Below are 115,343 nucleotides of genomic sequence, written 5' to 3' on the forward strand. Positions count from 1 at the left end.
GCCCGCGCCGCGTGCGGGAGAATTGGTGACTGTGCCCGTACCTGACCCGCCGGTGACCGGCGTCCCCAGCGATCCGAACGAGCTGGCCGCGCCCGCGCCGGCGCGCCCGTCCCGGCTCGACCCGGCCATCGCGGCCCAGCTGCGCCGCACCGCCGACGGTCTGGTCGCCGCCGTGGTGCGCGCGCACGACTCCGGTGAGGTGCTGATGGTCGCCTGGATGGACGACGAGGCGTTGCACCGCACCCTCACCACCGGCCGGGCCACCTACTGGTCGCGCAGCCGCCGCGAATACTGGGTCAAGGGCGCCACCTCCGGGCACCACCAGTACGTGCGGTCGGTCGCCCTGGACTGCGACGGGGACGCGCTGCTGGTGAGCGTGGACCAGGTCGGCGCGGCCTGCCACACCGGGCACCGGACCTGCTTCTTCACCGAGCTGCCCGTCACCGGGACGGAGGCACCGTGAGTGCGCGGAGTGCAGCGCGGCGAGGCACCGCAGTCGCGACCGAAAGGCGGGTCGGCCGATGACCGACGGCACCCTCAGCCCCGACCTGGCCACCTTCACGGCGCTGGCCGCCGACTGGCGGGTCGTGCCGGTCACCCGGCGGCTGCTGGCCGACGCGGAGACCCCGGTCGGGGTCTACCGGAAGCTGGCCGGTGGACCGGGCACGTTCCTGTTGGAATCGGCCGAGCAGGGCGTCGGCTCGGCCGGCATGGCCTGGTCGCGGTACTCGTTCATCGGCGTACGCAGCAGCGCGACCCTGATCGAGCGCGACGGCGTGGCGACCTGGCTCGGCCAGCCGCCGGCCGGGCTGAGCACCGAGGGTGACCCGGTGCGGATGCTGCGGGAGACGGTGGCGGCGCTGGCCGGGCCGGTCGGGGACCCGTCCGACGGTCTGCCGCCGCTGACCGGGGGCATGGTCGGCTACCTCGGCTACGACCTGATCCGGCGCTTCGAGCGGTTGCCCGAGCTGACCGAGGACGACCTGGGCGTCCCGGAGCTGGGCATGATGCTCGCCACCGACCTGGTGGTGCTCGATCACTACGACGGCTCCGCGATCCTGGTCGCCAACGCGGTACTGCCGCCGTTGGACGCCCCGGACCGCGCCCCGCAGGTCGCCGCCGCCTACCACCACGCTGTGGGCCGGTTGGACGCGATGACCACGGCGCTGTCCCGACCCATCCCGCCGATGATCTCCACGGTCGAGCGTCCGCCGGCCGGCGAGGTGCTCTGCCGTACGCCCGACGGCGGCTACCCGAAGGCGGTGGAGGCGGCCAAGGAGGCGATCAGGGCCGGTGAGTGCTTCCAGATCGTGCTCTCCCAGCGCTTCGAGCGGACGACCCACGCCGACCCGCTGGACGTCTACCGGGTGCTGCGCACCAGCAATCCCAGCCCGTACATGTACCTGCTGCGCTTCGACGGGTTCGACATCGTCGGCTCTTCTCCGGAGGCGCACTTGAAGGTCACCGGGGCCGCGGACGGGCGGCGCCGGGCGTTGTTGCACCCGATCGCCGGCACCCGGCCGCGGGGCGGCACCCCCGCCGCCGACGCCGCGCTCGCCGCCGAGCTGCTCGCCGACCCGAAGGAACGAGCCGAGCACGTGATGCTGGTCGACCTCGGCCGCAACGACCTGGGTCGGGTCTGTCAGCCCGGCAGCGTGGAGGTGCCCGAGTTCGCCACCATCGAGCGGTACAGCCACGTCATGCACATCGTCTCCACCGTCACCGGCACGCTGCGTGACGACCAGAGCGCCTTCGACGCGCTCGCCGCGACCTTCCCGGCCGGCACGCTCTCCGGGGCGCCAAAGGTGCGCGCCATGGAGATCATCGAGGAGTTGGAGCCGGTCCGCCGTGGCCTCTACGGCGGCACCGTCGGCTACTTCGGCTTCGGCGGCGACCTGGACATGGCGATCGCCATCCGGACCGCGCTCATCCGCGACGGTCGCGCCTACGTCCAGGCCGGGGCGGGGGTGGTGGCCGACTCGGATCCGGCCGCCGAGGACCAGGAGACGCGGAACAAGGCAGCGGCCGTGCTGGCCGCGATCGCGGCCGCCGAAACCCTCCGGCCGGCACGGTGAGCGCGAGGAGTGCAGCGAAGCGGAGCCCCGCAGTCGCGAACGAAGGGCCAGTTCGGTGAGCGCGAGGAGTGCAGCGAAGCGGAGCCCCGCAGTCGCGAACGAAGGGATGAACTCGTGAGCGGCGGGGAGCGGTCTGCCGTGGGCCGGCGCGCGTTGACGTACGCCGTGCTGCTCTGCCTGGCCGGCGCGGCCCTGGCGCTGTGGGCCGCGACGCGCAGCTGGTCGGTCGAGCTGACGGTACGTCCGGCGCCGCTGCCGCCGGTGCGTGACACCCGCAGCGGTGCGAGCCTGCTGCCCTGGCTGCCGGCGTTGGCCCTGGTGACCCTGGCCGGGGGTGGCGCGGTGCTGGCCACCCGGGGCCGCCTGCGTCGGGTGCTCGGGGCGCTGCTCGGCGTGCTCGGTCTGGCCGTGGCGGCCGGCGGCGGGTATGGGCTGGTAGCCGACATGGGTGGCGACGTGAGCCGGCAGTGGCCGGCGCTCTGCCTGGTCGGCGGCCTGCTGGCCGCCGGGGGCGGCTGGTGGACGGCGGCGCGTGGCGGTGACTGGCCGGCGATGGGCGCACGCTACGAACGTCCGGCGCGGACCACGCCGCAGGCCGCGCCGGCGCAGAGCGAGCCGGCCGGGCCGCCGACGCCGTTGGCGGGGCGGCGGACCACCGAGGCGTGGGACGCGCTGGACCGGGGCGAGGACCCGACGGCCGACTGACGCGGTGACCGACTGACGCGGTGACCGACTGACGCGGTGGTCGCGAGGGTGGGCTGACGCGGTGACCGGCTGACGCGTGGCCGCGACGGGCGGCTGACGCGGCGGCCAGCGGGCGGTCAGCCGACCGGCTGGCGCTCCCACTGGGCGCGGCTACTGGCGGCGCGGGCGGCGGTCAGCTCGGCGACCAGGCGGTTCAGCTCGGCGCGTTGGTCGGCGCGGGCCCGATCGGCGCAGACCGCCTCCCAGGCGTTGCCCCGTGCCGTCCGCATCCGTCCCTCGCCCACCACTGCCCGTTCCACGGTGTGCACCACGCCGACGGCGAGCGATGCCACCGTCCGCGAGATGGTGGTCAGTCCGATGGTCTGGTTCGGCTCGGAAATGCTCATGGTCACCTCGCACGAGGAGTTGCTGCGGTCGGGGCAGGCGCGCCATCGAGTCTGCCCGAGGACGATGCTCGCCCGTCGACGTTTCGCCGCGGTGACCGCCCGGTCAACTGTCTCGCCTCGGCCGTGACCAGGCACCGTCCGTTCGGCCTTGAGCTTGCTCACAGCATCGATTGGCATCGCTGCCGTCAGGCGGCGAGCGGAAACTGGTGGCATGATCGATGGATCGGCCCGGTCTGACTGCGGCCGCCAGGCTCCATACCGCGTGACGGTGGTCGATACCGGAGGTGGCGCTGCGTGACATCCCCTTCACGGCAGGTCGGCCATTATGCCGCAGCCCTTTTCGTGAGCAGCGCCATACCCCCGGCATTCGGCGTCGGTCGGCTGCCCCTAGCATCGGCCCATGACGCCCGGAGAGGGGAGTCCGTTCGTGACTGCTGAGCATGCGCACGCGGAGGGGGACGAGGCCGGCCAGGCAGCGTCCGTAAGCGTGCTCGACGAGATTCTGGCCGGCGTGCGTGAAGACGTCGCCCGACGCCAGGAGCAGGTTCCGCTGGAGCGGATCCGTGAACTGGCAGCGGCGGCGCCGCCGCCCATGGACGCGTACGCGGCGCTGCGCAAGCCTGGCGTGGCGGTGATCGCCGAGGTGAAGCGCTCGTCGCCGTCCAAGGGCCGGCTGGCCGAGATCGCCGATCCGGCCGACCTCGCGGTCGACTACGCGGCCGGTGGGGCGCGGGCGATCAGCGTGCTGACCGAGGGGCGCTGGTTCGGCGGTTCGCTGGACGACCTGGCGGCCGTCCGTGCGGCGGTCACCGTGCCGGTGCTGCGTAAGGACTTCGTGGTCTCCAGCTATCAGATCCACGAGGCCCGCGCGCACGGCGCCGACCTGGTTCTGCTGATCGTCGCCGCACTCGAGCAGAACGTCCTGATGGGCCTGCTGGAGCGGATCGAGTCGCTGGGCATGACCGCCCTGGTCGAGGTGCACGACGAGGAAGAGGCCGACCGTGCGCTGGAGGCCGGTGCGCAGGTGATCGGGGTCAACGCCCGTGACCTGCGTACCCTGGAGGTCGACCGGTCGGTGTTCGAGCGGATCGCGCCGGGCCTGCCCAGCAGCGTGGTCAAGATCGCCGAATCCGGCGTTCGTGGCCCGCACGACCTGATCCGGTACGCCTCCGCGGGTGCCGACGCGGTCCTCGTGGGCGAGGGCCTGGTCACCCAGAAGAGCCCCCGCGAGGCGGTCGCCGAGTTGGTCAACGCCGGCAACCACCCGGCAACGCCCCGGCCGGTGCGCTGACCCCGCGCCGGTCTGACGTCCCACCGAGAGGATTCCCGATGAGCGCCGACGCGCTGGCCCCGGTGGCCGGCCCGCAGCCCGACTCCGCCGGCCACTTCGGCCGCTTCGGCGGTCGGTTCGTTCCCGAGGCCCTGGTGGCCGCGCTGGACGAGCTCGACGGGGCGTGGCGTACGGCGATGACGGACGAGTCCTTCCGGGCGGAGTTCGGTGCGCTGTTGCGCGACTACGCCGGCACGCCTTCGCTGCTCTACGAGGCCCGGCGGTTCTCCGCGAAGGTCGGCGCGCGGGTGCTGCTCAAGCGCGAGGACCTGAACCACACGGGTGCGCACAAGGTGCGCAACGTGCTGGGCCAGGCGCTGCTCACCAAGCGGATGGGCAAGACCCGGGTGATCGCGGAGACCGGCGCCGGCCAGCACGGTGTCGCCACCGCGACCGCCGCCGCCCTGTTCGACCTGGAGTGTGTGGTCTACATGGGCCAGGTCGACACCGAGCGGCAGGCGCTCAACGTTGCCCGGATGCGGATGCTCGGCGCGACCGTCATCCCGGTCACCAACGGCTCGCGCACCCTCAAGGACGCGATGAACGAGGCGATGCGCGACTGGGTGGCCAACGTCGACGAGACGCACTACCTGATCGGCACCGCCGCGGGCCCGCACCCGTTCCCGGCGATGGTGCGCGACTTCGTCCGGGGCATCGGTGACGAGGCCCGTCAGCAGTGCCTGGACCTCACCGGTGGGTTGCCGGACGCCGTCACCGCCTGTGTCGGCGGCGGCTCCAACGCGCTGGGCATCTTCCACGCGTTCGTGGGCGACGAGGCCGTGCGGCTGTACGGCTTCGAAGCCGGTGGCGACGGGGTCGCCACCGGCCGGCACGCGGCGAGCATCACCGGCGGGTCGGCCGGGGTGCTGCACGGCACCCGCACCTTCGTGCTCCAGGATGCTGACGGGCAGACCCTGGAGTCGCACTCGATCTCCGCCGGCCTGGACTACCCGGGCGTCGGGCCCGAGCACGCGTGGCTGCACGACACCGGCCGGGCGAACTACCTGCCGGTCACCGACGACGAGGCGATGGCCGCGTTCGAGCTGCTCTGCCGTACCGAGGGCATCATCCCGGCGATTGAGAGCGCACACGCGCTCGCCGGCACCGTCGCGCTGGCTCCGAAGCTCGCCGCGGAGCTGGGCCGGGAGCCCACCATCGTGGTCAACCTCTCCGGGCGGGGCGACAAGGACGTGCACACCGCCGGCGACTACTTCGGCATCCTCGACAAGGAGCGGTGAGATGAGCCGGATCGGGGTGGCCTTCGACAAGGCCCGCGCTGACGGACGGGCACTGCTGGTCGGCTGCATGCCGGCCGGTTTCCCCACCGTCGAGGGCAGCATCGCCGCGATGACCGCCATGGTCGAGGCCGGCGTCGACGTGATCGAGGTGGAGATCCCCTACTCCGACCCGGTGATGGACGGGCCGGTGATCCAGCGGGCCAGCGACATCGCGCTGGCCGGGGGCGTACGCACCGCGGACACGATGCGCATCATCGAGGCGGTGGCGGCCACCGGCGCTCCGGTGGTCACCATGACCTACTGGAACCCCGTCGAGCGGTACGGCGTGGACGTCTTCGCCCGTGACCTGGCCTCCGCCGGCGGCACCGGCCTGATCACCCCGGACCTCATCCCCGACGAGGCCGACGAGTGGCTGGCCGCCTCGGACGCGCACGGGCTGGACCGCACGTTCCTGGTCTCGCCGTCGTCCACCGACGCCCGACTGGCGATGACGGTGCAGCACTGCCGCGGCTTCGTCTACGCGACCGCCGTGATGGGGGTGACCGGTGCCCGGGCGCGTACCTCCGACGCCGCCCCGACGCTGGTCTCCCGGGCCCGCGCGGTCACCGACCTGCCGATCGGTGTCGGCCTGGGTGTGGGTACCGGCGCGCAGGCCGGCACCGTCGCCGGTTACGCCGATGGGGTGATCGTGGGCAGCGCGCTGGTCCGGTGTGTGCTCGACGCGCCCACCGAGGCCGACGGGCTGGCCGCCCTGCGCACGCTCAGCGCCGAACTCGCCGAGGGCGTCCGTAACCCCACGCGCTGAGTCCCGGCGCTCGCTGAGCCAGGCCCCGCCGAGCCCGGCCCGGCTCAACTCTCGGCCCGGCTCAACCCTCAACCCTCGGCGCTCGTGCCGGCGCGTCGGCCGGCCGGTCGGAGCGCTGGGGCATGTCTGTCTGCTGAGCGGTATACCTGTGAGTCATAAATATGACTCACAGGTATACCGCTCAATCGGATGTGGCCTGGCGGACGAGGCTGTTCGCGACCTCGCGGATGACCTCGGGACGGTTGCGGCTTGTCAGGGGTGCAGGGACCGGTCCGGGGCCTCGCCGCGTTGCTCCGGTGGTTGCCCCGCTCCCGGATGCCCGTTGTGGCTGGTGGCAGGTCGCTGCGTGTCCTGGCCGATCCCGGATAGCTGCGTGTCCCGGCTGGTCCCCGGGCGCCGCACGTCCTGGTCGGCTGACGGCTGGCCGTCCTCGGCTGGGCGCGCTGCCGGCAGCGGCGCGGGGGCGACGGTGCCGGGCACGCAGCTGACGTCGCGGAGCACGCCGGAGCGGCCGGCGGTCGCGTCGGTGACGGCGGCCCGGGTGAGCGGGGTGACCACCTCGGGCAGCGCGTCGGGGGAGTGCCAGGACAATCGGCAGCCCGGGGGTGGGCCGGTGGCGGGTCGGACCCCGGCCGCGCGGGCCCGGAACACGTGCACGAGGACGTCCGGAAGCGGGCCGGCGCGTCCCGCCGCGGCCTCCCCCGAAGGGCCGCTCACCTGGTAGATGCCGACCAGGTCGGTCAGCTCGATGTCCCAGCCGGTCTCCGCGCGAATGTCCCGTAGCGCCGCCCGCACCGGGCTCTCGGCCGGGCGCAGCCGCCCGCCGGGCAACGCGTAGCGGCGGGCACCCCGACCCTGCTGGCAGAGCAGCACCCGACCGGTGTCGTCGGTGACGACCGCGGCGACCGCCCAGGTGAGCGCGCTCATGGACAAAGAGCCTGCGGCGGCGCAAACCAGAAGTCACCGGGATGCGCCCTCCAGCGGCCCGGGGTGCCGCTGCGGGGGTGTGCAGCGGTAGCGTGTGCACCCGTGACCCTCGCCTCGCTCTCCCCCCAGGCGGCCCTGCCCAGCCCCAGCACCGCTGTCTGGCAGCTCGGGCCGGTGCCGATCCGGGCCTACGCGCTCTGCATCATCGCCGGCATCGTGCTGGCCTGCTGGGTGACGGAGCGCCGGCTGCGGCAGCGCGGCGTCGCGCCCGGCGCGGTGCTCGACATTGCCGTCTGGGCGGTGCCCGCCGGCATCATCGGCGCCCGGATCTACCACGTGGTCACCTCACCCGAGAAGTACTTCGGCGCTGGTGGCGACCCGATGAAGGCGTTCGCCATCTGGGAGGGCGGTCTCGGCATCTGGGGCGCGGTCGCCGGTGGCGCGCTCGGTGTCTGGATCGCGGCCCGACAGCTCGGCATTCCGTTCGGCGTGGTGGCCGACGCGCTGGCCCCCGGGCTGCCGCTGGCCCAGGCCGTCGGCCGCATCGGCAACTGGTTCAACAACGAGCTCTTCGGTGGCCGGACGACCCTGCCGTGGGGTCTGGAGATCCACCGGATGGACCCGGACAACCCCGGGCACGCCCTCCGCGACGACGCCGGGCAGCCGATCCTCGAACCGGGTCTCTACCAGCCGACCTTCCTCTACGAGGCGCTGTGGAACCTTGGCGTCGTAGCTCTGGTCCTCATCCTTGACCGCCGGCTGAAGCTGGGCCGGGGCCGGGCGTTCGCGCTCTACGTGATGGGTTACACCGTCGGCCGGTTCTGGATCGAGCTGATGCGCACCGACGAGGCCAACCAGATCCTCGGCGTCCGGCTCAACGTCTGGACCGCCGCCCTGGTCTTCCTCGGCGCCCTGATCTACTTCGTGCGGGTTCGTGGCCCTCGGGACTACCTGATCCCGCTCGGCCCGGCGGCGACGACGACCCCGCCCCCCACGTCCGACCTGTCCCAGGTCGACCTCTCCGAGCGGGAGACCCCCGCGCGGGCCGCCGCGCCGGAGGGCTACCGGGTGGTGAGCGAGGAGCAGTACGCCGCCTGGCAGGACACCGGCGTCGTACCGCCGGCGAACGACGACGACTCCCGGCCGGATGATGGCCAGCCGTCCGACGACACGGCGGCCGCCGACCTCACGCCGAGCGACGACGAGCCGGTAGACGAACCGTCCGCCGCTCGCACCGACCGGGCCGACGCCACGGGCGCGCGTCCCGCCGACCGGGACAGCTGAGCGGCACCGATGCGAAGCGCGGTGGTGGTCGGCGCAGGGGTCGGTGGCCTCGCGGTGGCCGGCGCGCTGGCTCGTTCCGGCTGGCAGGTCACAGTGTTGGAACGCGCCGAACGGGTCCGACCCGAGCCGACCGCAGTGGTGCTCTGGCCCAACGGCGTCCGCGCGCTCCAGGCCCTCGGCCTCGGCGCCGGCCTGGCCGCCATCGCCACCCCATTGCCCGACGGCGGGGTCCGTCGCCCGGACGGGCACTGGCTCGTGCAGCCCCGGCCCATCCCGGCCGACCGGATGCCGGTGGTGGTGCACCGGGAGGATCTGCACGACGCGCTGATCGCCGGCCTCGGCGAGCGGGTCGAGTTGCGGACCGGGGTGACCGTGCGCCACGTCCGCGTCGAGCCGGGCGAGCGGCCGGGAGTCAGCGACGGGCGGCACACCATCGAGGCCGATCTGGTGGTGGCCGCCGACGGTACGGACAGCGGCATCCGCCGCCAACTCGCGCCCGAGTCCCGGGTGGTCAGCTCCGGGTGTGCCGCCTGGCGGGCCGTCATCCCCTGGTATCAGGCACCTCGACTCCCCGACGATCAGCCGCTGGCCGGTGAGATTCTCGGCGCGGGTTACCGGTTCGTGGCCGCGTCGCTGGGCGAGCGGGGCTCCTCGGGCGGGTCCAGCCGGGGCGGCATCTACTGGGTGGCCACCGCCGCCGGCGCGCCCCGCCCGGAACCACCGGAGACCCAGCTCGCCCTGCTGCGCCGCTGGTACGCGGGCTGGCCCGCTCCGGTCGGCGCGCTGCTCGACGCCACCGACCCGACCGACCTGGTCCAACAGGAGGTCCGCGAGCTGCGCCCGCTGCCCAGGGCGTACGGCTTTCCGGTCGGGCCCGGTGGGGTGGTGCTGCTCGGCGACGCGGCGCACGCCATGCCGCCGCACCTCGGGCAGGGCGCCTGCCTCGCGTTCGAGGACGCCGCCACGCTCGCGTCGCTGCTGCGGGAGGCCCGACTGCCCGACGCCGTCCAGGCGTACGACCGGGTGCGCCGCCCCCGGGCCGCGACAGTGGTCCGGCAGACCCGGCGGATGTCGGCGGTGCTCCAGACCCGCGGCCGGTTGGCGCTGCGCGCCCGGGACGCCGCACTGGGCACGATCAACTCCCGACTGCTCTCCAGCGCCGCAGCCTCCGCCGCCCAGTGGCGCCCACCGACCTGACCTCCGCCGTGAGGCAGGTCAGCGGAGCGGGGCGGTCAGGGGATGAGCGCGGCGGGTTCGGCGATGCAGGCGGTGCCGATTCGGCGGAAGCCGACCCGCAGGTAGACCCGCGCGATCTCCTCGCTGCCCGCGGAGAGGAAGACAAGCTCGGTGCCGGCCGCCAGTAGTTCCCGGGCCAGGGTGGCGGTGAGCGCGGCGCCCAGCCCGCGTCGTCGGGCGGACGGCAGGGTGGCCACCCCGGCGATCTCCGCGACGTCGTCCACCCGCATCGCCATGCCGCTGGCCAGCGCGCCCTCGGTCGGCGTGCCGGCCAGCGCGGAGATCCGTCGCCCGTCGGCGATCCGGACGCGCTCCTCGTCGAGCGCGGCCAGTTCGAGTTCGGTGACGGCGGCGTCGCGTTCGGCCGGGCCGGCCTCGCCGGGTGCGGTGCCGGCGGCGGCGAACGCCACCGCTGCCACCGCGCGCCGGGCGGCGACATCGGCGGCGAAGCCGGGGGAGTCAGCTGCCAGCACCCGCACCGCCGCGTCGGAGAGCGTCGCCGGGTCGGGCAGCGCGCTCGGGTCGAGCACCATCAGCGGCGCCTCCAGCACGCTGAGCCCCGCCGAGCGGGCCACCGCCAGCAGCTCCGGGGTCGTCTCGTGCACCCACTCGAAGGCTTCTGGCAGGCCCAGCTTCCGCTGGCGCTCGCGGACCGAGACCACATCGGCAAGCGACGGCGGCTCAGTAGCGTCGATCCGGGGGCGGGCGTAGAACGGCCAGCCGGCACCTTCGCGGACGAACAGCACCAGCCCGCCATGCTCCTCCGCACCGGTGACGTCGCGGGGCACCGCGTCGTAGAAGCGTTCCAACCGGTCGAAGACGTGCTTGTGTAGCGGATCCACCGCGCGAGACTACACGTCCCAGCCAGTGGACGGTGTGATCAATCTCGGGTGGCCGTGCGGCCCCGGCCCTAACGTAGACTCAATAGACCCACGGGCCGACGTCGTCCCCACCATGATCCAACCTGAGTGACGACAGGAGGCCCGGTGGCTCAGCCGTACGCGGACACAGAACAGCCGCACCCGCACAGCCCGCAGGCGTCCCCGACGCCCCACCCCCGTCCGTCCGCCCAGGGCCTCTACGACCCAGCGCAGGAGCACGATGCCTGCGGCGTGGCCTTCGTGGCGGACCTGCACGGCCGGCGTTCACACTCGGTCGTCGCCAATGGGCTCGGCGCGCTCTGTCGGCTGGACCACCGGGGCGCCCGTGGCGCGGAGCCGAACACCGGCGACGGCGCCGGCATCATGATCCAGGTGCCCGACGCGTTCCTGCGCGCGGTGGCCGACGTCGCGCTTCCCCCAGCGGGCGAGTACGCCACGGGGCTGGTCTTCCTTCCCGACGACGATGCCGCCGAGGCGCGTGCCCGCCGGGTGGTCGAGAAGTACGCAGTGGTCGAGGGCGCCGACCTGCTCGGCTGGCGGGACGTGCCGATCGATCCGAGTGACCTGGGCGAGACCGCCCTCGCGGCGATGCCCCGGGTGCGGCAGCTCTTCCTGGCCGCGCACCGCCTCACCGACGCGCCCGACGGGCCGGCCGGCTCCCCGCTGCGCGGCATCGAGCTGGACCGGGTGGCGTTCTGCCTGCGAAAGCAGGCCGAACGGGAGACCGCCGAGCGCGGCGTTCCGGCGTACTTCCCGTCGCTGTCCAGCCGCACCATGGTCTACAAGGGCATGCTCACGCCCGACCAGTTGCCGGCGTTCTACCCGGACCTGCGCGACGAGCGGGTGGACAGCGCCATCGCGCTGGTGCACTCCCGCTTCTCCACCAACACCTTCCCGTCCTGGCCGCTGGCGCACCCGTACCGGTTCATCGCCCACAACGGCGAGATCAACACGATCCGGGGCAACCGCAACTGGATGCAGGCCCGCGAGGCGCTCCTGCGCTCGCCGAACGTGCCGGGCAACATACGGCGGGTCTTCCCGGTCTGCACCCCCGCCGCCTCCGACTCGGCGAACTTCGACGAGGTCCTGGAGTTGCTGCACCTGGCCGGGCGGAGCCTGCCGCACGCGGTGCTCATGATGATCCCCGAGGCCTGGGAGAACGACCCGGGGATGGACCCGGCCAAGCGCGCCTTCTACCGCTTCCACGCCAGCCTGATGGAGCCGTGGGACGGTCCGGCGTCGGTGGCCTTCACCGACGGCGAGATCGTCGGCGCGGTGCTGGACCGCAACGGGCTGCGCCCGGGGCGCTGGTGGCAGACCGACGACGGCCTCGTGGTGCTCGGTTCCGAGGCGGGCGTCCTCGACCTGGACCCGGCCCACGTGGTCGCCAAGGGGCGACTCCAGCCGGGCCGGATGTTCCTGGTCGACACCGTGGCCGGGCGGATCGTGCACGACGAGGAGATCAAGTCCGAGTTGGCCGCCGCCCAGCCGTACGGCGAGTGGCTGCACGCCGGGCTGATCGAGCTGAACGACCTGCCGGCCCGCGAACACACCGTCTACACGCACGACTCGGTGCGCCGCCGGCAGCAGACCTTCGGCTACACAGTGGAAGAGCTGAAGATCCTGCTCGGGCCGATGGCCCGCACCGGCGCCGAGCCGCTCGGCTCGATGGGTACGGACACCCCGATCTCGCCGCTGTCGACCCGGCCGCGGCTGCTCTACGACTACTTCCACCAGCTCTTCGCCCAGGTCACCAACCCGCCGCTGGACGCCATCCGGGAGGAACTGGTGACCAGTCTGGCGTCGACCATCGGGCCGGAGGGCAACCTGCTCGACCCGGGCGCCGCGAGCTGCCGGCAGATCGTGCTCCCGCACCCGATCATCGACAACGACGAGCTGGCGAAGATCCTCTCCATCGACGAGGACGGCGACCTGCCCGGCTTCAAGGCGGTCCGGGTCTCGGGGCTGTACCGGATCCGGGAGGGCGCCGCCGGAATCAAGGCGCGGCTGACCGAGATCTGTCGGCACGTCTCCGAGGCGATCGAGGACGGCGTGCGCATCCTGGTGCTCTCCGACCGGGACTCCAACGCCGACCTGGCGCCGATTCCGTCGCTGCTGCTCACCGCCGCCGTGCACCAGCACCTGGTCCGCGAGCAGACCCGTACGCGGGCGGCGCTGATCGTCGAGTCCGGGGACTGCCGGGAGGTGCACCACGCGGCGGTGCTGATCGGCTACGGCGCGGCGGCGGTCAACCCGTACCTGGCGTTCGAGTCGGTCGAGGACATGATCCACACTGGCGCGCTGGCCGGGGTGGAGCCGGCCGCCGCGGTGCGCAACTACGCGAAGGCGCTCGGCAAGGGCGTCCTGAAGATCATGTCCAAGATGGGCATCTCGACGGTCTCCTCGTACTGCGGTGCGCAGGTCTTCGAGGCGGTCGGCCTGGACAGCCGGCTGGTCGAGCGCTACTTCCGGGGCACCCCGAGCCGCATCGGCGGGGTGGGTCTCGCCGGCGTGCACACCGAGGTGGCCGCCCGGCACGCGCTGGCCTGGCCGCCGGCCGGCACCGCCACCTCCGACCGGTTGGAGGTCGGTGGCGAGTACCAGTGGCGCCGCGAGGGTGAGCTGCACCTGTTCAACCCGGAGACGGTCTTCCTGCTTCAGCACGCCACCCGCAGCCGGCAGTACGACGTCTTCCGGCAGTACACCGCCAAGGTCGACGCGCTCGCCGCGCAGGCCGGCTCGCTTCGCGGGTTGTTCACAGTGCGCACCGGGCTCCGTCCGGCGGTGCCGATCGAGGAGGTCGAGCCGGCCACCGAGATCGTCAAGCGGTTCGCCACCGGCGCCATGTCGTACGGGTCGATCTCGGCGGAGGCGCACGAGACGCTCGCCATCGCCATGAACCGGCTCGGCGGCAAGTCCAACACCGGTGAGGGCGGCGAGGACGTCGAGCGGCTGCACGACCCGGCCCGGCGTTCGGCGGTCAAGCAGATCGCCAGCGGCCGTTTCGGTGTGACCAGCGAATACCTGGTCAATGCGGACGACCTCCAGATCAAGATGGCCCAGGGTGCCAAGCCGGGCGAGGGCGGTCAGCTGCCCGGCAACAAGGTGTGGCCGTGGATCGCCCGGACCCGGCACGCCACCCCCGGCGTGGGTCTGATCTCCCCGCCGCCGCACCACGACATCTACTCCATCGAGGACCTCGCCCAGTTGGTGCACGACCTGAAGTGCGTCAACCCGGCGGCCCGGGTGCACGTCAAGCTTGTCAGCGAGGTCGGCGTCGGCACCGTCGCCGCCGGGGTGGCGAAGCTCAAGGCGGACGTCATCCTGATCTCCGGCCACGACGGCGGCACGGGCGCTTCCCCGATGAACTCGCTCAAGCACGCCGGCACCCCGTGGGAGCTGGGGTTGGCCGAGGCGCAGCAGACGTTGTTGCTCAACAAGCTGCGCGACCGGGTCACGGTGCAGGTCGACGGCCAGCTCAAGACCGGCCGGGACGTGCTGATCGCGGCGCTGCTCGGCGCGGAGGAGTTCGGCTTCGCGACCGCGCCGCTGATCGTCGAGGGTTGCGTGATGATGCGGGTCTGCCACCTGGACACCTGCCCGGTCGGCATCGCCACCCAGAACCCGGTGCTGCGGGAGCGCTTCACCGGCAAGCCGGAGTTCGTGGAGAACTTCTTCCTCTTCCTCGCCGAGGAGGTCCGGGGGTACCTGGCCGAGCTGGGTTTCCGGTCGATCGAGGAGGCGATCGGGCAGTCCGAGGTGCTCGACGTGGCCCCGGCGCTGACGCACTGGAAGGCGCACGGGTTGGACCTGGCGCCCGTCCTGCACCTGCCGGAGCTGCCCGCCGGCGCGGCCCGACGTGGGGTCCGCGCGCAGGATCACGGCCTGGAGCACGCGCTCGACAACGAGCTGATCGCGCTGGCCCGTCCGGCTCTGACGGACGGGGCGCCGGTGCGGGTCGAGGTGGCGGTGCGCAACGAGCACCGCAGCGTCGGCGCGATGCTCGGCGGTGAGGTGACCCGTCGCTTCGGCGGCGCCGGCCTTCCCGAGGACACCATCGAGTTCGTGCTGCACGGCACGGCTGGGCAGTCGTTCGGCGCGTTCCTGCCGCGCGGGGTGACCCTGCGCCTGCACGGCGACGCCAACGACTACGTGGGCAAGGGCCTCTCCGGGGGTCGGCTCATCGCCCGTCCGGACGCCGCCGCGCCGTTCCTCGACCCGGATGCCGAGCCGGGCCAGCGGGCCGAGGATCAGATCATCGCCGGCAACACCATCCTGTACGGGGCCACGGCGGGCGAGGTCTTCCTGCGCGGCCGGGTGGGGGAGCGGTTCGCGGTCCGTAACTCCGGCGCGATCGCCGTGGTCGAGGGCGTCGGCGACCATGGTTGCGAGTACATGACCGGCGGCACGGTGGTGGTGCTGGGCGCGACCGGCCGGAACTTCGCGGCGGGCATGTCCGGTGGCACGGCGTACGTGCACCACCTGGACCGGGCCCGCGTCAACGTGGAGCTGGTCGACCTGTTGCCGCTGGGCGAGCAGGAGCAGTCGCTGCTACACGAGCTGGTCCAACGGCACGTGGCCGAGACCGGGTCGGCGGTCGCCGAGGAGCTGCTGAAGCGGTGGCCGGAGGCGGTGGCCGAGTTCACCGCTGTGGTACCTCGCGACTACCGCCGGGTGCTGGAGATCATGCGGGCCGCCGAAGCAGCCGGCCGCGACGTCGACGACGCGGTGATGGGCGCGCTCAGCGCGCCCGCCGCGCCGGTGCCGCCCGCTCCGCGGGTGGCTGCCCAGGAGGTGGCACGTGCCTGACCCGAACGGTTTCCTGCGCTACGACCGGCGGTTGCCGGCCCGCCGCCCGGTGCCGGTGCGGATCAGCGACTGGCGGGAGGTGTACCCGCCGGCCGGTGAGGAACTGGTCCGTGAGCAGGCCACGCGATGCATGGACTGCGGCATCCCGTTCTGCCACGACGGCTGCCCGCTGGGCAATCGCATCCCGGACTGGAACGACCTGGTGCGTACCGGCAACTGGGACGCCGCTGTGGAGTCGCTGCACGCGACCAACAACTTCCCGGAGTTCACCGGCCGGCTCTGCCCGGCGCCCTGCGAGGCGGCCTGCGTGCTCGGCATCTCCGGCGGTCAACCGGTGACCATCAAGCAGGTCGAGGTGGAGATTGCCGACGCCGCCGCGGCGCGGGGGTTCACCCCCGGTCCGGTGCCGGCGCCGTCGGGCCGGTCGGTCGCCGTCGTCGGCTCCGGGCCCGCCGGTCTCGCCGCCGCACAGCAGCTGGTCCGCGCCGGTCACGCGGTGACGGTGTACGAACGCGACGACGCGATCGGTGGCCTGCTCCGGTACGGCATTCCCGACTTCAAGTTGGAGAAGCGGCACATCGATGCCCGGCTGGCCCAGCTCACCGCCGAGGGGGTGCACTTCCGCACCGGCGTGAACGTCGGGGTGGACGTGACCGCCGAGCAGTTGCGCGCCGAGCACGACGCGGTGCTGCTGGCCTGTGGGGCGTTGCAGGGCCGGGACACGCCGGAGACCCCGGGGCGGGCGCTTCGGGGCGTACACCAGGCGATGGCGCACCTGGTCGCGGCGAATCGCGCGGTCGCCACCGCGGCCACCGACCAGGCCGGCGTGGTGGCCACCGCCGAGCGTCGGCTGGCGCCGGCGGTGTTGCCGGACGGCACGCCGATCGACGCGGCCGGCAAGCACGTGGTGATCATCGGCGGCGGTGACACGGCGGCCGACTGTCTCGGCGTCGCGCACCGCCAGGGCGCGGCGGGCGTGCACCAGCTCGACCTGTACCCGCAGCCGCCGCACGAGCGCGACGAGGCACGGGACCCGTGGCCGACCTGGCCGTGGGTGCTGCGCAGCTACCCGGCGCACGAGGAGGGTGGCGAGCGGGTCTTCGCCGTGGCGGTGCAGGAGTTCGTGGACGACGGCACCGGCCAGGTGCGGGCGGTGCGGATCGCCGAGGTGACAGTGGAGAAACGCGACGGCCGGCGGGTCGTCACGGTGGTGCCGGGCTCCGAGCGCGAGTTGCCGGCCGATCTGGTGCTGCTGGCGATCGGTTTCGAGGGCACCGAGCAGCAGCCGCTGCTGGCCCAGTTCGGCGTGGCCCGCAACCCTCGGGGCGCCATCGACGCCAACGACGACTGGCAGACCGACGCCGACGGGGTGTTCGTGGCCGGTGACATGCACCGGGGGGCCTCGTTGATCGTCTGGGCCATCGCCGAGGGGCGGGCGGTCGCCGCCGCCATCCACGGCTATCTGGGCGGTGTCGGTGCGTTGCCGGCCCCGGTGGGCCCGGCCACGCAGGCTCTCGCCGCTCGCTGAGTCGCGGGCGTCCGGTCGGTGCGGCAGGTCCGCTGCCGCACCGGCCGGACATTCCCGCTGGTGAAGCCGCTCACAAATGTGGGCAAATAGGTTTAAGCCGGCAAGACTTACCGGCTGCCGAACCGCGCCGCGATCGGTGTGAATGATCATGCTGCCGATCGCTGGAGGTTCGTCGTGGCCAGAGGTGCCACCTTCGCCGCGTTGCGACATCGCAACTACCGGATCTGGGCCCTCGCCGGTTTCGTCTCCGTCATCGGCACCTGGATGCAGGTCCTCGGGGTCAACTGGTACGTCCTGAAGGAGACCGGCTCGGCGACGTCCATGGGCTTCGCCGTGCTGCTCCAGGCGGCGCCCACGTTGCTGCTCAGCGTCTGGGGTGGCGTGCTGGCCGACCGGCTGCCCGCCCGCCCGTTGCTGATCGCCGCCCAGGGCGCCCACGCCGCACTCGCCGCCGGACTCGCGGCGGTCGCCCTGACCGGGGTCGGCGGCCTGCCGCTGATCTTCGCGATCTCGCTGGCCAGCGGTGCCGTCTCGGCGATCGAAGGCCCGGTGATGGGGCGCTGGGCCGCCAGCCTCGTCGACCGGGAGACGCTGGGCAACGCGCTGGCGCTCGGCTCGCTCACCAACTCCGCCGGCCGCATCCTCGGCATGAGCCTCGGCGCCGTGGTGGTGGCCGCCGTCGGACCCGCCCTGCTATTCGGCATCAACGCGGCCAGCTTCGCCGCCGTGGTGATGGCGCTGTTCGCCGTACGCCCGGGAGCCGTGCCCGGCCTCCCGGTCCCGGACGCCGGCCGGGCCCGGGACGGTGTCCGCGCCGGGTTCGCCTACCTGCGCGGGCAGCCGGTGCTGCTCCTCGCGCTCGCCCTGTCGTTCGTGCTCGGCAGCCTGGGCCGCAACTACCAGGTGACCATGGCCGCGATGAGCGACGGGCCGCTGGACGCCGGCGCCTCCGGGTACGGCCTGCTGTCGACAGTGTTCGCTGTCGGAACGGTGGTGGGCGCGCTCGTCGCGGCCCGGCGACGTTCCCTGGGCTACCGGACGCTCGTCGTCGCGGGCCTGCTCGCCAGCGGGTTGCAGATCGTCGCCGGCCTCGCACCGGGCACCTGGAGCTTCGCCGCGGTGATCCTGCCGATCGCCGCCGCCGCGGTGGTCATCGACACCACCGTCGGCACCCGCGCCCAACTCGACACCGACGGCGCGATGCGGGGCCGGGTGCTCGCCGCCCTGGCGGTCACCGGCTCCGTCTCCGCCGCGGTCGGCGCCCCGCTGCTCGGCTGGCTCGCCGAACACGCCGGGCCCCGGCAGACGCTCGTCCTCGCCGGAGCCGCAGCGGCGATCGCCACGACGGCGGCGGGCGTCGCCCTGGACCGCCAGCGCGGCCGCGCGGCAACTCTCGCGCTTGTCGTTCCGCGACCCCGCCATCCGGTACGACGAGCGGCGTTCCGGGCCGCCCGCATCGTCCGGCCCAGCGGTGCGGTCTGCGTCATCGCGCCCACCGAAGCCGGTGCGGTGCGGTCGGGTGGGGTCCGGCTCCGGGAGTTGGTCACCGCGGGGCCGGTGGCGAACCGCTGAGACAGCTGTCACCCCGGCGGCCCGCTTTCGGGACAGGGCGACCTGAAGATCATCGCTACGCTGCGATCATGGACATTGAGGAGCGGCTACGGCGAACCCGCCGATGGCTGTGGATCGTGCTGATCGGGCTCTTTTTGAGTGGCGTCACAGCGTTTCCGCTGGAGATCGAGGTGCGCTGGCTGCTGCGCGCACTGGATCCGCTCGCCGGCCAACTCCCCGCACTGGTCGCCTGGATCGAGCGGGTGCACACCGGGCTCGTGACGGCCGGGGAGGACTACCCGTTCCTGCTCTACGGCACCGACTGGCTGGCCTTCGCCCACCTGGTGCTGGCAGTGGCCTTCTGGGGGCCACTGCGCGACCCGGTGCGCAACGTCTGGGTGGTGCAGGTCGGCATGATCGCCTGCGCCGGCATCGTCCCGCTGGCGCTGATCTGCGGCCCGATCCGGGACATCCCCTGGTTCTGGACGGTCGTCGACCTGTCCTTCGCGGTCGGGGCGTTCCCGCCGCTCTGGTTCGCGTACCGGCACATCCGCGCCGTCGAGGCGAGCACGGCGGAGGCGACAGGCGCCCCGTCGGTTCCGTGAGCGCGTCCCGGTAGGCGGCTGGACAACGTCGGCCGGAGACCCCCGCCTGCGCGACGGGTGCCTCCGGCCGACGTTGGGTCCTAGTGCGACATCAGATGGTGCGACTCGCGGATCTTGGCCCAGGACCTGGGCTCGGTCGGCGGGGCCGCCTTACGGGCGGCGCTGGCCACCTCGGGTCGGCCGGCGGTGAACAGCCAGGTGGTGAACAGGTCGTCCAGGTCCAGCCCGGAGATCCGTTCGGCCAGGGCCTGGAACTGCTCGATGGTGCCGTTGCCGTAGCGGCGCTCGGCGGTCCAGGTCGGCAGGATCTCGAAGAACGCGTCGTCGCCGACGGCCAGCCGCAGCTGGTGCAGGGTCATCGCGCCCCGGTCGTAGACGGCGTTGTCGAAGACCCGAGCGGCGCCCGGGTCACCGGGCAGCACCTGCCAGAACTCGTCGTCGGCCGGGTAACTGGCGTAGGTGAAGTCGAAGACCTCCTGGGCGGTACCCTCGCCCTGCTCCTCCGACCAGAGCCACTCGGCGTACGAGGCGAAGCCCTCGTTGAGCCAGATGTTGCGCCAGTCGGCCACCGAGACCGAGTCGCCGAACCACTGGTGGGCCAACTCGTGCGTCACCACGTAGGTGTTGGCGCCGCGTCGCCAGAAGCCCGGCCCGTACACCGGTCGGGTCTGCGTCTCCAGGGCGAAGCTGATGCCGTCGATCGGCCCGGCCACGCCGCCCTGCGCCTCGAACGGGTACGGGCCGAAGATCCCGCTCTCCCAGTCGAGGATCTCGGCGGTCCGCTCGATGCTGGCCCGCGCGGCCGGCCCGAGGGCGCCCAGCGAGGTGCTGTACGCGTTGATCACCGGCTGGCCGCTCGGGGCGGTGTCGGTGACGATGTCGTACTGGCCGATGGCCATGAAGGCCAGGTAGGTGGCGGTGGGGGAGGTGGTCCGCCAGATCCACCGGGTGCGGTTGCCAGCCTCGGCCAGCGGTGGCCTCGGCTGCACGCCGTTGCTGATCACCTCGACGCCGGTGGGCACCGACACCGAGATGTCGTAGGTGGCCTTGTCCAGTGGGTGGTCGTTGCTCGGGAACCACCACCACGCCGACTCGGGTTCGTTGACGGCGAGGGCGCCGTCGTCGGTACGCGTCCAGCCGGTGTAGCCGTTGACCAGGGCCTCCGACGGGACACCGGAGTAGCGCACGACGATGGTGAGCTGCTGGCCCCGGGTCACCGTTCGGGCCGGGGTGACCACCAACTCGTGCGCCCCCGCGGTGCTGGTGCTCGCCGCCCAACCGTTGACCCGGACCGACTCGACGTCGAGCAGAAAGTCCAGATTGAACGTCGAGAGGTCCGCAGTGGCGGTGGCGAGGATGGTGGTGGTGCCGGTGAGCAGGTCGGTGGCCGGTTCGTAGCGCAGCCGGACGTCGTAGTGCTCGACGTCGTAGCCGCCGTTGCCGTAGTCGGGGAAGTAGCTGTCGCCCAGTCCGGGCGCGCCGGGTTGCGGCGCGGCGGAGACGACCGGACGGCCCCAGCCCGTCGGGGCGGCCTGGCCGGGGGTGCCGGCGAGCATGGTGCCGGCGGTGGTGAGGGTCAGGGCGGTGGTGGCCGCCGTGAGGACTCGTCGCACGGGGTGGACTCCCTCCATCGGGTGTTCGCCAGGCCAACCTAATCGACAACTGTGAACGTCGCCGGCCCGGCACGCGGTGCCGTCCAGCCATTCCATTGATCTGCATGTTTCGATAGCATTACCGACTAGTAACAACAGATCATCCCTGGCCACGCGCGGTCGCAGGATCCCACCACCCCTGTCCTGTGGAGGTCCCTCATGCCCCACCGCCCGCTCGCCCGCGTCCTGGCCGTGCTGGTCGCACTCCTCACCGCCGCCCTCGGCGTGGTGCTCGTGCCCGGCGCCGCCCACGCCGCCGCCGTCAACTACGTCGCGCTCGGCGACTCGTACTCCTCCGGCGTCGGCGCTGGCCCCTACGACTCGTCCGGCTGCCTGCGCAGCCAGAAGTCGTACGCACCGCTCTGGGCGGCCGCCCATGGCGTGACCAGCTTCAACTTCCAGGCCTGTGGCGGCGCGGTCACCGCCGACGTGCTCAACGACCAGGTCAGCGCGCTCAGCGCCAGCACCACGCTGGTCACCATCACCATCGGCGGCAACGACGCCGGTTTCGTCAACGTCATCACCAGTTGCCGGTTCGGCAGCACCTCGTCCTGCACCAACGCCGTCAACACCGCGAAGAACTTCGCCACCACGACGCTGCCCGCCCGGCTGGACGCCACCTACGCCGCCATCCGCAACCGGGCGCCCAACGCCCGGCTGATCGTCCTCGGCTACCCGCGACTGTTCGAGGCCGGCTCCTGCGGGTGGTTGGCGATGAGCACCTACAAGCGCACCATCCTCAACGAGGCCGCCGACGTGCTCGCCTCGGTCACGGCTGGCCGGGCCAGCGCGGCAGGCGCCACCTTCGCCGACACCCGGCGCACCTTCGCCGGACACGGCGTCTGCGCCGGCGACCCGTGGATCAACGACATCTCCGGGCTCATCGAGGCGTACCACCCGGACGCCGACGGCTACCGCTACGGATACCTGCCGGCGCTGAACGCCGTCACCGGCTGACCTGAGCACAGCACCGGATCCACACCGTCGTACCCGTACCGGCCGGAGGTCGAGCGTCCCCTGTGGCGCTCGGCCGCCGGCCGGCGCCCGCCTGTACATGATGCGTCACACTGAGTGGGATCGGAGGTGATGCATGCGACGGTCGGAGGTTCCCGGGCGGGAGTTGACCGGGCAGAGGCAGTCGACAGCGGGTCGGGAACGGCTGCCGGCCGGCGGGCTGGAGTTGTTCACGCTGCTCGCCCGGCTGTTGCGGCGACCCCGTCGTGGTGACCGCCGGCTGCCGCTGCTGTGGCTGGTCCGCTCCGACACCGCGGATCTGATGGTGCCGCTGCGCCGGTTCCTCGGCCAGGGCCCCCGGCGGCGGGTCCCGCACGCCGTGCTGGACGCCGACGCGCCGCCCGGCGCCGGGGACGTGCCGGCGCTGCTGCGCGAGCTGCACCGGCAACTCTCCCTGGAGGCCTTCGGCGCCGCCCGACTGCGCTTCCGGCACTATCCGCTCGCCGACTGGCTGATGCAGCAGAGCCTCAACCTAGGCATCGACGCCGACGACAGCCGCGCCGCCCTGGTCCGCCGGCTGCGCGACCGCAAGGGCCCGCGCACGCCGGAGGCGTTGCCCTCCGGCGGCGACGCGGTCAGCATCGTCTCGCAGGTGCTGCTCTGGCTGGTCCGCCGTGCCGTGCCGGGGGTGGTCTTCCGGGCCGCCGTCTCCGGTCGGGTGCCGGTGCTCGGGCGGCACTACAACTGGTTCATGCGCCAGCAGTATCTGGCGCCCCGGCAGTCGGTCACCTTCCTCGGCTTCGCCGAGCGCCTCACCGCGGGCTGGCGCGACGGGGAGCAACCCGACCAGGTCAACAAGCTGCTGCTGCACGCGTTTCTGGAGGACCTGCGGCAGGCGTACCGGCGTCGGCCGTGGCGCCCGTCGGACTGGCGGCGCACCGCGTACCCGGCTCTGCTGATCGACAACGTCGCCCCCGGCAACGTCGGCGGGGAGCTGGTCCGCCTGATCGGCGACGTCCGCACCGAGACCGGCCGCAACGACCCGCTGCTGATCGTCGCGTCCGGTGGGCAACCCCCACCGGACCTGCCGGAACCGCATCCGTTGACCGAGGCCGACGAGGCGTACGACGAGTGGGCCGGGGCGCTGCCGGAGATGCGACGGCTGCGCCGCCCGGCCACCTGGCTGGTGGCGCTGCGTCCCGACGAGACCGACAACGGCCCACCGTCACGTGGCGGGCTGCGGCCCTTCTCCGCGCCCGACCCGCCGTGGTGGTCGCGGCGCTTTCTGCCGACGGCGCTCTGCCTGGTGCTGGTGGCGGTGCTCGGCCTGTGGGTGGCCAGCCGGTGGGGGCCGGGCTGTCACCCCTCGCTCACCGGCCAGGTCTCGGTCGAGGTGGTCGGCAGCGGCGAGTGTGTCGGCTACAGCGACAGCGCCGCGCAGGTGTTCAACAACGACCCCGGCCAGGACCGGCTGCGTACAGTTCAGGAGCGCATCTTCGCGCAGAACCGCGCCGCCGAGGAGGTCTGGCAGCGCAGCGACCGACGACGGCCCTTCCTCACCCTGGTCTACCTCGGCACCCTCACCGGCAATCGGACCCGCGCGGACGAGGAGTCGTACGTCTCCGAGCGCGAGGAGCTCGAAGGGATGGCCACCGCCCAGTACGCGTTGCTGAAGGAGTCGGCCGGGGCCGACGGCGCCGCGCTGCTGCGGATCGTGGTGGCCAACGGTGGCCGCCAGATGATCTACGCCGACCGGGCCGTGGCGATGCTGGCCGAGCTGGCCCGGGACGACCCCACGGTGCTCGGGGTGGTCGGGCTGGTGGAGAGCCGCACCAGCACCGCCCGCGCGCTGCGCGAGCTGAACCAGGTCGGGCTGCCGGTGCTGGCACCCACCCTCTCCGCCGACAGGATGGACGCCAACTCCCGCCTCTACCTCCAGATCTCCGCACCGAACAAGGACCAGGTGAAACTGGTCGACGCGTACGCCAGGCAGGTGCTGAAGGTCAACGAGGCGCACGTCTTCTACACCACACTGGAGGGCAGCTCACTCACCGAGGACCTCTACGTGGGCACCCTCGTCGACGGGCTCCGACAACAGTTCGGCCCCCGGATCACCCGCCTCGACGAGTGGCGCACCGGGCAGCGGCTGACCGACGAGTGCGGCTACCCCGGGATGCTCTTCTACGCCGGTCGTTGGTCGGAGTTCGACGGTTTCCTGCGGGCGCTGCGCGAGTGCGGCGGCAACCCGCCCCGGCACCTCGTCGCCGACGACTCGGCCAACCGGTACATGGCCAACCCGGGGCTGCGCGCCGCCGCGCCCGGCAACCTGCCCGTCACGTACGTCTCCAAGGCGTCCCTGGCCACCTGCGCGGTGCTGCGGGCCGCCCAGGACCGGCGCGACGACGCCCGGGCCAGCTTTCTGTCCTGGATCCAGGCCGGCGACCTGCTCGACCCGCCGCGCTGCCGGCCGGGCTCCGAGGAGCAGGTCGGCGAGCGGGTCAGTCTCGCCTACGACGCGTCGATGATGCTGGTCCGGGCGGTGGAGAGCCTCGCCGCCCGGCTGCACCACGCCGACCCCCGGCAACGCTGGGAGCCGGATTCGGTCAACCCGGTGGGCGTGCACGCGGAGGTGCTCCGGCAGAACGCCGGGCAGGGCTACCCGGGGGTGGCCGGGCTGATCCGGTTCACGCCCGACTCGGGTGAGCCGGTCGACAAGCGGCTGGCCCTGATGCGGGTCGAGCAGGTGCCCGACGTGGCGAGGGCGCCGGTGGAGGTGTTCCGCTGCGGGGCGGCCGACGCGTCCGGCCCGACGGCGTGCGGCCCCGCCTGACCGGCCCGGCGTGACACGTCCTCGCAGGACTGTCCGGGTGCCGCCGGTGTCCGTTAGGGTTCCTGGGACCAGACGGCCGTGGCGTTGGGGGCAGAGGGTGGGCAGGCTCGCGTCGGCGTTCGGGCAGGCGGTCAGCTCCCACCGGGCGGCTCGGGCGCATCTGGACACTGCCCGCAGTGTCCTGGGGGCGGCACCGGCCGCCGTCGCGCCGGTCGGCGCCGACGACCTGGTGACCCGCCTCGCCCGTCTCGGCGGTGCCCTGGCAACCCCCGCCCCGGGTGTCACGCCGCTGACCGACGAGCCGGCGGCGGTGCGGATCGGCGAGGCGTCCACAGCGGAGGGCACCTTTCCGGTGCTGGTCCCGCTCGGCGGCGGCCACCACCTCGCCCTGGACACCGACGCCCGGGCCCCGCAGGTCGCCGGGCTGCTGCGGGCGCTGGTGCTGCGGCTGGTCGCCACCGCGCCGCCCGGTCAGGTCCGCGTCGCCGGCATCGACACCGCCGCGCTCGGCGCCACCTTCGGCCCGCTGCGACCACTGCTCGACGCCGGGGTGCTCGACCCGCCGGCCACCGGCGAGGCCGAGGTGGCCGCGCTGCTGGACGCCGCCGAGCAGCACGCCCGCGCGGCGCAGCACTGTCAGCCCGCCGCCCGTCGCCTGTTGGTGGTGGTCGCCACCGCCGCGCCGCCACCGCGCGAGCTGGCCCGGCTCGCCGCGCTCACCCACGCCGGCCCGGCCGCCGCCGTGTGCGTGCTGCTCGCCGGCCATCCGTCCCGGCTGCCCGGCGAGACCGCGCCGCCGCTGGGCGGCACCACAGCGGTGCGGCTCAACCAGGGGTACGCGCACGTCGGCGACCCACCTGGCAACCCGTTCAGCGCCGACGGCAGCGGGCTCGCCGCACCCGTCCTGCTCGACGGCGACCCGCCGCCGGCCTCGGTGCGCGCGCTCGCCGAGCACCTCGGCACCACCACCCGTCGCGCCGACGCGTTGCCCTTCACCGACCTGCTGCCCGAACGGCGCTGGGCCGAGTCCGCCGGCAACGGCCTGCGTACGGTGATCGGCCGGGCCGGCGGCGGTGGCGCCTTCGGCACCGCGCTGACGCTCGCCTTCGACGATGCCACCCCGCACTGGCTGGTCGGCGGGCGCACCGGCGCCGGCAAGACCGTCTTCCTCCTCGACGTCCTCTACGGGTTGGCCGCCCGCTACCCGCCGGCCGAGTTGCAGCTCTACCTGCTCGACTTCAAGGAGGGCGTGAGCTTCACCGAGTTCGTGCCCACCGGCCGGGACCCGTCCTGGCTCCCGCACGCCCGCGCGGTCGGCATCGAGTCCGACCGCGAGTACGGTCTCGCCGTGCTGCGCGAGCTGCGCCGGGAGGCGCAACGCCGGGCCACCGCACTCAAGCGGCACGGCGTCACCAAGCTCGCCGACCTGCCCCCTGACAATCCGCTGCCGCGCATCGTGACGGTCATCGACGAGTTCCACGTGCTGCTCGCCGGCAACGACGCGCTGGCCCGCGAGTCGGTCGACCTGCTGGAGGAGTTGGCCCGCAAGGGCCGCTCGTACGGCATCCACCTGGTGCTCGCCAGTCAGAGCATGACCGGCATCGAAGCCCTCTACGGGCGGGCCGAGGCCATCTTCGGGCAGTTCGCGTTGCGGGTGGCGCTGCCCGGCGGCGGTGGGGTGCTCGACCAGCTCAACGACGCCGCCGCGGCCCTGCCGGTCGGCTCCGCCGTGGTCAACACCGCCGCCGGCGCGGTCGGCACCGACACCGTGCTGCGCTTCCCCGACGCGCACGCCGCCGCGGCCGACCTCGCCGCGTTGCGCCACGACCTGTGGCAGGCTCGCCCGCCGGGCTCGCGGGCCCCAGCGGTCTTCAAGGGGTACGAAGCCGCGCGGATCGAGGACGACAGCACGTTCGCCGGGTTGCGCCCCGGTGGTCGACGCCCGATGGCCCTGGTCGGCCGAACCGTCGACGTGCACGGCACCACCGCACTGTTCCTGATGGACACCACCCCCGGCCGGCACCTCGCCGTGGTGGGCACCGCACCGACCGGCGCGGACGTGCTGCGCGCCGCGACGCTCAGCCTGGCCCGCCAGCACACCCCCGGCGACGCCCGCTTTCACCTGGCGTGCCTGGTCACCGCCGCCGCCCCGGTCGCCGACGACACCGAGACGCTGCTGCGTGCCGACGGCCACCCGGTGCAGCGCCTCGACCCGGCAGGGCTGCGCGACCGGATCGCCGCGCTGGCCGCCGAGCCCACCGGCCGCGAATACCTTGTGGTGTTCGGCATGGACGCCGCCGCGTCCGTCCTCGGGGCCACCGACCCCGGCACGTTCCGCTCCGGCCTGGACGACCTGCGTACCGTCCTGCGCCAGGGCCCCGGGCAGGGGGTGCACCTGCTCGGCTGGTGGCGGGGGCTGCGCCGGCTCGCCGACGACCTCGGCGGCACCCAGAACCGCGACGACGTCGCCTGCCTGGTCGCGCTCAACGTGCCCGGCGCCGAGCTGGCCATGCACCTCGGAGCGCACGACCTGGCCTACACGCCCCGCCCCGACCGGGCGCTGCTGATCGATCGGCACGACCAGCGCACCCGGCTGATCGTCCCGTTCGTCGGCGACGGGCACGACCCCGACGGGGAGCGGTGACAGTGTCCTTCGAGGAGTACGCGGCGCTGGCCCGGCAACTCTCCGCGCAGCACCGCGCCGGGGAACAGCACGCCGCCGCCGAGTCCGCGCGCCGCCGCGACCTGCACGCCGCCGTCGACTACCTCCAGCAGCGGCTGACCGCCCAGGGCCAGCGCCTCGACCAGCTCGGCCGAGCCATCGGCGTCGACCAACCACCCCCTGCCCCTGCCGCTGGCCCGGGGACGCCGGGTGAGACCGCCGCCTGGCCCGGCCCGCCGTCCGGCGCTGGGGCGCCCACCGCGCCCAGCGCCGGCCCACCCTTCGCTGCCGGCGCTCCCACAGTGCCCGGAACCGGGGACGGGGAACCCGCCGGCGCAGCCGGCGCGCCGGGGCGGGCGGGGGTCGGGGCGTACCCCCAACTGCCTGCGGGGGAGGCGCGGCTGGCGCTGCCGACGGCGGTGAGCCCGGCGGGCGGCGGGGTGCCCGCGCAGCGCGCGGCGTCGGCCGACCCGGCGGTGGAGTTGGAGCTGGCCCGGCGGATGGCCGACGAGGCCGATCGGCACGGGCAGCAGGCGGAGGTGCTGGCCCAGCGGCCAGCGCTGCTGCCGACGTGGTCACCGCTGGCGCGGGCGGTCGCCGTCTACGCCGGGTGCGGCGCGGCGGCCGGCGTGCTCGTGCTGATCCTGGTGCTCGCCTCCGGGGTGGGTCTGGTCGACGGGTTCACCCTCGGTGCGTGGATCTGCGCGGGGTTGCCGGCGGTGGCGTTCTTCGGCGGCTACCTGGTGCTGGGCCGGTGGGGGCGGCCGGCAATGGTCGCCGGTACCCCGCCGCGGTACCTGCCGCTCGGGTTCCTGATCTGTTTCCTGGTGGTGCCGATGGCCTACTGCGCGTACCTGCTGATGGTCCGCGGCCTGCGCTGATGACTGACCTGGCGTCCGGTTTGCGCTTCGCGGCGCAGCCGGTCGTCAGCGTGTTCGTGCCGGGCGTCCCGGCCCGGGTGCCGGAATTCGCCTGTGGTGGCGTCGTGCCGATCGAGGTGCAGACGTATCCCCTTGAGCGGAGCGGCTGACTGACTCGCGGTCGGTCTTCCCGGCTAGTCCAGGTGGTAGGTGATGCTGCCGGCGTCGCTGAACCTCTGCTCGGCGCCGCTGTTCGAAGGGCTGAAGACGCGGCAGGCGCAGCCGTCGGCGGGCCGCCCCGCTGAGGCCTCGGCGTAGTACCAGACCTGACCCAGCTGGGCCTTGAACGTGCGACTGGTTCGCGGTGGCACCTCGATCGCCCGGTGCGGTTCACACTGAGCGTCGAAGAGCCACAGCACGTACGCCTCACCGGCCGTCGACGCAGTGCCCCGCAGCGGTTCTCCCCACCGGCCCTCGGGGATGTCCTGTTGGAAGAAGACCAACGCGTCGTGGCCCTTGGTCTTGGCGATGCAGGCCCGGTAGAACGGTGCCCGAGATTCCGGAGTCGGACTGGGCGCGGCTGTTGCCGACGACGATGTCTGGAGGCTGCTGAGGATGCTCTGCCCGTCACCGGTCGCGACGGAGACGACGAGCAGGAGGGCGAGAAGCCCGAGGAGACCGCCGGACAGCCCAAAGGCGCGAGCCCGACGACCACGACTGGCCGTTGTCGTGTCTGTCTTCTGAACCGTCAAGCCACGTCACTCCCTCAGCCAGCTGCCACCGAGTCTAGGAGGCTTCGCGCTCCGGCGTGGTCCCCGTCGCCCGACATCGCGGCTTGCCGGCCGGTCCCTCCACTGGGCTCCGCGCGTTCTCGTAGCGTCACACCTCCCGGCCGTCTACCGTGCCCACTCGGGTGCCGTAGTCTCGCGCCCCGAGCGCAGCCGGTGCGCAATCCGCTTGCCGAGGGTCTGGATCATCACACCTCGACATCTCGCGAGCGGCAGGTCGAAAGGTTGGTCAGGGAATTGCAGGGACAGACGTCCACCCAGGTTGAGCTGATGCCGCCAAGCGACGGGCTTGCCGCTTCGCCGGGCATCGCCGATGCCGCCGTAGGATCGGCGGCACCTCGCTCCGAACAGGAGCCGGGGCTGTCGGTCGTCGCCGCTTCGCAGCAGGCCGGCGCGGGCGCGGTGGTGGTGGGTTTCGGGCTGATCGCCGTCGGCGCGGCCGGCGGTTGGCTGCTCTGGCGCAGCGGCGCCTCCGCGGCGAAGATCCAGCCCGAGGACACCACAGGCGTCTTCCTCACCCTGCTGGTCTTCGCCGCAGCGGTCGAGCGGATCCTGGAACCATTCTCACGGTGGTTGCCGGGACGCGCCGCCGAGGCCGCGTTGTCCCGAACGGTGACCGACGTGAACAGCCGGGTCGACGGCCCCACCGAGGCTGATCGCGAGGCGGTAGCCGTGGCCACCGCCAAGGTCGCGCGGGCGAAGGCGAACCGCACCATCGTCGCGTGGGGCCTCGCCAGTGGGTTGGCCACCGTGGCGTCCAGCGCCGGCGGGTTCTACGTGCTGCACGCGGTCGCCGGCGCCGACTGGAACGGAGTGGCGGTCTGGGTCGACGCCGTCGTGACGGGTGTGATGGTCGGCAGCGGCACCAAGCCGTTGCACGACCTGATCACCCGGGCGCAGAACGGCCCGCCGTCGCCGTAAGGCGCTGCGTGGCCCGTCTGTCCTGGCCCGCCGAGGGGCGTGATCCACTCGGTTTCATTGAAGTCGGGGTATCCGCGCCAGCGGGATACCCCGACTTCAGCTATCCCGTGTTGATTTTGCGCAATGTTGCGCTCACTGCCGGTCAGCGCTGAAACTCCGACCGCCCCGACGCCTGTCGGTCCCGCGTCGCTTAAGATCTTGGACAGTTTCCGTTACGAGCTAACGGAAACTGTCCAAGATCTCGGTTGCCACGCGGACTTGGTCGGGCGCCCAGTGGGCAAATTCCGTCGGAGCCGCTCGTGTGGGGCGACCACTGCCCACGAGGTGACGCGGAAGCACGCGGCCGGTCGCGCTGGGTGCGTGGATCTCGTACGCTCCCATGTGGTCTCTGCCGGTGCGGTGGTGGAGGCGATGGTCGATCACCGGGAGGTGCGCGTGAGCGCAGCACAGATCATCGTGAGGTTGGCGGCGGCGTCGCAGAAGCTGGACGAGGCGAAGGCCAAGACCGCAGCGGCAGCACAGGACGCCGCCGAGGCACGGGCACTCGTCGCCGGCGCCCTGGAGGGTGTGGCCGGCGGTCCGCTGATCGGCATGATTGACTCGTACCGTCAGGCGCTCGCGCAGGCCTCTCAGGGTGGCGACCCCGCGAAACAGCATGTGCAGGAGACGATTGCCAAGGTTCGAGCGCTGGGAAACTGACCACGGGTGGTGGCAGCGCAACCCACCAACCACCCGCCGTGGTGAAACCGGTCGTCAGGTCTGGGGTCCCTCGATCTTGGCCAGCGTCGGTAGTGGCGTTGCGCCAAGCTGTCTGCCATCAAGTGATCTTGAACCAGACGCGTCACGGCGGCGGCCGTCGTTGGTCGATGCGCCCAACCGCGCCTCAAACAACGACGACGAGGTGGCGCGACCGAGACCTCGCTGCGGTCAGCTGACGGACAGACTCGCTACGCCGCCGTCAGTGCGGCGTCGAGCGCGTTGATGAGGATCTGTTCCACCCCGTCAGGAGAGCCCGCAGTCGGCTTTCCTCTGAAATGCCCGAGCCAGCCGTAGACCGTCATCGAGCCACCGGCGACGCCCGGAAAGTCGCTGTCGATGCCGCCGGCATACGTTGAAGGCCTGCGGAGCAGTTCATCACTGGGTAGGTATGCGGGTACCTCGTTCGCGTACCCGGCGAAGAGCAGCCGACTCGACGTGCCGTATCGCGTACGGAGGTATACGGCGTACCCGGAAACGATCTCGCCGCCGGCCAGCAGCAGCCGCAGACTTGGGGTGCCGGCGAACGTCCAGGACTGGACGGGCAGGGGGATCGACGTCGCGAACGTGCCGGCTTCCACCTGCGAGATCATCTGTTGCGCGTGCCGTCGGTAGAAGCCTGGCAGGCCGGTGTTGGCCATCCGCGCGGCGTAGACCGCAGACAACTGCCGAAGATTGTCCGCGGTCGGTGTCACGTCCAGCGGCAGGCTCACCTCGCGGTAGTGGGTGGTTGTCGGGCCGGTGAGCGGACTGCCAGGCCGGGCGACTGCGCTCATGACGGCCTGCGCGAGTTCACCTCCACGCATGCTTCGCTGTGCCCAGCCCCGTGCACCGGAAGGGTTTTGGTCGCCGGCCGCCCCCAGCAGGAACTGCGCGAAGGCACCGGTCGCGGCCTCGACCCGGGAGACCGCGTCCCCGGGGTAGTCCGGGTCGAACAGGGCCTGAGACCCGGCCGTCACGGGGTGGCACCCGTAGCTGAACAGCACGGCCAAGGGCGCGCCGCCGGGCGTACGGGCGGTCAGGATGGGCACCTCCGACTCCACGTACGGCAGCCCCTCCCGGTTGTACGAGAAGTGCTGGCTGACGGTCTGGTAGTCGAGGGTGCAGGGCGTCTGCGGATCGCGGAGCGTGTCGCGGACAAGTTGCACGATTCGCGTAGCCAGCCCATCGCTATAGGTGCGCACCTGTGCCTGCTGGGCGTCGCTCATCCCGTACGCGATGAACGGGTCCAGTTTGTCGCTGAGCACTGGGCCGTTGTGCGTGTGGGTCGCGGTCAGCGCGAAGTTTGCCGACGCCACGCCAAGGTTGAGCACCTGGCTGCGGATCGATCGGTGCATGCCGCGTGCGAAGCCTAGGACGTCCGCACTGACGATGACGTGCGGCACCCCCGCGTACCACCAGATGGTGCACCGGGCGAACAATGCCGCCGCGGTTCCGGTCGACCTGCGCGGTGCGTCCACGCCGTAACCGGCCAGAAAGACGCCTGTCGCCGGGGTGATGTCAATCTTCCCGGTCGAGAGTCCGGTGCCCGCCGCCCCGCGCGCGGAGCTTCCGACGACGCCCTGGCCCAGGAGCGAAGCGGCGACTACGGAACCGCCGGTGAGTAGTCGGCGCCGGCTGACCGGCGAGGACGCTTTCGGCCCGGAGTTGGGTGGGTTGACAGCATCCATCGCGGACGTGGTCATTCGGCAACAATCTCCCCCGTTAGACGCTGGCGTACGACTAGCCGCAAGCCGGTTTACGCATAGCAGTCAGTCGTAAATCTCAGTTCAGGGAATCGTGGCGTAGATCGTGGTCGCGGTCAATGCTCCACCCTGGATGCGTCTGTCGCGGGTCCGACCGGACCGCCGGTCATCAGGGTCGTCAACGAGCTGCGCGGCCTGTGCTCGGCGTCGGTCTCCAGCCGCTGGCGCAGGGAGGTCGGCTCGACCAGACCCTCGTCCTCGGGGCCGAGGCGCAGCGCCAGGGCATCGCGCGCCGATCGGGCGTACGCGCCCGGAGGCGCCGAAGGCATCGGAGCCACGGGTCGATGGACCGCCGACGTTCCCGGTAGGAGCTGGAACTGCCAGCGGCTGCAGCCAGAATCAGCCAGCTTGTCCGCTATGCAAGGTAGCGGCAGGTAGCGCCATCTATGGCCGGGCGCAGTAGCACGAAGAGACGATCAAAACTGTCCCGACGGCAGGGTCGGGGGCAATTTCTGAGGACGGCGTCGCAAATGTGACATGGCGTTGACTAGATGGGTCCCCGCAGTGAGGATTGTGTCCGTCATAAACCTCCGCTTATGCCGCTGAAGCTTTCATCAGCCCGGTTTTTCGAAGCGTTTCAGAGCGGCAGGGCCCGAGGTTCTGACGCAACCCTCAAGCCTATTGCCCGGATCGGGGAACCGGTAAGACCGTCTGCACGGGGGTGGACGGATCCGTTAGACGCGTGCGATGGATCAGGGCACTCCGGAGAACGTGTCGCCAATAGCTTTGTTTGAGTTTAGGACAGTTATGAGAAGTTTAACGCTGCATCGAATCGTCTCGGTGCCGTTATCCGTGCTACTCGCGATCGGAGCCTTTCTCGCGGTCTCCGACCCCGCCTCTGCCGCTGGGACAGCGGCCTGCGATCCGGGGGGACCGACCACCTCGGATGGGCAGATAGCCGCCGCGTTGAACGGTCGTCTGACCGGTAAGCTGGCCCACTCGATAACGGCATACCAAGTGTCGTGCGCTCGTGTCATAGTCGCCAGAGTCAAGGACCGGGGCATGGCCCGGCGTGCCGCGACGATCGCCATCACCACGACAATCGTGGAGAGCGACATTCGCAATCTCACATACGGCGATCGCGACAGCATCGGTCTCTATCAACAGCGGCCCTCAACCGGATGGGGGACCGTCGATCAGATCATGAACCCGGTGCACGCGACGAACAGTTTCCTCGACAAGATGCTCAGGGTCCGCCCCGGCACCTGGATGACCGACCCGATCGGCGAGATCTGTCAGGAGGTGCAGGTCTCGGCTACGCCCTACGCCTATCAGCCACAGGCCAGGGACGGGGACATCATCTCGGGCGTGCTGTGGAGTCAGCAGGCCCGATCGCCCGGCGGCAGCGTGGGCGATGTCAGCGGCGACGGACACGCGGACCTGGTGGCGACGAAGCCGGATGGCTCGCTGTGGTACTACCCGAACAACATGGACAGCAATGCCGGCGGCGTGCCCTTCGTTCTGGGGAGCCAGGTCGGCGTCGGATGGCAGGCGTACTCCCGGGTGGCTTCGGCTGACATCAGCGGTGATGGTCATGCGGATCTGGTGGCGACGAAGCCGGACGGCTCGTTGTGGTACTACGCGAACAACATGGACAGCAACCCTGGTGGTGCGCCGTTCACGACGGGCTCGCAGATCGGGAGGGGTTGGACGGACTTTGACCGGGTGGTGGCCGCTGATGTGAGCGGTGATGGTCATGCGGATCTGGTGGCGACGAAGCCGGACGGCACCCTGTGGCACTTCCCGAACAACATGGACAGCAACCCTGGTGGTGCGCCGTTCACGACGGGCTCGCAGATCGGGACGGGTTGGGCTGCGTTCGACCGGGTGGTGGCTGCTGACGTGAGCGGTGATGGTCACGCGGATCTGGTGGCGACGAAGCCGGACGGCACGTTGTGGTACTACCCGAACAATATGGACAGCAACGCCGGTGGACGCCCGTTCATCGACGGACGACAGATTGGGGCCGGCTGGCAGGGCTTCGATCGGATGGTTGCGGCCGACGTCAGTGGTGACGGTCATGCTGATCTGGTGGCGACGAAGCCGGACGGCTCGCTGTGGTACTACCCGAACAACATGGACAGCAACGCGGGCGGAGCGCCCTTCATTAACGGTAAGCAGGTTGGGACTGGCTGGCAGATCTACGGCCGCATCGCCTAGCCGTTCGTCTCTTTACCTCCCGAGACACTTCGCGACCACATGACAAATGAACGGGTGCTGGATCATTGCGCCCAAAAGACGGAAGGTCACTATGTTTTTCGCCAATAAATCCCGACGGATTTGGCTGGTAGCCGTAACATTCGGCGTTACCGCGCTCTCTCCGGTCGTGGCAACATCGGCCGCGCACGCGGCTCCCTCGCGCGACTCGATTGTTTCGGTTGCCCGATCTGAGCTCGCCAACAGCAGTCGCAACGTGGAAATCCCGATGGGGAGCGGTTGCAACTTCTACAGCGGCTACTGGGTTTCCGGCTACAACGAATGTGGGCGTGCTGGCTTTCGCAAGAACGCCTGGTGCGCTGACTTCGCGCGGTACGTCTGGAAGGTCGGCGGCGTTACCGACCTCAAGGGTCTCAGTCCCTGGGCGTACTCGTTCTGGCGGTACGGGTTGAGTCGGGGCACGTGGCACGCCGCAAACAGTGGCTACACTCCGCAGCCCGGTGACGCCGTCGTGTTCGACTGGAACCCGCCATTCAATCCGAAGGTCTACGAGGACATCGACCACGTCGGCATCGTGGAATCCTATTCGGGCGGCAAGCTGACAACGATCGAGGGCAACACCAGCGACGCGACGCATCGACGCGACCGCACCTCATCACTCCGTAACGGAGAGGTCGTCGGTTTCACCTCTCCGATCGCCGGATCTGGCGGCGGAGTCGTCGAGCCGCCACGCGAGCACGTATCGGACATCAGCGGTGATGGTCATGCGGATCTGGTGGCGACGAAGCCGGACGGCTCGTTGTGGTACTACGCGAACAACATGGACAGCAACCCTGGTGGTGCGCCGTTCACGACTGGGTCGCAGATCGGGAGGGGTTGGACGGACTTCGATCGGGTGGTGGCTGCTGATGTGAGCGGTGATGGTCATGCGGATCTGGTGGCGACGAAGCCGGACGGCACCCTGTGGCACTTCCCGAACAACATGGACAGCAACCCTGGTGGTGCGCCGTTCACGACGGGCTCGCAGATCGGGACGGGTTGGGCTGCGTTCGACCGGGTGGTGGCTGCTGACGTGAGCGGTGATGGTCACGCGGATCTGGTGGCGACGAAGCCGGACGGCACGTTGTGGTACTACCCGAACAATATGGACAGCAACGCCGGTGGACGGCCGTACATCGACGGTTGGCAGATCGGGACGGGTTGGGCTGCGTTCGACCGGGTGGTGGCTGCTGACGTGAGCGGTGATGGTCACGCGGATCTGGTGGCGACGAAGCCGGACGGCACCCTGTGGTACTACGCGAACAACATGGACAGCAACCGCGGTGGCCTGCCGTTCACGACGGGCTCGCAGATCGGGAGGGGTTGGACGGACTTTGACCGGGTGGTGGCTGCTGATGTGAGCGGTGATGGTCACGCGGACCTGGTGGCGACGAAGCCGGACGGCACCCTGTGGCACTTCCCGAACAACATGGACAGCAACCCTGGTGGTGCGCCGTTCACGACCGGCGTGCACATCGGCGTCAACTGGACAATGTACGACCGGCTGTTCTGAGCAATCCCGAAGAACGGAAACAGCACAAACCAGCCCCTGACAACGCGAGGGCCGGATCCCTGTGGATCCGGCCCTCGCCGTCGGTTGTGATCCCAGCGTTCGACTTTGGCAGTGATCAGTCCGGCGTCGGCTTCGGGATCGAGCCGCCAATGAGTAGCCGCCAGCGATGATCATGGTTGTCGTCTGGAGTAGCATGTTGCGACCGCTGGCTGAGCATGCGGTGGGTGCTTCCGGCAAGCGTCGGACGAGGCGGCAGACCAGTCGGGCGAGGCGTGGGGGCGTCTCGTCGCTCATGGAGCTTGGCTTGAGCAGCGACGCCGCGCCAAGGACGTAGGCCCCGACACCTGCCTGGTACGAGGGAGGTGACGATCAGTGGGCAACCGCGGACCGACCATAGCTGATAAGTTGGACCGGTTATTCAAGACGGTCCGCCCAGGCGGTCGTGAGTACTCCTATGAGGAAGTCGCGACGAGGATACGTGCCACTGGTGTCATGATTTCGCATACCTACGTCTGGCAGCTCCGTAAGGGGCACCGTGACAACCCCACCATTCGACACATTGAAGCTCTAGCTCGTTTTTTTGGTGTCTCCCCGGTTTACTTTCTGGACAATGAGGCCGCCCGTCAGATCGACGAGCAGCTCGAGCTACTCGCGGCGCTCAGCGACAAGTCGGTGCGTCATGTGGCTATGCGCGTTGCTGGCCTCTCTGCCCCGAGTCTCGAAGCCATCAACGGCATGATCGAACATGCCCGCCGGATCGACCGGCTCACCGAGTCCGAGGATGACCCGTCTCGTCAGCCGGCCGCCCCAACACCTGACGACATGCAATGACCTGAGGAGCCTGACATGCGACTGCGTCGGCTTGAGCGGATGGCCGCGCGCGTCCTCGAGGAGCTGTCTCTTCCCCGGCTCATCACGATGTCAGCCCTCTGTGCGCACATCTCCGCGGCCAGGCAACGTCCGCTGCACTTGCACCCACTCGCCATGGCGGGCACTCAGGGGGCTCCTGGGGGAATGTGGATCGAAACCCAGGCGGCAGATCACATCTTCTACAACGGGGACACCCGGCCACTGCATCAGCAGCACATCATTCTTCACGAGATCGGGCACATGCTCTGTCGTCATTGCAACGCGGACACGGATGCACTTGCCGCCATCATGCCCGATCTCGATGTGGAGATGGTCCGTTCCGTGCTGACGAGGTCGACCTACTCCCTGGTGGCCGAGCAGGAAGCGGAGGTGATCGCGACGCTGCTCGCGCAGCGTATGCAGTCACCGGAAATCGGCCTTCAGCCCGCCAACATTCTCGAAGAGTTCAATAGCCAGGCGTCCCGCGATGTCCACTGGTGACCTGATCGAAATCGTTGCCGTCGGCGCACTCTGGTTGGTGCTCGCCGTCCAGGTGGGCCGTAGCAGGCAATCTTCGCGGGACAGCTGGGCCTTCCTGCTGCAGGCTGGACTTGCCGTCGCGGCCACCCTCAATCTGGCAGTGATCAGCCGAGCCGTCGATACAGCGACCGGTCTCGTGGACCTGAGTGTCTTGGTGAAGAACGTCGCAGGTCTGATCGTGGCATACCTCGCCTCGGGCCTCGCGTCCGCCATTGCTACCACCGCGCCGGGGAAGGGTTACCGGTTAAAGACCAACCTCCTGCTGCCCGGCGGTGCGGCGATTGGCATGTGTTTCCTATTCGCGGCAGCCCCGCATCATCCCGGCGGTGACGACTTCGTCACCGAGTCCGCCGAATCGCCTTACACCGTCTGGTACGGACTGCTTTACCAGTCCGCAATCGTGGTCGCTGTCGCGCGGGCGCTGCTGACGATCTGGAAGCTCGCGTTGAGGCGTTTCGGCAGCAGGGGCAACTGGAGCATCGTGGTGACCGCCGTGGGCGGTTCAGTCCTGTTGGCCTACATTCTCAATCGAATCGTCTTCATTCTTAGCCACGCGGCGCACATCGAGCTTCTGGAGGGGCCGGGCTACGTACTTTTCTCCAAGTCGCTCTTCGGCGTCGGGTTGACACTGCTTGCGATCGGCGCGGCGGTGCCGGTCAGCAGGCCGACGCGGCGATATATCCGCGACACCGCGCGGCTGCACCGCCTCTACCGGTTGTGGCATACATTGCAACTTTCCGTGCCTGACGTGGTCCTGAGCGCACCGCCAAGCCGAATGGCCGACGTTGCCAACGTCCTACAGGTACGACTACGTCTCTACCGACGGGTCATCGAGATCCGGGACGCGCAATCCGAGTTGGCCACCTATGTCGATGAGTCAACAATTTCCGCCGCACAAGATCTTGCCAGGCAGATGGGGCTTACCGGAGAGGCCGCCGAGGCGGCCATCGAGGCGTGCTGGACCGCTGCTGGGCTGCGTTTCAAGTCCGAGCGCTCCGTCGAGAGAGGCGGCACCGTCGCTTTCGCCGGTAGCGCCGCAGTGCCAGATCTTGACAGTGACGTCGAATCACTTCTGCGGGTCAGGGCCTTCTATTTCTCTCCGGCGGTCCAGAAGTTCGTCGGGCCACCGTCACCCGCTGAACGTCCGAGGACCGCGCCGGCCACCGATCAGCGCGTGTGAGCGTTGGTGTCGCGAGATCGACGCGAACTGCTGTGCCGTGCCGGAGTGGGTGCAGACCTAGGGTCACCCGATCCTTCCTGGCAGTGGGAGGTGTCAATCGATGGAGGGTTCGCGCTCGATGACGACGACCGGGATCTCGCGGTCGGTCTCCTTCGCGTAGCGGGCGTACGTCGGGAAGACCTTCGTCATCACCGGCCACAGCCGGACGCGCTCCTCGCCGGTCGCGGTCCGGGCCCGACCCGTGATCCGCTCCGCGCCGACCTGGATCTCCACCGCAGGGTCCGCGCTGAGGTTCAGGTACCAGGCGGGGTGTTTGGCCGCGCCGCCGTTGGACGCCACCAGCAGATAGTTGTCGCCGTCGCGCCCGTACATCAGGGCCGTGCGGCGCAGCGTGCCCGATCGGCGTCCGCGGGTGGTGAGCAGCAGCGAGGGTACGCCGTGGAAGGTGCCCCCGTCCGCGCCGTCGGTCCGCACGTAGCGCCGGATGTGGCTGGCGACCCAGCCGACCGGGCTGTCCTCGACCGTCTCGTTGTGCTCGTGTGTGGTCACGCCATCGCCTTCATCGTCGAGTCGACCGGACGCATCGACCGTACGTCGGGGTCGGAGCGCCCGGAACAATCAGCTGCGCGAGCGCGGCAGGCAGCACTTCTTGTACTTGGCGCCGGACCCGCACCAGCAGGTGTCGTTGCGGCCGGGCGGCCAGGCTGTCACGCCCGACTCGTCGAGGCTGTCGGCGTACTCGTCGAGGGTTTCCTCGCTGGTGGGGTCGCTGTCGGTGCGTTCGGCGAAGGCCGCCAGGTCCGCGACCGTGCCGACGACCACGCCCAGGTCGGCGCCGCCCATGCCGGAGGCGTCGACGAGGGCGCGTTCGATCTGGGCGCGGTGCTCGTCCCAGGTGGCCGGGTAGCTGTCGACCAGAGCGGGCCAGCGCAGCAGCAGTGCGGTGAACTCCGCCTGCGGCCAGAACAGCAGTGTCGCCGGGCCGTCGTCGAGGGCGTCGAGCGCGTGGGTGCTCGCGGCGCGCAGCCGATCGGCGAGGTTGTCGTACTCGTCGTGGGGTAGGCCCTGCTCTTCGCGCAGGTCGTGCCGCCGCTGGGCCAGGCCGTAGATCATGGCCGCGGCCTCGTCCTGGGCGTCCTCGGATTCGTGCTGCTGGGTGCGGGTCCGTTCCAGGATGGCGTCCAGTGCCCCGGTGAGCCATTCCAGCGCCGTGTCGGCGTGGTCGGCCTCGGCCAGCTCGTCGATCAGGTACGTGGCCGCGGGATCGGTCTCCAACAGGGGACGCAGGGCGGTCAGCTCGGCCATGCCCTCGTCCGAGCGGTCGAGGCGCAGCAGTAGACCGCCGCGCACCGCTCGGGCGTACGCGTTGTCGTCCGGCTGCTCGGCGATGGCACGGGTGGCCAGGGCGAGCGCGTCGGCCAGGTCACCGGCCTGTTCCAGAATGTCCGCGGCGACCAGCAGGGCGTACCCGGTGTCGTCGGGGTCCGCGACGCGCCCCTCGTCGACGGCGTTCACCAGTTCCGCGACGAACGCGGCCGGGTTCGGGCTACCGGAACCCAGGGCGCCGATCTCTTCGATGCGGTCGGCGGTCAGCAACTCGGACATGGGCGCATCCTGAAAGACGACTGTCGGTGGGTGGGGGAGCGGCCAGCGTACTCCTGGACATGCAGCAGCCCGGGCGGCGAACCGCCCGGGCTGCGACACGTTCCCTCAGCGGGTCGCCGGCATGGTGGCGAACTCGCCCGCTAGCTCCGACTCGACGATCGTTGCGGCGGACGGCCGGCGACCGGCCGACGCCCGCCGGGCGGACGGGACGGCGAGGGCCGCGAGCGCGGCGGCAAGGGCGATCGCCGTGAGGACGAGAAACCCCATCGTGAAGCCGGCCTCCCGGGGCAGACCGTTGGCCTGCGGGTGCGCGGTGATCACGCCACTGACCACGGCCGCGCCGATCGCGCCGCCGATGGTGCGGATGTTGGCGTTCATGCCGGTCGCGACGCCGGTCTGGCTGGCGGGCACGCTGGCGACGATCAGGTTGGCCATCGACGCGAAGGCCAGGCCGATGCCGAGGCCGACCAGGCCACCGGCGATGGCGACCTCCCAGCGGGTGTCGTGCGCGGTGGCGAGCATCGCGGACGCGGCCACGTTGAACGCGGCACCGGTGGCGAGCTGCGCCTTGGCGCTGAAGACGGCCTGGAGTCGCCCGGCGATGAGGCCGGCGACGAACATCGCGACGAGCATCGGCAGCATGAGCAGACCGGCCTGGCTGATGCTGGCGCCGAAGCCGTAGCCGGCGATGGTCGGGGTCTGCACGAACTGGGGAAGGAACGCGTACACGGAGAACATCGACGCGCCGTAGAGCAGGGCGACCAGGTTGGTGGTCCAGACGCCGGGTAGGCGCATCATCCGCATGTCGATAAGCGGGTTGCTCGAGCGCACCTCGGCGACCAGCCAGCCGGCCAGCAGCACCACGGCGAGCGCCAGCAGGCCGAGCACCCGGGTGGAGGTCCAGCCCCAGGTGGCGCCCTGGCTGATCGGCAGCAGCAGCGCGACCAGCCAGCCGGAGAGCAGCACTGTGGCGCGCCAGTCGATGCGACCGGGGGTACGGACCGGCGACTCGGGCACGAACAGGTGCGCGGCCACGGCGGTCAGCCCGACCACGACCATCGGGATCCAGAACAGCCAGCGGTAGTCCAGCGTGCTGACGATCGGGCCGGCCAGCACGATGCCCAGGCCACCGCCGACGGCGACGATCGCCGAGATGGCAGCCACCGCGCTGGAGACCCGCGCGGCCGGGAACTCGTCGCGGATGATGCCGAACGAGAGGGGGAAGACCGCTCCGCCGATGCCCTGCACGACCCGGGCGAGGATGAGGATGCCGATGTTCGGCGCGATGGCGGCGAGCAGGCAGCCGAGGGCCAGTGCGGCGAGCGAGACGACGAGCATCCGCTCCTTGCCGACCATGTCGCCGACGCGTCCGAGGATCGGCGTGAAGATCGACGCGCTGAGCAGGTAGGCGGTCAGGACCCAGGTCACGGTGTTCTGGGAGGTGTGCAGGTCCTGCTGGATGGTCGGCAGCACCGGGGTGATCAGCGACTGGAGCATCGCGAAGAACCCGGCGCCGGCCGCGAGCACGGTGAAGGTGAGCCGACGCGAGCTGCGTCGGGAAGTCACTGCCACGAGAGAAAACTCCCTGATTACGTACGGGAATGAAGGCTTTGTCGCCCGTCGTCCGGGACGGGGTGGTCTGTCGGGGTCCGGGCGATCGGGGTGGCCAGGCGGCGATCGGGCGGGTCCCGAGGTACAGTAACCGGAGGCAGGCCTCCGGGATTCCGGAGGGGTGCCTCCACTAAGCTAGCGGAGGGTTGCCTCCGGATGCAACCAGGGTGAGGTGACGCACGTCATGACCAGCGCGGGGCAGGCGCCCGAGGTCTTCGCCCAGCGGCCCAAGCGGGCCGACGCGCGGCGTAACTACGACGCCCTGATCGCGGCGGCACGCGAGGCGTTCGCCGAGAACGGCGCCGCCGCCTCCCTGGAGGACGTGGCCCGTCGGGCCGGCGTGGGCATCGGCACGCTCTATCGCAACTTCCCGACCCGCCAGCACCTGTTCGAGGCCGTCTACGTCGAGGAGGTCCGGGCGCTGTGCCACACCGCCGAGGGCCTCGCCGAGCTGCCGCCCTGGGACGCGCTCGTCGCCTGGCTGCACCGCTTCGTCGCGTACGTCGCCACCAAGCGGGCGCTCGCCGAGCAGCTGCTGCACGACTCCGAGATCTTCACCAGCTGCCGGGCGGAGATCTTCTCCGCCGGTGAGCCGCTGATGCGTCGCGCACAGGCCGCCGGTGTGGTCCGTGACGACATCGGCTTCGACGACGTGGTGCGGCTGATCAGTGGCCTCACCATGGCCCAGTTCCCGTCACCCGAGCAGCGTGACCGGGTGCTCGGCGTGGCCCTGGACGGCCTGCGCCCGCCAGCCACGCCGCGCTGACGGCCCAGCCGGCCGCGCCACGCCGACGACCGTCCCGGCCGGTCAGCCGTCGACCAGCAGCAGCCACTCGTCGTCGAGGCGATCCACGGTCGTGCCCGCCGGCCAGCGGTGGCCGGGATCGGCCACCGCCCGGGCCTGCTCGACCTGCGGCGGCCGGCTGAACTGTGTGTCGCGGAAGCTGGCCATGCTGTGGAACCGGGCCCGGCCGAAGTTCGCGGCGTCGAGAAAGCGGGCCCGGTCGAACAACGCCTCCGCGCCGAACACCGTCCAGCGGAACAGCGCCATGTTCGTGAAACGGACCGAGTGGAAGTTGGCCGACCTGCCGAACTCGGTGTGCTCCATCGACAGGGCGCCGTCGAAGACGGCCTCCCGGAACGTGGCGGCGTCCTCGAAGCGGGTGGCGTCGAAGCTGGTCGGCTGACCGAAGGTCACCCGGCGAAACGAGGTCGGGCCGGCGAAGCTGGCTCGCCGGCAGGCCAGGCCGCCGGGAAGGGCGGCACCATCGAAGCTGGCCCCACCGCCGACGCGAACGTCGTCGAGGATGACCTCGCCGTCGGCCGCGAGCCCTTCGAAGACCACGTCGCCGAAGGTCGCCGCGTCGAGCAGGAGCCGCCCTCGCGCCGTCGCGCCCGCGAAGGTGGTCGTGCCGGTGAACACCGCCTCGGTGAAGTTCGCGTCGACGAGCGTGCAGCCGGCGGCGTCGAAGTCGACAAGCGTGGCGCCGGCCAGGTCGAGCCTCAGCTCCGGCCAGTGCGCAGCGTCGTCCGCGCGCAGGTGCCGGGTGAGCACGCGCTGCGCGCTGCGCCGGACCTCCGTCTCGCGCGGCTCGCCGTCGGGCGCCGGCATCCGCAGGTACGCGCAGAGCACCGCCGCGATCGTCGGGCGCTGCCCCGGGTTGTCCTGACCGAGGCGCTCCAGCGCGTGCAGGCCGCCGAGGCGCACCGCCGCGCTGTCGTTGCCGAGCAGCTCGACCGCCCGGGTGTAGAGCTCGGTCAGTCGACGCTCCGCCGCGTCGTGCTCGGCGGCCCCGGACTGCCGGTCCTGGTGGCGCTGCGCGGCCTCGGCCACCGCCTCGGCGTGCGCCTGCACCCGGTCCCGGTGCACCTGGTCCCGTGCGGCGACGTTCTCCTGGTGCCGTTGCGCCCGTTCGGCGATCCACTGGCGGCGGGCGGCGAGCAGCAGCGCGAGCCCTCCGCCGGTGCCCGCGACGACGGTCAGGCCGGTGCGGATCGCGTCGATGCGCAGCGTGGCGCGGGTGTCCGGTTGGCTGGCCCGGTCGGCCTCGGTGAGCAGCAGGTCCAGCACCAGCCAGCCCAGGGCGATGGCGACCAGCAGGCCGACGAGGACCAGCCACCACGGCATCACCCGCAGCTCGCGCTCGGTGGGTTCGTCGACAGCCACGGCCACAGCATGCCAGGCAGGGTCGGTGTCCGATATGGAGCGTGACGGTATGACCGTTTACGCCTCCGTCGGAACAACGGGTTACCGGCGCGTAACAAGTCATTGACGTTTCTGAATTGTTGCGGGGATGATCGTCACACGGTCGACCGGACACCCCCACCCACCTGCCCGGTTCGCCGGGCGCCTCCCCCCGGAGGTGCAGCGATGCTGCTCCGAAAGACCGCCCTCGTCCTGGCCCTCGCCACCGCCGCGCTGCTCGCGTCCACCGCCACGGCGACCGCCGCCCCCGCCGAGCCGGCCCCGGCCACCGCCGCTCCCACGACACCCTTCGCCGCCGCGGCGGCCAACCCCGTCATCGTGGTCGGCGGGCTCAGCGGCGTCGCCGTCGCGTACGAGCCGATCGCCGCCCGCCTGCGCGCCGACGGCTACCGCACCTTCATCTACCAGCTGCCCGGGCTGGGCCTCGGTGACATCCCCACCTCGGCCCGCGCGTTCGCCAGCTACGTCAACCAGGTCCGCGCCAGCACCGGCGCGGCGAGCGTGGACGTCGTCGCCCACTCCGAAGGCGGCCTGGTCAGCCGGTACTACCTCAAGCGGCTCGGCGGCACCGCCACCGTCGGTCGCTACGTCAGCCTGGGCACACCGCAGTACGGCACGTACGTCGCCAACATCGTGGCGTTCCTGGGTCTGGGTAGCTGCGCCGGCGTGGTGGCCTGCCAACAGATGAGCATCGGCTCGGCGTTCCTCGCCGACCTCAACGCCGGCGACGACACCCCGGGCGCGGTGCGCTACACCACCATCCGCACCGTGCAGGACGAGTTGGTCCGGCCGACCGGGAACGCCGCCGTCAACGACGGTGCGACGAACGTGCTGATCCAGGCGTACTGCCCGCTGCGGGTGGTGGGGCACCTCGGTCTGGTGCTCGACGGCACGGCGTACACCATCGTGCGCGGCGCCCTGGTCGAGGGCCCGGTGCGACCCAACTGCCTCGCGCTCTGATCCGGTCCGGTGCGGTGGTCCCGGAGGGGACGGCCGCACCGGATCCGCGACGGTGAGTGTCGGGTGCGCGACGTTCGTGGGAAAGGGGGTTTCAGGCATCAGAGGTCCTCGATAGCCTGCTCCGGCTGTCCATTCCCGACAGTGGACACCATCCTCCGAGAGGGAGCAGCGCTCATGACCGAGCCGCCCACCGTGCCGCCGGAGAACACCCCGCCGACCGTGCCGCAGCTCGACGTCCGGGCCGCCCAACCGCCGTCGGCCCACACCCCGCCGCCCACCGGCGGGTTCGCCGACCGCCCACCGGGCTACCCCAGCGCGCTGGTCTGGCTGCGGGCCGGAATCCTGCGGGACTGGCGCGGCGTGCTCGGCGCGTTCCTCGCCACCTGGTTCTACCTGCCGATCGCGCTGCTCGTCGCGTTCTGGGGCGGTCTCGCGTTCGGCGTCGCCGGGCTCTTCGCCATCGGGGCCGGCGCCAACGACCAGGTGCCCCAGGTGCTGCGCGACGCCCCGCTGATCGGCTCGCTGATCGAGGCGTTCCTGACCCGTTCCGGCGGAGTGCTCGGCGGCGTGGCCGGCTTCGCGATCGGCTTCCTGGTCGGCTTCCTCGTCGTGCTGGCGCTGCCCTGGCTGGGCGTCGCCGACGAGCCCTTCGCGCTGCTCACCGGCCTGATCGGCACGGTCGTCGCGGCGGCGCTGATAGGCGTCCTCTACACGCTCTACCGGGTGCTGCTCGAACCCCGCCTGCTGGTCGTCTCGGGCGCCCGCCAGCCCAGCCGCCGCGAGGACGCGCGGCTGCGCCCCATCCTCGATGACTGCGCCCGACGGCTCGGCCTGCCCAGCGTGCCCCGGCTGCTCATGGAGGACGACCCGGTCCTGAGCAACGCCCGCACGTACGCCCGACACGTGGTGGTCACCACCGCCGTGCTGACCGAACCGGACGACGAGGTGGCCGCGCTGCTCAGCCACGAGCTGGTGCACTGGCGCACCGGGGACGAGATCACCAGCGCCTTCGTCCGCGGTGTCGGCCTGCCGCTGACCCTCGCGCACGCCCTGCCGACCTGGCTGATGCGGACGTTCCCGCACCCGGGCACCAACTTCGTGGTCTTCGTGTTCTTCTGGCCGGTGCTGCTCACCATGCGGTACGTGGTGCTGCCACTGCACGCCCGTGACGTGCGGGCCGCCGAGTACCGGGCCGACCTCGGCGCTGTGCTCACCGGGCACGTCGACGGTCTGCGGCGCATCCTGGAACGGCGGCTGTCCTTCGAGACCGGCCGCAGCGGCTGGGACGAGGCGGTCTGCGCCACCCACCCGCCGCACGAGCTGCGGCTCGACGCGTTGGAGCGGGCGTCGCTGGCCGGTGCGCCCGCCGGGGCGGCCCAGCCCGTCACCGCCGATGGGCTGTTCAACCCCGCCGGCCCGGTCGGCACCCGCCGCACCTGGCTGCTGGTCGGCGCCCTCACACTGGTCGCTTGCCTCGGCACCAGCGGGCTCGGCGTGGTGCAGTGGGCGTTCTTCCGCCCCCAGGCGGCGATCGACGGCTACTTCGCCGCGCTCGCCGACCGGGACAGCGACGCCGCGCTCGGTTACCTGACCGACCAGGGCAGCGGCGCCGACACCAAGCTGCTCGCGCAACTGCTGCGCGGCAAGGGCTACCAACCACCGACCGACGTCAAGATCAGCTCATTGGAGCGCGACGGCGACAGCGCCACCGCCACTGTGGCGTACCGGCTGGGTGACGCGCGGGAGACCACCACCCTCACCCTGCGCCGCGAGGACGAGACCACCGCCGGGCTGTTCCACGGCTGGCGGTTGAGCGGCGCGCCGACCCAGCTCAACGCCGCGATCGCCGACCCCGGAGTACGGCTCAACGGGGTGGAGCTGCCGGTCGCCACCGAAGGCCCGCCAGTGGTGCTGCTACCCGGCGGTTACAGCGCGACCGGCCCGTCCAGCGCGCTCAGCGAGACGCCGAGCGCGACCGTACTGGTGGGCCCGGGGGAGACCGCAGCCGTCCTGCAACTGGCGCCGGTGCTCAAGCCGGCGGCGATCGAGGCCGTCGAGGCCCGGGTACGCGCCTGGTTGGACGAGTGCGCCAAGCAGACCGTCGCCGCCCCGCCGGGCTGCCCGTTCCGCTACTACGGCGGCTCCATCCAGAAGATCACCTGGAAGATCCTCGAATACCCGAAGCTCGCCGTCGAACTCACCGGCCCGGCCAGCGCCCAGGTTTCCACCCCAACCGAGACGCAGGGCAGGGTGGAGGCCAGTGGCACGACCACCTACTTCGGCGGCAGCTCACCGTTCAAGGACGACAATGCGTTCACCGTCGCGGGCGTCGCCACCGCCGACGGGGACAACGTGACCTTCCGACCCGCCGCCGACTGACCGGGAGACAGACCGTGACCGACAGCGACACCGCAGCCCGGCTGCCCGTCCGGCTGACCATCAACCCCCGGCAGCGGCAGCCTCCGTCGGTCGACCTGCTGACCTGGATCCACCGCCGCCCCGAGTACCGGCCGGGAGTCCGCCCGGCCGGCGGCGGCGGTGGTCGGCCGGGTTTCAGCGACGCGGTGATCATCGCGGTGCTGGCCCAGGGGCTGCTTCCGGGGCTGTTCAACCTGTTGCAGTCCTGGGTCGACCAGCAGCGCACCGAGGCCAGCATCCGGATCCAGACCGGGGACACCGAAGTGGAGTTGCAGGTGAGCGGACGGACCGACTCCGCTCGCCTGCTGGCCCAGGCGACCGAGGCGCTACGCGCCGCCCGAGAGCCCGGTCCGGGCGCCGTCGACTGACCCGACGGCGCCCGGGAGCCCGGCTCCGGACGCCGCCGGCTGAGCCGACGGCGTCCGGCGCGGTGGGTCAGCTCGCCTTGGCGAGCGCCTCGAACTCGTCGTCGGTGAGCCGCACGTCGGCCGCGCCCACGTTCTCCTCCAGGTGCGCCACCGAGGACGTGCCGGGGATCGGCAGCATCACCGGCGAGCGGCGCAGCAGCCAGGCCAACGCGAGCTGCGCGGGGGACGCGCCGTGCGCGGTGGAGATGGCGTCCAGCGGGCCGCCCGGGCGGGCCAGCTCACCTGTCGCAATCGGGTACCACGGGATGAACGCGAGGTCGTTGCGCTCGCAGTACTCCAGCACGTCCTCGGCGCTGCGGTTGGCGAGGTTGTACAGGTTCTGCACCGACGCGATCGTGGTGATCGCCCGGGACTCCTCGATCTGCGCGACGCTCACCTCGGACAGCCCGATGTGCTGGATCTTGCCTTCCTCCCGCAGCAGGGCCAGCTCACCGAGCTGATCGGCGAGCGGCACCTTCGGGTCGATCCGGTGCAGCTGGTACAGCGGGATGCTGTCCAGGCCGAGGTGGCGCAGGCTCAGCTCGCACTGCTGGCGCAGGTACTCCGGGCGGCCCAGCGCACGCCAGTCGCCGGGGCCGGAGCGGCTCAATCCGGCCTTGGTCGCGATCACCAGGTCATCGGCGTACGGGTGCAGCGCCTCCCGGATCAGCAATTCCGAGACGAACGGCCCGTACGAGTCGGCGGTGTCGATGAACGTCACGCCCAGCTCGACCGCACGGCGCAGCACGCGAACCGCCTCGGCCGGGTCCTTCGGGTCACCCCAGACACCCGGGCCGGTGATCTGCATGGCCCCGTAGCCGAGCCGGTTGACTGTGACATCGCCACCGATCCGGTACGTGCCGGACGCCTTCGCGGGCTGCTCACTGATATTTGTTGCCATTGCCCGATCCCCAATCGTCTCGTCGTGGAGGGCGTGGACAGCGCGGGCGTGAAGAGCCCACCCACCACCGAAGGATCATCCCCCGGAACCCCGCCGCCATGCCGCCGGTCGGCCGAGTGTGGGCGCGGACACGCCGGCAGCGCGCCGAGCCGAGTTGCCGGGAAGCGCCCGGTACGACCGGGGTGTCCGTGCGACGCTGGCCGGAGCCGGTGCGTTCCGGCGCGACGGCGGAGGGAGCACCCATGGGAGTGCCGCAGGTCAACTTCGCGCTCGACACGTACGAGTGCATCGTGATCTATCCCGGCGCGGCCGGGCGGGCCCTGCCCGCGGAGACCGTGCAACGGTTGCAGGCCGAGCACGCCGAACACATGCAGGCGTTGCAGCGACGCGGCATCGTCCTGGTCGCCGGCTCAGTGGACGGGCCGGCGCGCGAGCCGGACCCGCCGATCGGCTTCGGGCTGGCCCGTACCGGCAGCGTCGACGATGTCCGCAGCGTGCTGGAGGCTGACCCGGCGGTGCAGGCCGGGCTCTACCGGGTGGAGGTGCTGACCTTCCTCTGCCCGGCCGGTTCCCTGGAGTTCCCGCTGGTCAAGGCGGGCAGCTGAGCCGCCAGCCCATCGGTGGCTGTCGTGATGATGACGGCGCTCGCCCGCCTGCCGGTGCTACGGTCGCGCCCTGCGCGGGCCGCCGCCGGGGCGTACCCGGTGTCGTGGGTCGGCCCCGGTCGAGGAGTCGCCATGATCTCCGCCGCCACCCCCGATGTCGCGTCGGCCGCCGCCCGACTGCGTGCCCTGCTCGGCGACCGGCTGCACGAGCCGGGCGATCCCGGTTACGCCGCCACCACCCGGCTCTGGAACGGCGCGGTGGCGTGCACGCCCGCGCTGGTCGCCGAGTGCCAGGACTCCGACGAGGTGGCCGAGGCAGTCCGCATCGCCACCCGGTGCCACCTGCCCCTCTCGGTCCGCTCTGGAGGGCACGACTGGGCCGGCCGGGCGCTGCGTGACGGCGCTCTGGCGCTCGATCTGACCGGGCTGCGCTCCGTTCGCGTCGACCCGGACGCGGCCACGGTGACCATCGGCGGCGGCGCCACGGCGGCCGAGCTGCTCGCCGCCGCCCGCCCGTACGACCTGGTGGTCCCCACCGGCGTGGTCGGCGCCGTGGGGATGGCCGGGCTCACCCTCGCCGGCGGGTACGGCCCGCTGTGCGGCCGGTTCGGTCTGGCCCTGGACAGCCTGCTCGGCGCGGAGGTGGTTCTCGCCGACGGCCGCCGGGTCACCGCCGACCCCCGGCACGACGCCGAGCTGTACTGGGCGTTGCGCGGCGGCGGCGGGAACCTCGGCATCGTCACCGAGCTGCGCTTCCGCGCGCACCGGCTGCCCGGTGTGCTGGCCGGCATGATCATGTTCGCGCTCTCCGAGGCGCCGGCCGTGCTGCGCGGCTACGGCGCGCTGGTCGCCGAGGCTCCGGACGAGCTGACCGTGATGGCCGGCTTCCTGCCCGGCCCGGCCGGCGAGCCGGTGATCTTCGTCTGCCCGTTCTACAGCGGCCCCGACCTGAACGCCGGGGCGCCGTGGATGGACCGGCTGCGCGCGTTGGGCACCCCACTGGTCGACCAGATCGGCCCGATGCCGTACGCGGACGCGCTGAGGATGTTCGACGGTGGGATGGTCGACGGCAACCACTACCTGCTGCGGACCCGGTGGTTGCCCGCGCTCACCGACATCGCGGTGGACACGCTCGTCGACGCGGCCCGGCAGGTCACCTCACCGTTCTCCGCGCTGGCCGTGCACCACTTCCACGGCGCGGCCACCCGGGTCCGACCCGGCGACACGGCATTCGGGCTGCGCACCGATCACCTGATGGCCGAGATCATTGCGGTGTGGGCTCCCGGCGACCAGGCCGGTCCGCACCGCGAGTGGGCCGAGCGGACCTCCGCGGCGCTCGCCCCGCACGCCCTGCCCGGTGGTTACCCCAACCTGCTCGCCCCCGAGGAGACCGACCGGGTCCGGCTCGCCTACGGCGCGAACTGGGCGCGGCTGCGCCGGGCCAAGCGCCGCTACGACCCCCGCGACCTGCTGCACGCGGTGCCCACCCTGCCGCCCCCGGAGCACCCGGAGTGAGCCGCTGCCTGCCGCTCTCGGGGCACCCGGAGTGAGCCGCCGCCGGGAGCACCCCGACAGCGCACGCCGACAGAGGCGTACGATTCCCGGCGCGCGGTCGCTGATGCCCGTCGCCACAACGTTCCCGGTGCGGTTCCGCCCGCCGGCCCGACGCGCACCGCGCGTCGTTGGACACCTGTTCCGCTGCCTGCAAGGGGTCGGCCCCGAGTCCGACCTGAAGGAGAGACTAGCCTGATGGGCGTGACACGCCGCGCGAAGATCGTCTGCACTCTTGGTCCCGCCACCTCGTCCCCGGAGCGCATCCGGGGTCTCGTCGAGGCCGGCATGAACGTGGCGAGGCTCAACTTCAGCCACGGCAGCCACGCCGACCACGAGGCGGTCTACCGACTGGTCCGGGAGGCGTCGGAGGCAACAGGTAAGCCGGTCGCCGTCCTCGCCGACCTGCAAGGCCCCAAGATCCGGCTCGGTCGGTTCGCCGACGGCCCCCACGAGTGGCGCACCGGTGACTCCGTCGTGATCACCGGCGACGACGTCATCGGCACCAAGGAGCGGGTCTCCTGCACCTACCGCAAGCTGCCGCAGGAGGTGAAGCCCGGTGACCGGCTGCTGATCGACGACGGTCGGGTCGCCGTCGAGGTCACCGACGTCACCGGGAACGACATCCGCTGCCTCGTCACCGAGGGCGGCCCGGTCTCCAACAACAAGGGCGTGTCGCTGCCCAACGTGGCGGTCAGCGTGCCCGCCATGTCGGACAAGGACGCCGAGGACCTGCGCTTCTCCCTGGGTCTCGGCGTCGACCTGGTGGCGCTCTCCTTCGTCCGCTCGGCCGAGGACATCAAGCTCGTGCACGGGATCATGGCCGAGGAGGGCGTGTTCCGGCCCGTGCTCGCCAAGGTCGAGAAGCCGGAGGCGGTGGAGCACCTCGAGGCCATCGTGCTGGCCTTCGACGGCGTCATGGTCGCCCGCGGTGACCTCGGTGTCGAGATGCCGCTGGACGAGGTCCCGCTCGTGCAGAAGCGCGCCGTGCAGCTGTGCCGGGAGAACGCCAAGCCCGTCATCGTGGCCACCCAGATGCTCGACTCCATGATCGAGAACTCCCGCCCCACCCGGGCGGAGGCCTCCGACGTCGCCAACGCGGTGCTCGACGGCGCGGACGCGGTGATGCTCTCCGGCGAGACCAGCGTCGGCAAGTATCCGGTGCTCACCGTGAGCACCATGGCCAAGATCGTGACGACCACCGAGGCCGGTTCCATCGGGGTGCCGCGGTTGCAGCACGACCCGCGTACCCACGGTGGCGCCCTCACCGTCGCCGCCTCGTCGATCGCCCGGGCCATCAACGCCAAGGCGCTCGTCGCGTTCTCGCAGACCGGTGACACCGTGCGACGGCTGTCCCGCCTGCACTGTGACCTGCCGCTGCTGGCCTTCACGCCGGTCCCCGAGGTGCGCGACCAGCTCGCCCTCACCTGGGGCGTGGAGACCTTCCTGATGCCGTTCGTGCAGCACACCGACGACATGTTCCGCCAGGTCGACCAGGCGCTGCTCGGCCTCGACCGGGCCAACCCCGGTGACTACGTGGTGATCGTGGCCGGTAGTCCGCCCGGCACCCCCGGCTCGACCAACACGCTGCGCGTACACCAGCTCGGCTCGCTGGTCGACGCCGCGTCGGCGCGGGCCCTGCAGTGAGCGACGGTCGGGTCGCGGTCGGCCAGGCGGCGGTGGACCAGCTGCTGGAAGTGCTGGACCTCGACCCGACCGGGGAGATGACCTTCCGGGGGATGAGCCCCCCGGTCGGTCCACAACGGGTGTACGGCGGCCAGGTCGCCGGTCAGGCCCTGGTCGCCGCCGGCCGCACCGTCGACCCGGAGCGGTTCGTGCACTCGCTGCACGGCTACTTCGTCCGCCCCGGCGACCCGGTCGAACCGATCGCCTACGAGGTGGAGAACATCCGCGACGGCCGGTCCTTCTCGGTCCGCCGCGCGGTCGCCCTCCAGCACGGCAAGCCGATCTTCTTCATGTCGGCGTCGTTCCAGCGGGCCGAGGAGGGCCTGGACCACCAGGCCCCGGCCCCGCTGGACGTACCCCCGCCGCAGGACGTGCCGACGATGACCGACCGGCTCTCCCGATACCCGGAGCGGCTGGGCATCTGGGGCCAGATCCCACGACCGATCGACGTGCGCTACGTGGGCGAGCCCGGCTGGGTCCGCCCCGGCGACCGGCCCGCCGACCCGCACCAGCGCGTCTGGATGCGTATCGACGGCAAACTGCCCGACGACCCCCTGCTGCACGCCTGCGCGCTCACCTACGCCTCGGACCTCACCCTGCTGGACTCGGTGCTCTCCGCACACGGCGAGGTGTGGGGGCCGGGCGGGTTGGTCGGCGCGAGCCTGGACCACGCGCTGTGGTTCCACCGGCCGTTCCGGGCCGACGAGTGGTTCCTCTACGACTGCCTGAGCCCGTCGGCGTCCGGCGCGCGCGGGCTGGCCACCGGCCGGATGTTCACCACGGACGGCCAGCAGATCGCCAGCGCCGTCCAGGAAGGTCTGCTGCGCCGCGTCGGCGCCTGACGCTCTGGCTCATTCCCACCGAGCAGTCGTCCCTCGTCCCCGCCAGCCAGGTGTCGCTCGTCCCCGCCAGGCAGCTGGCGGGGATGACGTGGTTCAGGCCTGGTAGATGGCTTCGCCGGCGATCTCGATCTGCACCGTCTTGCCGACCAGCACCCCGCCGCTCTCCAGGACGACATTCCAGAGCAGGCCGTAGTCCTCACGGTTCATCTCGGCCGTCGCGCTGAATCCGAAGATGTTCTGCCCGTACGGATCCTGACGAGCGCCACCAAAATTCACCTCCAGGTCGACGGCCCGGGTGATCCCCTTCACGGTCAACTCACCGGTGAGGACGAATCGTCCGGGAATACCGTCGGACTGCGGCGGAACAATGTGACTTCGGCCTCGCCCGCCCAACCGATGGTTGCGCAGACGCGCCCACTGGAATATGGGGTCCTCGTTGCCCTGCCATTTAATGCCGGTGCTTCGATATTCGAGAGTGGGAAAACGCTCCACATCGAGGAAGTCGGCACTCTTCAGATGCGTGTCCCGGTCGACACTCCCGGTGGTGATGCTGGCCGACATGATGGTGGCCGTCACCGAGGAGAGCAGCGGGTCCTCCGCCACGAAGATCTCCGCAGTGGCCTCGGCGAACTCACCACGCACCGGGCTCACCATCATGTGCCGGGACAGGAAACCGATCCGCTTGTGCGCCTGATCGAGAAGATAGGTGCCAGCCACCGGGATGGTCATGCCGTCCCAGGTGCGGGTGGCGATATCGGTCATCGTGTTGCCTTCCCCCCGAGCACACCCGGGTGTTTATCAATATGTTGCTGACGGCCGGGTAAACGGCCAGACATTCGTACTCACGCCCAGCATAGGGACGCTCCGGAACGGCATTTCGGCCGCCACCGTGCGGTGGATCATGACCTACTTCACCGGTCCGTCCCGGCGGCCGTTCATCGGTCTCGCCCGGCGGCCCGGACGGGTGCCGGCGGGGCTGCTTCCCATCGACGCGTGGCCGATCGGCCGAGGGTCGCCCGCCCGCCCGGTCGACCAGCGACTAACCTTGCCGACATGCGCCTCTCCGCCCGGGTCGACTATGCCCTCCGCGCGGCCGCCGAGCTTGCCGCGACGGCCAGCGGCCCCGGGCGCGGCCGGCCGGTGACGGCCGACCAGATCGCCCGCGCCCAGGAGATCCCGCCGAAGTTCCTGGAGAGCATCCTTCTCCAGTTGCGCCGGGGCGGCATCGTGCACGCCCAGCGTGGCCCGGAGGGCGGCTACTGGCTGGCCCGCCCCGCCGAGGAGATCTCCCTCGCCGAGGTCATCCGGGTGATCGACGGGCCTCTCGCCCACGTACGCGGGCAGCGCCCCGAGCAGCTCGGTTACCACGGCCCGGCGCACGCCCTCCAGGAGGTCTGGATCGCGCTACGGGCAAGCGAGCGCGAGATCCTGGAACTGGTCAGCGTCGCCGACGTGGCCGCCGGCACCCTGCCCGCGCGGGTCACCGAGCTGGCCGCCGACCCGCGCGCCTGGATCTGAGCCGCGTCCCATCCACCGATCGGGGGCTTGACCCTGGCTGCCCCATCCCGCATTGTCGACCAAGTCGATAGGAGATGCCGAAAAGTCTGGGGGCGCTCGTGCGCAAGCTGTTGGTCCTCGCTCTGGTCGGGCTCGTCGCGCAACTGATCGATGGTTCGCTCGGCATGGCATACGGCTTGACCTCGTCCACTCTGCTGCTGGTCGCCGGAGTCGCCCCGGCCGCCGCCTCGGCCTCGGTGCACCTGGCCGAGATCGGCACCACGCTCGCTGCCGGGGTCGCGCACTGGCGGTTCGGCAACGTCGACTGGCGGGTGGTGACCCGCATCGCCCTACCCGGCGCTGTCGGCGCCTTCGTCGGCGCCACAGTGCTCAGCTCGATCTCCACCGAGTCCGCCGCACCGTGGATGGCCGGCATCCTCTTCACGCTCGGCGCGTACCTCCTGATCCGCTTCGCCCGACCACTGCGCACCGACCGGGTCGGCGGACGGCTCCGCGGTCGTTTCCTCGGCCCCCTGGGCCTGGTCGCCGGCTTCGTCGACGCGACCGGCGGCGGCGGATGGGGCCCGGTGGCCACCCCCGCGCTGCTGGTCTCCGGTCGCATGGAACCGCGCAAGGTGATCGGCTCCGTGGACACCTCCGAGTTCGTTGTGGCCGGCGCTGCCAGCATCGGCTTCCTGATCGGGCTGGGCTCGGAGGGATTCCTGCTCCCCACCGTCGCCGCACTGCTCATCGGTGGGCTCATCGCCGCACCGCTGGCAGCCTGGCTGGTGCGAATCGTGCCCGCCCAACTGCTCGGCGCGGCAGTCGGCGGCGTCATCGTGCTGACCAACGCCCGCACCCTGATCCGCTCCGCCGAACTGGACGGTCCGGCCCGCCCCGCCCTGTACGCCCTGCTCGCCGCCGGCTGGCTGGCCGCCCTGGTGTTGGCCGTACGCGCCCTACGCCGGACCCGCCGCGCCCGCGCCGAGGCCGCCGAAGCCGCCACCGCTGCTCCCGCCAACGCTGCCGGTGTGCCCGCCGAGGCCTCCGATACTGCATCCGTCGGCGAGGTTCCGGCCGATCTGGCCGCAACGGGTACGCCCGCCCCACGCTGAACCTGCGATGCGCCCGTCCGCCCGCCGATGCCCGGTCACACGCCGCCATCTCCGAGGTTGAGCCCCCAAGATCGCGCAACATCCTGGATGTAGTGGCTTACCGGCTCGTCGTGGCCACTACATCCAGGATCGAGCGTGACCTTGGCGGCGGTGGCTGCCTGCCCTGAACCCTGCCCCCGGTCGGCCGGGCATGGTGTTCGTCGTCAAGATCCGCGCAACATCAGGGATATTGCTGTCTCTCGCGCGTCGGAGGCAGCAACATCCGGGAAGTTGCGCAGATCTTGGCGTGGGGCGTGGGGCGTGGGGCGTGGGGCGCGGGACGCGGGGGGCGCGTGGGCGTGGGGAATGTGGGGTGTGGGGGAGCGGGGCGGGGCGACGGCGATCAGGGGGTATGCAGGGTGGTGGCTGCCTCGGAGAGCAGGGCCCAGGCTTCGTCGATGTGCGCTTCGGTGGTCTGGGGTGAACCGACCGCCAGCCGCAGCGTGTAGCGGCCGGCGACCCGGGTGTGCGTGAGGTGCACCCGTCCGGTGGCGTTCGTCGAGGTCAGCAATGCCGCGTTGGTGTCGTCGTCGGCGCGCAGTCGGAAGCAGACCAGTGAGAACGGGTGCGCCGCGGCCAACTCGAACCGCTCGTCGCTGCGGACCCGCTCGGCGAACCGTTCGGCCAGCGCCACCCCGGAGCGGATGTGCGCCCGCAGCCCTTCGGCGCCGTACCAGCGCAGCACGAACCACAGCTTGAGGGATCGGAACCGCCGGCCCAGCGGCACCTGCCAGTCCCGGTAGTCGATCACCGCGCCGGATTCGGAGGCCGCGTTGCGTAGGAACTCCGGCAGTACGGTCAGCGCCTCGATCAGTTCGGCCCGGTCGGCCACCCAGAACGCGTCACAGTCGAAGCCGGTGAGCAGCCACTTGTGCGGGTCGAAGCAGTAGGAGTCGGCGTACTCCAGGCCGGCGTGTGTCCACCGTAGTTCGGGGCAGACGGCGGCGGCGCCCGCGTACGCGGCGTCCACGTGCAGCCAGATTCCGTACTCGACGCAGATGGCCCCGATCTCGGGCAGCGGGTCGACGGCGGTGGTGGAGGTGGTGCCGATGGTCGCCACCACGATGGCCGGCACGTCACCGGCGGCCAGGTCGGCTTCGATGGCGGCCCGCAGCGCGCCCGGCAGCATCGCCTGGGTGTCCGGGTCCACCTCGATCGACCGGATCCCGTCGCCGCCCAGTCCGGCGATCCGAACCGCCTTCTCGATGGACGAGTGCCCGTGCATGGAGGTGTAGGCGCGGTAACGCCGATCGATGCCGGTCTGCCGCCAGCGGCCGCCGCTGGCCCGGTGCAGTGCGGCCAGGGTGGCCACCAGCGTCGCCGAGGACGCCGAGTCCTGGATGACCCCACCGCCGGTGCCGGTGGAGCGGAACCGCTGTGGCAGGTCCAGCAGGTGGGCCAGCCAGTCCATCATCACCGTCTCCAGCTCGGTGCAGGCCGGGCCGGAGGCCCAGAGCATGCCCTGGACGCCGAGCCCGGAGCTGACCAGGTCGCCGAGCACGCTCGGGCCGGAGGTGTTGCCGGGGAAGTAGCCGAAGAAGCCCGGGTGCTGCCAGTGGGTCAGCCCCGGTACGACGATCGAGTCCAGGTCGGCGAGGATCGCCTCGACCGGTTCGCCGCCGGTGGTGGGCGGCTCGCTGGGCAGGGCGGCGGCCACCGTGCCCGGGGGGTCCGCCGGGGCGACCGGTCGTTGCTCCACTGTCTCCCAGTAGTCGGCGATCCAGTCGATGACGGCGTGGCCGGCGCGACGGAATTCGGCGGGGTCCATGTGGTGAGCCATCCGATGAGTTGATCATGTGCACGCGCCCAAAACAAGCCATCTGCCGGATCGACACTCATAACACACCGCATCCGCCATCGCCACTCCTCTGTAACACCGAGATCGATGCGGTCGGGATGTTGACCCTTCAGAAAGTTGACGCTAGGTTCGATGTCAACGGCAGTTAATCCCATGGAAGGTAGGCAATCGTTAATGGCGAAAAATCGGGGGACTGTGCGGCTGGCAATGGCGGGATTCCTGACGACTGCTGCAGTGGCCGGTGCGACATTTGCTGGCGCTGGCCCGGCGTTCGCAGGAAACTGTTCAATTGCGGGCTGCGGAGTGGTGCGCAATGACTCGGCGCACCCGGTAAGCATTGCGGACTGGTGCGATGGGACCGGCTCCTGTGGGAAGACCTACCTGCTCAAGCCGGGTGAGGTCTCCACGAAGTACAAGAAAGACACTGACACGTTCGCCTTGCAGTGCACCGGTAACTACTACCGCTACACCGGCGACTTGCTGCAGACTTCAGCCGCCTACAAATGGATTCGGATTTCTGATGGAAACTCGGCACGCGTCGTCAATCAGAACTGCTGATAACGCAATTTAAGAATAGCCCGGCCCAACGGAGTGAACTTGTCCGTGGGTCGGGCTTTGCGTCTTCTGTAATCTGATGCGGTGGTGCGTCGATCTGCAAATCTGGTTGGCTTGCTCTAGCCGCAACTGATTGCCTGCACCATGTGCTGCGCGGTGTGTTGACCCGCGCCCATCCGCCGGCGAGCCTCTGGCGTCGCCAACGGGAGTCGACAGCAAGCACGATGTGATGCCCATCGATGTTGCGTGGCGGAAAGCGCTTGCCTTACGATGCGCGGTGAGTCGGATCCGTGAGTGCCAGGGCGTTTCACCCCGATCAGATCGCCGTCCGCCGCCGTCGCGGTGGGTTGGTCCACTGTGCTTCCCGGGCAGGGCCGGTGGGTCGTAGCGGTCATCACCGGATCCCCGGAGGCAGTGCATGCACCCGTCCAGACATCGGCTGACCCTGCTCGCCGCCACGACGGCGGCCACCGTCGTGGCCGGCACCCTCGGCACGGTCGTCGCCTCGGCCGCCGCCGTCGGCTGCCGGGTCGACTATCAGATCACCAACCAGTGGCAGGGCGGCTTCGGCGCCAACGTCACCGTCACCAACCTCGGCGACCCGCTCAATGGTTGGGCCGTCACATGGTCGTACGCCGCGGGCCAGCAGGTCACCCAGGCGTGGAACGCCGCCGTCACCCAGTCCGGCGCCCAGGTGACCGCGCGCAACGTCGACCACAACACCGCCATCGCCACGAACGGCAGCGCCTCGTTCGGCTTCAACGGTTCGTGGACCGGTAGCAACCCGGTGCCGGGCAGCTTCGTGCTCAACGGCACCACCTGCACCGGAGCGCCACCCACCGGCGAGCCGACCACCCCGCCTCCGACCACCCCGCCTCCGACCACCCCGCCACCGACCACGCCTCCGCCGTCGGCCGGGGTGGTGCAGATGGAGAAGCTGGACCGGGGACTGGTCAGCGTTCGCTCCGGCAGCGGCAACCTGGTCTCCTGGCGGCTGCTCGGCACCGAGACCTCCGGCGTGGCGTTCAACGTCTACCGGGGGTCCACCAAGGTCAACGCCAGCCCGATCACCGGCGCCACCAACTACCTCGACAGCGGCGCGGCGGCCGGCTTGGCGTACACCGTGCGGGCCGTGGTGGGCGGCGCCGAGCAGGCGGCGTCACCACCGGCGTTGCAGTTCGGCGCGGGCTACCTGGACGTGCCGTTGCAGGTCCCGGCCGGGGGCAGCACCCCCAGCGGCGAGAGCTACTCGTACAGCGCCAGCGACGCCTCAGTCGGTGACCTCAACGGCGACGGCAACTACGAGATCGTGCTCAAGTGGGAACCGTCGAACGCCAAGGACAACTCGCAGTCCGGCTACACCGGCAACGTCTACGTCGACGCGTACACGCTCACCGGCACCCGGTTGTGGCGGGTCGACCTGGGCCGCAACATCCGAGCCGGCGCCCACTACACCCAGTTCCAGGTGTACGACTACGACGGCGACGGCCGCGCCGAGGTGGCCATGAAGACCGCCGACGGCACCCGCTCCGGCACCGGTCAGCTCATCGGTTCGTCGTCGGCGGACCACCGCAACTCCAGCGGTTACGTGCTCTCCGGCCCGGAGTACCTGACCATGTTCAACGGGCAGACCGGCGCGGTCGCCTCCACCGTCAACTACGACCCGCCGCGCGGCACCGTGTCGTCCTGGGGCGACTCGTACGGCAACCGGGTGGACCGGTTCCTCGCCGGTACCGCGTACCTGGACGGGCAGCGCCCCTCGCTGATCATGGCCCGGGGTTACTACACCCGCGCGGTGATCGCCGCCTGGGACTTCCGCAACGGCACGCTCACCAGGCGCTGGACGTTCGACTCGAACTCCTCCGGCAACGGCGCCGCCGCCGGTCAGGGCAACCATCAGCTCTCCGTGGCCGACGTCGACGCCGACGGTCGCCAGGAGATCGTGTACGGGGCCGCCACCATCGACGACAACGGCCGGCTGCTCCACTCGACGGGCAACGGCCACGGCGACGCCCTGCACGTGGGGGACCTGGACCCGGGCCGCGCCGGCCTGGAGGTGTTCAAGGTCGACGAGGACGCCAGCAAGCCCAGCTCCTACTTCGCCGACGCCCGTACCGGTCAGGTCCTCTGGTCCACGGCGGCGTCCGGCGACAACGGCCGGGGTGTCTCCGCGGACATCTGGGCGGGCAGCCCCGGCGCGGAGTCGTGGTCGTCAGCGGCCACCGGACTGGCCAACCCCAGGGGGCAGAACGTGGGCCGCAAGCCGTCCTCGGCCAACTTCCTCGCCTGGTGGGACGGCGACCCGGTGCGGGAACTGCTCGACGGCACGAAGATCGACAAGTACGGCACCGGCGGTGAGACCCGGCTGCTCGACGGCAGCGGGGTGGCGTCCAACAACGGCACCAAGTCCACGCCGGCGCTCTCCGGCGACATCCTGGGCGACTGGCGCGAGGAGGTGATCTGGCGGACCACCGACAGCCGGGCGCTGCGCATCTACAGCACACCCACCCCGACCAGCACCCGGATCTACACCCTGATGCACGACCCGCAGTATCGGGTGGCGCTCGCGTGGCAGAACACCGCCTACAACCAACCGCCGCACCCGGGGTTCTTCATCGGCAACGGAATGGGCACCCCGCCCACGCCAGACATCCACCTACGTTGATGCAACCCCTGGCGGTCCCCAGCGGGGTCGCTTAGGGTGGCAGGCACCGGGCCGCAGCCGCGGAATCCGCTCAGCTCCGGCCCGGTGCGCCACACCGCGGCATTCCCAACCCGTCCCGACCGGGAATGCCGTACCACCACCGGCACCAACATTAGGCACCGTCCGGGTCGGCGGGGTGACGCTGACGTGAAGATCGTGTTTCACGCGCCCTGGCGTAGACCGCCCGCCACCTGCTCGGCGATCAATTCGTACGACCGCACCCGGTCCTGCACGTCGTACACCAGTGTGGTCAGCATCAGCTCGTCCGCGCCGGTGCGCTCCACCAGGTCGGTCAGCTGCCGACGCACCGTCTCCGGCGAGCCCATCGCCTGGCCGTCACGGCGCGCCACGACGAACTCCCGCTCGATCTCCGAGTACGGGTAGGCCGCCGCCTCGTCGGGCGTGGACAGTGGCTCCGGCCGCCCGGAGCGCAACTTCAAGAACGACAGGGCGCTCGGCCCGGCCAACCATTCGGCCCGCTCGTCGGTCTCCGCGCACACGGCGTTGACCGCCACCATCGCGTACGGCTTGTCCAGCCACTGCGACGGCCGGAAGTTCTGCCGGTACAGGGCCAACGCCGGCAGCGTGTTCTGCGAGCTGAAGTGGTGCGCGAAGGAGAACGGCAGACCGAGCAGACCGGCGAGCTGGGCGCTGAAACCGCTGGAGCCCAGCAGCCACACGGCCGGCTGCTCACCGCGGCCCGGCGTGGCGATGATCTGCCCCGGCTTCTCCCCGCTGAAGTAGTTCATCAGGTCCGTCAGCTCACGCGGGAACCCCTCCGCCGACAGGCCCTCCATCGTGCGCCGCAACGCCAGCGCGGTCACCTGGTCGGTGCCCGGCGCCCGCCCGATGCCCAGGTCGATCCGACCGGGGTGCAGCGCCTCCAGGGTGCCGAACTGCTCGGCCACCACCAGCGGCGCGTGGTTGGGCAGCATCACCCCGCCCGACCCCAGTCGGATCGTCGAGGTGTTCGCCGCCAGGTGCGCCAGCAGCACCGCGGGGGCGGAGCTGGCGATCGCCGGCATGTTGTGGTGCTCGGCCACCCAGAACCGGTGGTAGCCCAACTCCTCGGTGCGGCGGGCCAACTCGGTGGTGGCCTGCAACGCCGCGCCAGCGGTGGTGCCCTTGGCGACCGGGGCAAGATCAAGAACAGACAACGGTACGGTGATCACACGGTCAGCCAACCCGTCACCGACCGGCTTTGTTCCAGCATGCGGGTTTTCGTCGGCCACCTCACCCGCCGCTCAGCCCATCCCGCGCGCCTGCTCGAAGATCAGACTGGTCTGCGTGTGCTGCACCACCGGGTCCACAGCCAGGTGGTCCAGCACGAAGTCCCGCAGCGCGTCGCCGGACGCCGCCCGGACATGCAGCACGTAGTCCTCCGCGCCGGCCACGTGGAACACCGACACCACCCCCGGCAGTCGCACCGACCGGGCCCGGAACGCGTCCACCGCCGCCCGCTCGTGCGCTGTCAACCGCACCGACACCAACGCCTGCAACGGCAGACCCAGCGCCGCCGGATCCACCTCGGCATGAAAACCACGGATCGCACCACGCTCGCGCAGCGCCCGGGTACGCGTCAGGCACGTCGACGGCGCCACACCCACCCGCTCGGCGAGGGCGTTGTTCGGCAGCCGGCCATCCGCCGCCAGTTCGGTCAGGATCGCGCGGTCCACCTCATCCAGGGCCGGGTACGGCCGCAGATCATTCGGCTCAGGGGGCATTGCGCCATCCTCGCCCGAATCCAACACGAAAACCAGCCCGATTCGCAGAATCATCTGCCGAATCGTTGCCCAACAGTCACCGGATGTTCGACGCTACCGCCATGGCAACGATGGACACCCGGGCCGTTCACGCCGGCCGCGACGATCTGCGCACCCTCGGCGTGCACGTACCACCCATCGACCTGTCAACCACCAACCCGCTGCCCTCCGTCGACGACGGCGGCGCCGCGTACGAGCAACTCGCCACCGGCGGCACGCTGCCCGCCGACGGCGGCGCCGTCTACCAACGGCTCTGGAACCCCACCGTCGCCCGCTTCGAAACCGCCCTCGCCGAGTTGGAAGGCACCGCCCAGGCCGTCGCCTTCGCCAGCGGAATGGCCGCCCTCACAGCCACACTGCTCGCCGCCGCCCGCGACGACCGCCGACACGTCGTCGCCGTCCGACCCCTCTACGGCGGCACCGACCACGTCCTCGCCACCGGCCTGCTCGGCACCACAGTCACCTGGACGCGCCCCGACGAGGTCGCCGACGCCATCCGCCCGGACACCGCACTGGTCATCGTCGAGACACCCGCCAACCCCACCCTCGACCTGGTCGACATCGCCGCCCTCGCCGCCGCGGCCGGCGACATCCCACTGCTGGTCGACAACACCGTCGCCACCCCCGTACTGCAACAACCCGCCCGCCACGGCGCCACCCTCGTCCTGCACAGCGCCACCAAGAGCATCGGCGGACACGGCGACGTCCTCGCCGGCGTCGTCGCCTGCGACGAAACCTGGGCGGTACGCCTACGCCAGGTCCGCGCGGTCACCGGCGCGATCCTGCACCCCCTCGGCGGCTACCTGCTGCACCGCGGCCTGCAAACCCTGCCGCTGCGGGTCCGCGCCCAACAGGCCACCGCCGAGAAACTCGCTGGCTGGCTCGCCGACCACCCCGCCGTACACCGGGTGCACCACCCCTCGGTGCACGACCCGGCGGCGCTGGTCGGGCGGCAGATGTCCGGACCCGGCAGCCTGCTCGCCTTCGAGGTACGCGGCGGCGCGCCCGCCGCGGCCGCCGTCGCCGGCGCCTGCCGCCTCATCACCCACGCGGTGTCCCTCGGCGGCGTCGACACCCTCATCCAGCACCCCGCCTCGCTCACCCACCGGCCGGTCGAGGGCGACGCCAAACCCGCTGCCGCCCTGCTGCGCCTCTCGGTCGGCCTCGAAGACCCCGAAGACCTGCGCGCCGACCTGGCCCACGCCCTCGACACGATCGCCTGACCCTCAGCGCAGCTCGCGGTTGCCCAACACCCGCACCGGCGAGCCCTCCCGAGCGACCCGCAACATCGCCCGACCGATCCCGTCGGTAGTGGTGACCTGATTCGGCAGCAACCGACGCAGCACCGGAAACAGCGGACGGGTGACCGCGTACCCGAACCGGTACCACCGCGTCTTCGACACGGCCCCGTACGTCGGCTGGATGAACCCCGGCCGCGCCGCGTAACCGTTGGGCAGCAGATCCGATATCGCGTTCTCGGCACGCCCCTTGACCCGCGCCCACATCACCCGACCCTGACCCGACGAATCGGTCCCCTGGCCCGAGACGTAGACGAAGGTGACCTGCGGGCTCACCTGCGCGAACAACCGCGCCGCCGCCATCGGGTAGTCGTAGCTGACCCGCGTGTACGCGGCCTCATCCAGACCCAATGAGGACACCCCCAGGCAGTAGAAGCACGCGTCCACATCGGTCAACTCGGCCCGCACCGAGTCCAACTCGCCCACGTCCGCGACCGTCAGCTCCCGCAGCTTCGGATCCCGCGCACCGGTCGACCGCCGACCGACCGTCAGCACCTCCCGCACGTCATCGGCGAGCAGGCACTCGCGCAACACGCCCTGACCGACCATCCCGGTCGCACCGAAGACAACCACCCGCATCAGATCGCACCCCTGTCGCCGCCACTGCCACCGGCCATCCGGCCGCGCGTCAGCCAGGCTGCCACGGTCGGCGTGTTCCGTGGAACCGGTCAGGACTTGGGGCCGACGTGCCGGTCCAGCGTGGCGACGGCCTCGCGTCGCGCCACCGACAGCGAGTTGCGCCGGTTCATCCGCCAGGCGACGCCGAGCAGGTCGAGGCTCCACTGGCAGAGCCGCATGATGTCGGCCGACTCGTTGACGAACATGTAGCGCGGGTAGACGTACGCCTTGCCGCGCAACGTCACCCGGTTGGCGAACCGACAGCCGTCGGAGTGGAACAGTCCACGCAGGAAGTCACCCGGGTGCGCCGCCACGATGTCCCGTTGCCAATCGGCGAGAATGATCGGACGTTCGTGTTTCTTGCCGGGACCATGCTGGGGAAGCAAGCATGGCCAGTGCTTGCCGGAGCTCTGCACGCTGACGCAACCAGGCTGCTGGACGCGCTGGACCTTCGCAGCGAGCACCTGCCGCATGCTGGCGTCGCACGCCTCGATCAAGCCCGGCCAACTGCTGCTGCAAGCGATGCGCAGCACCGGTACCCGTGCGGAGGTGACGAGATGCCCGTCGCCCAGGTAGAGACCGAGCAGGTAGAGGTATGCAGACGGATCTGTCTGATTCTTGACCTCGGGCCGGCAGCGAAAGCAGCGAAGCTCGCTGCCGGACCTTCTCGGCTCGGCCTGGTGCTTGCACCAGCCCCTGACCGTCGGGTAAGGAAGTTTCAGACGTCTGGCAACCTCGGCGACAGTGCTGCCGGCGAGGTGCTGCTGCCGCGCACGAATGCGTAGTTCAGGCGGATGCACATGACGATTTTGGAACAGCCGTACGACACTTTTGGTGCCCCCGGTGGGATTCGAACCCACACTGTCGGAGGTTTGAGCTCCGCTTCTCTGCCGGTTGGAATACGGGGACGCTTGGCCGAATGCTCTGGTGGCCTCCCATAGGTTACCTACTACGCTGAGGGCGGCGACACCCGGTCGGGTTGGTGTCGGCTTATGACTGGTGGGGGTAGGGCTGGTGGCTGAGATGCCGACGGATGCCGAGCGTAGGCGCGTACTGATCGCCGAGGACGAGGCGCTGATCCGGCTGGACCTCGCCGAGATGCTGGTCGAAGAGGGTTACGAGGTGGTGGGGGAGGCCGGTGACGGCGAGACAGCCGTACGCCTCGCCGAGGAGTTGAAGCCCGACCTCGTCATCCTCGACATCAAGATGCCGATCATGGACGGGCTGGCCGCCGCCGAGCGCATCGCCGGTGCCCGGATCGCCCCGGTGATCATCCTGACCGCGTTCAGCCAGCGTGATCTGGTGGAGCGGGCGCGGGCGGCGGGCGCCATGGCGTACCTGGTGAAGCCCTTCCAGAAGAGCGACCTGGTCCCGGCGGTGGAGATCGCGTTGTCGCGTTACTCGGAGGTCGCGGCCCTGGAGGCGGAGGTCGCGAGCCTGACCGACCGCCTGGAGATCCGTAAGTCGGTGGAGCGCGCCAAGGGCGCGCTGATGACCACGTACGGGATGACCGAGCCGCAGGCGTTCAAGTGGATCCAGCGCACGGCGATGGACCACCGGATGACCATGAAAGAGGTTGCCGAGCGGATCCTCGCGGAGACCGCCGGCGGCGAGGTGACCCTCCCGGCGCCCTGACCGGCATCGACCCGTGTCGAGGCGGATGGGGGCAGTGCTCGGCGTTCTCGCCGCGCTGGTGGCCGCCGCCTGTGAGTCCTCGGCCTGCCCCGACTGTGCGGAGCCGCTACCGGTCCGGCCGGCCTGGCAGTCGGTGGTCCTGCCGGACACGCCGGGTGTGCCGGGTCGACCGGTGGTGCGCGACGCCACCGCCTGTGCCGGCCGGTGGTACGTGGTCGGCGGCGTGGTCGATCTGGCCGGGGAGACCCGCCCGGCCGCCTGGAGCAGCGCGGACGCCAATTCCTGGGTGCCGCTGCCGACGGCGCCAGTGACGTTCTACGGCCAGCAGCACGTGCTCTCCGCGGCGGCCTGCCGGGACGGACGGCTGGCGGCGGTCGGGGCGAAGAGCGGGGGCGCGCACGGCAATCCCCGCACCGGTACCTGGAGGCAGGCGTCGGACGGCACGCTGCACGAGGTGGACGCGCCCTTCGAGCGGTACGCCGGGCCGCGCGCGGTCAACGTGGCCCGGCTGGCGGCGGGGCCGCAGGGCTGGTTGATCGCCGGTAGTCGCATCGACGGTGCGGCGGCCTGGATCTCCCCGGACGCGGCCGGGTTCGCGCTGGTGGAGGGCGCACCAGAGCTGGCCGGCGACGAGCGGGGGCGGACGGCGGCGTACGACGCGGTCGCCGTGCCGTCGGGCTGGCTGATGGTGGGTGCGCTGCTGCCGCCCGGGGGTACCGCGCTGGCGCCGCTGGCCTGGTCGTCGACGGACGGCCGGAGCTGGCAGCGGGCCGCCCTGCCTGTGGTGGAGGGGCGGGGGCAGGCGCAACGGGTGGCGGTGCTTGGCGACGTGCCGGTGGCGGTCGGGCCGGTGCGGGCTGGATTCGTCAGTTGGCGGCTGACCACGCAGGGCTGGCGGCCGGCGGGCGGATTCGGGGCGGCCGGACCAGGTGTGGCGTCGGCGGCCGGGTTGGTGGCCGTCGGGCAGAGGTTGGTGGCGGTGACGAGGGACGGGGAGCGTCACGCACTGTGGCTCTCGGTCGATGTGGGCGACTCATGGCGGCCGATGATCATGCCGCGGCCGGTACCGGACAGCGGAGACACCGCGGTCGCGGTGACCTCGACGGGAGATCGACTGCTGTTGGTGACGGACGATGGGAAAACGTCGCGTGCCTGGTGGGCGGGGGTGTCAGACCTTGATCGGTAGCTGACGGAAGCCCGTTGGCCGGTGCCGACGAAACAAAGGTGAAAATGCTTCACGGCCGAAGGTTCTTACAGGGATCGTTTCCAATCGGCCACGGCGTGTAACGGTTCGGTCAACCCGCTCGCTTGGGGCTTACGTCACAGCTCCACGGTGGGATAACGTCCGGCCCCAGACCGGCGACGACGGTCTGGTTCGTCCGCCCCCGCAAGGGCCAATAGCCAGCGGGTGGTTCGGACCATGGGACGAGGAGGGTTCGGGCCTTGAGGCAAAAGCTCGCGCGCGTTATCGGTGGGGTCGCCATGCTGGCGCTCGTCGCCGGCGGAACCGCATGCTCCAGTGGCGACGATGCGGCAGGCGGGGGCGGTGACGCCTGCGGCAGCAAGATCGCATTCTTCGGCGCGCTGACCGGCAGCTCGGCCGCGCTCGGCATCAACGAGAACAACGGTGTCAAGCTCGCCGTCGACAAGTACAACAAGGAAAACGCCGACTGCAAGGTCGAGCTGGCCTCCCTGGACTCGCAGGGCAGCCCCGACCAGGCGCCTGGTCTGGCGCAGAAGGCAATCGACGACACCAAGATCCTTGGCGTCGTCGGCCCGGCCTACTCGGGTGAGTCCGAGGCCGCCGGCCCGCTGTTCAACGAGGCCGGCCTGGTGGCCATCACCGCGTCCGCGACCCGGCCCAGCCTGGCCGAGCAGAAGTGGAAGACCTTCTTCCGCGCGGTCGGCAACGACTTCAGCCAGGGCCCGGCGGCTGGCAACTACATCAAGAACGTGATGAAGGCCGACAAGGTCTACGTCATCGACGACCAGTCCGCGTACGGTGCCGGCCTGGCCGACGAGGTCAAGAAGGTGCTCGGCTCGGCGGTTGTCGGCTCGGACAAGGTCCAGGGCGAGGGCAAGCAGACCGAGTTCTCCGGCGTGGTCACCAAGGTCAAGGCCGCCAACGTGAAGGCGATCTTCTACGGCGGTTACTACCAGGAGGCCGGCCTGATCCGTAAGCAGCTCACCGCTGCCGGGGTCACCGCGCCGCTGGTCGCCGGCGACGGCGTCAACGACGGTGCGTACATCACCTCCGCTGGTCAGGCGGCGGCCGAGGGCACCATCCTCACCTGCCCGTGCCAGCCGGCCGCTGAGGCCCGGGGCACCTTCGTGCAGGAGTTCAAGGCGCTCAACGGCACCGACCCGGGCACCTACAGCGACACCGCCTACGACGCGGCGAACATCCTGCTGGCCGGTATCAAGGCTGGCAAGACCAGCCGTGAGAGCCTGCTGGAGTTCGTGAAGGGCTACAGCGGCGAGGGTGTCGCGGCGAGCTACAAGTTCACCGAGACCGGCGAGCTGGACCCGGCTCAGGTCAAGGTCTGGGCCTTCAAGGTCACCGGCGGCAAGGTTGTCCCGGACCAGGAAATCCCGAAGTCCTGATGTTGGTCGCTGCTTCGGCGATTGAGTTGTGATCGCGGGTGCGGCCGGGAGCTGCTCGCTCCCGGCCGCACCCCAATTTTCTCTCCAGACGTGATGGAGCGTCCCTCCCTTGGACTTCAATGGACTGTTCTCCAACTTCGGGGAACTCACCACGACCGGCCTGACCCAGGGCGCGATCTACGCCCTGGTCGCGCTCGGCTACACGCTGGTCTACGGCGTGCTGAGACTCATCAACTTCGCTCACTCCGAGGTCTTCATCGCCGGCGCGTTCGCGGCGATCTGGACCTGGAACGGCTTTGGACTCGACCAGAACTCACAGGTCAGCGGGGTTGGATCGATCCTGTTCTACCTGCTGGTGGCGATGATCGTCGCCGCCATCGCTTCGGCGGGCACCGCGACGGTGATCGAGCGGGTGGCGTACCGGCCGTTGCGTAAGCGCAACGCCCCGCCGCTTGCCTTCCTGATCACCGCGATCGGCGCTTCGATCGCGATCTCCGAGGCCTTCGGCATCTGGACCCGCCGACTGCCGGAGGGCGCGCCCAGTCTGGTGAGCAGCAAACCGCTGTTCCACCTCTTCGGCGTGCCGATCGACTCGGTGCAACTGCTGACGATCGGCGCGGCGCTGTTGATGATGGTCCTGCTGGACCTCTTCATCAACCGCAGCCGTACGGGCCGGGGCATCCGGGCCGTGGCGCAGGACGCCAACACCGCCGCGCTGATGGGTGTGAACAAGGACCGGATCATCCTGATGGTCTTCATCACCGGTGGTGCGATGGCCGGCGTGGCCGGTCTGCTCTACGACGTGCGGATCCAGACCCTGACCTACAGCGTCGGCTTCCTGCTGGGACTCAAGGCATTCACCGCCGCGGTGCTGGGTGGTATCGGCAACCTGCGCGGCGCGCTGATCGGTGGCCTGCTGCTGGGCGTGGTGGAGAACTACGCCGCCGGTCTGTTCGGCAGTCAGTGGAAGGACTTTGCTGCCTTCGCGGTGCTGGTGGTGCTGCTGATGTTCCGGCCGACCGGTCTGCTGGGCGAATCGCTGGGGAGGGCACGGGCATGACGACCGTCCTGGAGAGGGTGCGTTCCGGCCGCGAGGCGGCCGGAGAACGGTGGCGTGGCGCGCCGCGCTGGGTGCGCTGGGCGCTGCTGGTCGCGGTGATCGCGTTCTTCTACGCGCTGCCGAACAAGGAGTTCTACCAGTATCTCGGGCCGATCCCGACCCCCGGTGCGAACTTCACGCAGGTGCTGTTCACCGTCTCGATCTACGTGCTGCTGGCCGTCGGGTTGAACATCGTGGTCGGTTTCGCCGGCCTGCTCGACCTGGGCTACTTCGGCTTCTTCGCCGTCGGCGCGTACACCGTCGCGGTGCTGACCTCGCCGAGCAGCAACCTCAAGACGCTCTGGCCGTGGCTGCTCGTGGTGCCGCTGGCGATCGGGCTGACCATGCTCTCGGGTGTGATGCTCGGTACGCCGACGTTGCGTCTGCGCGGTGACTACCTGGCGATCGTGACCCTCGGCTTCGCCGAGATGATCCGGATCGCCGCGGTCAGCTCGGAGTTCCTCAAGGGCCAGCGGGGTTTCAACCAGATCCCGCACCCGCCCGGCAAGTACGCCGACGGCAAGCCGTTCTTCGGCGTGCTGGACGCCCGGCCGTACTACTGGCTGGTGCTCACGCTGATCATCCTCGTGGTGATCGGTGTGCGGAACCTGACGCACAGTCGGGTCGGTCGGGCCTGGATCTCGATCCGGGAGGACGAGGACGCCGCGCAGCTGATGGGTGTGCCGACGTTCAAGTTCAAGCTCTGGGCGTTCGCCTCGGGTGCCGCGATCGCCGGCCTGGCCGGCGCACTCTTCGCGGGTAAGCAGAACTTCGTCAACTCGCAGAACTTCGAGCTGCTCAACTCGATCATCATCCTGGCGGCGGTGATCTTCGGTGGTTCGGGCAACATCGTCGGCGCGATCGTCGGTGGTGGCCTGGTGGCGTACATGATCGAGCGGTTCCGCGGCATCGAGCTGTTCGGCGTGGAGCTGTACGAGTACCGGTTCCTTATCTTCGGTCTGGTCCTCGTGGTGATGATGATCTTCCGGCCGGAGGGCCTGATTCCGAACCGACGACGGGCGGCGGAGTTCAAAGACCGTCGCAAGGAGGTGATCGTCGGTGAGTGACACCGATCAGACGCCAGCTGTTCCGGCGCAGGCCGGCGCGCCGGCGATGGAAGCGGTCCCCAGCCGGGAGCCGCTGCTGGAGGTCGACGACGTCACGCTGCGCTTCGGCGGCGTGGTGGCGCTCGACAACGTCAACTTCACCCTCTACAAGGGGGAGATCCTCGGGCTGATCGGCCCGAACGGCGCTGGCAAGACCACCTGCTTCAACGCGATGACCGGCATCTACCAGCCGACCACGGGTGAGATCCGGTTCCGTGGCGGCAAGATCAGCGGGAAGAAGCGCCACCAGATCACTCAAATGGGTATGGCCCGGACGTTCCAGAACATCCGCCTGTTCCCGGAGATGACCGCCCTGGAGAACGTCCAGGTCGGCGCGGACGCGCACCACAAGACCAGCGTGCTCTCCGCTCTGTTCCGGTTGCCTCGGCACCGGCGCGAGGAGCGCGAGGGACGGGAGAAGGCCGAGCGGCTGCTGGAGTTCGTCGGCATCCGGCACCGGCTGCACGAGTTCGCCCGCAACCTCTCCTACGGGGAGCAGCGGCGGTTGGAGATCGCCCGGGCGCTGGCCACCGATCCGGTGCTGCTCTGCCTGGACGAGCCGGCCGCCGGCTTCAACCCGGCGGAGAAGGAGGAGCTGCTCCAGCTCATCCGGCAGGTCCGGGACACCGGCGTGACCGTGCTGCTGATCGAGCACGACATGCGCCTGGTCATGGGCGTCACTGACCGGATCGTCGTGCTGGAGTTCGGAAAGAAGATCGCCGAGGGGCTGCCCGCCGAGGTGCGGGACAACCCGAAGGTGGTCGCGGCGTACCTGGGGGTGCCGGACGATGTTGCTTGAGATCGACGATGTGAGCCTGCTCTACGGGCGGATCCAGGCGTTGCACGGCATCAGCCTGACCGTGGCCGAGGGCGAGATCGTCGCGCTGATCGGCGCCAACGGCGCCGGGAAGTCGACCACCATGCGGGCGATCTCCGGGATTCGGCCGATCGCCACCGGCAGCATTCGCTTCGAGGGCGAGGACATCTCCAAGCTCCGGGCGGACCTGCGGGTCCGGCGAGGGCTCTGCCAGGCGCCCGAGGGCCGGGGGATCTTCCCCGGCATGTCGGTTCTCGAGAATCTGGACATGGGGGCGTACACCCGGCGCGACCGTGCCGGGATCGCCGAGGACCTGGCCCGGGTGCTCGACCTCTTTCCCAGGCTGGCGGAGCGACGTAAGCAGGCCGGAGGTACCCTTTCCGGCGGCGAGCAGCAGATGCTGGCCGTCGGTAGGGCGTTGATGAGCCGGCCCAAGCTGCTGTTGCTCGACGAGCCCTCGATGGGGTTGGCGCCAATGCTGATCCAACAGATCTTCGACATCATCAAGGAGATCAACGAGCAGGGCACCACAGTCCTGCTGGTGGAGCAGAACGCGCAGCAGGCGCTGGCCCGAGCGCACCGGGCGTACGTGCTCGAGACCGGCAAGATCGTCAAGACCGGAACCGGCGCCGAGCTGCTGCACGACCCGGCGGTCAAAGAGGCATACCTCGGCGTGGCCTGAGCGGCCGTCACACCCCTCATGCAAGGAGTGCAGAGACATGTTCAATACCAACGGTGCCCGCCGGGCGGCGCTCGGTGCCGCCAGTGCGGCGCTGATCGCCCTCTCGCTGACGGCGTGTGGGGAGAAGGAGAACAGCGGCACGCCCGGTGCCGGTCCGACCGTCACGGCGGCGGCTGACTCGGCGCTGGCCGGGAAGGTGCCCGACGCCATCAAGGCCGACGGTGTGATCAAGGTCGGCACCGACTCGACGTACGCCCCGGCGGAGTTCCTCGACGCCGACGGCAAGACGGTGGTCGGCTTCGACGTCGAGCTGTTCAACGCGGTGGCGCAGAAGCTCGGTCTCAAGGCCGAGTACGAGTCGGCGCCCTTCGACGCGATCCTGCCCGGTGTCGACTCTGCCAAGTACGAGATCGGCGTCTCGTCGTTCACGATCAACGCCGAGCGGCTCAAGAGCGTCAACATGGTGAGCTACTTCTCCGCCGGCACTCAGTGGGTGACCAAGGCCGGCAACGCGGCCAAGATCGACATTGAGAACGCCTGCGGCAAGAAGATCGCCGTGCAGACCGGCACCGTGCAGTTCGACGACATCACCGCCCGGTCGAAGAAGTGCACCACCGGCGGCAAGCCGGCGATCACCATCGACCAGTACCAGGCGCAGAGCGACGCCACGGCCGCCGTGTTCAGCGGCAAGAACGACGCCATGCTGGCCGACTCCCCGGTCGGGGCGTACGCGGTGAAGCAGAGCAACGGCTCGTTGGAGCTGGTCGGCGAGATCTACGAGTCCGCCCCGTACGGCTACGCCGTCAAGAAGGACCAGACCGTCTTCGCCGAGGTGCTCAAGGAGGCCGTCCAGGCGGTCATCGCTGACGGCTCGTACCAGACCGCGTTGAAGAAGTGGGGCGTCGAGGGCGGCGCCATCACCTCCTCGGCGCTGAACCCCGCCAACTGACGCATGTCGTCGGAAACGGACACAACCGAACGGGCACGGCCGGAACCCATCCAGGCCGTGCCCGTCCGGCATCCTGGGCGTTGGGTAGCGGTCGCCGTGATCGGGGTGCTGGTGGCCATGTTCGTCCACCTGCTGGTGACGAACAAGGCGTTCAACTGGGCGTTCATGGTCGACGAGATGTTCCGGCCGCCGATCATGGAGGGTCTGCGCGGCACGCTCGCGCTGACAGTGCTCGCGATGGTGATCGGCGTCAGTCTGGGCGTCGTCGTCGCCATCATGCGGTTGTCGGAGAACCCGATCCTGCGGGGCGTCTCCTGGGCGTACACCTGGTTCTTCCGTGCGGTGCCCCGGCTGGTGCTGGCGATCCTCTTCGGCAACCTCGGCATCCTCTGGGCCCGGATCGAGTTCGGGCTCCCGTTCGATCGGCAGATCGGCGCGCTCTTCGGCGTCGACGACTTCGAGGCACGTCTGTTCGGCTTCTCCGCGCTGGAGATCCTCACGGGATTCGTCGCCGGCATGCTGGCGCTCGGGCTCTCCGAGGCGGCGTACATGGCCGAAATCGTTCGGGCCGGGATCCAGTCGGTGGACGAGGGGCAGACCGAGGCGGCGCAGGCGCTGGGCCTGAGCCGCACCCAGATCCTGCGCCGCATCGTGCTGCCGCAAGCGATGCGGGTGATCATCCCGCCGACCGGCAACGAGACCATCGCGATGCTCAAGGACACCTCGCTGGTGGCCTTCGTGCCGGTCTCCACCGAGCTGTTCTTCCAGCTCAAGGCCGTGGGTAACCGGACCTTCCAGGTCTTCCCGATGTACGTGGCGGCCTGCCTGTGGTACCTGCTGCTGACCAGCGTGCTGCTCGTCGGGCAGTACTACCTGGAGCGGCACTTCTCCAAGGGGTTCGGCAAGAGCGCCCAAGCGAAGATCAGACTGCGCGGGATCACCGCTGAGGCCGGCGGTAGCGCGAGCGAGGCGGGTCGGTGATGACGCAGGTGACGACACCGGCGGAGGCCGCGGGAACGGCCGGCGACGGCGTGATGGTCCGCGCTGAGCAGGTGCACAAGTCGTTCGGGTCGGTAGAGGTGCTCAAGGGCATCGACCTGGAGGTCCGCAGCGGGGAGGTCTGCTGTCTGCTCGGGCCCTCCGGCTCGGGCAAGTCGACGTTCCTGCGCTGCATCAACCATCTGGAGAAGATCAACGCCGGCCGGATCCGGGTGGACGGCGAGCTGATCGGTTACCGGGAGCGCGGCGGCAAGCTGCACGAGATGCGGGAGAAGGAGATCGCCACCCAGCGCCGCGCGATCGGCATGGTGTTCCAGCGGTTCAACCTCTTTCCGCACATGACCGCCCTGCAGAACGTCGCCGAGGCGCCGGTGCTGTCGGGCCGGGAGCGCAAGGCCGCCGCCCGGGACCGGGCCGCCGCGCTGCTCCAGCGGGTCGGGCTCGGCGACAAGCTGGGCAGCTACCCTGGGCAGCTCTCCGGCGGGCAGCAGCAGCGGGTGGCCATCGCCCGGGCGTTGGCGATGCAGCCGAAGCTGATGCTCTTCGACGAGCCCACCAGCGCACTGGACCCGGAGCTGGTTGGCGAGGTGCTTGACGTGATGAAGGACCTGGCCCGCGACGGCATGACGATGATCGTGGTGACCCATGAGATCGGCTTCGCCCGTGAGGTCGGCGACTCGCTGATCTTCATGGACGACGGCGTAGTGGTGGAGTCCGGCGCTCCGCGCGAGGTCATCGCCAACCCCCGACATGACCGGACGAAGGCGTTCCTGGCCAAGGTGCTCTGAGTCGTACCCGGCGCGGCCGTTCCGAACGGCCGCGCCGGGCGTCGTGCCGGTGTCCCGTCCTGTCGTAGCGGCGGGCTAGAGTCGCTGCCGTGACAGCTACGACACCGCGCCTGCTTCTCGTTGACGGACATTCCATGGCATACCGGGCGTTCTTCGCCCTGCCGGTGGAAAACTTCTCCACCACGACGGGGCAGCCGACCAACGCGGTGTACGGCTTCACCTCGATGCTGATCAACGTGCTGCGCGACGAGCAGCCCACCCACATCGTCGTGGCCTTCGACGTCTCCCGCCACTCCTTCCGCACCGACAAGTACGCGGAGTACAAGGCCGGCCGCAGCGAGACCCCGACCGACTTCAAGGGCCAGGTCAGCCTGGTCAAGGAGGTCCTGGCCGCGTTGCAGATCCCGGTGGTGGAGAAAGAGGGCTTCGAGGCCGACGACGTCATCGCCACGCTCGCCTGCCAGGCCCGCGACCAGGGCATGTCGGTGCTGATCAGCAGCGGTGACCGCGACGCGTTCCAGCTGGTCGACGATCAGATCACCGTCCTCTACCCGCGTAAGGGCGTCTCCGACCTGGCCCGAATGGACCCGGCGGCGATCGAGGCGAAGTACGGCGTTCCGCCACAGCAGTACCGGGACCTCGCCGCGCTGGTCGGCGAGACCAGTGACAACCTGCCCGGCATCCCGGGCGTCGGCCCGAAGACCGCAGCCAAGTGGATCACCACCTACGGCGGGGTGGAGGGCGTGATCGCCCGGGCCGACGAGATCAAGGGCAAGGCCGGCGACAGCCTGCGGGAGCGGCTCGCCGACGTGATCCGCAACTACGAGATCAACTGTCTCGTCTCCGACCTGGAGCTGCCGCTGCGCCCGGAGGAGACCCGCTGGACGGGTTGGGACCGGGAGGCGGTGCACCAGGTCTTCGACACCCTGGAGTTCCGCATCCTGCGCGACCGTCTCTACCAGTACCTGGAGGCGGTCGAGCCGGAGGCCGAGTCCGGCTTCGACCTCACCGGCGAGGTGCTCACCGAGCCCGGTGCGCTAGCCGGGTGGCTGACCACGCACGTTCCGACCGGCACCCCGGTCGGGTTGGCGGTCAAACTCGACACCGGCCCCAACCGCCGGCACACCGCCTCGATCACCGGTCTCGCGCTGGCCACCGCCGGCGGCGCGGCTGCCTGGGTCGACCCGGCGCAGCTCGACCCGACCGACGAGGGCGCCCTGGCCGGCTGGTTGGCCGACGCGCAGCGCCCCAAGGTGCTGCACGACAGCAAGCCGGCCGTGCTGGCCTGCGCCGCGCACGGCTGGCAGCTCGCCGGCATCGTCCGGGACACCCAGATCGCCGCGTACCTGGCCCGCCCCGACCAGCGGTCCTATGACCTGACCGACCTGGCGCTGCGCTACCTGCACCGGGAGCTGCGGGTGGACGTCCCGGAGTCCGGCCAGCTCACTCTCGACGGCCTCGGCGACGAAGGGGTTGTCGAGCAGAACCTGATGCTCCAGGCCCGTGCCACCCTCGACCTGGCCGACGCGATCGACGCCGAGCTGTCCCGCGACGGCGAGCAGTCCGCCCGGCTGATGGCCGGCGTGGAGCTGCCGCTGATGCGGGTGCTGGCCACCATGGAGAGCACCGGCATCGCCGCCGACACCCACTATCTCTCCGAGCTGGAGGCCCACTTCGCCGCCGAGGTGAAGGCCGCCGCGCAGGGCGCGTACGAGGCGGTGGGTCGGGAGTTCAACCTCGGCTCGCCCAAGCAGTTGCAGGAGATCCTCTTCACCGAGCTGGGTCTGCCGAAGACCAAGAAGATCAAGACGGGCTACACCACCGACGCCGACGCCCTGCAGTGGCTCTACGTGCAGCAGCCGCATCCGGTGCTGGCCCACCTGCTGCGCCACCGGGACGTGGCCAAGCTCAAGTCGACAGTCGACGGGCTGCTCAAGTCGGTCTCCGACGACGGGCGGATCCACACCACCTTCAACCAGACGGTGGCGGCCACCGGTCGGCTCTCCTCCACCGAGCCCAACCTGCAGAACATCCCGATCCGTACCGAGGAGGGTCGTCGGATCCGGCGGGCCTTCGTGGTGGGGGAGGGCTACGAGAGTCTGCTCACCGCCGACTACAGCCAGATCGAGATGCGCATCATGGCGCACCTCAGCTCGGACGACGCGCTGATCGACGCGTTCAACTCCGGCGCCGACTTCCACGCCGCCACCGCCTCGTCGGTCTTCGGGGTGCCGCTCGACGAGGTCACGCCCGACCAGCGCCGCAAGATCAAGGCGATGAACTACGGCCTGGCGTACGGCCTGAGCGCCTTCGGCCTGTCCCAACAGCTCAGCATCAGCACTGAAGAGGCGCGCGGGCTGATGGAGAACTACTTCGCCGGCTTCGGTGGGGTGCGCGACTACCTTCAGCAGGTGGTCGCCCGGGCCCGCCAGGACGGCTACACCTCCACCATCCTCGGCCGACGCCGCTACCTGCCCGACCTGGTCAGCGACAACCGGCAGCGCCGTGACATCGCGGAGCGGATGGCGCTCAACGCCCCCATCCAGGGCTCCGCCGCCGACATCATCAAGGTGGCGATGCTGCACGTCGACACCGCGCTGCGCGAGGCTGGGCTGGGCTCACGGATGCTGTTGCAGGTGCACGACGAGCTGGTCTTCGAGGTCGCCCCGGGTGAGCGGGAGTCGTTGGAGGCCCTGGTCCGGCGGGAGATGGGCGAGGCTTACCCGTTGTCGGTGCCGCTGGAGGTGTCGGTCGGTCTGGGCCGGGACTGGAACAGCGCCGATCACTGATCTGGTGTGCGGGTGGGGGGTTCCGGGGCAGCCCGACCCACTCCGGGCGGTCAGGCTTGATCCCTGCGTGGGTCGGGCTGCCCCGGAACCCCTGACCGGGTCGTCCTGGTCGCGGCCGCTGACGTGGTGGATCAGGGGTCGTCGGGCTGCGCCGGTTACTTCAGGGGGTCGTGGCCCCAGTTCATGAGGGACCAGCGCCACTTGGTGTCGCGGACGTTGCCGGAGGGGCGCTGCGCCATGTGCCGGCGTACGTAGCCGACGACCTTGCGCATGTGCTTGTAGTCGCCGTCAGAGAGGTCACCGCGTTTGCGGCGGAGCAGGTCGATGATCTTCCGCCCGGATTCGTGCCCGACGGATTCGCCACCACCAGCACGACCGCCCTTGTGCCAGCCGACCTGCTTCGACTCGTCGCTCTCCAGCCACGTGGACAGCTCACCGGGCTTCATGTTCACCGCTTCGGTGAACTCCCGGTAGGTGTCCCGGCCGTCGTCACCTCTGCTCATGACGCAGCGCCTCGGGGCGGTGGGCCACGTCGCGACCCGTGCCGTCACTGCGGACCCGGTACTGCGGGTCGTCGGGGGCCGCGTTCACGGCCCGCCCGCGGATCCGCGTCCGCTCGGTGATCGTCCCCCGCACCACGCCGTACGCGCGGCTGCCGTGGGCCGACCAGGAGACATGGTCGCCCTTGTGGAATCTCTGTTCGGCCATGGTCCTCGGCTACCCGGGGCGGCCCGGGCGAAACGACTACGGGGTGATCTCGGCGACCGGCAGCTTGATGTCGAACGGCTCGGTCAACTCGATCACGTCCGGCCCGTCGGCGACCAGTTCGTACTGCCGCTCACCGCCCGGCCCCACCCGGTCGCCGATCCGGTACGCGTACACGTGCACCGGGTCCTGCTCGATCCGCCAGTAGAACGGGATGCCGGCGGCGGCGTACTCACCCGGCTTCGCGAACCGGTCGATCCGTCGCGTGCCGGGCGAAACGATCTCTACGGCGAGCACGACGTCTGACGGCCGCAGAGTGGACCGGTCGGACGGCACGTCGGCGCGGCAGAGCAACAGGTCTGGTTGCCGGCTGGTGTTGCGACTGAGCCCCACTCCGACCGCTTGGGCGACTCGGAGATGGCCCGGCACGCGTGAGTGAAGCCAAAGACGTAGGAGGAACGAGATGTCTTGATGGCCCAGGGTGGGGGAGGGTGTCACCTGGACAACTCCGTCGACGAGTTCGACGCGGGGGGCGTCGTCCGGCAGGGCGAGCAGGTCCTCCAGCGTGTAGTCGGCACGCTGCTGCCGCATCGGGTCCGGACACCAGGGGCCAGGTGATGTCGGGATGGGCTCGGCGCTCATGGGGCTGAGCCTACCGGCGATCGATGCGACGCAGGGCGGACTGCGGGTGCGGCGCGCTCAATCGGCGGGCTTCTCGGTGACGAAGATGGCGGTGCCGGGGAAGAGTCGTCCGCGCAGCGGGCTCCACTGCCCCCAGATCCCCTCGTGGCCCTTCGGCCACTCCGGCTCCACCAGGTCCAACAGCCGGAACCCGGCGCCGACCAGCTCGCGGATCCGGTCGCCGAGGGTGCGGTGCTGCTCGACGTAGGTGGCCACGCCGCCCTCGTCCTGCTCCACGTACGGGGAGCGGTCGAAGTACGAGTGCACGGCCGTCAGGCCGCCCTCGCCGGGGTCGTCGAGGAAGATCCACCGCATCGGGTGGGTCACCGAGAACACCCACCGGCCGCCCGGGCGCAGCACCCGGTGCACCTCGGCGAGCAGCGCCGCCGAGTCGTCCACGAACGGGATCGCACCGAACGCCGTGCAGGCGAGGTCGAACGACCGGTCGGCGAACGGCAGGGCGAGCGCGTCGGCCTGCACCAGCGGTACGCGTACCCCCGTGCGGTCGGCGGCCTCGGCGGCGTGCCGCAACATGCCGGCGGACAGGTCGAAGGCGACCGGCCGGGCGCCCTGGGTGGCGAGCCAGCGGGCGGCGGCCGCGGCGCCGGCGCCCACCTCCAGCACCCGCCGCCCCGACACGTCGCCGAGCAGCCGGGCGTCGGCCTCGCGCAGGCCCTCCGGGCACCACACGAAGTCCACGTCGCCGAGGAACGCGCCGTGTTCGGCCTGGTAGTCGTCGGCGTCGGTGTCCCACCAGCCGCGGTTGGCGCGCCGGGCCTCGGCGTCACCCACCCGGCGCCGGGTAACCCGGCTGTCGTCATCCACGCGCTCACGCTAGGCCCCACCCACCCCATTGGGTACGGCGGCGCGCGTCCACGATCTGCGCGACCCCTCGCGCGGGCCGCGTGGTGCGCGCCGGCGGGGCGGGAGGGGCTGCTGTGACGCAGGAGACAGCAGGGGTGTTTTCCGGGCGATTGTTCGGCTTTCGCAGGTCATCGCACGAAGAGAACCCGGGAGGGCTTGCACGCTGTGGTAATGCGCACGGTAGGCTAGACGATGCGCTCGCGGATCGCGTTGCCTCGGCAGGGAGCAGGTGCGCGGTCGACGGAGCCACATCATGATCTCACTAGGCGATCGTTCGGTGTGCCCGGCGACGGATCCGCTGGCGCGAACAGGTCACTGCGACACACCAGCCTGCTGTGACAACCCACCGACCGGAGCAACCGCCCACATGACGAGCAGCATCGAGGCCCCCTCGAGCGCCACCCGGGTCACCCACGACGATCTCGGTTCCGAGGAGGCATTCCTCGCCGCGATCGACGAGACCATCAAGTACTTCAACGACGGCGACATTGTCGAAGGCACCGTCGTCAAGGTCGATCGGGACGAGGTCCTGCTCGACATCGGCTACAAGACCGAGGGTGTCATCCCCTCTCGGGAGTTGTCGATCAAGCACGACGTGGACCCCGCCGAGGTTGTGACGGTTGGCGACCACATCGAGGCCCTGGTCCTCCAGAAGGAGGACAAGGAGGGTCGTCTGATCCTCTCCAAGAAGCGGGCGCAGTACGAGCGGGCCTGGGGCACGATCGAGAAGATCAAGGACGAGGACGGCGTCGTCCGCGGTTCGGTCATCGAGGTGGTCAAGGGCGGCCTCATCCTCGACATCGGGCTGCGCGGCTTCCTGCCCGCGTCCCTGGTCGAGATGCGTCGTGTGCGCGACCTGCAGCCGTACGTCGGGCGGGAGCTCGAGGCCAAGATCATCGAGCTGGACAAGAACCGCAACAACGTGGTCCTGTCCCGCCGGGCCTGGCTGGAGCAGACGCAGTCCGAGGTGCGCACCGAGTTCCTCAACAAGCTGCAGAAGGGCCAGGTCCGCAAGGGCGTCGTGTCCTCGATCGTCAACTTCGGCGCCTTCGTGGACCTGGGTGGCGTCGACGGTCTGGTGCACGTCTCCGAGCTGTCCTGGAAGCACATCGACCACCCGTCCGAGGTCGTCGAGGTGGGCCAGGAGGTCGAGGTCGAGGTCCTGGACGTCGACCTGGACCGCGAGCGGGTCTCGCTGTCGCTGAAGGCGACCCAGGAAGACCCGTGGCGGCAGTTCGCCCGCACCCACGCGATCCAGCAGATCGTGCCGGGTAAGGTCACCAAGCTGGTTCCGTTCGGTGCGTTCGTCCGCGTGGACGACGGCATCGAGGGCCTGGTCCACATCTCCGAGCTGGCCGAGCGCCACGTGGAGATCCCGGAGCAGGTCGTCCAGGTTGGCTCCGAGGTCATGGTCAAGGTCATCGACATCGACCTTGAGCGCCGCCGGATCTCGCTGTCGCTCAAGCAGGCCAACGAGGGCTTCGTCGAGGGCGAGGAGCACTTCGACCCGACCCTCTACGGCATGGCCGCGACGTACGACACCGAGGGCAACTACATCTACCCCGAGGGCTTCGACCCGGAGACGGGCGAGTGGCTCGAGGGGTACGACAAGCAGCGCGAGACCTGGGAGAACCAGTACGCCGAGGCTCGTCTGCGCTGGGAGGCCCACACCAAGCAGGTGCAGACCTCTCGGGCCGCCGACGCCGAGGCTGCCGCCAACCCGACTCCGGCCGTTCCGGCCGCTGGCGGCGGCGGTGGCGGTGGCACCACCTCCTCGTCCAGCCCGGCCCCGAGCCGGCAGGCCGAGGAGCCGGCCGGCACGCTGGCCACCGACGAGGCGCTCGCCGCACTGCGGGAGAAGCTCGCCGGCGGTAAGTGACCCGCTGAACGACGACGGGCCCCGTCCCCGCGATCTCCGGATCGCTGGGGGCGGGGCACTCGCCGTACCCGCCGTGCCCCGCACTCGCTGCGGACGCTGCGTGCAGGGCGGCGCGAGTTGCGGGGGGCGGGGGGCGGGGGGCGCGGGGCGCGCGGCGCGGGGCGCGGTCGCGGCCCGAGGTGGTGGGGTGGTTTGGGAGGTCGCCGGGCCGTGGGTGGGTTTGGCGGCGGGCTTGTCGATCCGGTTGACTGTTCGGGTGCTGAGGGTGGGGTTGACCGGCGGGATCGGGTCAGGCAAGAGCGCGGTGGCCGCGCGGCTCGTCGAGCGGGGTGCGGTGCTGATTGACGCCGACCGGGTGGCCCGGGAGGTGGTGGCGCCGGGTACGGACGGCCTGGCCGAGATCGTCGCCGCCTTCTCCGACACGGTGGTGGACGCCGACGGCGCACTGGACCGTGCCGCACTGGGAGCTGTGGTGTTCGCCGACGAGACCGCCCGTCGTCGGCTGGAGGCGATCACCCACCCCCGGGTCCGGGCCCGCACCGCGGAGCTGGCGGCCGCGGCGGCACCCGACGCGATAGTCGTCAACGACGTACCGCTGCTGGTCGAGGTGGGTCTCGCGCCGACGTACCACCTGGTGGTCGTGGTGCAGACGGCCGTGTCGACCCGACTGGAGCGGCTGGCGCGCGACCGGGGGATGGGTCGCGCGGAGGCCGAGCGGAGGATCGCCGCGCAGGCCGACGACGCCCGCCGCCGGGCGGCGGCGGACGTGGTGCTGACCAACGACGGGAGCCTGACGGCGCTGCACGACGCCGTCGACCTGCTCTGGAAGCAGCGGTTGGTGCCCTATGAGGACAACCTGCGCCAGCGGCGGGTGGTCCCGCCGGACGCGGCCGAGCTGGCCGGGGCCGACGCGAGTTGGCCGGAGCAGTACGCGCGGCTGGCCGCCCGGATCCAGCACGCCCTCGGCGCGGATGCCCTACGGATCGATCACATCGGTTCGACGGCGGTTCCCGGCCTGGCCGCCCGGAACGTCATCGACGTGCAGGTGGCGGTCTCCAGCCTCGCCGACGCCGACGGGCCGTTGGCTGATCGGCTGGCGAACGCCGGGTTCCCACGGGTGCCAGGGCAGTGGTGGGACGACCCGCGTCCGGCCGGCCGGGGCCGCTGGGAGAAGCGGCTGCACGGCAGCGCGGACCCCGCCCGCCCGGTTCGTCTGCACGTGCGGTTGGCGGATTCGCCGGGCTGGCGGTACGCGCTGCTGATGCGCGACCACCTGCGTGCCGACCCGGATCAGCGGGCCGCGTACCTGCTGTTCAAGCGGGACCTGGTCGACGCGGCGCCGGAGGCCGGCGATTCCGGCACGGCCCGTAACCCATGGTTCGACGAGGAGTACCTGCGGGCCGAGCAGTGGGCCGCGCAGACCGGCTGGCGTCCCTGAGGCACCGGTCAGCGGGCACCGGGGCGAGGGGTCGAAGACCGAGGGGCCGAAGGCCGAGGGGTGGCGGGCCGAGGGTTGGCAGCCAGTCGGGGTACGACGGCGGGCTGGAGATCCAGGTATGCCCACGCGCCGGCGTCGGTCTGCAACTCGAGCCGGCGGAGCGACCCGTCCCGGTCGATCCAGTAACGCAGCCGCGCGTTGGCGGGACCCGATTCGATGACGTCCACGGTCCGTCCGGCGGTGACGTCCTCGCGTACCCGCACGGCCGCGCCGCGCTGCCCGACCGACCCGGCGGCGACTGCGGCGTCGACCAGCACGCTCAGGTCGTCCCGGCCGGGCCGGGAGACCCGCCATCCGGCGGTCGGGGGCGGCAGCGGCGGCCGGGCCGGCGCCTCGGCGGTGCCGCCGCCGGCATCGGCCGCCGGCAGGTCCGCCCGGGCCAGACCGGCGGCGTCGCGGCGCAGCAGGGTCCGGCGGTCCGGTACGCCCAGGTCGGCGACCGCGAGGTACGCGGTACGCGCGGTCCAGCTCAACCAGCCGGCGGCCCGCAGGTTCGTGTCCGTGCCCAGCGGTGCGGTCAGCGTCACCGTGGCACCGCCGTGGGCGCGAAGCCGGGCCGGCAGCCGGTCGAGCCGACGCTGCTCGGCGTCGGTCAGCGCGCGGGGCAGACCGGGGCGGCCGCCGAGTAGGTCGACCGGCCGTAGTGTCGGCCGATCCGCTCGGTTGAAGATCATCGTGACTGGTCCGGCGCCGGGCAGCGGGGTCACCAGCTTGTGCAGCCGGGCGTCCTGATCGAGCCAGTACCGGGTCTGCCCGTCCGGGGCGGGCGTCGCCGCGCTGGGGGTGCCGATCGTCGTGCTGGCGGCTGGCGCGCCGGTAGGCAGTGGCGCCTGTATGACGTCCAGTGGGCCGGCCGGGACGGTCTCCCGGGCGATCCAACGCGCCCCGTCGGGCGGTGCCGTCCGGGTCGTGGGGTCGGGGCGGTCGGCGGCGAGATTGAGGAGCAGGTCGAGCACCGGCGCCAGGTGCGCCCCGGGTGCCAGCCGGTGCAGCCGCCACCGGTCCGCCGGGGGCATCAGTGGTGGGGCGGCGGGAGTGGGCACCGCCGCCGGATCGGGCCGGATCACCAGCACCGGACCGCTCTTCTGCAACAGTCCGCGTTCGGCACCCGCTCCCGGCCCGCCCACGTCGAGGTAGAGCAGCGACCGGGACCAGTCCACCCAGCCGACCAGTTCGATGCGGGCGGCGCCGGTGCCGGATGTGACCCGTACGCCGGCGCGCAGGTCGCGCAGGTTGGTGACCCGCACGGCGGCCAGCCGCTCGCCTTCCGCCAAGGTCAGCGGCCGGGCCGGCTCGGGCGGGTCGGGCGCCCAGCTCAACAGCCCGAGCACCAGCGCCGTCGCGGACGTCACCGCCGTCAGACCGAGCAACAGCAGCACCGTACGTCGACGACGGCCGGCCGAGGACGGCCCGGTGGTGTCGGCGGCCCCGGTGGTGTCTGCGGTGTCCGGGGTGTCGTCGCGGCGGGTGGTCGCGCGGTTTCCCGCGAGGCTTCGCTCGGCGGCGGCCCGCCGTGTGTCGTCGGTCTTGCGACCTGCGGTGGCTCGGCGCGCGCCGCCGCTGGTCCGGCCGGCCGTGGGCCTGCCTCCGGTGTCGCTGGGGGTGCGGCTGGTCGCCGAGGCGCTGCCGGCCGGGCCGGTGCGGTGCCGCCCGCTGCCGGTGCCCGGGTCGTCCGGCGGGGGTGTGGCGGTGCGGGCGGTGCTCGGGTCGTCAGGCCGGGGTGTGGCGGTGCGGGCGGTGTCGGGCGCCGGGGTCGGAGAGGTGTCCACGGAGATGAAACGGGCGGGGAGGCACCGGGGTGACGAGCAGGGGCGCTCGCGGCGGCCGGTCTGCGCCTCGAGCGCGACCACACGGGTGCGCACGCCGGACGAGCCGGGTGCTGCGACCGCAGTGCCGGGGGTGACCGGCCTGATGTTGGCCTGGCCACCGGCCCGGTCGGCCGCCGCGAGCGGCCTACATGAAGAGGGTAGTCCCGGTGACATGGGCCACACAATGGGAATATTGAAGCTGATCACGTACCTGGCGTGACGGCCGTTCCTGTCGGACCTCCGGCGTACCGTTGGTGGCATGGCGCTCGACATTCCCCGGCTGGACAGCCGCTTCCAGGTCGTCAGTGAGTTTCAGCCGGCCGGCGACCAACCGGCGGCCATCGATGAGCTTGAGCGCCGGGTTCGGCGCGGCGACCGCAACACCGTGCTGCTCGGCGCGACGGGCACCGGCAAGAGCGCGACCACGGCGTGGCTGATCGAGCGGCTGCAGCGCCCCACCCTGGTGCTCGCCCCGAACAAGACGCTCTGCGCGCAGCTGGCCAAGGAGTTCAGCGAGCTGCTGCCGCACAACGCTGTCGAATACTTCGTCTCGTACTACGACTACTACCAGCCCGAGGCCTACATCCCCCAGACCGACACCTACATCGAGAAGGACTCCTCGATCAACGAGGAGGTGGAGCGGCTGCGGCACTCGGCGACGATGTCGCTGCTCACCCGCCGCGACGTGATCGTGGTGGCGACCGTCTCGGCGATCTACGGCCTGGGCACCCCGGAGGAGTACCTCAACCGGGCGGTGAAGGTGCAGATCGGGCAGGAGCTCGACCGCGACCAGTTGCTGCGTCGGCTCGTCGACATCCAGTACACCCGCAACGACATGGCGTTCCAGCGAGGCACCTTCCGGGTCCGCGGCGACACGCTGGAGATCATCCCGGCGTACGAGGAGCTGGCGATCCGGATCGAGCTGTTCGGTGACGAGGTGGAGAAGCTCTACTACCTCAACCCGTTGACCGGTGATGTGGTCCGCGAGGTCGACCAGCTGGTGATCTTCCCGGCCACCCATTACGCGGCCGGTCCGGAGCGGATGGAACGCGCGATCCGTGACATCGAGGTGGAGCTGGCCGAGCGCCTCGCCGAGCTGGAGCGGCAGGGCAAGTTGCTGGAGGCGCAGCGGCTGCGGATGCGCACCACCTACGACATCGAGATGATGCGGCAGGTGGGCTTCTGCTCCGGCATCGAGAACTACTCGATGCACATGGACGGGCGGCTGCCCGGCAGCCCGCCGCACGCCCTGCTCGACTACTTCCCCGACGACTTCCTCACAGTGGTCGACGAGTCGCACGTGACCATCCCGCAGATCGGCGGCATGTACGAGGGCGACGCGTCGCGCAAGCGGATGCTCATCGACCACGGCTTCCGGCTGCCCAGCGCGGCCGACAACCGGCCGCTGCGCTTCGACGAGTTCCTGGAGCGGGTCGGCCAGATGGTCTACCTCTCCGCGACCCCCGGCACCTGGGAGATGGAGCAGGCCCAGGGCGAGTTCGTCGAGCAGGTGATCCGACCCACCGGTCTGGTCGACCCGGAGGTCGTGATCAAGCCGACCAAGGGTCAGATCGACGACCTGATGCACGAGATCAAGCTGCGGACCGACCGGGACGAGCGGGTGCTGGTCACCACGCTGACCAAGAAGATGGCCGAGGACCTGTCCGACTACCTCCTGGAGAACGGCATCCGGGTGCGCTACCTGCACTCGGAGGTCGACACGTTGCGCCGGGTGGAGCTGCTGCGCGAGCTGCGCAAGGGCGACTACGACGTGCTCGTCGGCATCAACCTGCTCCGCGAAGGTCTGGACCTGCCCGAGGTGTCGCTGGTGGCGATTCTCGACGCCGACAAGGAGGGCTTCCTGCGCAGCGGCCGGTCGCTGATCCAGACCATCGGGCGGGCCGCCCGTAACGTCTCCGGCCAGGTGCACATGTACGCCGACAAGATCACCCCATCGATGGCGGCGGCGATCGACGAGACCGATCGGCGTCGGGCCAAGCAGATCGCGCACAACGAGGCGCACGGCATCAGCCCGGAGCCGCTGCGTAAGAAGATCCACGACATCCTGGACGACATCTACCGCGAGGCGGAGGACACCGAGAACTCCCGGGTTGGCGGCGCGGTGCGTCAGCTTTCCCGAGGCAAGGCGCCGGTCAAGGAGACCCGCAGCCGGAGCCGGTCCGGGGCGAGCACCACCTCACGGGAGGGAATGGCCCGTGCCGACCTCGCCCAGCTCATTCAGGAGCTCAACGACCAGATGTTGGCCGCCGCACGCGAGCTTCAGTTCGAGTTGGCGGCCCGGATCCGCGACGAGGTCTCCGACCTGAAGAAGGAGCTGCGCGGCATGGACGCCGCCGGCGTGAAGTGACGGCCACCCGGTCGGCCCCGCCCAGCGCTCTGCTCGGGCCCGGCCGGCCGGGGCACGCGAAGGGCGGGCACAGTTGACGGCGGTGGCGCCGATCGGCGAGATGGTCCTCGGGGTGCCCGACGCCAGCCTGCGTCCGTTCGTCGACAGGTACGTGGGTTACCGGGAACGGGCTGACGTGCCACTGGTCCGCCGGGAGCCGGCTGGCGTCTTCGTGGTGCTGATCCTGGGCTGGGGCGCTCCGCTGGACGTGACCGATCCGCGTAGCGAGCAGCGCGGCGTCACCGCTGTCGACTCGTTCGTGGCCGGCACCTTCGACAGTTGGTGCACCACGCGCACCGTGGGCGTGGGGGAGGGCGTCGAGTTGCTGCTCGCCCCCCTCACCGCCCGCCGGCTTCTCGGTCTGCCTCTGAGTGAGCTGACCAATCGGGCCGTCGGCGTCGGGCAGCTCCCGGGCCGTTGGCTGGATCGGCTGCGCGGCCGGCTCGCCGAGGCCACCGGCTGGTCGGAACGGTTCGACCTGCTCGACCGGGTGCTCGCCGCCCGGCTGGCGGCGTCCCCGCCGGTGGACCCGCGGCTCGACTGGGCGTGGCGGTGGCTGGCCACCAGCGGTGGCCGGGGGAGCGTCGGTGTGCTCGCCGACGAGTTGGGCTGGAGCCGCCGGCACCTCGCGTCCCGGTTCCGGCGGGAGGTCGGGCTGCCGCCCAAGATGGCCGCCCGGCTGCTTCGCTTTCAGCAGGCTCACGCCGCGTCGACCCAGGCCGGCGGGGTCGGGCGGGGAGTCGACTGGGCCGCCGTGGCGGCGGGCTGCGGCTACTACGACCAGTCCCACCTGATCCGGGACTTCCACGAGTTCGCGGGGGCCACCCCGGCCGCACTGCTCTCCGGCCGCTGACAAGCACCGGCCGACCGGAGCCGGGCCGGCGACCGCCGAGCCGACCGAAGCCGGGTCGGCGACCCGCCGAGGTCACATTCGTCCAATCCGGAGCCACGCCGCCGGCCGCAGAATCGGGTCATGCGAACCATCTATCCGATCTTCCGTTATCCCGATCCCCGCGCCGCGATCGACTGGCTCGGTGCCGCCTTCGGTTTCCGGGTGCATGCCGTGCACGAGGCGCCGGACGGTACGGTCGCGCACGCCGAGCTGGTCCTCGACACCGGCATGATCATGCTGGGTGCTCGGGCCGACGCCCCGCCCCGTCCGGCCGACGACGACTGGTCGGTCTACGTGGCCGTGTCGGACGTCGACGCCCACTGCGCCCAGGCCCGCGCGGCCGGCGCCGATATCATCCGCGAGCCGTTCGACACCGACTACGGCTCCCGTGACTACTCAGCCCGCGATCTGGCCGGCAACGTCTGGTCCTTCGGCACGTACCGACCCTGAGCCGGCCACGCCGACCGGGGGCGGGCGGCCCGCCGGGACCAGCCTCAGCGGCTTGAAACCGCACTGACCTGCGGAGACGGTGTGTTCGGGCTGGCCCGGCCGGTCGGCGGCGTCGAATACCCTGATTGCGGTGCGCGAGCGAGCTATTGCACTGGGTGATCGTCCTGCGTAGTCTCCCTCGGTGGGGAGGCCGGGATGCCGCTGCCAACAAGTCCTGTCATTCGACGTGCACGTCTCGGCGCAGAACTGCGCCAACTCCGTCGGCGCGAGTCGCTGACCCTGGAGCAGGTCTGCGACCGGCTGGGCTGGGCCTCGACGTCGAAGCTGTCCCGCATCGAGCTGGGTCAGAGTCGCCCGGACCTCGCCGACGTGCTCGATCTGCTGGATGTCTACAAGGTGCCCACGCCTGCCCGGGAGGCGCTGATCGTCATCGCCCGGGACGCGGCGACCAGTCGAGGCTGGTGGAAGACGCTGGGCGAGATGAGCGAACGGCAGCGCACCTACGCCGAGTTGGAGGCCGGCGCCGCCGACATCGTCGAGTACCAGCCGTCGGTGGTGCCGGGGCTGCTCCAGACGCCCGCGTACGCCCGGGTGTTGGTCAGCGCCGGCGCCCAGCTCACGCCGGAGGTCGATGTGGAGGCTGAGGTGCGCGCGAGGGCACTGCGGCAGGAGGTGCTTCGGAGGGCCTACCCGCCGCGCTACACGGCGGTGCTCGCCGAGGCCGTCTGCGAACCGGGTGACCTGCCGGTGGCGGTGTGGCGTGAACAGCTGCGTCATCTGGTCGCGGTGACCGGCCTGTCCCACGTCACGGTGCGACTGTTGCCACGTGGAGCGGCCGGTGGCGGGCTGCATCCGCTCACACCGTATTCCTGCTATGCCTTTCCCGACCCGGCGGACCCGCGCACTGTCATGCTCGAGGCGTTGACCACCGACGTCCGGTTGGCCACAGTGCTCGACGTGGACCGCTACGAGCGGATGACAGCGGCGCTGCTGGCCGCGGCGCTGTCATCGGAGGAGACGGTCACCGTGCTGGCCCGCCGCGTCGGCGAGTAACGGTTGAGGGTGCCGACGGTGAAGCGCCGCGCGGCCACCGGGCCCGGCGCCCCCGAGCCCGTCGGGACCGGCGGCCGGCGCGTGCGCCCGGCACGATAACCGTGGGGTACGACAGCTCGGCTCAGGCCGGTACGTCGAGGAAGTGTTCGACCACGGGTGGTCCCGCGAAGTGCGGCCCGATCAGCGCCCGCCACCTGTCGAACCGTTCGGTGGCCCGGAAGTTCTTCTCGTGCGCCTCGACCGAGTCCCATTCGACGAGCAGCACGAAGCGGGTCGGTGACTCGATTCCTCGGGTCATCCGCACGGACCGGCAGCCGGTCGCTCCGGCGAGCACCGGGTGACCCTCGGCGTACGCGGCGGCGAACGCGTCCTCGTGTCCGGGAAGTACGTCGATCAGCGCGACCTCAAGCACCATGTCGGACAGCCTCCCACGGCGGTCGGGGCAGTGGGTGTCGCGGGTCTGTGCCGGACCACTGCCTGGACTCCTCCCCGGCTCGACCGGGGGCGTTGACACAGACCCTAGGGTGGCCTCGTGATCATCGACTGGCTCACCGGCACCGCGTTTCGGGTGGCCGGTACCGGCACCACCTGGGCGGAGCTGCTGGGGTTCGTGACCGGTGTGCTCAACGTGTGGCTGGTGGCCCGGCAGAAGGTCGCCAACTGGCCGATCGGCATCGCCAACGTGCTGCTGCTCATGGTGCTGTTCTGGACCGCCGGGCTGTACGCCGACGCGGGGCTCCAGGTCGTCTACGTCGCGCTCGGCTGCTATGGCTGGTGGCACTGGCTGTTCGGGGGCGAGCGGCGTACCCGGCTCACGGTCAGCCGGACGGGGCGGCGGGAGTGGCTGGCGCTGGCCGCCGCCGGGCTGCTGCTCACCGGCGCGCTCTGGGTGCTGCTGGACCGGGCCACCGACTCGACAGTGCCGCTGCCGGACGCGTTGACCACGGCGCTGTCTCTGCTGGCCACGTACGGGCAGACCCGCAAGCGGGTGGAGAGTTGGTGGCTCTGGATCGCCGCCGACCTGATCTACATCCCGTTGTACGCGTACAAGGGGCTGCACCTGACGGCCGTCCTCTATCTGGTCTTCCTCGCGCTGTGCGTGCTCGGGTTGCGCGCCTGGCGGGCCGACCTGCGTCGGTCCGACCGGCCGAGCGCGGTCCCGCCCGGCCCGGCCCCGGTTACCGTGTGAACGCCGAGACATCCGGCCGTGCACCGGCGCCACGCGGGCCGGCGCGCTCGGCCGCCGCCGAGTTCGGGCAGGGGATGGTGGTGGGCAAGTTCTATCCGCCGCATGCTGGGCACCACGCGCTGATCCGGGCTGCCGCCGCCCGCTGCGCCGAGGTGACCGTCGTCGTGGCGCCCTCACGCCGGGAGTCCATTCCGCTTCCGCTACGCCTTGACTGGCTGCGCGAGGTGCACGCGGACACGCCGTGGGTCCGTTTCGTCGGCCGGTACGACGACCACCCGGTGGACTACGCCGACCCGGCGGTCTGGGACGCGCACTGCGCGGTGTTCCGCGAGGCGCTCGGGTCGGGGTCGGTGGACGCGGTCTTCTCCTCCGAGGCGTACGGCGCCGAGCTGGCGCGCCGCTTCCACGCCGTACCCGTGTCGGTGGATCCGGATCGGCGGACCGTGCCGGTTTCCGGGACGGCCGTGCGTGCGGACCCGGCGGGTCACTGGCGGTGGCTGAGCCCGCCGGTGCGGGAGTGGTTCGTCCGGCGGGTGGTGGTGGTCGGGGCCGAGTCGACCGGGACCACGACGATGGCGGCGGCGCTCGCCGGGCACTACGGCGCGTCCTGGGTGCCGGAGTACGGCCGGGAGTTGACCGCTCGCAAGCTGGCCCGGCTGCGGGAGCGGACGCCGGAGGCGACCGTCTTCGACGTCGCCTGGGACCGGGACGACTTCCGCGCGGTGGTCCGCGAACAGCAGGCGGCCGAGGACGCGGCGGCCCGGACGAGCGGGCCGCTGCTGGTCTGCGACACCGACGCGCGGGCGACGGCGGTGTGGGAGGAGCGCTACCTGGGCAGCGCGTCCGAGGAGGTACGGGCGGCGGCGCGTCGACCGGCGCTGTATCTGCTGACGGATCACCAGGGGGTGCCGTTCACCGATGACGGTCTGCGCGACGGTGAGCACCTGCGGGCCTGGATGACCGAGCGCTTCCGGGCCGAGCTGGCCGGGTGCGGGGTACCGGTGGTGGAGTTGGCCGGATCGCACGCCGATCGGTTGGCCCGGGCGGTGCGGGCCTGCGACGACCTGCTCGCTGCCGGCTGGTCGCTCGCCGACCCGATCGCCGCACCCGACGTGCACTAGCCTCCTAGGAAGCATTAGCCGGTGTGAGACGTCGAACGGTGTCCGGCGCCACCGGGTGCCCGGGGTGTGATCACGGGGCGTGGTGGGCAACAATGGTCACCGAGGAGGGGAGTATTCCCCCGCAACGGAGTCGTCAGCACGGTCGATCGCCGGAACCACGGCGGCCCGACCCGGCCCCGTAGGTCGCCGCCCCGCACCGGGGCGACGGCGGAAGAGACCTCCGACAGTCACCAGAGTGAGCGACAGCGGCACGCCGGCTCCCGCAGGGGCGTACGGTGTGCCCGACGCCGCGTGTCTGCCGGAGGAATGAACGTTGGACGTGTCCGGATTGGTGTGGGCGGGGACGCTTGTCGCACTGACTGCGGTCCTGCTCGTCGACCTGTTGATCATTGGTCGGCGCCCGCACGAGCCGAGTGTGCGGGAGTCGAGCCTCTGGGTCGGCTTCTACGTCGGTCTCGCCCTGCTCTTCGGCGCGGGTGTCTGGCTGACCTCCGGGGCCAGCGCGGCCGGCCAGTTCTACACCGGCTGGCTCACCGAGTACAGCCTCTCGGTGGACAACCTCTTCGTCTTCGTGATCATCATGGCTCGCTTCGGGGTGCCCCGGCAGTACCAGCAGAAGGTGTTGCTCGTCGGCATCGTGCTGGCGCTGGTGATGCGCGGCGGGTTCATCGCTGCCGGTGCGGCGCTGATCACGCAGTTCTCCTGGGTCTTCTACATCTTCGGCGCGTTCCTGATTTACACCGCGGTGAACCTGGCCCGGCAGGGTGAACCGGACGAGGACGAGTTCTCCGAGAACGTGCTGATCCGGTGGAGCCGCAAGGCGCTGCCGATCTCGAAGGACTACGACGGCGCGAAGCTCACCACCCACGTGGCCGGCAAGCGGCTGTTCACCCCGATGCTGATCGTGATGATCGCGATCGGCACCACCGACCTGATCTTCGCGTTGGACTCGATCCCGGCGATCTTCGGCATCACCCAGGAGCCGTACCTGGTCTTCACCGCGAACGTCTTCGCGCTGATGGGCCTCCGGCAGCTCTACTTCCTGCTCGGTGGCCTGCTGGACCGGCTGATCTACCTGAGCTACGGCTTGGCCGTCGTGCTCGGCTTCATCGGGGTCAAGCTGGTGCTGGAGGCGTTGGCCGACAACAACCTGCCGTTCATCAACGGTGGCGAGCACGTCGGCTGGGCACCGCACATCCCGATCTGGTTGTCGCTGCTGGTCATCATCGGCACCCTGGGCATCGCCACCGCCGCCAGCCTGATCAAGTCCTCCCGCGACCGGCGTCGCGAGTTGGCCGACGCCCGACGCTGACCGGTCACCGGCCGGGTGCGGACACGCGCCCGGCCGGTGAGACCCGGTGCGCGCCGACCAGCGTGGCGGTCCGGTCGGCCGGCAGTTCCTCTTCGATGACCCGCCGCCGCCGGTAGCAGGCGTGCAGCATCCGGCGCTGGCCGCCGTCGCCGGGGGTGGCGGTGACGATGCCGATGTGGTGGATCTTCCGGCCGGGTCGGGCGAAGAAGTAGAGATCGCCAGGGCGTTCCGCGCCCAACGACAGCGGGGTGGTGGCCACTGCCTGGTCGTCGGCGTCGCGGGGCAGCAGCACCCCGAACCGCCGCCAGGCCAGATGCACCAGCCCCGAGCAGTCGATGCCGTGCGCGGAGAGACCGCCCCAGATGTAGACCACGTCCAGCAGTCGCTGTGCCACAGCGAGCGCCTGCTCGGCGGTCGGCGACGCGGCCGACGCCGGGACCAGGTGCCCGTCCGGCAGCCAGAGCGGTGCGGCCCGGCCGGGGACGTGCACCGGCCGCCAGTCGTCGAGCGCGGGGCCGGCCGGGACGAGGCGGGTGCCGACGACGACGCCGGGCAACTCCACCGGCCCGTTCGGGGCGGCGTGCAGCCCGGTGACCGTGGCGTCCACCACCAGCGGGCGGTCGGTGCTGGTGTGGGCCGGGTCGGGAACGGCCAGCTGCCCGGCGGGGAGCCAGCCCGGGTAGCCGCGCGGGTCCAGCTTGGCGGCTGGTTGTTCGACGGCGACGACCCGGGCCCAGCCGTCCGGGCGGAGCTCGCTGACGAGGACCCGTTCGCCGAGCAGGAGTTGGCTCAGCACGCAGTCACCGACCTGCTGGTCGGTGTCCAGTCCGGAGACCCAGGTCGGGATGTCGACACCGGCGGTCAGCGCTGGGCAGTCGACCGGGCGGACCGCCTCGGGGGAGGTCCACAGCGTCGCCACGGCGACCCGGACGACGGCCTCACGGCCCGGTTGCAGCTCCACATCAACCCCCAGATCGTGTCGGCTGTCGAGGGAAACCTTATGAAAGAAACCGACAGCCATCAACCACGAGCCTGCACTTTTGCTTCAGCGAGGCCAGAGATGCCCAGGCCAGGGGCATCCGGCAGCACCACTGTCGCCCCGTCGTAGCGGATGCCGCCCTGCACCGGTGACCAGGCCAGCCACCAGGCGGCGTCCAGGTCGGCGACGGCTGTGGTGCCGTACGCGGCTACCAGGCTCGCCGCCGCCCCGATGCCCACCTGGCTCTCCATCATCGAGCCGACCACAGTGCCGAGCCCGTGCGCGGTGGCCAGGTCGAGGAGGGTACGGGCCGGATGCAGCCCACCGCACTTGGCCAGCTTGACGTTGACCAGGTCGGCGGCCCGGCGGCGGATCACCTCCACCAGGTCACGGACCCCGAAGACCGCCTCGTCGGCCAGGATCGGCACGGACACCCGGTCGCTGACCCAGGCCAGCCCGTCCAGGTCCCAGCGGGCCACCGGCTGCTCGACCAACTCCACGTCGAGCCCGGCGTCCTCGATGCCGCGGATCACCCGGACCGCCTCCCGGGGCGTCCAGCCCTGGTTGGCGTCCAGCCGGATCCGGGTGGCGGGGCCGACGGCCGCCCGCACCGCGCGCACCCGGTCCAGGTCGCCGGCCGCGTCGGTGCCGACCTTCAACTTGAGCACGCCGAAGCCGTCGGCCTGCCGCTGCCGTGCCGCGGCCGCCAGGTCCACCGCGTCACCCGCCGCCAGCGTCACGTCCGTCGGGACCCGCAGCGTGGTGCCCCCGAGCAACCGCACCAGGGGTACGCCCAGCCGCCGCGCGGCGAGGTCGTGCAGGGCGACGTCCACCGCCGCCTTCGCGGCCTCGTTGCCGACCACGGCGCGCTGCACCTCGGCGCAACGGGTCACCAGGTCGTCCGGGTCGCGGCCGATCAGCTGTGGGCCGAGCAACTCGCGGACGCACGCCTGCGCGCCGGCGACCGACGCGCCGGTGACCTGCCAGACCTGGGGCGCCTCGCCGAAGCCGGACCGGCCGTCGCTGTCGACGAGCTCGACGACCAGCGTGTCCACTGTGGTGGTACGGCGTAGCGCGGTCACGAATGGGGTGTGTAAGAGGGCGGAAACCCGGTGGGTGCGTACCGCCGAGATCGTCATGTGAGGCACCCTATACAAAGGTTCACCGCGGGAGGGGAGACCGGATGACCGGGCAGGGCTGGGAGCTGGTGGGTGCACCGAACGCGCGTGACCTGGGCGGGCTTGTCGGCGCGGACGGGCGGCGGGTCCGGGTCGGCCAGTTGATCCGCACTCCGGCGCTGGGTCGGCTGACCGACGAGGACCTACCGGTGCTGGCGAAGCTGGGGCCGGCGTGCGTGGTGGATCTGCGCGACGCCTCGGAGATCGCGGTCGCACCGGACGACCGCTTCGCCGGTGAGCCACGGGTGGTGCGCCTGCCGGTGCACGACGCGGAGCACCCCATCTTCACGTACGTCTCGGCGGTGCTGCTCGGTCACGACCTGAACGCGTACGCGGAGCTGGCCCGGCAGGGCACGGCGGGGGCGATGGCGGCGATCTACCGCTGGTTCGTCACGGGTGAGTCGGCGCGGGTCGGTTTCGCCGAGGCGGTGCGGCTGGCCTCCCGGCCGGAGAATCTGCCGCTGCTCTACCACTGCTCCGCCGGCAAGGACCGCACCGGTTGGCTGACCGTCATCCTGTTGACGGCGCTCGGGGTGGACGAGGCGGCCATTCGCGCCGACTACCTGCGCAACAACGAGCTGACCGACAGCCTGCGGGCGGTGATCGTCGAGGCGATGCGCCGACGAAATCCGGAGTTGGACGTCGACGCGGTGTTGCCGGTGCTGGAGGTCCGGGCCGAGTATCTCGACGCCGGTTACGCCGAGGTGCGTCGGGTGCACGGCTCGTTCGACGCGTACCTGCGCGACGGGCTGGGGCTCACCGACCCCGACCTCAGGGCGTTGCGGGCGCAGTTGCTGGAGTGACCGGTGCGTCGGTGGGTGTGCCGGTGCGGGCGGCGCGGCCGGTGACGATCAGTGCCTGGCCGGCGGCGTAGGTCGCCATGACGAGCACCGGCGCGCCGGGTGGCTGGGTCACCTCGGCCACCCCGGCGGCGATCAGCAGGTCGGAGCCGAGGAAGAACGCGGCGCCGAGACCGACCCGCCAGCCCTGGGTGGCGGCGGTGCTCGCCATGGCGGCCAGCGCGATCGCGTAGCCGGCCACCGGTACGGCAAGCCCGACGTCGGTCAGCCCCGCCCACATCCAGGTCAGCGCGACGACGGTCAGCACCGCGTACCCCAGGGGGACGGCGACCAGCGGCGTGCGGCGCAGCGCGGTCGCGGCGCCGTGTCGGAAGGCCGCGAGGTAGCAGAGGTGCGTGCCGAGGAAGCAGGCCATGCCGGCGAGGAACCAGCCGGTGCCGTCGATCATCAGGGCGACGTCGCCGCCGGTGGCGAAGGCCAGCGCGGCGAGCAGCAGCCGGTCCGGTCGGGCCGCGCGTTCGGCGCTGACCCGCCAGAGGTACGCGGCCAGCAGCGGCATCAGCAGCGGCTTGGTCAGTAGGAAGGCCAGGCCGCCGCCGGTGGCGTTGGCCAGCAGGTTCGCCGCCGTCACGACGAGGAAGGCGATCAGCACGGTGCGACTGCGGGGCATCGGCGGCTCCGGGGTGGGGGGTGGGAGCAGCCTAGCCCGCACGTACCGCAGTAGTCGGTCGGGTCAGAGCTGGTGGCGGGCGGCCCAGACCTGCGTCGAGATGTGCGCGAGCAGCAGGCAGGCGTCGTCCTCGACCTGGTCGTCGCCCCCGGCCAGCTCGGTGGTGGTGCAGACGGCGATCAGGTACGGCGGGGCGTCGTCGGGCAGCACCAGGCCGGCGCCGTGGCGGACGCCGCGTACCCAACCGTTCTTGTGCGCGATGCGGGTGCCCGCGGGCAGGCCGGCGGCGAGGTCCTCGCGGTGTTCCTGGGCGAGCAGGACGTCCAGCATGGTGGTGCAGGCGGCCGGTGAGGCGAGTGGGCCGGGGGAGTCGGCCCCGGTGGCCAGGGCGCCGAGCAGGGCGGCCAGGTCGGCGGCGGTGACCGTGTTGGTGATGCCGGCCTCGCGGGCGGCGAAGTCCTCGATGCCGCGGCCGGTGATGCTGTTGCGGGCACCGGCGAGCGCCCAGACCTCGGCGACCGCGGGCAGCCCGACGTGGCCGAGGACGAGGTTGGTGGCGAGGTTGCTGGAGCGCACGATCATCCGGTCGGCCAGCCAGCGCAGCGACGCGGTGCCGCCGATGCGGTCCCAGACCGCGTCGTCGTTGTCGTAGGGCTGCGCGTTGGCGAAGCGGGGTGCGCCGGGCTGGGCGGAGTCGAAGTCGTTGACGACCGGGACCGGGGCGTCCAGGTCCAGGGCGCCGGTCTCGGCGGCGCGGTGCAGCGCGGCGAGCACCGCCACCTTCATGGTGCTCGCGGCGTAGTGGCCGGCGTCCGCGTGGCGGGTCCAGGTCGGCGGCGCGTCGAGCCGCCCCACGTACGCGGAGACGGTGCCGGGCACCCGGTCCAGGTGGGCGTCGAGATCATCCCAGGTCATGCCGGTGACCGTAGCGGATCAAGCGTGGGTGGGCTCGCGTACCCGTCGGGGGAAAACGACGGGCGCGCCGGCCGCAAGCGGCCGACGCGCCCGGTGTCGGGTGCTGGTGGGTCAGCCGGCGTGCTTGCGGCGGGCGGTGGCCCGGCCCCGCAGCTGCTGGTCGAGCACCACCTTGCGGATGCGCACCGTGGCCGGGGTGACCTCGACGCACTCGTCCTCGCGGCAGAACTCCAGCGCCTGCTCCAGGGTGAGCTTGCGCGGCGGGACCAGCTTCTCGGTCTCGTCGGAGGTCGACTGCCGCATGTTGGTGAGCTTCTTCTCCTTGGTGATGTTGACGTCCATGTCGTCGGAGCGAGAGTTCTCCCCGACGATCATGCCCTCGTACACCTCGGTGGTGGGCTCGACGAAGAGCTGACCGCGCTCCTGAAGGTTGGTCATCGCGAAGGCGGTGACCGCGCCGGCCCGGTCGGCGACCAGCGAGCCGTTGTTACGGGTGCGCAGCTCGCCGAACCACGGCTCGTACGACTCGAAGACGTGGTGCAGGATGCCGGTGCCCCGGGTGTCGGTGAGGAACTCGGTGCGGAAGCCGATCAGGCCGCGCGCCGGCACCAGCCACTCCATCCGGATCCAGCCGGTGCCGTGGTTGACCAGCTGCTCCATCCGGCCCTTGCGGGTGGCGAGGAGTTGGGTGATCGCGCCCAGGTATTCCTCCGGGGCGTCGATGGTCAGCCGCTCGACCGGCTCGCAGGTCTTGCCGTCGATTACCCGGGTGACCACCTGCGGCTTGCCGACGGTCAGCTCGTAGCTCTCCCGGCGCATCTGCTCGACCAGGATGGCCAGCGCCAGCTCGCCGCGGCCCTGCACCTCCCAGGCGTCCGGCCGCTCGGTGGGCAGGACCCGCAGGGACACGTTGCCGATCAGCTCCTTGTCGAGCCGGTCCTTGACCATCCGCGCGGTGACCTTGGAGCCCTTGAGCCGGCCGACCAGCGGCGAGGTGTTGGTGCCGATGGTCATCGAGATGGCGGGCTCGTCGACGGTGATCAGCGGCAACGCGACCGGGTTCTCGACGTCGGCGAGGGTCTCACCGATCATGATCTCCGGGATGCCGGCGACGGCGATGATGTCGCCCGGGCCGGCGGTCTCGGCCGACGTGCGCTCCAGGCCCTCGGTCATCAGCATCTCGGAGATGCGGACCCGCTGGGTGCTGCCGTCGGTGCGGCACCAGGCCACCGTCTGACCCTTGTTGATGGTGCCCTGGCGGACCCGGCACAGCGCCAGCCGGCCGAGGAACGGCGAGGCGTCCAGGTTGGTGACGTGGGCCTGCAACGGCGCGCCCTCCTCGTACGAGGGTGCCGGGATGGTGTCCAGCAGGGTGCGGAACAGCGGCTCCAGGGAGGTGCTGTCGTCGGGCACCGAGCCGTCGGCGGGCTGGGTCAGCGAGGCGATGCCGTCGCGGGCGCAGGCGTAGACGATCGGGAAGTCGATCTGCTCCTCGTCGGCGTCCAGGTCGAGGAAGAGCTCGTAGGTGTCGTCCACGACCTCCTTGATCCGGGCGTCCGGACGGTCCACCTTGTTGATCACCAGGATGATCGGCATCCGGGCCCGCAGCGCCTTACGCAGCACGAAGCGGGTCTGCGGCAGCGGGCCCTCGCTGGCGTCGACGAGCAGCACCACGCCGTCGACCATGGTCAGGCCGCGCTCCACCTCGCCACCGAAGTCGGCGTGGCCGGGAGTGTCGATGATGTTGATGGTGACCGGGTCGGAGCCGTCCGCCGGCAGGTAACGCACGCCGGTGTTCTTGGCCAGGATCGTGATGCCCTTTTCCCGCTCCAGGTCACCGGAGTCCATCACCCGCTCGGTGTTCTCGCCGCGTGCGCCGTACGCGCCGGCCTGCCGCAACATGGCGTCGACCAGGGTGGTCTTGCCGTGGTCGACGTGAGCGATGATGGCGACGTTGCGGAGGTCGGTGCGAAGCTGCATACCCTCTATCCTTCCGCCTGCGCTCGCGCAGGCTGCGTCGGGGTCACCCCCAGGTGCCCCTGATCTATGGTGAAACCGCTGTGCCGGTGGTTCTCCCGGCTGGCATGCTGGCACCCGTGTCCCGGGGGCCTGAGTGCACGACCTGCTGACCTGGGTGCAGGGTCTGCCCACCCTGTGGATCTACCTGGTCGCCGCGCTGATCGTGGCGGGCGAGACCGCGGTGATCTTCGGCCTGCTCGTGCCGGGTGAGGCTACCCTGCTGCTCGTCGGCTTCCTCACCTACAACGGTACCTTGCGGCTCGGGCCGGCGTTGCTCGCGATGATCGTCGCGGCGGTCCTCGGCGATGGGCTGGCCTTTCGCGCCGGACGGCGCTACGGCTCCCGGCTGCGCGCCGGGCTGGGTCACCGGGTCGGGCCGCAGCGGTGGGCCCGCGCCGACGCCATGCTCGCCCGCCTCGGAGGGCGGGGGGTGTTCGCCGCCCGATGGGTGGCTTTCGCCCGGACCCTGGTGCCTCGACTGGCCGGTGCGGCCGGTATGCCGTACCGGCGGTTCGCCCTCTGGAACCTGGCCGGAGTGGTGACCTGGGTGGGCGGCTCGGTGCTGCTCGGTCACCTCGCCGGTGAGTCGTACGACACCGTCTCCCGGCTTCTCGGCCGGGCCACCGGGGTGGCGTTCCTGCTGCTGGCCGGCTTGGTGGGTGTGGTGCTCGTGGGGCGGTGGCTGGGCCGTAACCCCGACCCGGTGCGCGCGCTGCTGTCCCGGGCCGGTGCTCTGCCCCCGGTGCGGTGGCTCACCGCCCGCTACGGGGTGCTGTTCTTCCTGGTGGCCATGCGGATCGGCCCGGCCTGGACGCTGCTGCTCAATCTGGCCGCCGGGCTGCTGCTGCTGTTCGCCGCCGGGCTCGCCATCGCCGGTCTGCTCGCGGTGGCGGTCCGCAACAGTGGGCTGGCCGCGCTGGACGGCGCCGTCGCGGGGTGGTTCGCCGCCCGGCGTACCCCGGACGCCGCCGAGGCCACACTGGTCGTGGTGTCGGTGGTACGGGGGTCGGTGCTGATCCTGTTGGTGGCCCTGGTGGCGGCGGTGCTGGCGTGGCGCAACCGACCCTGGCGGGCGGATTTGCTCAGCGTGGTCGGCACTGTGGGCGCGTTCGTGCCGCTGGTGGTGCTGGCCGTGGTGGCCGAACTGACCGGCCCGAACGGGACCGCCCCGGGCGGCGGTGAGGCGGCCCCGCTCTCCACCCAGAACGCCGTGGTCGCGGCGAGCTTCTGCACCCTGGCGTGGCTGGTGTCGCGCAGCGCCCGCTGGCCGGTGGCGGTGGCCGCCTGGACCGCCGCGGCGGCGGGGGTGCTCGGGATCGGCGGCGCGCGGCTCTACCTCGGACTGGACACGGCGAGCGGGACGGCCGCGGCGGTGCTGCTCGGGGTGCTCTGGACTGTGGTGTTCATGGTCGCCTGGGCGACCCGGGACCGGGCGGTGGGCAACGGTCAGCCCCCGGTGGACCAGACCCCCCGGCGGCCGTCGCAGGGGCACCGCCGCCCGGTCGAACCTTGTTAGGGTGCGGCGACAATCACACGGGGGAGGCAAGGGCATGGTTCGACGCACCGATCGGCTGGGCGCCGCAGTGCTCGCCGGGCTTCTGCTGGCGGGCGCGCTGGTCGGCTGCGCCGCCAAGGGGGAGAGCCCATCGGGCCTGGCAGCGCCGGTCGCCGTCACCGACGGGTCGACCAATGCCCCGTCCGACGAGGTCGACGGGGAGCCGAGCCCGTCGGTGAGCGCCGTGGAGTCGATGGGCGCCGCGCCGAGTCGTAGCGCGACCCCGACCCCGAAACCGACGAAGAAGCCGACGCGGACGGCACCGAAGCCGCGTGCGGTGGCGAAGCCGCCCACCGAGACCGAGGTTCCACCGGCGCCGCCGAAACCGGCGCCGAGCTCCTGCAAGCCGACCTACAAGGGCAGCCAGGCGACCCGGTCCGAGGTGAAGACGGCGCTGACCAATGCGGCCAACCGCACCTACTGGCCGGTCTCCGCACCGGACATCAAGATCCCGCTCAACCTGCTCAAGGCCACCGCGTGGCAGGAGAGCGGCTGGCAGTCCAACATCTACGCCTGCGACGGTGGGGTCGGGCTGTTGCAGGTGATGCCGGACACCGCGACCTGGATGAACCAGCGGTTCGAGAAGAGCTACAAGATCGACGCCTACCAGGACAACGCCTACCTCGGCGCCACCTACCTGGCCTGGGCGACGAAGTACATCGGCGACATGTACTTCGAGTCCGACTTCCGGCTCGACCCGGCACTGTGCACCAGCGAGCTGAATTCCTGCCTGCTCAACGCCGTCGTCGCCGCGTACAACTTCGGGCACGGTGCGGTGGCTCAGGAGGGGAAGCCGCTGGCCATCCCCAACCCGTCGTACGTGCGCAACGTGCGGGCGCTGATGAGCGAGTGCGTCTGCCTGGCGTACTGACCCCGTCGGGGCCGTGGCGGATCCGCCACCGCCCCGACGAGGCGGTCAGTCGTGCGCGGCGACCGGCTCGGGCGAGCTCGGGGCGGCCTGCACCGGGTCGCGCGTGATGCGGCCGGGCCACCAGAAGCGGTCGCCGAGCAGGAACGCCAGCGCCGGCACCAGGACCGTACGGACCAGCAGGGTGTCGAGCAGGACACCGATGCAGACGATGATCCCGATCTGGGTCAGGGTGATCAGCGGCAGCACACCGAGCACGGCGAAGACCGCGGCGAGCAGCACTCCGGCGCTGGTGATCACACCGCCGGTGACCCGCAGGGCGGAGAGCATCCCGGCGCGGGTGCCGGCGCTGCGGGCGTCCTCCCGGGCCCGGGTGACCAGGAAGATGTTGTAGTCCACCCCGAGCGCCACCAGGAACACGAAGGCGAGCAGCAGCACACCGCTGTCCAGGGCCGGGAAGCCCAGCACGTGGTCGAAGAGCAGCCAGGCCGCGCCGAGGCTGGCGAAGTACGACGCGATCACGGTGAGCACCAACAGCAGCGGCGCGAGCAGACCGCGTAGCAGCAGCACGAGCACGGCGCCGACCAGCAGCAGGATGATCGGCAGGATGAGCCGCAGATCCCGGTCGTTGGCCTCGTCGGAGTCGTACGTGGCGGCCACGGAGCCACCGACGATCGCCCCGGACGGGGCGTCGGCGCCGGCGGCGGCCGGCGGCGCGGAGTCGGGGACGGCGGCGACCGCCGCCCGCAGCGCCTCGATCGCGCGGTCCGAGGCGGTGGTGCCGGGTTCGGCGTCGAGGACCACGTCGACCTGGGCGACGGCCGCGCCGGCGTCGCCGGCGCGCGCCGAGGCGACACCGGGTACGGCGGTGGCGGCGTCGGTGACCGCCCGCACCGCCGCCGGCGTGGTGATCACGGCGACGGGCTGGGTGCTGCCGGCGGGGAAGGCCCTGGCCAGGGTCTGTGCCCCGGTCACCGCCTCGGGCTCGGCCCGGAACTGTTCGGTCTCGGACAGGCCGGTACGGATGCCGAGCCCACCCAGTGCCAGGCCGCCGAGCAGCACTGTGGCCAGCGCCGCGACCACCACCGGACGGCGTTGCACGGCGGCGCCGAGTCGACCCCAGAGCCGACCCTCGCGCACCGGGCCGCCGACCCGGGGTACGAACGGCCAGAACAGGCCGCGACCGAAGAGCACCAGCACGGCGGGGAGCACGAACAGGGCCGAGAGCATGGCGAAGACCACACCCGTGGCGCACGCCACGGCCAGCGCCCGGTTGGTCTCCTGCTCGCTGAGCAGCAGGGTGAGGACGCCGAGCACGACGGTGCCGCCGCTGGCGAGGATGGGCTCCGCGGTGCGGCGCAGCGCGGCGCGCATCGCCGCGAACCGGTCCTCCTCGCGGCGCAGCTCCTCCCGGTATCGGGCGATGAGCAGCAGCGCGTAGTCGGTGGCGGCACCGAAGACCAGCACGCTGGCGATGCCGGTGACCTGACCCTGTTGGAGGTTGATGCCGACGCCCGGCACGATGACGTCCACCGCGCGCAGGGTGAGCTGCTCGGTGGCGGCGACCACGACCAGCGGCACGATCCACAGGAACGGGCTGCGGTAGGTGATCAGCAGGAGCAGCGCGACCACGGCGGCGGTCACCACGAGCAGGGTGACGTCCGCGCCGTCGAACACCGAGGAGAGGTCGGCGGTGAACGCCGGGGCGCCGGTCACCTCGGCGGTCAGCCCGTCGGGAAGGTCCGCGAGGGTGGCGCGTAGTTGGGTCACCGTGTCGGTGACGACCTCCTGCCCGCCGGCGGTGTCCAGCGGCACGGCGACCAGGGCCACCGCGCCGTCCGGGGAGACCTGGGCGGGGCTGACCTGCCCACCCACCGCGAAGCGGCGCAGGTCGTCGGCGCGAGCGCCGACGGTCGCCCGGTTGGTCTCGCTCAGCGCGCCGCCGTCACCACGACTGATCACCACGATGGCCGGCTGTACGTCGCGCGACGGCAGCTGATCCTGGAGACGTTGCACCTGGGTCGACTGCCACTGCACTGACAGGCCGGTGGCGGAGACCGGGGCCGGGTTGTCCGGCTGGGGTGTCCCGAAGACGGCCGCGCCCACGACGATCGCGGCGGCCACTGTGAGCCAGGCGGCCAGCCGGCCACGAGCGACTCTGGTGAACACAGACATCAGGTGACCTCAAGGTCCTTCGAAAGCCGAGTATCTTGATGACCGAGATTATCCGGGGCTGTTCTATGCTGCAACCCGGGAACCGACGATGGGAAGAGCGGCGCGAGGTGGCGACTCACGGCATGTACCGACGGCGCGACACGCGCCGCGAGCAGCTGGTCGCGGAGATCACCAACAACCTTCGGCGGTACGCGGTGGACGCCCAGCAGGTCGGCCACGCCTTCGCCAACCTGCACGGTCTCAACCCGACCGACCTGCAGGCGTTGATCGCGGTGATGGACGCCGAGCTGCTCGGTGACCCGATCACCCCCGGCCGGCTCGGCGAGCAGCTGAACCTCTCTTCCGGCTCGGTCACGGCCCTGATCGACCGGCTGGAACGGGCCGGGCACATCCGCCGCGACCGGGACACCGTCGACCGGCGCAAGGTGCTGCTGCACTACGCCGACCAGGGCGCCGCCCTGGCCATGGAGTTCTTCCGGCCGCTGGGCGCCCGTACCGACACGGTGATGGCCCGCTTCAGCGAGGACGAGCTGGAGTTGGTGCACCGGTTCATGGCGGAGATGAGCGAGTCGCTGCGGGGGCACCGCGACGCGGTCCGCGCTGCCCGGCCGGAGTCACCCCGCCGCCCGACGGGCTGACCGGTGCCGGACCTCGTCACCCGCCTCGCCAGCGCCGCGCTGCGCCTGCCACCGACCCGGCCCGGCCGGGTGCGGGTCAGCCGTGACCTCCCGGTGCGGGCCCGCGACGGTGTGGTGCTGCGCACCGACCACTACGCCCCGGCCGTCCGCGGCGCGCCGACCGTGCTGATCCGCACCCCCTACGGGCGGGGCGGACCGCTGCGGCTGCTCGGTCGGCTGCTCGCCGCCCGGGGTCGACACGCGGTGATCCAGTCGTGCCGGGGCACCGGCGGCTCCGGTGGAACGTTCGCCCCGCTGGTGCACGAGCGCGACGACGGCGCGGACACGCTGGACTGGCTGCGTCGCCAGCCCTGGTGGTCCGGACAACTCGGCATGTTCGGGGTCAGCTACCAGGGCTTCGCCCAGTGGGCACTGGCCGCCGACGCCGGCGAGGAGCTGCGCGCGATGGTCGCCGTGGTGACCGCCTCGGCCACCCGCGACTCGACGTACGCGGGGGAGTCCTTCGCCCTGGACACCGTGCTGACCTGGGCGGAGCTGCTGCACGCGCAGACCGTGCCGTGGCTGGCCCGGCAGTGGGAACTCAAGCGCGGGCAACCCCGGCTGGCCGCCGCGCTGGAGCACCTCCCCCTGGCCGACGCCGACCGGGTGGCCACCGGCGTGACCATCCCGTTCTTCCAGGAGTGGCTGCGCCACCACACCCCGCAGGCCGCGTACTGGCGAACGCGGGTCTTCGCCGACCAGGTCGCGAAGGTGCGGGCACCGGTGGTCATGGTCACCGGTTGGCACGACATCTTCCTGCCCGCCCAGCTCGACGATTACGCCGTGCTGCGCGCCGCCGGCACACCACCGCGCCTGGTGATCGGCCCGTGGACGCACGGCAGCCCCGGACTGTTCGTGGCCGCGCTGCGCGAGGGGTTGGCCTGGCTCGACGAGCACCTACCGTCCGCGCCCCGACCGCCCGTCCCGGCGGGACCAGCCCTTTCGCCCGTGCGCATCCACGTCAGCGGCGCCGGCGGCGGTTGGCGGGACCTGCCGGACTGGCCACCCCCGGCGGTCGAGACCGCCTGGCACCTGCAACCCGGTGGCGAGCTGGCGGCACGCCCACCTGTCGCGTCGACACCGGACGCACTCCGCTACGACCCCGCCGACCCCTCCCCGTCGCTGGGCGGTCCACTGCTCGTCGCCCAACGGGCCGGCCCGGTCGACAACCGGCGTGTCGAGGCCCGCGCTGACGTGCTGACCTACACCAGCGCCGCACTGACCGCGCCGGTCGAGGTGATCGGCCCGGTCCGCGCCGAGATCCACGTCCGCAGCGATCTGCCGTACCTGGACGTCTTCGTTCGTCTGTGCGACGTGGACCGCCGGGGTCGCTCGTGGAACGTGTGCGACGGGCTGGTGCGGGTCACGCCCGAGCGCTTCCCGGCCGACCCTTCCGGGGCGCTGCGGATTCCGGTGCCGCTCTGGCCGACCGCGTACCGCTTCGCCGCCGGGCACCGGCTACGGGTGCAGGTCTCCGGCGGCGCCCATCCACGGTGGGCCCGCAACCCCGGCACCGGGGAGCCGCTCGGCACGGCGGTGACGCTGCGTGCCGGCTGGCGGCAGGTTCTGCACGACCCGGCGCACCCCTCGGCGCTGCTGCTGCCGATCGTCCACTCTGCCCCGCCGCAACCTCCAATCTGAACAGACCCCTCCTGAGCTGGGCGTTTAGCGAAACTGCGGGCTATGGTTGAGCCAACGCCCGGCGCCGTGCACCAGTAGGCCGGGCTCGCCCGAAGCCCAGCACCGCGTACGCGGTGTGACGTCGTGCCCGGTCCCCGCCTCTCGGAAAGGGGGACCCCATGACCCGGGCCCCGGCTAATCTTCTGGCCGTCCGAAGCCTCCTTCTCACTCACCTCGACAACGCCCCTGGGCCGGACGACCTGGACCCGGGCGAGGTCGGCATCGTTGGCGACTCGGCCCACCGGGGTGGCTACCACTGCGGATCGGACCGGGTTGTCACCAACGACTACTCAGTGGTCGAGTCGCCCCGCGACCGGGCCGGGCTGACCCTCGACGCGGCGGCGCTGGATGTCGGCCAGTTCAACGTCCGCTCCGGTGGTCGTACGAACACGCTGCCCAGCTTCTCGGTCTGGTGCGTCGCGCAGTGCGCAGCGAACGCGGCCGACACCCGGGACATCCGGGAGATCATCTACAGCCCCGACGGCACCACGGTCAGACGGTGGGACCGCCTCGGCAAGCGCACCAGCGGCGACAGCTCCCACCGCTGGCACACCCACTTCAGCTTCTTCCGCGACGCCATCAAGGCGGGCCGCGACCAGCGGCCCCTGTTCCGCCGCTACCTCAGCTCCATCGGACTCCTGGAGGACGACGACATGACCCCCGAAGAACACAACTGGCTGGCCACCGTCCACAAGAACCTCACCGTGCTGGACGGCCGCAACCCGATCGGGCAGATCTACACCCGGATGGCGATGGGTGAGGATGCCACCGTCCCGAACTTCGTCTCGGCGCACCCGACGCTGACGTCGCTTGCCGCCCAGGTGAGCGCGTTGCAGGCGGCGCTGACCGCGCTGTCCAACCGGGACTTCACCGATGAGCCGGCGATCGTCCAGGGCGTCCTGGCCTCGCTGACGCCGGAGAAGATCGCCGCAGCCATCCCGCCCACCATGGCCAAGCAGGTCGCCGACGAGCTGGCCCGCCGGCTGGTCGCCTGAGCGAGGGGCGGCCCGAGGCCGCCGGGCCGTCCCTCTTGGCGGCATTCCGCAATGACTGTTGAGCAATAGACATTGCGCAAGAGCTGTTGCGAATGTCATCCTGTCGGCATGGACAGCTCTGACGTACGCCAGATCACCGACTCCCGGGTGCTGGCCGCCATGTCCCACCCGCTGCGCCGCCGGCTGATGGACGTGTTCAAGGTCCACGGGCCCTCCACCGTCGGGCTGCTCGCCGAGCGCACCGACCAGGCCCCCGCGAACGTCAGCCACCACCTCAAGGTCCTCGCCGCCGCCGACCTGGTCACCGAGGCGCCCGAGTTGGCCCGGGACCGGCGCGAGCGGTGGTGGCGCCTGGTCACCCGAGGGCTGCGCTGGTCCAACGCCGACTTCGACGCCGACCCGGCCTCCCGAGCGGTCGCCGACGCCGCCACCTCGCTCAACCTGGACCGGCACGTCGCCCTGGCCCGGGCCTGGCACGCCGCCGACGAGAGCACCCAGGCCACCTGGAACGACGCGCCGTTCTCCACCGACCACTGGCTACGCCTCACACCTGAGGAACTGGCCGAGCTGAGCCGCGAGATGATCGACGTCCTCGCGCGCTGGGCCGACCGGGAGCTACCCGACGACGACGCCGACCGCAGGCCGGTCTTCGTGTTCGTCCACGGCGTACCGGCCCGACCGTGACCACCGTCACCCGCGGCGACACCGCCGACGTCCGGCCGCCCGGAGGGCTGCTGCGGCACCGCGACTTCCGGCTGCTCTGGGCCGGCCAGGCGGTCAGCAGCGTCGGCAGCAACGTCACCACTGTCGCGCTGCCACTGGTCGCGGTCGCCGTCCTCGACGCCGGCACCTTCCAGGTGGCGGTGCTCACCGCCGCGGCCTGGCTGCCCTGGTTGCTGATCGGCCTGCCGGCCGGCGCGTGGGTCGACCGGCTGCCCCGCCGACCGGTGATGGTGATCTGCGACCTGCTCTGCGCGGTGGCCTTCCTCAGCGTGCCGCTCGCCGCACTGCTGGGCCGGCTCACGGTCGCGCAACTGCTGGTGGTCGCCCTCAGCGCAGGCGCTGCGCGGGTCTTCTTCGAAACCGCCGACCAGGTCTACCTGCCGGTGCTGCTGCGACCCGGGCAACTGCCCGAGGGCAACGCCAAGCTCCAGGCGACCCAGACTGTGAGCTACGTCGTCGGACCCGGCCTCGCCGGTCTGATCGCCCAGCTCACCGGCGCCGTCGCCGCGCTGCTGCTGGACGCGCTCACATTCCTGCTCTCCGCGGCGTTCCTACTGCGCATCCGCACCCGCGAACCACGCGTACGCCCCTCGGAGCGGTCCCGATCGCTGCGCCGGGACATCACCGAGGGGCTGCGCTTCGTCATCAGGAACCCGTACCTGCGGGTGCTCACGCTCTTCGGCGCGGCCAGCAACATCGGGCTGACCGGCTACCAGGCCGTCCTGGTGGTCTTCCTGGTCCGTGAACTGCGGCTCGAGCCGGGCCTGGTGGGTGGCCTCGTCGGGGTGATGAGCGCCGGCGGGATCATCGGCGCGCTACTCGCCACCACTGTGGCCCGGCGCTGCGGCACCGCAAGGGCGCTGCTGATCGCGGCGGCGCTCACCGGCCCGCCCGCGCTGCTCATCCCGCTCGCCGCACCCGGCGTCGGGCTGGCCTGGCCAGCCCTCGGCGGCCTGCTGATCGGTCTCGGGGTGGCCATCGGCAACGTGGTCAAGGGTGCCTTCCGGCAGGCCTACACGCCGCACCACCTGCTGGGCCGGGTGACGGTGAGCATGCATCTGCTCAACTACGGCACGATCCCGCTGGCGGCCGTGCTGGCCGGTGCGATCGGCGCGCGTTACGGCGTCCAGACGGCAATTGTCGTGATGACCGCCTGGCTGGCGCTCACCCCGTTGATTCTGCTGGTAGGGCCAATCCGGAGGCGGCGGGACCTGCCCGCCGCCCCGGCGGCGTCTTGAGTGCGCTTGCGACGGCGGCCGGAGACCGGCCGCCGTCACCGGCACGGAGCTACATCGGGCGGACGTTGTCCGCCTGCGGACCCTTCTGCCCCTGGGTCACCTCGAACTCGACCTTCTGGCCCTCGTTGAGCTCCCGGTAGCCGCTCGAAGCGATGGCGGAGTAGTGGACGAACACGTCCGGCCCTCCACCGTCCTGCTCGATGAAGCCGAAGCCCTTTTCCGAGTTGAACCACTTAACCGTGCCGGTTGCCATGCATCTCTCCCTGTTCAAAGCGGCTGACCCTCGGCCTCTGGCCGATGATCGCCCGTACCTGTTCGACAGTAACGGGCAAAACCCCGATCCGCTGGCCGAAGTGCCGTAGGTATTTGACTGAACTCGGGTGAACTCTGCGCGGCGGCATGCGAAACGTGCCCCGACCAACCGCCGCTGGGGCATGCTTGCGCCGATGAGAGATGCCGCAGCCGACGCGCTGACCGAGCTGGAACGCGAGATCCACGCGCCCGGCGCCGGTCTGGACCGGCTCCGGTTGATGCCCACCCCGTTCGTCCCCGAGGTGCGGTTGCACCTGGCCGAGGACGCGATCGTCTGGTGGGCCCGGATGGAGGCCGCCGCCGGGCACGCGCTGCCGGCGCCGTACTGGGCGTCCGCCTGGGCCGGAGGACAGGCCCTGGCCCGCCACCTCCTGGACCACCCGGAGCTGGTCGCCGGCCGCCGGGTGCTCGACCTCGCCGCCGGGTCCGGACTGGTGGCCATCGCCGCCGCGCTCGCCGGCGCCGCGGAGGTGATCGCCAACGACATCGACCCGTACGCCGTCGCCGCCGTCACCCTCAACGCGCGGGCCAACCACGTCGCCGTCGACGCCACCGGGGACGACCTGCTCGACAGCACCGAAGCGAAGGTCGACCTTGTCGTCGCCGGAGACGTCTTCTACGACCGCGCGATGGCCGACCGGATGCTGCCCTTCCTGCAGCGGGCTGCCGCCGCAGGTGCCGACGTGCTGGTCGGCGACCCCGGCCGCGGGCACCTACCGACGGACCGCCTGACCGTGCTGGCCGACTACCCGGTGCCCACCACCGAACCGTCGGTCGACTCGTCGCTACGCCACGTGCAGGTGCTTCGCCCCGCCTGAGGCGGACCCCGACTCAGGGGCGACCCCGAGGCGGATACCAGGGGTCACTGGGGGCTACGACCCGATGTCCGAAGTGGCGCTACGGCCATAGCGTCGACGCATGACGCAATGGCTGGCCCAGATCGGAGAACTACCGATTCTGCTGCTGATGGGTGCGCTCGGGCTCGTCATGCTCTTCGACGCCGTACCCCTGCTGGGTGTCCTGGTCCCCGGCGACGTCGCGATACTCGCCGCCGTCGGCGTCGGCCGCCCGAGCACCGGGCTGGCCACCTTCACCGCGGTGCTGATCGGCTGCCTGGCCGGCTGGTCGCTGAGCTTCCTGGTCGGCCGTCGCTACTCCGACCGACTGCGCGACAGCCGCGTCGGCGGCTGGATCGGCGAAGCCCGCTGGACAGCGGCCGAAGGAATCCTGCGTCGCGGCGGCGGCCGGATGATGGTGGTCGCGCCGTTCCTGCCGGTCTTCAACGCGCTGCTGCCACTGGCCGCCGGCGGGCTGCGGATGTCGTACCGCCGATTTCTCGGCTGCGCGACGATCGGCGCGGCCGCCTGGACCGGTCTCTACCTCGCCCTGGGCACCGCGTCACGGTCGGTGGCCGGGTTGCTGCCGGGCGACCCCAGCCCACTGCTGGTCACGATGGGGGTCGGGCTGGTGCTGGCTTCCGTCGCGTTGCTGGGGGCGCGGCGGCGGTTGTTCTCCGTCGTTGGCTGAGTTTGTCTTTGTTCTGGGGGGCTCTGGAGCCGGGTTGCGGTGGGTGGGGGCGGGGGCCCACCGTGCCCGGCTCCGGGCGGTCAGGCTTGATCCCTGCGCCGGGCACGGCGGTCCCCCGCCCCCGTCGTGGTTTCGGTCCGTGCGGGGGTGCCGCCGCCGTCGGTGTGGTTTGATCTTGGTGGTTCCTGGTCGACGTCGGGTCTTCTGTTCGGTGGTGGGGTCGGCTGTTTACCAGCCTCTGGCTTTCCACTGGGGGAGGGCGGGGCGCTCGGCGCCCAGGGTGCTGTCCTTGCCGTGGCCCGGGTAGAACCAGGTGTCGTCCGGGAGCTGCTCGAACAGCTTGTGCTCGACGTCACCGATCAGCGCCGCGAAGCGCTCCGGGTCCTTGTCGGTGTTACCCACCCCACCGGGGAAGAGACTGTCGCCGGTGAACAGGTGCGGGCTGCCGGCCGGGTCGCGGTAGAGCAGCGCGATAGAACCCGGGGTGTGCCCCTTGATGTGGATGACCTCCAGCGCGCAGTCGCCGACCGCCACGGTGTCGCCGTCGGTCAGCCGCTCCGCCTCGATCGGCAACCCCGACGCGTCATCGGCGTGCACCAGCGCCCGGGCGCCGGTCTTGGCGACGACCTCCTCCAACGCCACCCAGTGATCCATGTGCTGGTGGGTCGTCACCACGGCGGTGAGTCCACCGTCACCGATCAGTTCGAGCAGCCGGGGCGCCTCGTTGGCGGCGTCGATCAGCACCTGGTCGCCGGTGCCCGTGCAGCGCAGCAGGTAGGCGTTGTTGTCCATCGGACCCACCGACAGCTTGCTGATGGTCAGCCCGTCCAGCTCCCGAACCGCCGGTGCGCCGCCGTGCGTGACGTCTCCGCTGTATGTCATGACGTTTTTATATCCATTCCGGTGGAGTAGGCAGGGGACCGTCAGGGGTGACGGAGAGCAGGGCGCCGTCGGCCCGGCCGATCAGCCAGGCGGCGACGTCGGGGGCGGGGCCGGCGACGACCGGGGCGTCCACGCGCTCCCCGATCACCACCTCATGCTCGCTGCCGTCGAGGCGCAGCACGATCGACGGCGGTGTCGGCCCCGTGGCGTGATGACTGGCCGCCTCCCGCAGCAGACGGTGGGCGAACGTCTCCGACCAGTCCGCGGCCCGGTAGTCGGCGGCCAGATCGAGGTGGTGCACCTCGATCTCCCGCAGCCGGCCCCACACCAGCAGCGCCGCCGGCCACGGGCCCTTACGCGCCTGCACAGTCGCCGCCCAGGCGTCGGCCGGCATCGCCGCGACCGCCTCGGAGAACAGGTCCGCGGTGCGTCGCAGGTCGTCCAGGTGCGCGGCCGGTGGCCGGCCCGAACCGGCTTCGATATCCGCGGTGCGGGCGTCCAGCGAGGCGTACATCGGCAGCGCCGCCCCGGTGCGGGCCGCGGTGAGCAGGTTGACGAAGCCGTCGGCGTTGCGCGCCACGTGCGCCAGCACGTGGCCGCGCGTCCAGCCCGGCAGCAGCGACGCCGCAGCCAGGTCCGCGGTGTCGAAAGAAGCGGCGGTACGCAGTAGTCGGCTGGTGGCCGCGTCCACCTCGCCCATCAGCAACAGCGGATCCGTGGTCACCCGTCGACCCTAGCGGTCCGCCGTCGCGCCGTCGTCGGGGAAATCGCTTTCGGCGCGTCGGCGCGGGACCTACCGTCAGCGGCAGACGCGGCACCGGGACATCGGACGGAGGTGGTGATCATGCCGGACGTGGCACGCGTGTTCCGCCATCACCAGCTTCGACACCGATGAGGATGACATGACGATCGATCTGACCGCCCTCGGCTGGGACGCCGAGCGGACGGCGTACGCCGCGCGCCGCGGCGAGCACCAGCCGGGTCGGGTGGCCCGGGTGGACCGGGGGGTCTGCACGGTGCTCACCGCAGTCGGCCCGGTCCGGGCCAGCCTGGGTGGGGCGGTGCTGACCGTCGCCGCGCGGGACCCGTCCGCGCTGCCCTGCGCCGGGGACTGGGTGCTGCTCACCCACTGGCCGGACCGCCGCATCACAGTGGAGGTTGTGCTGCCGCGGCGAGGCGCGCTGATCCGGCGTACCGCCGGCAAGGACGCCAGCGGTCAGGTGCTGGCCGCCAACCTCGACGCCGCCGCCGTGGTGGAGCCGGTGCACCCCGAGCCGGACGTGGGCCGGATCGAGCGGCTGCTCTCCCTGGCCCACGAGTCCGGTGCCCGGCCACTTGTCGTACTGACCAAGGCGGACCTCGCGGCCGACCCGGCCGCGCTGGCCCGTCAGCTGGCCGCGGTCGCCCCCGGGGTGCCGGTGCTGCCGGTCAGCGCCGAACGTGGCCTCGGGCTGGAACCGCTGCGCGCCGAGGTGACGCCCGGCCGCACGCTCGGCCTGCTCGGCCCGTCCGGTGCTGGCAAGTCGAGCCTGGTCAACGCCCTCGTCGGGGCGGTGATGATGCCCACCCAGGCGATCCGGCGGGTCGACGGCAAGGGTCGGCACACCACCACCTGGCGGGCCCTCGTACCCGTCCCCGGTGGCGGTGCGGTGATCGACACGCCCGGTGTCCGGGCGGTCGGCCTGCTGGACGGCGCGGTCGGGCTCGACCGGGCGTTCGCCGACATCGCCGGGCTGGCCGAGGGTTGCCGGTACGCCGACTGCGGTCACGACGGCGAGCCGGCCTGCGCGGTTCGGGAGGCGCTGCACACCGGCGAGCTCTCCACCCGTCGGTGGGAG

101 protein-coding genes and 1 tRNA gene (1 of these 102 running past the window's edge) are annotated in these 115,343 nt (G+C 71.2%); 68 read left to right on the plus strand and 34 right to left on the minus strand.

Annotation, left to right across the window (positions count from 1 at the left end; all coding sequences use genetic code 11):
- Positions 1–31 precede the first annotated feature (31 nt).
- The 3 genes from hisI to FB453_RS28560 all read left to right on the plus strand — a co-directional run bounded on the left by hisI (position 32) and on the right by FB453_RS28560 (position 2,780).
- Entirely contained in the window at positions 32–463 is a 432-nt protein-coding gene (gene hisI / locus FB453_RS35160) for a phosphoribosyl-AMP cyclohydrolase (RefSeq protein ID WP_112725225.1), read from the plus strand.
- 58 nt (positions 464–521) lie between these two features.
- A complete protein-coding gene (locus tag FB453_RS28555; protein ID WP_112622371.1) occupies positions 522–2,075 on the plus strand; it encodes an anthranilate synthase component I in 1,554 nt (517 codons plus the stop codon).
- 114 nt (positions 2,076–2,189) lie between these two features.
- Positions 2,190–2,780, plus strand: coding sequence for a Trp biosynthesis-associated membrane protein (locus FB453_RS28560; protein ID WP_145795218.1), 591 nt, complete (start codon positions 2,190–2,192; stop codon positions 2,778–2,780).
- Between the two features lie 116 nt (positions 2,781–2,896).
- On the opposite strand, the gene FB453_RS28565 is transcribed toward FB453_RS28560, so the two are convergent.
- The gene (locus FB453_RS28565; protein WP_112582822.1) at positions 2,897–3,166 is read right to left on the minus strand and encodes a hypothetical protein; all 270 of its coding nucleotides are present in this window, start codon (positions 3,164–3,166) and stop codon (positions 2,897–2,899) included.
- A 487-nt stretch (positions 3,167–3,653) separates the two neighbouring features.
- Between FB453_RS28565 and trpC the strand changes: the two genes are divergently transcribed.
- Genes trpC through trpA form a run of 3 tightly spaced genes read left to right on the plus strand, consistent with a single transcriptional unit; the run spans position 3,654 to position 6,539 of the window.
- Positions 3,654–4,457, plus strand: a complete 804-nt coding sequence (trpC, locus tag FB453_RS28570) for an indole-3-glycerol phosphate synthase TrpC (protein WP_030334428.1) — start codon at positions 3,654–3,656, stop codon at positions 4,455–4,457.
- A gap of 38 nt (positions 4,458–4,495) precedes the next feature.
- The gene (gene trpB / locus FB453_RS28575) at positions 4,496–5,734 is read left to right on the plus strand and encodes a tryptophan synthase subunit beta (protein WP_112700314.1); all 1,239 of its coding nucleotides are present in this window, start codon (positions 4,496–4,498) and stop codon (positions 5,732–5,734) included.
- Between the two features lies 1 nt (position 5,735).
- Positions 5,736–6,539, plus strand: a complete 804-nt coding sequence (gene trpA / locus FB453_RS28580) for a tryptophan synthase subunit alpha (RefSeq protein ID WP_091407799.1) — start codon at positions 5,736–5,738, stop codon at positions 6,537–6,539.
- Positions 6,540–6,791: 252 nt separating this feature from the next.
- Here the strand turns inward: trpA and FB453_RS28585 are convergent, their stop codons facing one another.
- Positions 6,792–7,466: an NUDIX hydrolase gene (locus FB453_RS28585; protein ID WP_145795219.1), complete on the minus strand. Its 675-nt coding sequence runs from the start codon at positions 7,464–7,466 to the stop codon at positions 6,792–6,794.
- Positions 7,467–7,568: 102 nt separating this feature from the next.
- Here FB453_RS28585 and lgt point away from each other — a divergent pair, with 102 nt between their 5' ends.
- Both lgt and FB453_RS28595 read left to right on the plus strand, forming a co-directional pair.
- A complete protein-coding gene (gene lgt, locus FB453_RS28590; RefSeq protein WP_145795222.1) occupies positions 7,569–8,750 on the plus strand; it encodes a prolipoprotein diacylglyceryl transferase in 1,182 nt (393 codons plus the stop codon).
- A 9-nt stretch (positions 8,751–8,759) separates the two neighbouring features.
- On the plus strand, positions 8,760–9,947 hold the full coding sequence (locus FB453_RS28595; protein ID WP_112582714.1) for an FAD-dependent oxidoreductase: 1,188 nt from the start codon (positions 8,760–8,762) through the stop codon (positions 9,945–9,947).
- A gap of 35 nt (positions 9,948–9,982) precedes the next feature.
- Here FB453_RS28595 and FB453_RS28600 read toward each other — a convergent pair whose 3' ends face one another.
- Complete coding sequence (locus FB453_RS28600) at positions 9,983–10,828, minus strand: GNAT family N-acetyltransferase (protein WP_145795224.1); 846 nt, start codon at positions 10,826–10,828, stop codon at positions 9,983–9,985.
- Between the two features lie 144 nt (positions 10,829–10,972).
- On the opposite strand from FB453_RS28600, the gene gltB reads away from it, so the two are divergent.
- The 4 genes from gltB (at position 10,973) to FB453_RS28620 (ending at position 19,360) form a co-directional block, all read left to right on the plus strand.
- Complete coding sequence (gene gltB, locus FB453_RS28605) at positions 10,973–15,676, plus strand: glutamate synthase large subunit (protein ID WP_145795227.1); 4,704 nt, start codon at positions 10,973–10,975, stop codon at positions 15,674–15,676.
- A complete protein-coding gene (locus FB453_RS28610) occupies positions 15,669–17,204 on the plus strand; it encodes a glutamate synthase subunit beta (RefSeq protein ID WP_145795229.1) in 1,536 nt (511 codons plus the stop codon). Before gltB ends, FB453_RS28610 begins: the two co-directional genes overlap by 8 nt.
- 174 nt (positions 17,205–17,378) lie before the next feature.
- A complete protein-coding gene (locus FB453_RS28615) occupies positions 17,379–18,776 on the plus strand; it encodes an MFS transporter (protein WP_145795231.1) in 1,398 nt (465 codons plus the stop codon).
- 68 nt (positions 18,777–18,844) lie between these two features.
- Positions 18,845–19,360, plus strand: a complete 516-nt coding sequence (locus FB453_RS28620; protein ID WP_145795234.1) for a hypothetical protein — start codon at positions 18,845–18,847, stop codon at positions 19,358–19,360.
- 80 nt (positions 19,361–19,440) lie between these two features.
- Here the strand turns inward: FB453_RS28620 and FB453_RS28625 are convergent, their stop codons facing one another.
- Positions 19,441–20,973: a M1 family metallopeptidase gene (locus FB453_RS28625; RefSeq protein WP_145795236.1), complete on the minus strand. Its 1,533-nt coding sequence runs from the start codon at positions 20,971–20,973 to the stop codon at positions 19,441–19,443.
- A 198-nt stretch (positions 20,974–21,171) separates the two neighbouring features.
- Here FB453_RS28625 and FB453_RS28630 point away from each other — a divergent pair, with 198 nt between their 5' ends.
- The 5 genes from FB453_RS28630 (at position 21,172) to FB453_RS34470 (ending at position 28,488) form a co-directional block, all read left to right on the plus strand.
- On the plus strand, positions 21,172–21,969 hold the full coding sequence (locus FB453_RS28630) for an SGNH/GDSL hydrolase family protein (protein ID WP_145795238.1): 798 nt from the start codon (positions 21,172–21,174) through the stop codon (positions 21,967–21,969).
- A gap of 133 nt (positions 21,970–22,102) precedes the next feature.
- Positions 22,103–24,796 (plus strand): type 1 periplasmic-binding domain-containing protein, encoded by a 2,694-nt coding sequence (locus tag FB453_RS28635; protein WP_145795241.1) that lies wholly within the window; start codon positions 22,103–22,105, stop codon positions 24,794–24,796.
- Positions 24,797–24,893: 97 nt separating this feature from the next.
- Positions 24,894–27,440, plus strand: coding sequence for an FtsK/SpoIIIE domain-containing protein (locus FB453_RS28640; protein WP_145795243.1), 2,547 nt, complete (start codon positions 24,894–24,896; stop codon positions 27,438–27,440).
- A gap of 2 nt (positions 27,441–27,442) precedes the next feature.
- Positions 27,443–28,339 carry a hypothetical protein gene (locus FB453_RS35165; RefSeq protein WP_145795245.1) on the plus strand — a complete coding sequence of 299 codons (897 nt, stop codon included), beginning with the start codon at positions 27,443–27,445 and terminating at the stop codon, positions 28,337–28,339.
- On the plus strand, positions 28,339–28,488 hold the full coding sequence (locus FB453_RS34470) for a hypothetical protein (protein ID WP_186718614.1): 150 nt from the start codon (positions 28,339–28,341) through the stop codon (positions 28,486–28,488). Before FB453_RS35165 ends, FB453_RS34470 begins: the two co-directional genes overlap by 1 nt.
- Before the next feature lie 24 nt (positions 28,489–28,512).
- Here FB453_RS34470 and FB453_RS28650 read toward each other — a convergent pair whose 3' ends face one another.
- Entirely contained in the window at positions 28,513–29,070 is a 558-nt protein-coding gene (locus tag FB453_RS28650) for a hypothetical protein (RefSeq protein ID WP_145795247.1), read from the minus strand.
- A gap of 306 nt (positions 29,071–29,376) precedes the next feature.
- Here FB453_RS28650 and FB453_RS28655 point away from each other — a divergent pair, with 306 nt between their 5' ends.
- Both FB453_RS28655 and FB453_RS28660 read left to right on the plus strand, forming a co-directional pair.
- Positions 29,377–30,027 (plus strand): hypothetical protein, encoded by a 651-nt coding sequence (locus FB453_RS28655; RefSeq protein ID WP_145795250.1) that lies wholly within the window; start codon positions 29,377–29,379, stop codon positions 30,025–30,027.
- 360 nt (positions 30,028–30,387) lie between these two features.
- Positions 30,388–30,726: a DUF6244 family protein gene (locus tag FB453_RS28660; protein WP_486480509.1), complete on the plus strand. Its 339-nt coding sequence runs from the start codon at positions 30,388–30,390 to the stop codon at positions 30,724–30,726.
- A gap of 248 nt (positions 30,727–30,974) precedes the next feature.
- Here FB453_RS28660 and FB453_RS28665 read toward each other — a convergent pair whose 3' ends face one another.
- Together FB453_RS28665 and FB453_RS28670 are read right to left on the minus strand one after the other, a co-directional pair.
- Positions 30,975–32,468 (minus strand): hypothetical protein, encoded by a 1,494-nt coding sequence (locus FB453_RS28665; RefSeq protein WP_145795252.1) that lies wholly within the window; start codon positions 32,466–32,468, stop codon positions 30,975–30,977.
- 116 nt (positions 32,469–32,584) lie between these two features.
- A complete protein-coding gene (locus tag FB453_RS28670) occupies positions 32,585–32,797 on the minus strand; it encodes a hypothetical protein (protein ID WP_145795254.1) in 213 nt (70 codons plus the stop codon).
- Between the two features lie 733 nt (positions 32,798–33,530).
- On the opposite strand from FB453_RS28670, the gene FB453_RS28675 reads away from it, so the two are divergent.
- The 5 genes from FB453_RS28675 (at position 33,531) to FB453_RS28695 (ending at position 38,806) form a co-directional block, all read left to right on the plus strand.
- Positions 33,531–34,688 carry an FG-GAP-like repeat-containing protein gene (locus FB453_RS28675; protein ID WP_145795256.1) on the plus strand — a complete coding sequence of 386 codons (1,158 nt, stop codon included), beginning with the start codon at positions 33,531–33,533 and terminating at the stop codon, positions 34,686–34,688.
- 91 nt (positions 34,689–34,779) lie between these two features.
- Positions 34,780–36,237: an FG-GAP-like repeat-containing protein gene (locus FB453_RS28680; protein WP_186718616.1), complete on the plus strand. Its 1,458-nt coding sequence runs from the start codon at positions 34,780–34,782 to the stop codon at positions 36,235–36,237.
- Positions 36,238–36,609: 372 nt separating this feature from the next.
- Positions 36,610–37,068 (plus strand): helix-turn-helix domain-containing protein, encoded by a 459-nt coding sequence (locus tag FB453_RS28685; RefSeq protein ID WP_145795261.1) that lies wholly within the window; start codon positions 36,610–36,612, stop codon positions 37,066–37,068.
- A gap of 15 nt (positions 37,069–37,083) precedes the next feature.
- Positions 37,084–37,587, plus strand: a complete 504-nt coding sequence (locus FB453_RS28690; RefSeq protein ID WP_145795263.1) for a hypothetical protein — start codon at positions 37,084–37,086, stop codon at positions 37,585–37,587.
- Complete coding sequence (locus tag FB453_RS28695) at positions 37,574–38,806, plus strand: MAB_1171c family putative transporter (protein ID WP_145795265.1); 1,233 nt, start codon at positions 37,574–37,576, stop codon at positions 38,804–38,806. The genes FB453_RS28690 and FB453_RS28695 overlap by 14 nt, the downstream gene beginning before the upstream one ends.
- 93 nt (positions 38,807–38,899) lie before the next feature.
- On the opposite strand, the gene FB453_RS28700 is transcribed toward FB453_RS28695, so the two are convergent.
- The 3 genes from FB453_RS28700 to FB453_RS28710 all read right to left on the minus strand — a co-directional run bounded on the left by FB453_RS28700 (position 38,900) and on the right by FB453_RS28710 (position 41,983).
- Positions 38,900–39,355, minus strand: a complete 456-nt coding sequence (locus tag FB453_RS28700) for a nitroreductase family deazaflavin-dependent oxidoreductase (protein WP_145795267.1) — start codon at positions 39,353–39,355, stop codon at positions 38,900–38,902.
- Between the two features lie 69 nt (positions 39,356–39,424).
- On the minus strand, positions 39,425–40,411 hold the full coding sequence (locus FB453_RS28705) for an SEC-C metal-binding domain-containing protein (RefSeq protein ID WP_145795269.1): 987 nt from the start codon (positions 40,409–40,411) through the stop codon (positions 39,425–39,427).
- 105 nt (positions 40,412–40,516) lie between these two features.
- Complete coding sequence (locus FB453_RS28710) at positions 40,517–41,983, minus strand: MFS transporter (protein ID WP_145795271.1); 1,467 nt, start codon at positions 41,981–41,983, stop codon at positions 40,517–40,519.
- A gap of 223 nt (positions 41,984–42,206) precedes the next feature.
- On the opposite strand from FB453_RS28710, the gene FB453_RS28715 reads away from it, so the two are divergent.
- Positions 42,207–42,788: a TetR/AcrR family transcriptional regulator gene (locus tag FB453_RS28715; RefSeq protein WP_186718618.1), complete on the plus strand. Its 582-nt coding sequence runs from the start codon at positions 42,207–42,209 to the stop codon at positions 42,786–42,788.
- 42 nt (positions 42,789–42,830) lie between these two features.
- Here FB453_RS28715 and FB453_RS28720 read toward each other — a convergent pair whose 3' ends face one another.
- Positions 42,831–44,189 (minus strand): pentapeptide repeat-containing protein, encoded by a 1,359-nt coding sequence (locus tag FB453_RS28720; RefSeq protein ID WP_145795275.1) that lies wholly within the window; start codon positions 44,187–44,189, stop codon positions 42,831–42,833.
- A gap of 204 nt (positions 44,190–44,393) precedes the next feature.
- Between FB453_RS28720 and FB453_RS28725 the strand changes: the two genes are divergently transcribed.
- The 3 genes from FB453_RS28725 (at position 44,394) to FB453_RS28735 (ending at position 47,974) form a co-directional block, all read left to right on the plus strand.
- Positions 44,394–45,188 carry an alpha/beta fold hydrolase gene (locus tag FB453_RS28725; RefSeq protein WP_145795277.1) on the plus strand — a complete coding sequence of 265 codons (795 nt, stop codon included), beginning with the start codon at positions 44,394–44,396 and terminating at the stop codon, positions 45,186–45,188.
- A 174-nt stretch (positions 45,189–45,362) separates the two neighbouring features.
- Positions 45,363–47,567 carry a M48 family metalloprotease gene (locus FB453_RS28730; protein WP_145795279.1) on the plus strand — a complete coding sequence of 735 codons (2,205 nt, stop codon included), beginning with the start codon at positions 45,363–45,365 and terminating at the stop codon, positions 47,565–47,567.
- A 14-nt stretch (positions 47,568–47,581) separates the two neighbouring features.
- The gene (locus FB453_RS28735; RefSeq protein ID WP_112680800.1) at positions 47,582–47,974 is read left to right on the plus strand and encodes an effector-associated constant component EACC1; all 393 of its coding nucleotides are present in this window, start codon (positions 47,582–47,584) and stop codon (positions 47,972–47,974) included.
- 67 nt (positions 47,975–48,041) lie between these two features.
- Here the strand turns inward: FB453_RS28735 and FB453_RS28740 are convergent, their stop codons facing one another.
- The gene (locus tag FB453_RS28740) at positions 48,042–48,914 is read right to left on the minus strand and encodes an aldo/keto reductase (protein ID WP_112582695.1); all 873 of its coding nucleotides are present in this window, start codon (positions 48,912–48,914) and stop codon (positions 48,042–48,044) included.
- Positions 48,915–49,156: 242 nt separating this feature from the next.
- On the opposite strand from FB453_RS28740, the gene FB453_RS28745 reads away from it, so the two are divergent.
- The 4 genes from FB453_RS28745 to FB453_RS28760 all read left to right on the plus strand — a co-directional run bounded on the left by FB453_RS28745 (position 49,157) and on the right by FB453_RS28760 (position 53,598).
- Positions 49,157–49,519: a YciI family protein gene (locus tag FB453_RS28745; RefSeq protein ID WP_091407872.1), complete on the plus strand. Its 363-nt coding sequence runs from the start codon at positions 49,157–49,159 to the stop codon at positions 49,517–49,519.
- A gap of 132 nt (positions 49,520–49,651) precedes the next feature.
- On the plus strand, positions 49,652–51,034 hold the full coding sequence (locus tag FB453_RS28750) for an FAD-binding oxidoreductase (protein ID WP_186718620.1): 1,383 nt from the start codon (positions 49,652–49,654) through the stop codon (positions 51,032–51,034).
- A gap of 234 nt (positions 51,035–51,268) precedes the next feature.
- Entirely contained in the window at positions 51,269–52,717 is a 1,449-nt protein-coding gene (gene pyk, locus FB453_RS28755) for a pyruvate kinase (protein WP_112582693.1), read from the plus strand.
- Positions 52,714–53,598: an acyl-CoA thioesterase gene (locus FB453_RS28760; protein ID WP_112582692.1), complete on the plus strand. Its 885-nt coding sequence runs from the start codon at positions 52,714–52,716 to the stop codon at positions 53,596–53,598. Before pyk ends, FB453_RS28760 begins: the two co-directional genes overlap by 4 nt.
- A 93-nt stretch (positions 53,599–53,691) precedes the next feature.
- On the opposite strand, the gene FB453_RS28765 is transcribed toward FB453_RS28760, so the two are convergent.
- Entirely contained in the window at positions 53,692–54,360 is a 669-nt protein-coding gene (locus FB453_RS28765) for a YceI family protein (protein ID WP_112582691.1), read from the minus strand.
- A gap of 291 nt (positions 54,361–54,651) precedes the next feature.
- On the opposite strand from FB453_RS28765, the gene FB453_RS28770 reads away from it, so the two are divergent.
- Positions 54,652–55,116 carry an RrF2 family transcriptional regulator gene (locus tag FB453_RS28770; RefSeq protein WP_091407884.1) on the plus strand — a complete coding sequence of 155 codons (465 nt, stop codon included), beginning with the start codon at positions 54,652–54,654 and terminating at the stop codon, positions 55,114–55,116.
- Between the two features lie 98 nt (positions 55,117–55,214).
- On the plus strand, positions 55,215–56,210 hold the full coding sequence (locus FB453_RS28775) for a sulfite exporter TauE/SafE family protein (RefSeq protein WP_145795354.1): 996 nt from the start codon (positions 55,215–55,217) through the stop codon (positions 56,208–56,210).
- 382 nt (positions 56,211–56,592) lie between these two features.
- Here the strand turns inward: FB453_RS28775 and FB453_RS28780 are convergent, their stop codons facing one another.
- The gene (locus tag FB453_RS28780; RefSeq protein WP_486480510.1) at positions 56,593–58,029 is read right to left on the minus strand and encodes a pyridoxal-dependent decarboxylase; all 1,437 of its coding nucleotides are present in this window, start codon (positions 58,027–58,029) and stop codon (positions 56,593–56,595) included.
- A gap of 150 nt (positions 58,030–58,179) precedes the next feature.
- Here FB453_RS28780 and FB453_RS28785 point away from each other — a divergent pair, with 150 nt between their 5' ends.
- Both FB453_RS28785 and FB453_RS28790 read left to right on the plus strand, forming a co-directional pair.
- Positions 58,180–58,605, plus strand: a complete 426-nt coding sequence (locus FB453_RS28785) for a hypothetical protein (protein ID WP_145795283.1) — start codon at positions 58,180–58,182, stop codon at positions 58,603–58,605.
- 415 nt (positions 58,606–59,020) lie between these two features.
- Positions 59,021–61,267, plus strand: a complete 2,247-nt coding sequence (locus FB453_RS28790; protein ID WP_145795285.1) for a rhamnogalacturonan lyase family protein — start codon at positions 59,021–59,023, stop codon at positions 61,265–61,267.
- 200 nt (positions 61,268–61,467) lie between these two features.
- On the opposite strand, the gene FB453_RS28795 is transcribed toward FB453_RS28790, so the two are convergent.
- Together FB453_RS28795 and FB453_RS28800 are read right to left on the minus strand one after the other, a co-directional pair.
- Complete coding sequence (locus FB453_RS28795; RefSeq protein WP_181541919.1) at positions 61,468–62,478, minus strand: LLM class flavin-dependent oxidoreductase; 1,011 nt, start codon at positions 62,476–62,478, stop codon at positions 61,468–61,470.
- A 72-nt stretch (positions 62,479–62,550) separates the two neighbouring features.
- Positions 62,551–63,030, minus strand: a complete 480-nt coding sequence (locus tag FB453_RS28800; protein ID WP_112582687.1) for an Lrp/AsnC family transcriptional regulator — start codon at positions 63,028–63,030, stop codon at positions 62,551–62,553.
- Positions 63,031–63,113: 83 nt separating this feature from the next.
- Here FB453_RS28800 and FB453_RS28805 point away from each other — a divergent pair, with 83 nt between their 5' ends.
- The gene (locus tag FB453_RS28805; RefSeq protein WP_145795287.1) at positions 63,114–64,292 is read left to right on the plus strand and encodes an aminotransferase class I/II-fold pyridoxal phosphate-dependent enzyme; all 1,179 of its coding nucleotides are present in this window, start codon (positions 63,114–63,116) and stop codon (positions 64,290–64,292) included.
- Between the two features lie 3 nt (positions 64,293–64,295).
- Here FB453_RS28805 and FB453_RS28810 read toward each other — a convergent pair whose 3' ends face one another.
- The 3 genes from FB453_RS28810 to FB453_RS28820 form a co-directional block, all read right to left on the minus strand.
- The gene (locus FB453_RS28810; RefSeq protein ID WP_145795290.1) at positions 64,296–64,946 is read right to left on the minus strand and encodes an NAD-dependent epimerase/dehydratase family protein; all 651 of its coding nucleotides are present in this window, start codon (positions 64,944–64,946) and stop codon (positions 64,296–64,298) included.
- Between the two features lie 89 nt (positions 64,947–65,035).
- On the minus strand, positions 65,036–65,845 hold the full coding sequence (locus FB453_RS28815; RefSeq protein ID WP_486480511.1) for a transcriptional regulator: 810 nt from the start codon (positions 65,843–65,845) through the stop codon (positions 65,036–65,038).
- Positions 65,818–65,894, minus strand: a tRNA-Leu gene (locus FB453_RS28820). The genes FB453_RS28815 and FB453_RS28820 overlap by 28 nt, the downstream gene beginning before the upstream one ends.
- Positions 65,895–65,999: 105 nt before the next feature.
- Between FB453_RS28820 and FB453_RS28825 the strand changes: the two genes are divergently transcribed.
- The 11 genes from FB453_RS28825 (at position 66,000) to polA (ending at position 78,453) form a co-directional block, all read left to right on the plus strand.
- On the plus strand, positions 66,000–66,620 hold the full coding sequence (locus FB453_RS28825; RefSeq protein WP_112582684.1) for an ANTAR domain-containing response regulator: 621 nt from the start codon (positions 66,000–66,002) through the stop codon (positions 66,618–66,620).
- 13 nt (positions 66,621–66,633) lie between these two features.
- On the plus strand, positions 66,634–67,806 hold the full coding sequence (locus tag FB453_RS28830) for a Kelch repeat-containing protein (RefSeq protein ID WP_486480512.1): 1,173 nt from the start codon (positions 66,634–66,636) through the stop codon (positions 67,804–67,806).
- Positions 67,807–68,063: 257 nt separating this feature from the next.
- Positions 68,064–69,224, plus strand: coding sequence for a branched-chain amino acid ABC transporter substrate-binding protein (locus tag FB453_RS28835; RefSeq protein ID WP_145795292.1), 1,161 nt, complete (start codon positions 68,064–68,066; stop codon positions 69,222–69,224).
- 109 nt (positions 69,225–69,333) lie between these two features.
- The gene (locus tag FB453_RS28840) at positions 69,334–70,284 is read left to right on the plus strand and encodes a branched-chain amino acid ABC transporter permease (protein WP_112582681.1); all 951 of its coding nucleotides are present in this window, start codon (positions 69,334–69,336) and stop codon (positions 70,282–70,284) included.
- Positions 70,281–71,390 (plus strand): branched-chain amino acid ABC transporter permease, encoded by a 1,110-nt coding sequence (locus tag FB453_RS28845; protein ID WP_112582680.1) that lies wholly within the window; start codon positions 70,281–70,283, stop codon positions 71,388–71,390. Before FB453_RS28840 ends, FB453_RS28845 begins: the two co-directional genes overlap by 4 nt.
- Before the next feature lie 46 nt (positions 71,391–71,436).
- Positions 71,437–72,228: an ABC transporter ATP-binding protein gene (locus tag FB453_RS28850; RefSeq protein WP_167457740.1), complete on the plus strand. Its 792-nt coding sequence runs from the start codon at positions 71,437–71,439 to the stop codon at positions 72,226–72,228.
- On the plus strand, positions 72,218–72,928 hold the full coding sequence (locus FB453_RS28855) for an ABC transporter ATP-binding protein (RefSeq protein ID WP_091407914.1): 711 nt from the start codon (positions 72,218–72,220) through the stop codon (positions 72,926–72,928). The genes FB453_RS28850 and FB453_RS28855 overlap by 11 nt, the downstream gene beginning before the upstream one ends.
- Positions 72,929–72,965: 37 nt before the next feature.
- Positions 72,966–73,877 (plus strand): ABC transporter substrate-binding protein, encoded by a 912-nt coding sequence (locus tag FB453_RS28860; RefSeq protein ID WP_112582678.1) that lies wholly within the window; start codon positions 72,966–72,968, stop codon positions 73,875–73,877.
- 3 nt (positions 73,878–73,880) lie between these two features.
- Positions 73,881–74,858 (plus strand): amino acid ABC transporter permease, encoded by a 978-nt coding sequence (locus tag FB453_RS28865; protein WP_112582677.1) that lies wholly within the window; start codon positions 73,881–73,883, stop codon positions 74,856–74,858.
- The gene (locus FB453_RS28870) at positions 74,858–75,664 is read left to right on the plus strand and encodes an amino acid ABC transporter ATP-binding protein (RefSeq protein WP_145795294.1); all 807 of its coding nucleotides are present in this window, start codon (positions 74,858–74,860) and stop codon (positions 75,662–75,664) included. Before FB453_RS28865 ends, FB453_RS28870 begins: the two co-directional genes overlap by 1 nt.
- 89 nt (positions 75,665–75,753) lie before the next feature.
- Positions 75,754–78,453, plus strand: coding sequence for a DNA polymerase I (polA, locus tag FB453_RS28875; protein ID WP_112582675.1), 2,700 nt, complete (start codon positions 75,754–75,756; stop codon positions 78,451–78,453).
- Between the two features lie 155 nt (positions 78,454–78,608).
- Here the strand turns inward: polA and FB453_RS28880 are convergent, their stop codons facing one another.
- Genes FB453_RS28880 through FB453_RS28895 form a run of 4 tightly spaced genes read right to left on the minus strand, consistent with a single transcriptional unit; the run spans position 78,609 to position 80,664 of the window.
- Positions 78,609–78,956, minus strand: a complete 348-nt coding sequence (locus tag FB453_RS28880; protein WP_112734098.1) for a DUF3140 domain-containing protein — start codon at positions 78,954–78,956, stop codon at positions 78,609–78,611.
- Positions 78,943–79,161 (minus strand): hypervirulence associated TUDOR domain-containing protein, encoded by a 219-nt coding sequence (locus tag FB453_RS28885; protein WP_145795296.1) that lies wholly within the window; start codon positions 79,159–79,161, stop codon positions 78,943–78,945. The genes FB453_RS28880 and FB453_RS28885 overlap by 14 nt, the downstream gene beginning before the upstream one ends.
- A 36-nt stretch (positions 79,162–79,197) precedes the next feature.
- Complete coding sequence (locus FB453_RS28890; RefSeq protein ID WP_486480513.1) at positions 79,198–79,800, minus strand: Uma2 family endonuclease; 603 nt, start codon at positions 79,798–79,800, stop codon at positions 79,198–79,200.
- Between the two features lie 57 nt (positions 79,801–79,857).
- On the minus strand, positions 79,858–80,664 hold the full coding sequence (locus FB453_RS28895) for a methyltransferase domain-containing protein (RefSeq protein ID WP_145795299.1): 807 nt from the start codon (positions 80,662–80,664) through the stop codon (positions 79,858–79,860).
- Positions 80,665–81,070: 406 nt separating this feature from the next.
- On the opposite strand from FB453_RS28895, the gene rpsA reads away from it, so the two are divergent.
- Both rpsA and coaE read left to right on the plus strand, forming a co-directional pair.
- Positions 81,071–82,582, plus strand: coding sequence for a 30S ribosomal protein S1 (gene rpsA / locus FB453_RS28900; protein WP_112582670.1), 1,512 nt, complete (start codon positions 81,071–81,073; stop codon positions 82,580–82,582).
- 256 nt (positions 82,583–82,838) lie between these two features.
- The gene (coaE, locus tag FB453_RS28905; RefSeq protein WP_145795301.1) at positions 82,839–84,020 is read left to right on the plus strand and encodes a dephospho-CoA kinase; all 1,182 of its coding nucleotides are present in this window, start codon (positions 82,839–82,841) and stop codon (positions 84,018–84,020) included.
- 8 nt (positions 84,021–84,028) lie between these two features.
- Here coaE and FB453_RS34475 read toward each other — a convergent pair whose 3' ends face one another.
- Positions 84,029–85,849, minus strand: a complete 1,821-nt coding sequence (locus FB453_RS34475; protein ID WP_186718622.1) for a hypothetical protein — start codon at positions 85,847–85,849, stop codon at positions 84,029–84,031.
- 298 nt (positions 85,850–86,147) lie between these two features.
- On the opposite strand from FB453_RS34475, the gene uvrB reads away from it, so the two are divergent.
- The 4 genes from uvrB (at position 86,148) to FB453_RS28930 (ending at position 90,690) form a co-directional block, all read left to right on the plus strand.
- Positions 86,148–88,256 (plus strand): excinuclease ABC subunit UvrB, encoded by a 2,109-nt coding sequence (uvrB, locus tag FB453_RS28915; RefSeq protein WP_145795303.1) that lies wholly within the window; start codon positions 86,148–86,150, stop codon positions 88,254–88,256.
- An 82-nt stretch (positions 88,257–88,338) separates the two neighbouring features.
- The gene (locus tag FB453_RS28920) at positions 88,339–89,148 is read left to right on the plus strand and encodes a helix-turn-helix domain-containing protein (RefSeq protein ID WP_486480514.1); all 810 of its coding nucleotides are present in this window, start codon (positions 88,339–88,341) and stop codon (positions 89,146–89,148) included.
- Positions 89,149–89,268: 120 nt separating this feature from the next.
- Positions 89,269–89,637 (plus strand): VOC family protein, encoded by a 369-nt coding sequence (locus tag FB453_RS28925; RefSeq protein ID WP_145795306.1) that lies wholly within the window; start codon positions 89,269–89,271, stop codon positions 89,635–89,637.
- Positions 89,638–89,832: 195 nt separating this feature from the next.
- Positions 89,833–90,690, plus strand: a complete 858-nt coding sequence (locus FB453_RS28930; RefSeq protein ID WP_145795308.1) for a Scr1 family TA system antitoxin-like transcriptional regulator — start codon at positions 89,833–89,835, stop codon at positions 90,688–90,690.
- A 121-nt stretch (positions 90,691–90,811) separates the two neighbouring features.
- On the opposite strand, the gene FB453_RS28935 is transcribed toward FB453_RS28930, so the two are convergent.
- Positions 90,812–91,105: an antibiotic biosynthesis monooxygenase family protein gene (locus tag FB453_RS28935; RefSeq protein WP_112588398.1), complete on the minus strand. Its 294-nt coding sequence runs from the start codon at positions 91,103–91,105 to the stop codon at positions 90,812–90,814.
- Positions 91,106–91,222: 117 nt separating this feature from the next.
- Here FB453_RS28935 and pnuC point away from each other — a divergent pair, with 117 nt between their 5' ends.
- The 3 genes from pnuC (at position 91,223) to FB453_RS28950 (ending at position 94,312) form a co-directional block, all read left to right on the plus strand.
- On the plus strand, positions 91,223–91,879 hold the full coding sequence (gene pnuC / locus FB453_RS28940) for a nicotinamide riboside transporter PnuC (RefSeq protein WP_145795310.1): 657 nt from the start codon (positions 91,223–91,225) through the stop codon (positions 91,877–91,879).
- On the plus strand, positions 91,876–93,000 hold the full coding sequence (locus FB453_RS28945; protein WP_486480515.1) for an AAA family ATPase: 1,125 nt from the start codon (positions 91,876–91,878) through the stop codon (positions 92,998–93,000). Before pnuC ends, FB453_RS28945 begins: the two co-directional genes overlap by 4 nt.
- A 313-nt stretch (positions 93,001–93,313) precedes the next feature.
- The gene (locus tag FB453_RS28950) at positions 93,314–94,312 is read left to right on the plus strand and encodes a TerC family protein (RefSeq protein WP_145795313.1); all 999 of its coding nucleotides are present in this window, start codon (positions 93,314–93,316) and stop codon (positions 94,310–94,312) included.
- 4 nt (positions 94,313–94,316) lie between these two features.
- On the opposite strand, the gene FB453_RS28955 is transcribed toward FB453_RS28950, so the two are convergent.
- On the minus strand, positions 94,317–95,273 hold the full coding sequence (locus FB453_RS28955) for a C40 family peptidase (protein ID WP_112588394.1): 957 nt from the start codon (positions 95,271–95,273) through the stop codon (positions 94,317–94,319).
- Between the two features lie 59 nt (positions 95,274–95,332).
- A complete protein-coding gene (locus tag FB453_RS28960; RefSeq protein WP_145795315.1) occupies positions 95,333–96,430 on the minus strand; it encodes a dipeptide epimerase in 1,098 nt (365 codons plus the stop codon).
- A 44-nt stretch (positions 96,431–96,474) separates the two neighbouring features.
- Here FB453_RS28960 and FB453_RS28965 point away from each other — a divergent pair, with 44 nt between their 5' ends.
- Positions 96,475–97,272, plus strand: a complete 798-nt coding sequence (locus tag FB453_RS28965; protein WP_145795317.1) for a tyrosine-protein phosphatase — start codon at positions 96,475–96,477, stop codon at positions 97,270–97,272.
- Here the strand turns inward: FB453_RS28965 and FB453_RS28970 are convergent.
- The 3 genes from FB453_RS28970 to typA form a co-directional block, all read right to left on the minus strand.
- Positions 97,241–97,939: a lysoplasmalogenase gene (locus FB453_RS28970; protein ID WP_145795319.1), complete on the minus strand. Its 699-nt coding sequence runs from the start codon at positions 97,937–97,939 to the stop codon at positions 97,241–97,243. The genes FB453_RS28965 and FB453_RS28970 overlap by 32 nt on opposite strands.
- Before the next feature lie 63 nt (positions 97,940–98,002).
- Positions 98,003–98,854 (minus strand): serine hydrolase, encoded by an 852-nt coding sequence (locus FB453_RS28975; protein ID WP_145795321.1) that lies wholly within the window; start codon positions 98,852–98,854, stop codon positions 98,003–98,005.
- A 111-nt stretch (positions 98,855–98,965) separates the two neighbouring features.
- Positions 98,966–100,834 (minus strand): translational GTPase TypA, encoded by a 1,869-nt coding sequence (gene typA, locus FB453_RS28980; protein WP_091407975.1) that lies wholly within the window; start codon positions 100,832–100,834, stop codon positions 98,966–98,968.
- 133 nt (positions 100,835–100,967) lie between these two features.
- On the opposite strand from typA, the gene FB453_RS28985 reads away from it, so the two are divergent.
- Together FB453_RS28985 and FB453_RS28990 are read left to right on the plus strand one after the other, a co-directional pair.
- Positions 100,968–102,389: a DedA family protein gene (locus FB453_RS28985; protein ID WP_112588387.1), complete on the plus strand. Its 1,422-nt coding sequence runs from the start codon at positions 100,968–100,970 to the stop codon at positions 102,387–102,389.
- Between the two features lie 34 nt (positions 102,390–102,423).
- Positions 102,424–103,299, plus strand: a complete 876-nt coding sequence (locus FB453_RS28990) for a lytic transglycosylase domain-containing protein (protein ID WP_145795324.1) — start codon at positions 102,424–102,426, stop codon at positions 103,297–103,299.
- A gap of 45 nt (positions 103,300–103,344) precedes the next feature.
- On the opposite strand, the gene FB453_RS28995 is transcribed toward FB453_RS28990, so the two are convergent.
- A complete protein-coding gene (locus FB453_RS28995; RefSeq protein ID WP_145795327.1) occupies positions 103,345–105,471 on the minus strand; it encodes an efflux RND transporter permease subunit in 2,127 nt (708 codons plus the stop codon).
- Between the two features lie 122 nt (positions 105,472–105,593).
- Between FB453_RS28995 and FB453_RS29000 the strand changes: the two genes are divergently transcribed.
- The 5 genes from FB453_RS29000 (at position 105,594) to FB453_RS29020 (ending at position 110,784) form a co-directional block, all read left to right on the plus strand.
- On the plus strand, positions 105,594–106,109 hold the full coding sequence (locus FB453_RS29000) for a MarR family winged helix-turn-helix transcriptional regulator (RefSeq protein ID WP_112588382.1): 516 nt from the start codon (positions 105,594–105,596) through the stop codon (positions 106,107–106,109).
- A 3-nt stretch (positions 106,110–106,112) separates the two neighbouring features.
- The gene (locus FB453_RS29005; RefSeq protein WP_145795329.1) at positions 106,113–107,789 is read left to right on the plus strand and encodes a CocE/NonD family hydrolase; all 1,677 of its coding nucleotides are present in this window, start codon (positions 106,113–106,115) and stop codon (positions 107,787–107,789) included.
- 158 nt (positions 107,790–107,947) lie between these two features.
- Positions 107,948–108,823 (plus strand): hypothetical protein, encoded by an 876-nt coding sequence (locus FB453_RS29010; protein ID WP_091407999.1) that lies wholly within the window; start codon positions 107,948–107,950, stop codon positions 108,821–108,823.
- 108 nt (positions 108,824–108,931) lie between these two features.
- Positions 108,932–109,507 (plus strand): ArsR/SmtB family transcription factor, encoded by a 576-nt coding sequence (locus FB453_RS29015; protein WP_112588376.1) that lies wholly within the window; start codon positions 108,932–108,934, stop codon positions 109,505–109,507.
- Positions 109,504–110,784, plus strand: a complete 1,281-nt coding sequence (locus FB453_RS29020; protein WP_145795331.1) for an MFS transporter — start codon at positions 109,504–109,506, stop codon at positions 110,782–110,784. Before FB453_RS29015 ends, FB453_RS29020 begins: the two co-directional genes overlap by 4 nt.
- A 49-nt stretch (positions 110,785–110,833) precedes the next feature.
- Here FB453_RS29020 and FB453_RS29025 read toward each other — a convergent pair whose 3' ends face one another.
- Entirely contained in the window at positions 110,834–111,037 is a 204-nt protein-coding gene (locus FB453_RS29025; RefSeq protein WP_007462771.1) for a cold-shock protein, read from the minus strand.
- Between the two features lie 193 nt (positions 111,038–111,230).
- Here FB453_RS29025 and FB453_RS29030 point away from each other — a divergent pair, with 193 nt between their 5' ends.
- Entirely contained in the window at positions 111,231–111,914 is a 684-nt protein-coding gene (locus FB453_RS29030) for a class I SAM-dependent methyltransferase (RefSeq protein WP_486480516.1), read from the plus strand.
- Positions 111,915–112,014: 100 nt separating this feature from the next.
- Positions 112,015–112,623 carry a VTT domain-containing protein gene (locus FB453_RS29035; protein ID WP_145795335.1) on the plus strand — a complete coding sequence of 203 codons (609 nt, stop codon included), beginning with the start codon at positions 112,015–112,017 and terminating at the stop codon, positions 112,621–112,623.
- Between the two features lie 228 nt (positions 112,624–112,851).
- On the opposite strand, the gene FB453_RS29040 is transcribed toward FB453_RS29035, so the two are convergent.
- Both FB453_RS29040 and FB453_RS29045 read right to left on the minus strand, forming a co-directional pair.
- The gene (locus tag FB453_RS29040; RefSeq protein WP_145795337.1) at positions 112,852–113,505 is read right to left on the minus strand and encodes an MBL fold metallo-hydrolase; all 654 of its coding nucleotides are present in this window, start codon (positions 113,503–113,505) and stop codon (positions 112,852–112,854) included.
- Positions 113,506–113,512: 7 nt separating this feature from the next.
- Positions 113,513–114,229 (minus strand): maleylpyruvate isomerase family mycothiol-dependent enzyme, encoded by a 717-nt coding sequence (locus FB453_RS29045; RefSeq protein WP_145795340.1) that lies wholly within the window; start codon positions 114,227–114,229, stop codon positions 113,513–113,515.
- Positions 114,230–114,407: 178 nt separating this feature from the next.
- On the opposite strand from FB453_RS29045, the gene rsgA reads away from it, so the two are divergent.
- Positions 114,408–115,343 carry the 5' portion of a ribosome small subunit-dependent GTPase A gene (gene rsgA / locus FB453_RS29050; protein ID WP_145795342.1) on the plus strand. Its footprint extends 135 nt past the window's final position, so only the first 936 of its 1,071 coding nucleotides appear in the window; it begins with the start codon at positions 114,408–114,410; its stop codon lies beyond the right edge, outside the window.

It is taken from the genome of Micromonospora sp. CNZ322 (assembly GCF_007827755.1).

Excerpts from the sequence above, each read along its gene's own strand:
- FB453_RS28810 (WP_145795290.1), bottom strand. The coding sequence starts at position 64,946 with ATGCGGGTGGTTGTCTTCGGTGCGACCGGGATGGTCGGTCAGGGCGTG.
- FB453_RS28855 (WP_091407914.1), top strand. The coding sequence starts at position 72,218 with ATGTTGCTTGAGATCGACGATGTGAGCCTGCTCTACGGGCGGATCCAG.
- FB453_RS28870 (WP_145795294.1), top strand. The coding sequence starts at position 74,858 with ATGACGCAGGTGACGACACCGGCGGAGGCCGCGGGAACGGCCGGCGAC.
- FB453_RS28630 (WP_145795238.1), top strand. The coding sequence starts at position 21,172 with ATGCCCCACCGCCCGCTCGCCCGCGTCCTGGCCGTGCTGGTCGCACTC.
- FB453_RS28885 (WP_145795296.1), bottom strand. The coding sequence starts at position 79,161 with ATGGCCGAACAGAGATTCCACAAGGGCGACCATGTCTCCTGGTCGGCC.
- FB453_RS28805 (WP_145795287.1), top strand. The coding sequence starts at position 63,114 with ATGTTCGACGCTACCGCCATGGCAACGATGGACACCCGGGCCGTTCAC.
- FB453_RS28860 (WP_112582678.1), top strand. The coding sequence starts at position 72,966 with ATGTTCAATACCAACGGTGCCCGCCGGGCGGCGCTCGGTGCCGCCAGT.
- FB453_RS28635 (WP_145795241.1), top strand. The coding sequence starts at position 22,103 with ATGCGACGGTCGGAGGTTCCCGGGCGGGAGTTGACCGGGCAGAGGCAG.
- FB453_RS28705 (WP_145795269.1), bottom strand. The coding sequence starts at position 40,411 with ATGTCCGAGTTGCTGACCGCCGACCGCATCGAAGAGATCGGCGCCCTG.
- FB453_RS28680 (WP_186718616.1), top strand. The coding sequence starts at position 34,780 with ATGTTTTTCGCCAATAAATCCCGACGGATTTGGCTGGTAGCCGTAACA.
- FB453_RS28750 (WP_186718620.1), top strand. The coding sequence starts at position 49,652 with ATGATCTCCGCCGCCACCCCCGATGTCGCGTCGGCCGCCGCCCGACTG.
- FB453_RS28690 (WP_145795263.1), top strand. The coding sequence starts at position 37,084 with ATGCGACTGCGTCGGCTTGAGCGGATGGCCGCGCGCGTCCTCGAGGAG.
- trpA (WP_091407799.1), top strand. The coding sequence starts at position 5,736 with ATGAGCCGGATCGGGGTGGCCTTCGACAAGGCCCGCGCTGACGGACGG.
- FB453_RS28975 (WP_145795321.1), bottom strand. The coding sequence starts at position 98,854 with ATGACCTGGGATGATCTCGACGCCCACCTGGACCGGGTGCCCGGCACC.
- FB453_RS28555 (WP_112622371.1), top strand. The coding sequence starts at position 522 with ATGACCGACGGCACCCTCAGCCCCGACCTGGCCACCTTCACGGCGCTG.
- FB453_RS28935 (WP_112588398.1), bottom strand. The coding sequence starts at position 91,105 with ATGGTGCTTGAGGTCGCGCTGATCGACGTACTTCCCGGACACGAGGAC.
- uvrB (WP_145795303.1), top strand. The coding sequence starts at position 86,148 with ATGGCGCTCGACATTCCCCGGCTGGACAGCCGCTTCCAGGTCGTCAGT.
- FB453_RS28655 (WP_145795250.1), top strand. The coding sequence starts at position 29,377 with ATGCCGCCAAGCGACGGGCTTGCCGCTTCGCCGGGCATCGCCGATGCC.
- rpsA (WP_112582670.1), top strand. The coding sequence starts at position 81,071 with ATGACGAGCAGCATCGAGGCCCCCTCGAGCGCCACCCGGGTCACCCAC.
- FB453_RS28715 (WP_186718618.1), top strand. The coding sequence starts at position 42,207 with ATGACCAGCGCGGGGCAGGCGCCCGAGGTCTTCGCCCAGCGGCCCAAG.
- FB453_RS28765 (WP_112582691.1), bottom strand. The coding sequence starts at position 54,360 with ATGACCGATATCGCCACCCGCACCTGGGACGGCATGACCATCCCGGTG.
- FB453_RS28725 (WP_145795277.1), top strand. The coding sequence starts at position 44,394 with ATGCTGCTCCGAAAGACCGCCCTCGTCCTGGCCCTCGCCACCGCCGCG.
- FB453_RS28930 (WP_145795308.1), top strand. The coding sequence starts at position 89,833 with ATGCCGCTGCCAACAAGTCCTGTCATTCGACGTGCACGTCTCGGCGCA.
- FB453_RS29035 (WP_145795335.1), top strand. The coding sequence starts at position 112,015 with ATGACGCAATGGCTGGCCCAGATCGGAGAACTACCGATTCTGCTGCTG.
- FB453_RS29025 (WP_007462771.1), bottom strand. The coding sequence starts at position 111,037 with ATGGCAACCGGCACGGTTAAGTGGTTCAACTCGGAAAAGGGCTTCGGC.
- FB453_RS28780 (WP_486480510.1), bottom strand. The coding sequence starts at position 58,029 with ATGGCTCACCACATGGACCCCGCCGAATTCCGTCGCGCCGGCCACGCC.
- FB453_RS34470 (WP_186718614.1), top strand. The coding sequence starts at position 28,339 with ATGACTGACCTGGCGTCCGGTTTGCGCTTCGCGGCGCAGCCGGTCGTC.
- FB453_RS28695 (WP_145795265.1), top strand. The coding sequence starts at position 37,574 with ATGTCCACTGGTGACCTGATCGAAATCGTTGCCGTCGGCGCACTCTGG.
- FB453_RS28740 (WP_112582695.1), bottom strand. The coding sequence starts at position 48,914 with ATGGCAACAAATATCAGTGAGCAGCCCGCGAAGGCGTCCGGCACGTAC.
- pyk (WP_112582693.1), top strand. The coding sequence starts at position 51,269 with ATGGGCGTGACACGCCGCGCGAAGATCGTCTGCACTCTTGGTCCCGCC.
- FB453_RS28770 (WP_091407884.1), top strand. The coding sequence starts at position 54,652 with ATGCGCCTCTCCGCCCGGGTCGACTATGCCCTCCGCGCGGCCGCCGAG.
- FB453_RS28800 (WP_112582687.1), bottom strand. The coding sequence starts at position 63,030 with ATGCCCCCTGAGCCGAATGATCTGCGGCCGTACCCGGCCCTGGATGAG.
- FB453_RS28965 (WP_145795317.1), top strand. The coding sequence starts at position 96,475 with ATGACCGGGCAGGGCTGGGAGCTGGTGGGTGCACCGAACGCGCGTGAC.
- FB453_RS28730 (WP_145795279.1), top strand. The coding sequence starts at position 45,363 with ATGACCGAGCCGCCCACCGTGCCGCCGGAGAACACCCCGCCGACCGTG.
- FB453_RS29010 (WP_091407999.1), top strand. The coding sequence starts at position 107,948 with ATGACCCGGGCCCCGGCTAATCTTCTGGCCGTCCGAAGCCTCCTTCTC.
- FB453_RS28670 (WP_145795254.1), bottom strand. The coding sequence starts at position 32,797 with ATGCCTTCGGCGCCTCCGGGCGCGTACGCCCGATCGGCGCGCGATGCC.
- FB453_RS28790 (WP_145795285.1), top strand. The coding sequence starts at position 59,021 with ATGCACCCGTCCAGACATCGGCTGACCCTGCTCGCCGCCACGACGGCG.
- FB453_RS28585 (WP_145795219.1), bottom strand. The coding sequence starts at position 7,466 with ATGAGCGCGCTCACCTGGGCGGTCGCCGCGGTCGTCACCGACGACACC.
- FB453_RS28620 (WP_145795234.1), top strand. The coding sequence starts at position 18,845 with ATGGACATTGAGGAGCGGCTACGGCGAACCCGCCGATGGCTGTGGATC.
- FB453_RS28970 (WP_145795319.1), bottom strand. The coding sequence starts at position 97,939 with ATGCCCCGCAGTCGCACCGTGCTGATCGCCTTCCTCGTCGTGACGGCG.
- FB453_RS28865 (WP_112582677.1), top strand. The coding sequence starts at position 73,881 with ATGTCGTCGGAAACGGACACAACCGAACGGGCACGGCCGGAACCCATC.
- FB453_RS29000 (WP_112588382.1), top strand. The coding sequence starts at position 105,594 with ATGTACCGACGGCGCGACACGCGCCGCGAGCAGCTGGTCGCGGAGATC.
- FB453_RS28845 (WP_112582680.1), top strand. The coding sequence starts at position 70,281 with ATGACGACCGTCCTGGAGAGGGTGCGTTCCGGCCGCGAGGCGGCCGGA.
- FB453_RS28595 (WP_112582714.1), top strand. The coding sequence starts at position 8,760 with ATGCGAAGCGCGGTGGTGGTCGGCGCAGGGGTCGGTGGCCTCGCGGTG.
- FB453_RS28990 (WP_145795324.1), top strand. The coding sequence starts at position 102,424 with ATGGTTCGACGCACCGATCGGCTGGGCGCCGCAGTGCTCGCCGGGCTT.
- FB453_RS28675 (WP_145795256.1), top strand. The coding sequence starts at position 33,531 with ATGGCCCGGCGTGCCGCGACGATCGCCATCACCACGACAATCGTGGAG.
- FB453_RS28880 (WP_112734098.1), bottom strand. The coding sequence starts at position 78,956 with ATGAGCAGAGGTGACGACGGCCGGGACACCTACCGGGAGTTCACCGAA.
- typA (WP_091407975.1), bottom strand. The coding sequence starts at position 100,834 with ATGCAGCTTCGCACCGACCTCCGCAACGTCGCCATCATCGCTCACGTC.
- FB453_RS28960 (WP_145795315.1), bottom strand. The coding sequence starts at position 96,430 with ATGACGATCTCGGCGGTACGCACCCACCGGGTTTCCGCCCTCTTACAC.
- FB453_RS28665 (WP_145795252.1), bottom strand. The coding sequence starts at position 32,468 with ATGACCACGTCCGCGATGGATGCTGTCAACCCACCCAACTCCGGGCCG.
- FB453_RS28850 (WP_167457740.1), top strand. The coding sequence starts at position 71,437 with ATGGAAGCGGTCCCCAGCCGGGAGCCGCTGCTGGAGGTCGACGACGTC.
- FB453_RS28785 (WP_145795283.1), top strand. The coding sequence starts at position 58,180 with ATGTCAACGGCAGTTAATCCCATGGAAGGTAGGCAATCGTTAATGGCG.
- FB453_RS29030 (WP_486480516.1), top strand. The coding sequence starts at position 111,231 with ATGAGAGATGCCGCAGCCGACGCGCTGACCGAGCTGGAACGCGAGATC.
- trpB (WP_112700314.1), top strand. The coding sequence starts at position 4,496 with ATGAGCGCCGACGCGCTGGCCCCGGTGGCCGGCCCGCAGCCCGACTCC.
- FB453_RS28925 (WP_145795306.1), top strand. The coding sequence starts at position 89,269 with ATGCGAACCATCTATCCGATCTTCCGTTATCCCGATCCCCGCGCCGCG.
- FB453_RS28745 (WP_091407872.1), top strand. The coding sequence starts at position 49,157 with ATGGGAGTGCCGCAGGTCAACTTCGCGCTCGACACGTACGAGTGCATC.
- FB453_RS29015 (WP_112588376.1), top strand. The coding sequence starts at position 108,932 with ATGGACAGCTCTGACGTACGCCAGATCACCGACTCCCGGGTGCTGGCC.
- FB453_RS29040 (WP_145795337.1), bottom strand. The coding sequence starts at position 113,505 with ATGACATACAGCGGAGACGTCACGCACGGCGGCGCACCGGCGGTTCGG.
- FB453_RS28995 (WP_145795327.1), bottom strand. The coding sequence starts at position 105,471 with ATGTCTGTGTTCACCAGAGTCGCTCGTGGCCGGCTGGCCGCCTGGCTC.
- FB453_RS28890 (WP_486480513.1), bottom strand. The coding sequence starts at position 79,800 with ATGAGCGCCGAGCCCATCCCGACATCACCTGGCCCCTGGTGTCCGGAC.
- FB453_RS28565 (WP_112582822.1), bottom strand. The coding sequence starts at position 3,166 with ATGAGCATTTCCGAGCCGAACCAGACCATCGGACTGACCACCATCTCG.